This window comes from Rhodococcus shunpengi (genome assembly GCF_048381395.1).
In the GTDB taxonomy this organism is placed as follows: domain Bacteria; phylum Actinomycetota; class Actinomycetes; order Mycobacteriales; family Mycobacteriaceae; genus Rhodococcus.
The window spans coordinates 115,343-197,346 of record NZ_JBLWIU010000015.1 but is presented as its reverse complement, the minus strand read 5'-3'; the positions used below and the strand labels follow the sequence as shown (position 1 = coordinate 197,346).

At 63.7% G+C, this 82,004-nt stretch carries 66 protein-coding genes, 1 pseudogene and 1 riboswitch; of the genes and pseudogenes, 27 read left to right on the top strand and 40 right to left on the bottom strand.

Annotated elements, in window-relative coordinates; all coding sequences use genetic code 11:
• Window positions 1-19: 19 nt before the first annotated feature.
• From ACNJ7K_RS11390 to ACNJ7K_RS11345, 10 genes are all read right to left on the bottom strand, one after another.
• Entirely contained in the window at window positions 20-1,732 is a 1,713-nt protein-coding gene (locus ACNJ7K_RS11390) for a sigma-54-dependent Fis family transcriptional regulator (protein WP_268656013.1), read from the bottom strand.
• Between the two features lie 1,367 nt (window positions 1,733-3,099).
• Window positions 3,100-4,206, bottom strand: coding sequence for a glycoside hydrolase 5 family protein (locus ACNJ7K_RS11385; protein WP_268656014.1), 1,107 nt, complete (start codon window positions 4,204-4,206; stop codon window positions 3,100-3,102).
• Between the two features lie 271 nt (window positions 4,207-4,477).
• Window positions 4,478-4,813: an STAS domain-containing protein gene (locus ACNJ7K_RS11380; protein ID WP_088899665.1), complete on the bottom strand. Its 336-nt coding sequence runs from the start codon at window positions 4,811-4,813 to the stop codon at window positions 4,478-4,480.
• A gap of 190 nt (window positions 4,814-5,003) precedes the next feature.
• Window positions 5,004-6,551 (bottom strand): amidase, encoded by a 1,548-nt coding sequence (locus tag ACNJ7K_RS11375; RefSeq protein WP_159419446.1) that lies wholly within the window; start codon window positions 6,549-6,551, stop codon window positions 5,004-5,006.
• 126 nt (window positions 6,552-6,677) lie between these two features.
• On the bottom strand, window positions 6,678-7,670 hold the full coding sequence (locus tag ACNJ7K_RS11370; protein WP_264721937.1) for a HoxN/HupN/NixA family nickel/cobalt transporter: 993 nt from the start codon (window positions 7,668-7,670) through the stop codon (window positions 6,678-6,680).
• Between the two features lie 344 nt (window positions 7,671-8,014).
• On the bottom strand, window positions 8,015-8,461 hold the full coding sequence (locus ACNJ7K_RS11365; RefSeq protein ID WP_088899667.1) for a nitrile hydratase accessory protein: 447 nt from the start codon (window positions 8,459-8,461) through the stop codon (window positions 8,015-8,017).
• Window position 8,462: 1 nt separating this feature from the next.
• Window positions 8,463-9,086, bottom strand: a complete 624-nt coding sequence (gene nthA / locus ACNJ7K_RS11360; protein ID WP_088899668.1) for a nitrile hydratase subunit alpha — start codon at window positions 9,084-9,086, stop codon at window positions 8,463-8,465.
• A 63-nt stretch (window positions 9,087-9,149) separates the two neighbouring features.
• Entirely contained in the window at window positions 9,150-9,830 is a 681-nt protein-coding gene (gene nthB, locus ACNJ7K_RS11355) for a nitrile hydratase subunit beta (RefSeq protein ID WP_487041703.1), read from the bottom strand.
• 884 nt (window positions 9,831-10,714) lie between these two features.
• The gene (locus ACNJ7K_RS11350) at window positions 10,715-12,130 is read right to left on the bottom strand and encodes a substrate-binding protein (protein ID WP_088899670.1); all 1,416 of its coding nucleotides are present in this window, start codon (window positions 12,128-12,130) and stop codon (window positions 10,715-10,717) included.
• A gap of 15 nt (window positions 12,131-12,145) precedes the next feature.
• The gene (locus ACNJ7K_RS11345) at window positions 12,146-12,484 is read right to left on the bottom strand and encodes an ArsR/SmtB family transcription factor (protein ID WP_120284965.1); all 339 of its coding nucleotides are present in this window, start codon (window positions 12,482-12,484) and stop codon (window positions 12,146-12,148) included.
• A 142-nt stretch (window positions 12,485-12,626) separates the two neighbouring features.
• Window positions 12,627-12,736, top strand: a riboswitch (TPP riboswitch).
• Between ACNJ7K_RS11345 and thiC the strand changes: the two genes are divergently transcribed.
• On the top strand, window positions 12,735-14,492 hold the full coding sequence (gene thiC, locus ACNJ7K_RS11340; RefSeq protein ID WP_088899676.1) for a phosphomethylpyrimidine synthase ThiC: 1,758 nt from the start codon (window positions 12,735-12,737) through the stop codon (window positions 14,490-14,492). Its footprint overlaps the riboswitch before it by 2 nt.
• Window positions 14,493-15,194: 702 nt before the next feature.
• Here the strand turns inward: thiC and ACNJ7K_RS11335 are convergent.
• The 10 genes from ACNJ7K_RS11335 to ACNJ7K_RS11290 form a co-directional block, all read right to left on the bottom strand.
• A complete protein-coding gene (locus ACNJ7K_RS11335) occupies window positions 15,195-16,076 on the bottom strand; it encodes an HpcH/HpaI aldolase/citrate lyase family protein (RefSeq protein ID WP_088899672.1) in 882 nt (293 codons plus the stop codon).
• Between the two features lie 115 nt (window positions 16,077-16,191).
• Window positions 16,192-17,649 carry an NAD-dependent succinate-semialdehyde dehydrogenase gene (locus ACNJ7K_RS11330; RefSeq protein WP_088899673.1) on the bottom strand — a complete coding sequence of 486 codons (1,458 nt, stop codon included), beginning with the start codon at window positions 17,647-17,649 and terminating at the stop codon, window positions 16,192-16,194.
• A 329-nt stretch (window positions 17,650-17,978) separates the two neighbouring features.
• On the bottom strand, window positions 17,979-18,308 hold the full coding sequence (locus tag ACNJ7K_RS11325) for an NIPSNAP family protein (RefSeq protein WP_039583675.1): 330 nt from the start codon (window positions 18,306-18,308) through the stop codon (window positions 17,979-17,981).
• Between the two features lie 14 nt (window positions 18,309-18,322).
• Window positions 18,323-18,895: a flavin reductase family protein gene (locus tag ACNJ7K_RS11320; protein ID WP_253250136.1), complete on the bottom strand. Its 573-nt coding sequence runs from the start codon at window positions 18,893-18,895 to the stop codon at window positions 18,323-18,325.
• Window positions 18,885-19,877 carry a ribose-phosphate diphosphokinase gene (locus ACNJ7K_RS11315; RefSeq protein WP_052227156.1) on the bottom strand — a complete coding sequence of 331 codons (993 nt, stop codon included), beginning with the start codon at window positions 19,875-19,877 and terminating at the stop codon, window positions 18,885-18,887. Before ACNJ7K_RS11315 ends, ACNJ7K_RS11320 begins: the two co-directional genes overlap by 11 nt.
• 181 nt (window positions 19,878-20,058) lie before the next feature.
• Entirely contained in the window at window positions 20,059-20,982 is a 924-nt protein-coding gene (locus ACNJ7K_RS11310; RefSeq protein ID WP_039583674.1) for a PfkB family carbohydrate kinase, read from the bottom strand.
• On the bottom strand, window positions 20,975-22,021 hold the full coding sequence (locus ACNJ7K_RS11305) for a LacI family DNA-binding transcriptional regulator (RefSeq protein ID WP_084222256.1): 1,047 nt from the start codon (window positions 22,019-22,021) through the stop codon (window positions 20,975-20,977). Before ACNJ7K_RS11305 ends, ACNJ7K_RS11310 begins: the two co-directional genes overlap by 8 nt.
• Before the next feature lie 20 nt (window positions 22,022-22,041).
• Window positions 22,042-22,797 carry a glutamine amidotransferase gene (locus ACNJ7K_RS11300; protein WP_039583672.1) on the bottom strand — a complete coding sequence of 252 codons (756 nt, stop codon included), beginning with the start codon at window positions 22,795-22,797 and terminating at the stop codon, window positions 22,042-22,044.
• 74 nt (window positions 22,798-22,871) lie between these two features.
• A complete protein-coding gene (locus tag ACNJ7K_RS11295; protein WP_039583670.1) occupies window positions 22,872-23,513 on the bottom strand; it encodes an HAD family hydrolase in 642 nt (213 codons plus the stop codon).
• A gap of 34 nt (window positions 23,514-23,547) precedes the next feature.
• A complete protein-coding gene (locus ACNJ7K_RS11290) occupies window positions 23,548-24,639 on the bottom strand; it encodes an LLM class flavin-dependent oxidoreductase (protein ID WP_039583668.1) in 1,092 nt (363 codons plus the stop codon).
• 690 nt (window positions 24,640-25,329) lie between these two features.
• Between ACNJ7K_RS11290 and ACNJ7K_RS11285 the strand changes: the two genes are divergently transcribed.
• From ACNJ7K_RS11285 to ACNJ7K_RS11255, 7 genes are all read left to right on the top strand, one after another.
• Entirely contained in the window at window positions 25,330-26,937 is a 1,608-nt protein-coding gene (locus tag ACNJ7K_RS11285) for a nicotinate phosphoribosyltransferase (protein ID WP_269073283.1), read from the top strand.
• 34 nt (window positions 26,938-26,971) lie between these two features.
• Window positions 26,972-28,447, top strand: coding sequence for an aldehyde dehydrogenase (locus ACNJ7K_RS11280; protein WP_487041702.1), 1,476 nt, complete (start codon window positions 26,972-26,974; stop codon window positions 28,445-28,447).
• 69 nt (window positions 28,448-28,516) lie between these two features.
• On the top strand, window positions 28,517-29,773 hold the full coding sequence (locus tag ACNJ7K_RS11275) for a metal-dependent hydrolase family protein (protein WP_039583665.1): 1,257 nt from the start codon (window positions 28,517-28,519) through the stop codon (window positions 29,771-29,773).
• A gap of 125 nt (window positions 29,774-29,898) precedes the next feature.
• Entirely contained in the window at window positions 29,899-30,096 is a 198-nt protein-coding gene (locus ACNJ7K_RS11270; RefSeq protein WP_006552221.1) for a tautomerase family protein, read from the top strand.
• A 349-nt stretch (window positions 30,097-30,445) separates the two neighbouring features.
• On the top strand, window positions 30,446-32,806 hold the full coding sequence (locus tag ACNJ7K_RS11265) for an FdhF/YdeP family oxidoreductase (protein WP_230792903.1): 2,361 nt from the start codon (window positions 30,446-30,448) through the stop codon (window positions 32,804-32,806).
• 156 nt (window positions 32,807-32,962) lie between these two features.
• Window positions 32,963-33,838: a formate dehydrogenase accessory sulfurtransferase FdhD gene (fdhD, locus tag ACNJ7K_RS11260; protein ID WP_230792902.1), complete on the top strand. Its 876-nt coding sequence runs from the start codon at window positions 32,963-32,965 to the stop codon at window positions 33,836-33,838.
• A complete protein-coding gene (locus tag ACNJ7K_RS11255) occupies window positions 33,831-34,094 on the top strand; it encodes a MoaD/ThiS family protein (protein ID WP_487041701.1) in 264 nt (87 codons plus the stop codon). Before fdhD ends, ACNJ7K_RS11255 begins: the two co-directional genes overlap by 8 nt.
• Here the strand turns inward: ACNJ7K_RS11255 and ACNJ7K_RS11250 are convergent.
• The 11 genes from ACNJ7K_RS11250 to ACNJ7K_RS11200 all read right to left on the bottom strand — a co-directional run bounded on the left by ACNJ7K_RS11250 (window position 34,065) and on the right by ACNJ7K_RS11200 (window position 45,692).
• Window positions 34,065-34,229, bottom strand: coding sequence for a hypothetical protein (locus tag ACNJ7K_RS11250; protein WP_230792367.1), 165 nt, complete (start codon window positions 34,227-34,229; stop codon window positions 34,065-34,067). The genes ACNJ7K_RS11255 and ACNJ7K_RS11250 overlap by 30 nt on opposite strands.
• Before the next feature lie 25 nt (window positions 34,230-34,254).
• Window positions 34,255-35,637, bottom strand: coding sequence for a potassium channel family protein (locus tag ACNJ7K_RS11245; protein WP_230792366.1), 1,383 nt, complete (start codon window positions 35,635-35,637; stop codon window positions 34,255-34,257).
• Between the two features lie 14 nt (window positions 35,638-35,651).
• Complete coding sequence (locus ACNJ7K_RS11240; RefSeq protein ID WP_450151158.1) at window positions 35,652-36,413, bottom strand: SDR family oxidoreductase; 762 nt, start codon at window positions 36,411-36,413, stop codon at window positions 35,652-35,654.
• A gap of 181 nt (window positions 36,414-36,594) precedes the next feature.
• Window positions 36,595-37,905 (bottom strand): MFS transporter, encoded by a 1,311-nt coding sequence (locus ACNJ7K_RS11235; RefSeq protein WP_230792364.1) that lies wholly within the window; start codon window positions 37,903-37,905, stop codon window positions 36,595-36,597.
• Window positions 37,906-38,035: 130 nt separating this feature from the next.
• On the bottom strand, window positions 38,036-38,674 hold the full coding sequence (locus ACNJ7K_RS11230; protein WP_088898949.1) for a response regulator: 639 nt from the start codon (window positions 38,672-38,674) through the stop codon (window positions 38,036-38,038).
• Window positions 38,671-39,852: a GAF domain-containing sensor histidine kinase gene (locus tag ACNJ7K_RS11225; RefSeq protein ID WP_088898948.1), complete on the bottom strand. Its 1,182-nt coding sequence runs from the start codon at window positions 39,850-39,852 to the stop codon at window positions 38,671-38,673. The genes ACNJ7K_RS11230 and ACNJ7K_RS11225 overlap by 4 nt, the downstream gene beginning before the upstream one ends.
• 55 nt (window positions 39,853-39,907) lie before the next feature.
• Window positions 39,908-41,032: a glycoside hydrolase family 88 protein gene (locus ACNJ7K_RS11220; RefSeq protein WP_088898947.1), complete on the bottom strand. Its 1,125-nt coding sequence runs from the start codon at window positions 41,030-41,032 to the stop codon at window positions 39,908-39,910.
• Window positions 41,029-42,183: a zinc-binding dehydrogenase gene (locus tag ACNJ7K_RS11215; RefSeq protein WP_088898946.1), complete on the bottom strand. Its 1,155-nt coding sequence runs from the start codon at window positions 42,181-42,183 to the stop codon at window positions 41,029-41,031. Before ACNJ7K_RS11215 ends, ACNJ7K_RS11220 begins: the two co-directional genes overlap by 4 nt.
• Window positions 42,180-43,379 (bottom strand): CaiB/BaiF CoA transferase family protein, encoded by a 1,200-nt coding sequence (locus tag ACNJ7K_RS11210; protein ID WP_230792362.1) that lies wholly within the window; start codon window positions 43,377-43,379, stop codon window positions 42,180-42,182. The genes ACNJ7K_RS11215 and ACNJ7K_RS11210 overlap by 4 nt, the downstream gene beginning before the upstream one ends.
• Before the next feature lie 7 nt (window positions 43,380-43,386).
• Window positions 43,387-44,505 (bottom strand): acyl-CoA dehydrogenase family protein, encoded by a 1,119-nt coding sequence (locus ACNJ7K_RS11205; RefSeq protein ID WP_088898945.1) that lies wholly within the window; start codon window positions 44,503-44,505, stop codon window positions 43,387-43,389.
• A 50-nt stretch (window positions 44,506-44,555) separates the two neighbouring features.
• Entirely contained in the window at window positions 44,556-45,692 is a 1,137-nt protein-coding gene (locus ACNJ7K_RS11200) for a CaiB/BaiF CoA transferase family protein (protein ID WP_487041700.1), read from the bottom strand.
• 162 nt (window positions 45,693-45,854) lie between these two features.
• Between ACNJ7K_RS11200 and ACNJ7K_RS11195 the strand changes: the two genes are divergently transcribed.
• Window positions 45,855-47,330 (top strand): aldehyde dehydrogenase (NADP(+)), encoded by a 1,476-nt coding sequence (locus tag ACNJ7K_RS11195; protein WP_487041699.1) that lies wholly within the window; start codon window positions 45,855-45,857, stop codon window positions 47,328-47,330.
• A gap of 204 nt (window positions 47,331-47,534) precedes the next feature.
• On the opposite strand, the gene ACNJ7K_RS11190 is transcribed toward ACNJ7K_RS11195, so the two are convergent.
• The 4 genes from ACNJ7K_RS11190 to ACNJ7K_RS11175 form a co-directional block, all read right to left on the bottom strand.
• A complete protein-coding gene (locus ACNJ7K_RS11190) occupies window positions 47,535-48,800 on the bottom strand; it encodes an MFS transporter (RefSeq protein ID WP_230792360.1) in 1,266 nt (421 codons plus the stop codon).
• Window positions 48,801-49,202: 402 nt separating this feature from the next.
• On the bottom strand, window positions 49,203-49,997 hold the full coding sequence (locus ACNJ7K_RS11185) for an IclR family transcriptional regulator domain-containing protein (protein ID WP_088898942.1): 795 nt from the start codon (window positions 49,995-49,997) through the stop codon (window positions 49,203-49,205).
• Window positions 49,994-51,238 (bottom strand): MFS transporter, encoded by a 1,245-nt coding sequence (locus tag ACNJ7K_RS11180; RefSeq protein WP_088898941.1) that lies wholly within the window; start codon window positions 51,236-51,238, stop codon window positions 49,994-49,996. Before ACNJ7K_RS11180 ends, ACNJ7K_RS11185 begins: the two co-directional genes overlap by 4 nt.
• A gap of 253 nt (window positions 51,239-51,491) precedes the next feature.
• Entirely contained in the window at window positions 51,492-52,322 is an 831-nt protein-coding gene (locus ACNJ7K_RS11175) for an IclR family transcriptional regulator domain-containing protein (protein ID WP_230792359.1), read from the bottom strand.
• 314 nt (window positions 52,323-52,636) lie between these two features.
• Here ACNJ7K_RS11175 and ACNJ7K_RS11170 point away from each other — a divergent pair, with 314 nt between their 5' ends.
• From ACNJ7K_RS11170 to ACNJ7K_RS11155, 4 genes are read left to right on the top strand one after another with little or no spacing between them, the layout of a single operon-like run.
• On the top strand, window positions 52,637-53,920 hold the full coding sequence (locus tag ACNJ7K_RS11170; RefSeq protein WP_006552202.1) for an aromatic ring-hydroxylating dioxygenase subunit alpha: 1,284 nt from the start codon (window positions 52,637-52,639) through the stop codon (window positions 53,918-53,920).
• A 32-nt stretch (window positions 53,921-53,952) separates the two neighbouring features.
• Window positions 53,953-55,140 carry a zinc-dependent alcohol dehydrogenase gene (locus ACNJ7K_RS11165; RefSeq protein WP_230792358.1) on the top strand — a complete coding sequence of 396 codons (1,188 nt, stop codon included), beginning with the start codon at window positions 53,953-53,955 and terminating at the stop codon, window positions 55,138-55,140.
• Window positions 55,137-55,643: a hypothetical protein gene (locus ACNJ7K_RS11160; RefSeq protein ID WP_039584288.1), complete on the top strand. Its 507-nt coding sequence runs from the start codon at window positions 55,137-55,139 to the stop codon at window positions 55,641-55,643. The genes ACNJ7K_RS11165 and ACNJ7K_RS11160 overlap by 4 nt, the downstream gene beginning before the upstream one ends.
• A 2-nt stretch (window positions 55,644-55,645) precedes the next feature.
• Window positions 55,646-56,623 carry a PDR/VanB family oxidoreductase gene (locus tag ACNJ7K_RS11155; protein ID WP_487041698.1) on the top strand — a complete coding sequence of 326 codons (978 nt, stop codon included), beginning with the start codon at window positions 55,646-55,648 and terminating at the stop codon, window positions 56,621-56,623.
• Window positions 56,624-57,463: 840 nt separating this feature from the next.
• Here the strand turns inward: ACNJ7K_RS11155 and ACNJ7K_RS11150 are convergent.
• Entirely contained in the window at window positions 57,464-58,270 is an 807-nt protein-coding gene (locus ACNJ7K_RS11150) for an IclR family transcriptional regulator domain-containing protein (protein WP_487041697.1), read from the bottom strand.
• Window positions 58,271-58,440: 170 nt separating this feature from the next.
• Between ACNJ7K_RS11150 and ACNJ7K_RS11145 the strand changes: the two genes are divergently transcribed.
• The 6 genes and pseudogenes from ACNJ7K_RS11145 to ACNJ7K_RS11120 all read left to right on the top strand — a co-directional run bounded on the left by ACNJ7K_RS11145 (window position 58,441) and on the right by ACNJ7K_RS11120 (window position 64,969).
• On the top strand, window positions 58,441-59,628 hold the full coding sequence (locus ACNJ7K_RS11145) for a Rieske 2Fe-2S domain-containing protein (RefSeq protein ID WP_487041696.1): 1,188 nt from the start codon (window positions 58,441-58,443) through the stop codon (window positions 59,626-59,628).
• Entirely contained in the window at window positions 59,625-60,095 is a 471-nt protein-coding gene (locus ACNJ7K_RS11140; RefSeq protein ID WP_120285013.1) for an aromatic-ring-hydroxylating dioxygenase subunit beta, read from the top strand. Before ACNJ7K_RS11145 ends, ACNJ7K_RS11140 begins: the two co-directional genes overlap by 4 nt.
• Window positions 60,092-61,105, top strand: a complete 1,014-nt coding sequence (locus ACNJ7K_RS11135) for a PdxA family dehydrogenase (RefSeq protein ID WP_268966046.1) — start codon at window positions 60,092-60,094, stop codon at window positions 61,103-61,105. Before ACNJ7K_RS11140 ends, ACNJ7K_RS11135 begins: the two co-directional genes overlap by 4 nt.
• Window positions 61,102-62,112 carry a 2Fe-2S iron-sulfur cluster-binding protein gene (locus ACNJ7K_RS11130; RefSeq protein ID WP_268656030.1) on the top strand — a complete coding sequence of 337 codons (1,011 nt, stop codon included), beginning with the start codon at window positions 61,102-61,104 and terminating at the stop codon, window positions 62,110-62,112. The genes ACNJ7K_RS11135 and ACNJ7K_RS11130 overlap by 4 nt, the downstream gene beginning before the upstream one ends.
• A 75-nt stretch (window positions 62,113-62,187) precedes the next feature.
• A complete protein-coding gene (locus ACNJ7K_RS11125; RefSeq protein WP_428839086.1) occupies window positions 62,188-63,546 on the top strand; it encodes an MFS transporter in 1,359 nt (452 codons plus the stop codon).
• A gap of 329 nt (window positions 63,547-63,875) precedes the next feature.
• Window positions 63,876-64,969 (top strand): annotated as a pseudogene (locus tag ACNJ7K_RS11120) (hypothetical protein).
• Between the two features lie 262 nt (window positions 64,970-65,231).
• Here ACNJ7K_RS11120 and ACNJ7K_RS11115 read toward each other — a convergent pair.
• Window positions 65,232-66,251: a nucleoside hydrolase gene (locus ACNJ7K_RS11115; protein WP_487041695.1), complete on the bottom strand. Its 1,020-nt coding sequence runs from the start codon at window positions 66,249-66,251 to the stop codon at window positions 65,232-65,234.
• Between the two features lie 301 nt (window positions 66,252-66,552).
• Window positions 66,553-67,740, bottom strand: a complete 1,188-nt coding sequence (locus ACNJ7K_RS11110; protein WP_301179096.1) for a LysR family transcriptional regulator — start codon at window positions 67,738-67,740, stop codon at window positions 66,553-66,555.
• On the opposite strand from ACNJ7K_RS11110, the gene ACNJ7K_RS11105 reads away from it, so the two are divergent.
• From ACNJ7K_RS11105 to ACNJ7K_RS11095, 3 genes are all read left to right on the top strand, one after another.
• Window positions 67,739-68,146 (top strand): hypothetical protein, encoded by a 408-nt coding sequence (locus ACNJ7K_RS11105; RefSeq protein ID WP_088898932.1) that lies wholly within the window; start codon window positions 67,739-67,741, stop codon window positions 68,144-68,146. The genes ACNJ7K_RS11110 and ACNJ7K_RS11105 overlap by 2 nt on opposite strands.
• Before the next feature lie 34 nt (window positions 68,147-68,180).
• Window positions 68,181-69,050 carry an alpha/beta fold hydrolase gene (locus tag ACNJ7K_RS11100; protein ID WP_088898931.1) on the top strand — a complete coding sequence of 290 codons (870 nt, stop codon included), beginning with the start codon at window positions 68,181-68,183 and terminating at the stop codon, window positions 69,048-69,050.
• Between the two features lie 135 nt (window positions 69,051-69,185).
• Window positions 69,186-70,631, top strand: a complete 1,446-nt coding sequence (locus tag ACNJ7K_RS11095; RefSeq protein WP_487041694.1) for an NAD-dependent succinate-semialdehyde dehydrogenase — start codon at window positions 69,186-69,188, stop codon at window positions 70,629-70,631.
• Between the two features lie 111 nt (window positions 70,632-70,742).
• On the opposite strand, the gene ACNJ7K_RS11090 is transcribed toward ACNJ7K_RS11095, so the two are convergent.
• Window positions 70,743-71,675, bottom strand: coding sequence for an MHYT domain-containing protein (locus ACNJ7K_RS11090; RefSeq protein WP_225623859.1), 933 nt, complete (start codon window positions 71,673-71,675; stop codon window positions 70,743-70,745).
• Window positions 71,676-72,901: 1,226 nt separating this feature from the next.
• On the opposite strand from ACNJ7K_RS11090, the gene ACNJ7K_RS11085 reads away from it, so the two are divergent.
• The 3 genes from ACNJ7K_RS11085 to ACNJ7K_RS11075 all read left to right on the top strand — a co-directional run bounded on the left by ACNJ7K_RS11085 (window position 72,902) and on the right by ACNJ7K_RS11075 (window position 77,874).
• Window positions 72,902-74,500, top strand: a complete 1,599-nt coding sequence (locus tag ACNJ7K_RS11085; RefSeq protein ID WP_487041693.1) for a flavin-containing monooxygenase — start codon at window positions 72,902-72,904, stop codon at window positions 74,498-74,500.
• 120 nt (window positions 74,501-74,620) lie between these two features.
• The gene (locus ACNJ7K_RS11080; RefSeq protein WP_088898927.1) at window positions 74,621-75,682 is read left to right on the top strand and encodes an alpha/beta fold hydrolase; all 1,062 of its coding nucleotides are present in this window, start codon (window positions 74,621-74,623) and stop codon (window positions 75,680-75,682) included.
• A gap of 464 nt (window positions 75,683-76,146) precedes the next feature.
• Window positions 76,147-77,874 carry a sigma-54-dependent Fis family transcriptional regulator gene (locus ACNJ7K_RS11075; protein WP_225623860.1) on the top strand — a complete coding sequence of 576 codons (1,728 nt, stop codon included), beginning with the start codon at window positions 76,147-76,149 and terminating at the stop codon, window positions 77,872-77,874.
• Between the two features lie 699 nt (window positions 77,875-78,573).
• Here the strand turns inward: ACNJ7K_RS11075 and acmB are convergent.
• On the bottom strand, window positions 78,574-79,755 hold the full coding sequence (gene acmB, locus ACNJ7K_RS11070) for a methyl acetate hydrolase AcmB (RefSeq protein WP_088898925.1): 1,182 nt from the start codon (window positions 79,753-79,755) through the stop codon (window positions 78,574-78,576).
• A 179-nt stretch (window positions 79,756-79,934) separates the two neighbouring features.
• Here acmB and ACNJ7K_RS11065 point away from each other — a divergent pair, with 179 nt between their 5' ends.
• Both ACNJ7K_RS11065 and ACNJ7K_RS11060 read left to right on the top strand, forming a co-directional pair.
• Window positions 79,935-80,900 (top strand): alpha/beta hydrolase, encoded by a 966-nt coding sequence (locus ACNJ7K_RS11065; protein WP_172415008.1) that lies wholly within the window; start codon window positions 79,935-79,937, stop codon window positions 80,898-80,900.
• Between the two features lie 14 nt (window positions 80,901-80,914).
• Window positions 80,915-82,003, top strand: a complete 1,089-nt coding sequence (locus ACNJ7K_RS11060) for a helix-turn-helix domain-containing protein (RefSeq protein WP_088898924.1) — start codon at window positions 80,915-80,917, stop codon at window positions 82,001-82,003.
• Window position 82,004: the final 1 nt, after the last annotated feature.

Genomic DNA, 82,004 nt, shown 5'->3' with positions numbered 1-82,004 from the left:
CGACAGAGTGTTTCAGGGGTCAGGAACCGAACGTTTCGTTTTCCAGGCCCAGTGCGCGGATCTTGCGGTAGAGGGTCGAGCGGGCCACACCGAGTCGGTGGGCGGCGAGGGATTTGTTGCCGTCGGACTCGTCGAGGGCGCGGACGATCGCTTCGCGTTCGGTGCGTTCGAGCGAGGTCAACCGGCGGCCGGCACCGAGGGTGCGGTAGTCGGCGGGCAGATGTTCGAGTTTGATGTCGAATCCCATCGACCGTGCCGCCGCGGTACTGAGCACCGAGGCGAGTTCGCGCAGGTTGCCGGGCCAGTGATGGTCGATCAACGCCCGATGCGCGGCCGGTTGCAGTTGCGGGGTCGGACGGTCGGGGAATTCGGCGGCGAGCAACTCCCGCGCGAGATCGGTGAGATCTTCGATGCGCTGGCGCAGCGGTGGGATGCACACACTGCGCCGCACATGGGTCTGCACCTGATGGCGCAGATCGTCGGGGGTGCTCGAGGTGGCGGTGGCGATCACCGGTGCACCGAGCTCGACGGCGGCGTCGAGCAACCGCCGGGTAGGAGCGACAGCGTCGTCGGGGACCTCGTCGAGGTGCTCGAGGATGCACGCGAAACTGCCGGACAGACGCGCCCGCAACTCGGCCACCGCCGAGGGGGTCAACGTCGACGCGTCGACGCTCGGGACCGGGGCGTTCGGTCCCCAGCGGTGCTGGATCTGCCGGGCCAGATGGGTTTTGCCGACACCGGACTCGCCGATGATCAGCACCGGCGCGACGGTCGCGGCGATCTCGTCGACCCGGTCCTGGAGTCGGTGCGCGGCCAGGCTGCGGCCGGCGATACGCGTCGCCGGCGCCGCACCGGCGGGCGCGGCGGGGGCCAGGCGGGCGCGCGGACGCGGCGGAGCCGGGGAGGCCAGCGGGCGCAGTTCGATGATCGCGCTGAGCGGATCGGTGGACTCACCGACCCGGCGGGCATGGACCCGCACGTCGATCCCCTCGGCGAAACGCAGCGGTCCTTCCCATTCGTCCTTGGCGGCCAGATGGGTGCTGATCCAGTCCCAGATCATCATCTGATCGGTCGAGTCCATCAACCGTGACACCGTCGGGGTCGCGATCACCGTGTCCCGGCTCATCGCCACCACCGCGGCGTGGCCGCGGCGTTTGCTGCGCATGTATTCGCGCAGCAGGTTCTGCTCGCTGCGGGCGGACAGGGCGAACAGTCGTTCTTCGATGTCGCGTACCGCCGAGAGCACCAGCGGTGCCATCAGCTCGTTGACATCGTCGACCTGGCAGGTGATGTCGACGATGCCGGTCACCGCGCGTGAGACCTGGTCGACGATCGGGGAGCCGACACAGGCCAGCGGGTGCAGCGACTCGAGCAGGTGCTCTTCCCCGCGGACCCGGAACGCTTTGCGTTCTTCGAGGGCGGTGCCGATCCCGTTGGTTCCGGCGCATTCCTCGGCGAAGATGAACCCCGGGGCGACCTGGGCCCGGTCGAGACGACCGAGCAGCGACCGCTGCCCGGCCCGCCGGTCGACGATGGTCGCATCCTGCGAGGCGAGCAGGATCGTCACCGGTGCATCGGCGAGTTGATCGGCCAACCGATCCAGGACCGGCCGCGCCGCACGCACAAGCTTCGGATCGGTGGGTGCGTCGTCGATATAGCGCAGTGGAGAACTGTCGGGTGTCACTCCCATTGCGAGGCAGCGGCGCCAGGACTGTTCGATCTCCGGCCGCATTTTCGGTATGAGATTCTCACAGCTATCGGAACCGTGTTCTTCTGCTTGCTCACGGAACCGGTCGGTTACCACACATCCACCTCCGAAGACCTCACGGCGAGAACGGACTCTATGCAAACGAGGTGACACCGGTTCGGAGTGTCCCAGAACGCTACACCGGGAACTTCTGGACATGTCTTCGGTGCGTGCGAACCTTGTCCAGTGTGTTCACCGGCGTCTTGAGGGCCTGTCGATCCGCACGGTGGCGGAACACGATGCTATTCATCGTGCAGCGTTCCATCTCCTCTGCAGGACCAGGGCCGTTTCGGCCGATGCCATTCCAGTCGATCGGTCCGGCGGAGTCGGCGGAAGTGAACAGTGGGGAGGTGTGCGTTGGCATTGTCGGCGAGGCCGTGCGTCTGCGCGCGTCCGTTCGCGCCGTGTTCCCCTGGAACGACGCTGGTGCGTCACGAAAGCTGTTGGTTGGCAGTGTGACCCCTACTGTCGACCATCAATGCTCCGTGAACTGTATGTGTATATCACAGGGTTCCTGCGCGTGACCACGAGTTGCGTAGCTACCAGTGGGTTTCGTGGCCGGGCAGGGTTCGGGGACAGTGGGGTCGGCTGTGTGGCATTGATCCGGGCGTTCGGAACTCGTCCGTATCTGTCCGACCGGAACCCACGGTTGTGGGAGTGTGCTCGGCGCCGGACTCAGGGGGGGGTGGAGTCGTTCGTCGGCGGTGTTGGCAAGAAGATCCGGTCTGTCGGGAGATGGGAAGGGGACAGGATGTCACCGGTGCTCGTGGGCGGGTGCTCCGGTGTTGCGGTATCGGAACGGATGAAAAGCCATGTAATTTGCTGTTACGGCGAGTTTTTCGCTAGTCTTTTGGTGTTGGAGCGAGTCGCCCTATCGGGGAGGACGGGGCCTTGTTTCAACATTCTGTTCTCCGTGCTTGGAACCTCGCCCCTGCTGTTCCGAGTTGCTACGCGACTATGTCCGAGTCGCTGCGCAGTACCGAGAACGAGAACCCCGTTTCGTCGCTCTGCGACGAACCGTCGCCGCCCCCTGACGGCGACAGGTACGGGAGCCGTCGGTGTCCGCCTCGACAATCTAAGCGGGCACCGACGGTGCCTCCCGATACGACCTAATCGACTTCAATCAGAAGTACTAGTGCACAAACAATTTCGGAATCGCGTTCGATTCGTGCAATGAGGGAAGACAACGTCACGCGGTGGGCGCCGAGCCCGGACACAGAATACCGGCATCCGCGGACGACAGGTACTCATCACCTTCACCATGGGTGAAGGTGGCGGAAGCCGGCCCGAGCAATCGGTTCCGTGGCCTCCGAGACGACTGTCACCCCGACGCGCCGGCCCAGGGCGCGTCCCTATCTCATCTGGGGCAAGCCGTGAATGGGGTCGAAGGGGCCGATGTCGTACGTGCATTCCTGTGGTCGAGGATCCGGTACGAAGGCCCACAACAGCGCCCCGGCAGTGCCCATCGTGTGATACCGGTCGATCTGGGCACCGACGCGGGTGGCGCGTTCGGTCAGGGGTAGGCAGCTTCCAGCGCGGATCCCGAACTCGGCAACGAGCACAGGTTTCTCGGTTTGCTCGAGTCGCAGTGGGAGGAATGCCGCATCGTCGTAGTCGTGGTACTGAACCACGTCCAGATAGGGCGAGGCAGCGACCAGGGCATAACCACCGTCGGCGAGACCGCACTGCTCGCCCCCGAGTAGACCGAGCGTGAGCAGGTGTCGCTGATCGTGCGCACGAGCCACCGCCCCGGCCGCATCGACCCAGTCGCGCAGCACCTGCGACGAGTCTTCCGGGCACCGACGTTGGTGCAGGTCGCAGTCGGGGGTGGTGCAGACGCCGACCTCGGGTTCACCGAGTAGTTCCCATGCAGCGATCGAAGGTGATCCGGCCCAGCGATCGACGGCGGCAGCAACCCACTCGCTGTAGCTCAGCGGCATGTCGGTGGGTTCTTTCCATCCGCCGAGATACCACTCGCGCGTTTTGTATTGCTCGTCCTCACAGGCGCCGTCCTGGGCGGCGAGCACCGGGATGAGTAACTGTCGGTGCCGTTTGGCGGCCGCGAACACCGCATCGATCGGTTCGAAGTTCAGCTTGCCGTTGCGCTTGTCCACGGCCAGATTCTGAAAGGCGTTGAATCGGGTCACTGTCCCCGGTTGGCGAGACGAGAAGTAGGAGTCCAGATCCACCATCGCTCCGCACCCGGCGTTGACCGTCCAATCCGTAGCCAGTTGATAGGCATTGAAGCCGGTGGGCCACCAGGGTTGACCGTCGAGGTGCAAAATACCGCCGGTGGTGGTCACCCGCAGCGGATGAGCATACGAGACCCACGGGGTGGAGGTCGGCGCACCTGTGTCCTCACCTGGCGATGCTGCACCGGGTCCGGGGATGGTGCACGCGCTCGCAAGGGCGACGACCAGGAGTATCGCCGACATGCAGACGAGTCGCATCCAGGTCATATCGGTGCCTCTCCCAGGTTTCCAGCCTTCCCGACTCGACGGGTGAGCGTGGGGGTAGCGACCGCTGCGTCGGCCGAACGCGCGCGATCGGCAAGCTGCGTCGGCGCGGGTGCACCGGTGACAGTTGTCGACGTGAACTGCCCAGAGGCGTCTTTCGAGAACATGGGTTTCGCTCAAGGTTCCATGATTTGGATGGAGTGCAGAGGTGGCCGTGGTCCGGCGGATCTGCAGCGGTGTGTGTCTGTGTCTGTGTCTGCTCGAGCGTGGCGGATCATCGGATGCGTTCCATAGCAGCCTCGACCGACGACGACAGTGTGATTACCGACTGTAAGCGGGTCCGTTCGATCATCGCCTTCACCCGGGCGCTGGGCGCGGCGAATGTCAGGGAACGACAGTGCGTCCGGGCCGTCTTGGTGGCATGGATCATCACACCGAGACCGGTGGAATCTACACTGGGCACGCTCCCGAGATCGACGACGACATCGGTATTGTCAGCCAGGGCTCGGTCCAGGCGCTGCCGCAGCCGAGCGGACGAGGCGCCGCGCAGCACGCCGATCGGGCGCAGCATCAGGATGCTGTTCTCTACGCGTTCTTCGCAAGATTGCATGCGGAGTCCTTCGTTCGGCAATGGCGCCCTTTCTCGGGAAAGTCCGTCCAGAGCAAGGGCGTACGGTGACCTGGGTGTCCTCACTCCCCGAATGCGCGTCCGGGTCGAGGAGGGAGGTGTCCGACAGTCACCGGTTCCGCCCGACCGTACGAGTTCGCAGCGTGTGGTCTCGTACGGTCGGGCGAATGGGTTATGTCAGGGTGCCGGCTGCAGCCGGCGGGACAGGATAGTTGCCCACTGCATGTTCGTAGAGCTGGGCGACGCGCAGCACTGTCGCGTCGTCGAAATGCTTGCCGATGATCATCATTCCGGTGGGAAGCCCGTGGACCAGGTCAGCGGGGACACTGCAGGCGGGGTGACCGGTGACGTCGAATGGTGCGGTGTTGATGATCATCGACAGTGCGGTGTCCAGATAGTCGGCCAACGGAATGTCCGTGGTCGGGATCTTGGTGGCGGTGTAGGGGAGGGTGGGCATTACCAGCACGTCGTACCGAGCCAAGGCGGCGTCGTAGGCGGCGCGGACTTCGGGGACGAGTTGGCGGGCCATGGCGTAGTACTTGCCGCCGCCTACCTCCAATGTGTAGCGCCCGGACATCCCGACGAGTTTGACTGTCTTCGACAGTTGGTGACCGTGCTCGAGTCGTTGACGGGAGAAGTGGGCGATGAGTTCGGGATCGTAGAAGCCATCAGTGTTCATGCCGTAGGCATTGCCGTCGAGCATCTGGTAGGCCGCTCCCTCGGTGGCGATCACGTTCCAGACGGCCATTGCATCGAGGTGCCAGGGGATCGAGACTTCTTCGACGGTAAGTCCGGCCGAGCGCAGTACGTCGATGGCGGTGCGGACGGCATTGTCGACGGCAGCGTCGGAGACAGGGGTGTCGAAGCCTTCGGTGACCACACCCACGCGCAGACCCGATGCGGGTTCGGCCAGCGCCGCGAGGTAGTCCACCGGTTCGATCCGGTGGGTCTGTCGGGGATCGAGGCCGTCGGTGCCGGCGAGGACGGTGAGCATTGCGGCGGCGTCGCTGACCGTGCGCGTCATCGGACCGAGGTGGTCGATGGTTCGTTCGATGGGAAATGCTCCCGTATAGGGGACCAGTCCGTGGGTGGGTTTGTGTCCGACGATGCCGCAGAACGCGGCGGGGATGCGGATCGAACCGCCCTGGTCGCCGCCGACTGCCATATCCACCTGGCCGCTGGCGACCAGGGCGCCGCTGCCGCTGGACGAGCCGCCGGTGATGCGGCTTTCGTCCCAGGGGTTGCGGACCGGCTGGGGGTGGGAAGTGAAGCTGGCGCCGGAGAAGCAGAGATCTTCGCACACCGCTTTGCCGGTGATGGTTGCGCCGGCGTCGAGCAGTCGGCGTACGACGGTGGCGTCGTAGCGGGGGGTGAAGCCCTCGACGGTTCGGGAGCCGTTCATCATCGGCACGCCGGCGACTGCGACGTTGTCTTTCACGGCGACCGTTCGCCCGGCGAGGGGGCCTTCGTCGGTTTCGCTGATCGAGGTGGTGACGTACCAGGCGCTCAGCGGGTTCTCGTCCGCCGTGGGTGAGGTCCATGACCGCTGAGGCGGCTCGGGCGCGGTGCGCTCGTAGAGGCGTTCGACGGTTTCGGAGGACGCGAGCGTCGCTTCGAGGGCCGGTGCGAACTCTTCGAGTTCCGGCGTCGTCAGTCCGAATCGGAAGTGGTTGTTCAGGGCCGACATTTGGTTGGAATTGGGGGGAGTCAACGAAGACATGAGGTTCCCTTCGAATATGTGAACAGCATCATCGAGTGGGGGAGGGAGGGATCGCTCGGTGCGCTGTGTCGTAAGTGTCCGTCAGCGTTATGGGTATCTCGGTGGCTGATGTGATCGTGGGCGCCTTCAGTTCCGTTGAGGTTTCAGGTGATTGAACAGCAACGCGCCTGTCCAGGTGAGGATGAAGGCGGCTGCGACGGCGTAGCCGAGGAATTCGAAGTTTTCGGAGATGTCACCGATCGGGGACAGCGCAGCGAACATGGGCAGGTGTGCCAGTAGTGCACATACGTAGATGCCGGCTACGAAGAGGCCGATGACCACGGTGGCGCCGGTCGTCGCAATGTTGAAGTTCAGTCGACGCTGGGGGTCCTGGTACGACCACGAGTATGCGCGGGTCATGAACAAGGAGTCCGCTGTGTCGAACGTGCTCATCCCCGCGGCGAAGAGCAACGGGAGGCTGAGCACAGCGGCTATCGACAACGTGCCCCCGGTGGCTGCCGAGGCGGTGAGGGTGAGCAAGGTGACCTCGGAGGCGGTCTCGAGCCCCAGTCCCATCAACAGGCCGACGGGGTACATGTGCCAGGACGATCGAACCAGTCCGCGCCAGCGGTTGCCCAGTAGGCGGGTGAACAGCCCGCGCTCACTGAGTCTGCTCTCGAGGTCGCCGGTGATGTCCGATCCGGCGCGTACCTGTCGGGACAGGCAAAGCAGATTGCGCAGGACCACACTGTTGAGTCCTGCAACGATCAACAGGAAGGTGACGGCGACGACGGTGGCGACCAACCCGCCGATTTCCTGTACTCCTTCGAGTTCGGTCGTGGTTAGGGCGCTCGCGCCCAGTGCCACGACGAGGGCAAGGACAACGACGACGGTCGAGTGTCCCATCGCGAAGAAGAATCCGACTCCGACGGGACGGCGTCCCCGTAGCAGCATCAGGCGTGTCGTGTCGTCGATTGCCGCGATGTGGTCGGCGTCGAATGCGTGACGAACGCCGAGCACGTAGGCGAGCACACCGGATCCGGCGAGGCCCCCGGCCGCTGCCGGGTTGCCCGAGTATCCCAAGTACAGCGCCACGCCCAAGACGTGCAGGATCACGATGGCACCGACAACGGACGCCAACCGTCGACGCTCGGTTCGAGTCCAGGCACCACCTATGTGGTGCGGTGTAATGGTGGTGCTGGTCAAACGCTTGTCCTTCAGATGATTCGCAGCGTTTTTCGGATACGCCTGAGACTGAAATGTTCGGGGTGCCGCGGGTGCGGTGCGGGGATGATCCGGCCCGATTCGAGCCGCGGTACCGGTGACGCTCCGTAGGTCCGCGGTGGAGCCGGGTCTGAAGACCGGGAAGATACTGATGTCGCGGCGTTCGGGGTTCGCACCAACAGTCGTCGTTACACGGGGCGCGCTTCCGGGAGCGACTCGACGTTGGTGAACCCGCTGGGTTCGCGGCGACGAGGTTCCGGCTACCCGTCGGAGTCAGTGGTGGGTGTGCCGATGGCGTGCACGGCGATGGGATCACGCACGGCGTGCTGGTGATGGGCGCCGGCGGGCGTTGCCAGCACCTGCTCGGTACGGTGCGCGAGTTCCTCGCCTGCGACAAATCCCTTGTCGTGCAGCAGCTCTTCGAGTGCGAGCATCCAACGCTCGTAGTAACTCCACTGCTCGGTGGTGGCGTGTTCGGCTTCCCACTGTTTGATCGACTCGATCAGGCGGGACTGGAATTCGTCCCATTCGAATCGGCCCTGGCCATGCAATGCGGTGGCAATGCTGAAGGCGCGGATCTCCCAGGCCTGATCGAAGGCGACCTCGCCGGAGCGGCGGGGGATTCGTTCGTTGAACGGCAGATTCTGTACCAGGTCGCCGAGGTTGGCTTCGAGACCCGGGTGGGGTTGTTCGTTGAGTCGGGGCATGTCAGGCCTTGCTGGGTGTGGTGGGGACGGATACGCCGATGAGCGAGTCGCGGGTGACGAGGTCGGCGAGTTGTTCTTCGGTGAAGTTCTCGGTGCCGGCTGGGCGTTGCGGCAGGACCCAGTAGCGAAGTTCGGCACTCGAGTCCCATATCCGGATCTCGACGTCAGGGTCGGGGGTATATCCGAATTCGGCCAGCACACCTCGGGGGTCGCGGACAGCGCGGGCGCGGTAGGCGGGGTACTTGTACCAGTTGGGTGGCAGGCCGAGAACCGGCCACGGATAGCACGAGCACAAGGTACATACGACCATGTTGTGGACCGTGCCGGTGTTTTCCAGCACGACCATTTCTTCGCCCTGCATGCCGCCGACGCCCATTTCACGGCAGGCGCTGGTGGCGTCGGTGAGCAGGCGCTGCTTGAACTCGGGATCGACCCAGGCGCGGGCGACGATCTTGGCGCCGAGTTGAGGACCGACCTCGTTCTCGTAGACCGAGGACATGTGGTCGATGGCGTCGGTGGAGATCAGGCCCTTGTCGACGAGGATGGCCTCCATGGCCTTCACGCGTGCGGCGATCTCCTCGTTCGATCGTGGCAACGTGCCCTGGACGGGATTGTGGGCGGTCATCGGGGTGGGCTCGTTTCTGTCTGTGGTGAAGGGACGTCTCGCTGGGTGGACCGGATGACCTGGTCAGGCCGGTAGCAGATACGGTTCGAACACGTCGATGTGATTGACGACGTTCGGGGCGGCAGGTTCACCCCACAACTCGGTCGCCGAGAACCGCACGGTGTACAGGTGTTCGGGGTTTTCGCCGGCGCCGAGTGCGTTGGTGTCCGGAAAGACATACGCGCCGTGGGTCGCCACGACTTCGCCGACACGACCGCGGACGTATCCGGCGCGGCGGGTGTGGGTGTTCGGTGAGGCGTCCGACCGCACGATGACTTTGTCGCCTACGGCGAATGCGGCCTCGGTGTCGGTCGGGCGTCGGTAATCGGCTCCGTGGGTGATCAGTTGCGAGATCGTCTCCACCAGTTGCGGATCCTGCCGCGTGGGGGTCGTGTCGTCCGGATGGTCCATGTAGTACTGGGTGCGGCGGTCGAGTTCGTCGGAATCGAAGATGCCCGCCTCGATGCCGTGGTGGATCATCGCGTGCATCCAGTGCTCGTAGTATTGCGAGGTCAGGTAGTCGTGCGGGGGGATCTGCTCCATCGCGCCCCGGAACTGGTCGAGATTGAACGCGCCGGCCAGCGCCATCGCCGGGAACATCGTCAAAACCGACCGCTCCCAATCGGAATGGAAAACAGGTTCATCGGATTCGGGCTTGATCGGACCCAGGCCGGCGCGGCCACCGAGGTCGTGGATTCCATCCATGAAATGCTCTCCTTGTGCCGTGAGTCACCAACCCTATGTGCCCTCGTCTAATGCGTCAACACGTCATGACCTGATGACATGTTACTGTTCTGTTACCGACGAACAGGGGTGATCCGCACCGTGGGCTGTCCGAGCGTGGATGCGTCGGCGCGAGTGGCTCCAGGGAGCTCCAGAGAGAAAGTGAACATCCCCACCATCCGTCTGGAGGTACGATCGTGGAGACCTATCCGGTGTGTGGGTTGCCTGCAATAGAGCGCCGCACTCGCCTGTGTCGGCACGAGCGTACTGGTAGTCATTCTTTATTGCCACGTGTATCGCGCTCACGCGCTGTGGACAGTGGGGCAATGGCCCGATAATCTGAGTTCGATTGCCGCGCATTCACTCTGTGGCTCAACCGCGCTGACGGCCACAAATTCGACCACACTGCTGTTTGTTTCGGAGACTGGAAGACGTTCGTCGAGCCCCCGGAACGAATCGTGAACCGTCTGCATTCGGAGCTATCTCAAAAGATGCTGACTGTGGCCGGAAGTGTCGCAGAGAGACGTTCACAAAGGAAGGCGAAGAATGAAGTCAGAACGACCCCCGAGAGGGAAGCAGATCTCGCAGAAAGCCTCGACCTCCGCGACCGGTCCCGATCCCACAGAGGAGGATCTGGCAGCTGTCATTGTCGCCTTGACCGGGATCGACATCGCGTCGAATGGCGGTAACGCGGGACCCGAGCGTAGCCGGAAGCAATCCTGGCGACGCTGATGCACAGACGACCCCGAGTTGCGCTCGGTGGTTGCGCATCCGTCCGGCCGGGAACGAAACTGCAGACGGAGCGAGCACGCCGATATGACCAGGCATATGCCCTGGTCTTCGGTATCAGCAAGCGAGGTCTCAACTCATCCGAGGGCAGGATACAGTTCTGTGCCGGTCGCTTTCGTCAAATGGAGCTGCTGCCTGAGTCGGTCCTCGCTCAAGGTGACGGTGCCCCGCGGTAGCTGAAACTCGCCGTGACGCATTGCCGCGGCGATCCGCTCGCTATCCTCGGCTTTCCGGGCCGCTTGCCACCATATGTGAACTGCCTCGAACACAGACTCGCTCAACGTCGACAGCGGCGGTGCCCAAGGACCGAATTGCGCCCGGTACCTCTTCAGAAGCGAGGCGTTACCTTCCGTTTGTAATCCTTGGAAGTACCCCGAGACGGAGTAGAGGCCACGGGCCGCTTCGTCGCCGATGTACGTCAGCGTGGACTCCTCCAAGGCGGGCGCCAGAGTGATGCACTGATCCCGCAATCCCATTGCATAGCATTGCCGCTCGAACGCAACAGCATCAGCTCCGACGAAGGTCGACAGTACGATGTCGGCACCCGATTTCTGGATCGATTCGATGATCGGGGCGAAGTCACGAGTTCCCAGAGACGCGAACTTTTCCCCGACGACTCCGGCGCCGTACCGAGGCAACAGTTGGCGTGCCAGGCCGTGTGTCGTACGGGGCCAACAATAATCGTCGCCGGCCAGAAACCATCGTCGCACCCCCTCCATCCGCATGAGTGGTTTCACGGCTGCTGCCAACTGGTCGTCCGGCCGCTCACCGAGCTGGAGGCGGAGACGATCGCCGCGCCCTCCTTCGTTCATGACCGGCTGTACCAGCAGCACGGGTGCATCACTGAGCGCCTCGGCAACGGCGGTGTAGGTAGCCGATGTGGCGGCGACCAGAATGGTCCGGCAGCCTGCCTGGACGAGTCGTCGCGCTTCCATGACGCCGGTCTGCGGGTCTGTGGCGTCATCACCCACGATCAACTCGACTGGACTGCCGTGGATACCGCCCTCGGCATTGATTTCCTCCAGTGCCAGCATGGCGGCGTTGTCAATCGAGGTGGCGAAGAGGCTGCCGGGTCCGGATTTCGACGTCAACAATCCCAGACGGGGATGGGAAGAGGCGTTTCGAGAGGTAGGGAACCCTCGACGCCGCATCAACCATTCCAATCCGGGCTGGTCGAGTTCGGCGATGAGCCGAACCCTCGTACCACCGTTTGCGGCTTCGAAACGGAGTTTGATACGCCCTCGCCAGGGCTGGTCGTGCACGATATCGAGGTACGCATGCGGACGTGCGGCAGCAATACGGCCGAGGATTTCGACCGGTTCTGCGCCGGAACCGCTGAGGTGGACCGCCATACGCACGGCAGCGCCGGGTTCGACCCGATCGCATACCGCGCCGAAGAGCCATCCCGCCTCGTCGCCTGCTCCGAAAAGGCTGTAGGCCACCGAGGGTGGGGATGCGGTCCACTCTTCGGCGTGCAGTACGAGCTGGGTCACCGTGTTTCCTGGAAGCTATGCACGTCGCAAGGTTGTGTCGGTGGCAGCGGTGCGGTCTGCGGCCTCGACGGCATCTGACAGGGCTCCTCGGAACAATTCCTGCAACATTGCAATGACATCGCGTGCAGGACCGGCCGGGTCGATCGAGTAGAAACGGAAGCGTCCGGCCTTACGTTCGGTGACCAGGCCCGCGTGCCGCAGGATCCGGAGGTGGTTCGAGACGCCGGTGCGTCCCACGCTGTCGATCTGGTCGACCAGTTCGTTGACGCTGCACTCGTCACGCTCTGCCAGCACAGTGAGAATGGCTCGCCGTACAGGGTCGGCGAGGGCATCGAAGGCCAGCTGTGCGGACAAGATCCCGATCTCCTCGAGTCAACAGTCAATGACATATAGAAGAGTACCTCCTCGTAGCTCGTACAGGACGGGCCGACTTCGCACCGCTCCGACGACCGGACCAGCTACATCTGCAGCGGGAGAAGCCGGGTGTTAGGGTCTGTGCCGTCCCCACGGGAGCCCTATTGCAGGGGCTGAGATCGGGCTGAGGCAGCCTGCGACCGTCGAACCTGCCCGGGTAATGCCGGCGAAGGAAGTAGGAACGATTCCGATGAGTGCACCCAATTCGCATGCCCTGAGCTATGTCCACGACGAGGAACACGACCTGCGTGTACCTGTCACAGAGATCCGCTTGAACGACTCTCCCGGCGGGGTGCCGAACCCGCCGCTGCAGGTCTACCGCACTGCAGGTCCCGATAGCGATCCGCTGGTCGGGCTCCCGCCGACGCGCGCCGACTGGATCGCTGCTCGCGGCGACGTCGAGCACTACCCGGGGCGAGAACGGGATCTGCTCGACGATGGCCGCTCGGCGGTGCGGCGTGGAGAGGCGTCCCGGGAGTGGAAGGGGCCCCGACCTGTCCCGGTGCGAGCGAAGACAGGCCGGACGGTCACGCAGATGCACTATGCCCGGGCGGGGATCATCACCCAGGAAATGCGGTTCGTGGCGCTGCGGGAGAACTGCGACGTGGAACTGGTGCGCTCGGAGGTGGCGGCGGGTCGGGCGATCATCCCCGCCAACGTCAACCACCCCGAGTCCGAGCCGATGATCATCGGCAAGTCCTTCCTGGTGAAGATCAATGCCAACATCGGCAACTCAGCGGTGACCAGCTCCATCGTCGACGAAGTCGACAAGATGCGCTGGGCCACCCGTTGGGGCGCGGACACTGTGATGGACCTGTCCACCGGCGAAGATATCCACACCACCCGAGAGTGGATCATTCGCAACTCCCCGGTGCCGATCGGCACGGTGCCGATCTACCAGGCTCTGGAGAAGGTCGCCGGCCAGGCCGATGCGCTGACGTGGGAGATCTTCCGCGACACCGTGATCGAGCAGTGTGAGCAGGGTGTGGACTACATGACCATCCACGCCGGAGTGCTGCTGCGCTACGTACCGCTCACGGCCGAGCGGCTCACCGGCATCGTCTCCCGAGGTGGGTCCATCATGGCCGGTTGGTGCCTCGCCCATCACGAGGAAAATTTTCTCTACACCCACTTCGACGAACTGTGTGAGATCTTCGCCCGCTACGACGTGGCATTTTCCCTCGGGGACGGGCTGCGACCGGGGTCGATCGCCGACGCCAACGACGCCGCGCAGTACGCTGAACTGGACACCCTTGCCGAACTGACCACCCGTGCCTGGGCTCACGACGTTCAGGTGATGGTCGAAGGCCCTGGCCACATCCCGATCCATCGGGTACGGGAAAATGTGGAGCGTCAGCAGAAGTTATGTCATGGAGCGCCTTTCTACACCCTGGGGCCGCTGGTGACCGACATTACTCCGGGCTACGACCACATCACCTCCGCGATCGGGGCCACCGAGATCGCCCGCCATGGCACCGCGATGCTGTGTTACGTCACCCCGAAGGAGCATCTGGGACTGCCGAATCGGGACGACGTGAAGACCGGGGTCATCACGTACAAGATCGCCGCTCATGCTGCCGACATCGCCAAGGGCCATCCCGGTGCCGTCGAGCGTGACGACGCGTTGTCGAAGGCGCGTTTCGAGTTTCGGTGGCGGGATCAGTTCGCTCTGTCGCTGGATCCGGATACGGCCGAGCAGTTCCATGACGAGACGCTTCCGGCTGAACCGGCCAAGACGGCGCACTTCTGCTCGATGTGTGGGCCGAAGTTCTGCTCGATGCGTATCTCCCAAGACATCCGGACCAGGTTCGGTGACGCCGCCGACCAGGCCGCCGTCGCCGGGATGCAACATATGTCCGACCAGTTCAGGGCCGCCGGCAGCACGGTGTATTTGGATGCCCCTACTGTCCTGTCCTCCGAAAGTAAGCGTGTGACACAGGACAACTGAGGTCGCAGGGGCGTTGAGTCCAGGTGACGGGAGGACACGGACGCAACGCCCTCAGCGGCGTGACGCACGCCCGCACTTGCTCTGCCGGGTGGCGTTGTGTCGCGATGACGAAGGTGGTCGAGGACGGAGTCGGCATCGATGTGCGGTTTCGCGGTGCCGGCGACCGTCCGGGTTCGAGCACGAGGGGAATGAGATTCAGCGGCGGTATCCACTCGTGCTCAACGAAAGTGCCCATGTGTGAGCGGGGTTCGCTGTAGCAGTGATCGGGTGCCGGCGGGCGAGGCGGTGACGACATCGCCCACCTCGCTGCCGAATCGGGGGTGACCTGCACTTGTGACTCGCTCAGCTTCGAGGCACCGAGGAGTAGTTGCCCGGGTGGTCTCGACGCCGGCCGTGACACGGTGCGGGTTGCCGTTCCCCTCACCGTGTCACGGCAGGCGGCCGTCTCGGGGGAGCGGTCGTGATCGTCGGCCCGGTCGATTCTGCTTCCGGGATCGGCGGTCGCTGCACACGTGCTGGAACGCGTCCGGACCATCCCGCATTCGCTCGGCGTCGACCTCGCGCGGCGGCGTTGTCCACCATCTCCGCGCGGTAATCAGTCTTCTCGATGATGCCTTGCGGGTTCTTGACCCGGGCAGGTACACCGCACCCGAGACCCTTGCAGCGTTGGCGGTGCCGATCAGAGCAGCGTGAACGCGCCGACTACTGGGCAAGAGAGGCGGATTTGGTCGCCTCCAAGCGGCCGAAGTACCGAGATCTGGAGAGCACGGCAGTGGCTGAGATGAAGCGCGGCCGATCGGCTCCCGTCTCGATGTTCTCCCCGCAGGGGCCGAGTTCGGCGATAGTGGCATGCGCTTGTGAGACTGAATGGGCCGACGGGGAGAATTTCTCGTTGATCGTGTCGACGTGACGCGCCCGAACCGACAATTTTCCGGTCATGCCGAACTTTTTGGCTGTGTCGATGTCGGCTGCGACGGTATCCCGATCATCCGCAGCGGTCGGGCCGTCGATAGGCGCTGCGATTTCCGCCGTCTTGCTGGCGATGACGAGGGTCGAGCGGGCATACGCCAGGCCTTCTGGTGTCCCATCGATGTCGAGGTCGCTGCAGAAGTCTCTGATGCCGAAGGCCAAGCGCACGACCGGTGAGCATTCAGCGATACGGTCGGCCTGACGAAGCGAGGAAGCAGTTTCGACCATAGCGACGATCGGGACATGGGGGAGTGCGGCAGACACGATGTCGATGTCTTGCGGACTCTCGGTTTTCGCAAGAACAATTCCGGTAAGGCCCGGGGAATCGCGGAGTATTTCCAGGTCGAGTGCAAGTTCACGGGTCGAAGCGTCGTTGACTCGGACCCAACCGACTCTGTCGCGAAGCCACTGCGCCGCAACTGTCCGTGCAGATGTTTTCTCCCTGTAGGGCACTCCATCCTCGAGATCGAGGACAAGGCAGTCCGGACTGGTAGCGACCGCGGTATGCAACCGAGCGAGATCGGTAGGGGGGACGAGTAGCCATGATCGGGCAAGGCGTGCCAGCTCGGTTCGCGCTTCCCGGGCTGCATCGGGTTCCTCGAAGTCGAATGACATCGTTGTTGTCGATCTCCAGTATTTATTCGAATCAGTGGATGTTGTGGATTATCGATGCTGTGCGGACGAGTCCTGGAATCTCCGATTTCTGCAGGACAGTTGCCATGAACAACTGTCAGGGGGTCAGAGCGATGTACTTGGTGTTGAGGTACTCTTCGATTCCTTCGCTGCCGCCCTCGCTGCCCAACCCGGACTGCTTGATGCCGCCGAAGGGAGCCGCTGGATCGGAAATAATGCCCCGGTTCACGCCGACCATCCCGAATTCGAGGGCGCGAGCGACTCGGGACGCTCGATCGAGGTTCTGCGTGTAGAAGTAGGCAGCCAATCCGTAGTCGGTGTCGTTTGCGCTCGCGACTACTTCGGCCTCGGTGTCGAAGCCTGTGATGACCGCAACCGGACCGAAGATCTCTTCACTGAGGATGCGTGCACCGGCAGGTACATTGTCGATGACGGTCGGTTGGTAGAAGTAGCCGGGACCGTCGATGGGTGTCCCGCCCGTGCGCACGCGTGCTCCGGCAGCAACGGCTTCATCGACCAGTGCTGCAACCGCGTTGCGTTGCTTGGCATTGATCAACGGACCAAGCGTGACGTCGTCTTCGTAACCGGGACCCACTGTTGTCGCGGCGATCCGATCGCACAGAGCACGAGTGAACTCTTCCCGGATCGAATTGTGTACGAGCAGTCGATTGGCGGCAGTACAGGCTTCACCACCGTTACGCATCTTGGCGGCCATCGCACCGTCGACTGCGGCGTCGATGTCGGCGTCATCGAAGACGATGAACGGGGCATTGCCGCCAAGTTCCATGGAGCTCTTCAGTATCTGATCTGCGGATTGTTCGATGATCTTCTTCCCGACGGCGGTGGATCCGGTGAAGGAGACCTTTCGCAGTCGACGGTCCTTCATCAGAGTGCCGACGACGTCTGGGGCATCGAGAGTCGGTAGTACAGACAGAACACCACGAGGAAGACCGGCTTCAGCAAAGACGTGTGCGAGCAGCAACATGGTGAGGGGAGTGTCCTCGGCCGGTTTGACGATGATGGTGCATCCAGCCGCGAGCGCCGGGCCGATCTTGCGTGTCCCCATCGCGAGCGGAAAGTTCCAGGGCGTGATGGCCAGGGCTGGACCCGCAGGTTCCTTGATCACCGCGATGTGGCCGTTTCCAGACGGTGCGGTCGCGGTACGACCGCCGATTCGAACAGCTTCCTCTGCGAACCACCGGAGGAACTCTGCTCCGTACACCACCTCGCCGCGACTCTCCGCCAACGGTTTGCCCATTTCGAGTGTGATCAGCCGGGCGAACTCTTCGGACCGCTCCATGACGAGTTCCCAGGCTCTGCGAAGGATCTCCGACCGTTCGCGAGGGGCGGTCGCAGCCCATGCCGGCTGAACCTCGGCAGCCGATGCGAGCGCGTGTCTTGCGTCGGCGACGCTGCCGTTGGCTACGGTCGTCAAGACGGTGCCCGTCGCAGGATTCACAATGTCGAAACATCTACCGGAACAGGACTCGCGAGTAGTGCCGTCGATCCAGAGGCCGGTCGGGACGGCAGCCAGTAGGGAGCTGAAGCCGGTCATCGAGGTTCCTTTCGGATGGTGCCAACCGTGGCAATAGCGGGTGCGAGCCTGACTCGTGAAAAGTGAAGCTCTGCGAAGAGCCGGATCATCGACTTCCGCTCAGAGGGAACGAGTGACGATGGTCGCGGTTTTGGGCAAGGAACAGCAATGAGAAGGCCATCCGGACCAGTTCTCGTCGAGCTCCACGGAGCGGCCGTTGACGCGTCCCAATCCGGTCAGTTTCACGATGCCCGGTAGATAGGGGAGCAAGATCTCGTGTGTTACTACCCGGACGTCATCGTCCTCGGTAGGGATGAGTTGAATGTCGTGACACCCATTGATCTGGACTATCATGGCGCTTCTTCGATCGATGATCCGTCGATGACCCGACGGCGCATTGTCCGAATCAGTGGTCCGTCTGATTCGGCAGCAGCGAACGCTTGCTGCCATTCAGGATCCGCGAGCATCTGGGACCACTTGTTTTCGAGCTCGGCCAGGTTTGCGAATCGAACGGTGTACACCAATTCGCCGAAGGAGTGTTCTCCGATCAGTGTGTGGCCGGCGCTGATCAGCTCCATGTCGTATCGCTTGAACATGCGGGCCGTGTGGTTGGTGAAGAGGTCGATTATCGCCGACAGTTTGCCCGGTACCGCGACGTACTCCCTGATCTCGTAGATCACAGCTGTCCTTTCTGTCAGTTATCCGGAATGCCGTTGGGCAATTCGTGAAACTTGCTGGCGTAAAATACGAGTGGGTCCTGCTCGGCTTCGAAGTCGTGTCCGATGATGCGGAGAAGCACGAATCGATGATCGCCCGTCGTGGTTTCCGATTCGATTTCGCAGTCGAACCAGGCTGCTGCACCGTGCAGGAAGACTGATCCGTCGGGCCCGCTCTCCCAGCTCACGTTGGCGAACCGGTCGACCTGGCGGGCGGCGAGTTGCCGGCACGGTGTCTGCTGTCCTGCTCCCAGGACCGACAGTCCGATCCGTGGTCGTTCTCGTAGCTTGGGCCAGGTGGTCGAGGACGTCTGAACGAACACGCCCACCAACGGAGGCTCCAATGACACGTTGACGAACGCACTGACGGCCATACCGATCGGCTCACCGGTCACGTCGGTCGCGCACAGCGCGGTGACCCCGCTCGGGAAGCGGCCGAACGTTGCGCGCAACGCCGCTGTGTCGACCGTACCGATGTCGTCGTGGACACCTCTGAGGTTTATGGCCGTCATGATCTGGCCTTCGGCGTGTAGGGCTTTGTCAGAACACATGGTTCTTCCCCCCGAATACCTCGCTGACGGAGTCGTCGGTGAAGATGCACCGGATCGAGTCGGCGAGCATCGGTGCGCACGATACGACGTCGACGGTCGACGGGGCTCCGGGCCCGAGGGGGATGGTGTCTGTCACGACGATGCGCTCGAACGGAGAGTTGGCGAGGTTCTCGTGCGCAGAGCCGCTGAACACTGCGTGGGTAGCGGCGGCGAAGACTCGCGAGCATCCGGCGCGGACGACCGCCTCGCCTGCTGCGCGTAGGGTTCCCGCGGTGTCGATCATGTCGTCGACGATGATCGCGGTTTTACCTCGTACATCTCCAATGACGGTGGTGATCTCCGCGACCTGCTGCTGAGGACGTTCCTTGTCCAGGATGGCCAGGCCGGCACCGATGCGAGTGGCGAATTGCTTATTGAGCTTTACGCGACCGGCGTCCGGCGCGACGACCACCAGGTCGTCGTCCAGCGCGGCGAAGTGGTCCGCGAGTGCCATCAGCGCGGTCATGTGGTCGACCGGAACGCTGAAGAAGCCCTGAAGCTGTCCCGCGTGTAGGTCCATCGTGAGTACCCGGTCGACACCGGCTGCCTCGAGGATTCGTGCCACCATACGAGCCGAGATGGGTTCGCGGGGTGAGGATTTCTTGTCCTGACGGGAGTAGCCGAACCAGGGGGTGACCGCGACTACTCGGCGTGCACTGGCGCCGATGGCTGCATCGATCATCACGAGCAGTTCGACCAGTGCGTCGTTGGCGCTGAGGCCTTCGATGGGGTTTGCGCACATCGGTTGGATCAGGAAGACGTCTGCGCCTCGAATGGATTCGTCGAATCTGCAGTACACCTCTCCGTTGGAGAATGTCTTCAGAGCGACCCGACCCAGATCGACCTGCAGGTTGGAGGCGATCGACGAGGCGAGCGCCGGATTGGCGCGGCCCGAGAACAACATCAATTGTTTCTGGGATCCGAACGGAATGGAGGTCGTCATTGGTGGCCTTCCAGGTAGATGCCGGGGAATCGGGCATGTGCGGGGAGTGTGGCGCGAAAGGACGAGAGCATCGTGGGGATGTAGCGGTGGGTTCGAAGGTGGAGATTCCCGTATCGGCGATAGAAACGTTTCTATGGAGGGTGGGCGGATACGGCGCCCAGCATGATCACACGGTGATCGGTTATACGTGTGCGGCGTTGACCTCGTCGGCGATCGGCATCCCTGTGCGGGCACCGACATGTCTGACCGACAGTGACGCTGCCGTTACTGCAAGCGCACTTGCGGCTCCGAGCGGCATCCCGGAGGAAAGCGACGCTGCGAGCACACCGTTGAACGTGTCGCCCGCACCGGTTGTGTCACGCACGTCCGATACCTGCAGGGCCGGGACGGGTTCGATGGTTCCGTCGGGATAGGCCACGATCGCCCCCTTGTCCCCTCTGGTCACGACGAGGCACGCTCCCGTGGCCCGAGCGACGTTCGCCGAGGCGTCACCGACGTCGGTGAACGGGATGGACAGTGCAGCGCACAGGTCACGAAGCTCTGAACTATTGGGTGTCAGAACCGACGCTGCGTGGGCGCTGGCGATGAACTCGTTGCGCACAGGGGCCGGATTCAGCACACAGCGCAGTCCCATGTCGGAGGCTGTCGACACGGCAGCTTCGACCGCTGCCGGGAGGATTTCGGTGCTGACGAGTACACATCCGGCCCACCCCGATGCACGCTCGACGGCCCGGCGAACGAGTGCCGGCGTAAGGGCAGCGTTGGCCCCGGCGGCAACGGCGATCTGGTTTTCCCCCACCGCGTCGACCACGATCAGGGCAGTGCCGGTGGCGGTGTCGTCGAGGACGGCGACGTCGGTGACGTCGACACCGGAGGCGCGGAGCTCGACCAATGCCTCGCGTCCGAGTTCATCATCGCCGATCGCTCCGCAATAGCGCACCGGCACGTTCATGCGGGCGGCTGCGATAGCCGCGTTCGCGCCCTTGCCGCCGCCGAACTTGTCCAGGTGTGGACCGACGACGGTCTCACCCGGACCGGGTAACCGATCGACGGCCACGACCAGATCGACGTTGAGGGCGCCGACCACTAGAACCCCGTTACTCATTGACGCTCCCGCTGATAGTGCACACCGATGACCGATCCTGGAGTGTCGTCGGTAACGGATCCATGGGTTCCGGTGTGCGGTTCTCAATCAAATCGAAAAGGACTGTCGCTGCGCGGTAGCCCATGTCTCGCGCCGGCTGGCGCACGGTGGTGAGCCGCGGCGTGAGAAGCGACGACAGAGGAAGGTCGTCGAAGCCCACGATGCTGACGTCCTCGGGCATACGGAGCCCTTGTGCGCGGCAATACTCCATCGCGCCCACAGCCATGAGGTCGTTGGCGCAGATCAGGGCAGTGGGCCGAGTCTGCGCCGCCAACGCGCGTTGGGCCAGGTCCCGGCCGGACGATTGCTGGTAGTCGCCGTAGTACACCGGGACCGTGTCCGGGTCGATGCCTGCCCCGGCAAGTGCCTCGCGGTAGCCGGCCAGTCGTTGTTGAGCCGTCCACAGACCCTCCGGACCGCCGATGACCGCAACGTCCCGGTGGCCCTTGTCGAGGACGTGTTGCGCGACCTGGCGAGCTCCCCTGCGGGAGTCGCAGACCACGGCGGGCAGGTCGATGCCCGGGATCTGCTCGTCGACGAGCACCACCGGACCAGAGCGAGCCAGTTCGTAGCAAGCTTCGGGCATGGACCCGGTGCTGGTCAGGTAGATGACTCCGTCCACGCGTTGGCTGCGCAGCAATCTGGTCTGGGCTTCCTCGGATTGTTCCGAGCTGCCCGGGACCACCAGGACCACCAGGACATCACGTGCCGATGCGGCTTGATGGACCCCTTCGGTGATCATGGCGAAGAACTGATTGGTCAGGTCGGGTACGACCATGCCAATACGGGAAGCGCTGCGGCGTTTGAGATTACGCGCAGACTCGTTCGGCGAGTATTCCAGAACTCGCACGGCGTCGAGCACACGGGTACGGCGGTCGGGCGCAACCGGGCCGGAGTCGTTGAGTACGTAGCTCACCGTGCTCATGGAGACTCCAGCGTGTTCCGCGACGTCCTTGATGGTCGTGCGCTTGCGCGTGCGTCTGTGCTCAGATGACGCCACAGCAATCCCTCTCTGCGGAATTAGGATCGTCCACTAGCCCACGACAGTATCGAAGACCACAGCAGCGCGTAGTTCGACCACTCGACGAACTCCGGCGGGGCCCAGTGGGGAGCGAGATCCGAGGTGAACGCGACCACTCGGCCGTCGCCATGATGTCCTGTGACCAGGATGGGGTCGTCTCCGGTGCGGGCGACGACCTCGGCGTCGTCGCGGGCCACCACTCGGTTGTAGCCGAGCAGGGGAGGCCAGTCGCTGGAGGTGTCACCCAGGACGGGATGTTCCGGTCGGCATACCTCGACCTTGCAGCCCTCCGGGACCTCGATGCGGTCATCGTAGGGGAGCATGGTCACAGGCAACACGTCGGCGAGGGGGGTCATGCCGAAGCGGGCCTTGCCGTCGATTCCGGTGAACGACATATAGCCACCGACCTTGACCAATCCGCCGCCCCGGCGGACGTATTCAGCGACTACTCCCAGACGGTTGGGCGATGCTTCCGAACGTAGGAACGTCTCGTCGGGGAGCTGGAAGGAATTCGATCCGATATCGGAGATGACAACTACGTCGTACTCGTCGATTTCCTGTGCCGTCTTGGGGAAACGTGAAGAAATCTCGTGGCCGCGCACGTAGTTGACGTCGTGCCCTTCGCGGGTGAGATTTTCGAGGAATACGCTTGCGCCTTCCTCGTACTCAGTGGTGTGGAACTGATCGAAGCCTTTCATGTGAATAACGTGCTTGATCCAGGATTCGCCGGTGAAGAGGATCTTGAGCGGTTCCATAAGGTCTCCTGTGGTGCCTGGGAATGGGAGGTGGGTGTCGGTAGCGAAGTGTTCGTCGGTGGCCCGGCGCGTGTTCAGGACGGGGTGCTCGCGCTGAGTAACTTCCGTCCCAATGCGTACGCCTGGCGAAGGTCGTTACCTTGGTACTGGACTGCGGCAAGCTCGGACACCAACGGGCTGGCGTTGACAGCGACGGTGTTCGGTAGCCATCCGAACAGATCCACATCGGAGGACGAGTCACCGTAGGCGACGCAGTCGGCTGGTTCGATGTGGTAGCGCTCCAGTGCATCTCGCGTGATGTGGACCTTGGCTTGCGGTGACAGTGTTGCCTCTTCGGAGAGCGTCTGTCCGATCACCACATCGGATCCGTAGGCCTCGTGAGCGCCCCAGTTTCTAAGTCTCTGAACGAAGAACGCCGGCGATTGCGAGATCACGATGGCAATCTCACCGCGCCTGCGGATATCGTCGAAGGTATCGGTGATGCCATCGAGCCAGGCCGCTTGTTCGAACGCGGCGTCGAGGTCGTCCTCCGTCGCGTGCGCACAGACCTCGAGCAGGGTTGACCAGAAGTCGAAGTCGGTGATTTGTCCAGCGTGCCAGAGCTGTTCGATTTCGAGTCCAACGTCGCGGCGGCCGAAGAATGTCGACAGTTCCAGGGCGGCTGCTCCGTTGAGCAGCGTGCCGTCCATATCGAATACGTGCAGTCGGGTGGGCATGTGTTGCTTTCTGTGGAAGTCGTCGGGCCGGGTCTCAGGAGAACTCCGGGAGCACTTCCTTGGCCATGAACTGCATGTTCTTGATGATCGCCTCGATCGGCTGTCCCACGGCGATCAGGCACGCCATGTGATCGACGCCCAATGCCTCGTAGGACTTGAATCGTTCGATCATCTTGTCGGGGGTGGTGAGGATGGGATCGGCGTACTTTTCGAGGAGCCCTTCCTTGGAGAACGACTCCTGGGCGGGCCTCATCGCTCCGCCCTGGACCACCGAGTCGTCCTTCTTTCCCTCGGCGCGTGCTGCCAGACGCTCCTCTTGGGACTGTTGGCCGGAGCTGGAGGCATGCACCAGGGTGAGATAGTAGTTGTACTCACTGAGCACGTCGTCGAAGTACTCGGTCGCCTCTTCTTCGGTGTTGCCGAGCCAGGTGTGGCGAAGGGCCATCACCTGCTTTCGAGGCATCCCGCTCGTCTCGATCTCGTCGTTGTACGCGGCGAGCAACGCTTCGAGATCGCCGTAGGGCTCGAAGTTGCCGTAGTTCGGAGCAGTGATCAGGTTGTTTCCCTGTCGTGCCACGCGGCGTACGCCGTCGATGCTCTGCGAGGCCGCCCATACCTCCGGGTGCGGCTTGGATGCCGGCTTGGGCACAAGAGTCGTCGGCGGGAACGAAAAGTACTTGCCGTCGAACGACACATCGTCCTCGACCCACACCCGCTTGATGATCTCGAGGGATTCTTCGTAGATGTCGCGTGCTTCTTTGGGGTTGATGCCGAGTCGGTCGAGCGGGTAGCGACTGCCACCCCGCGCCACGCCGATGCCGATGCGCCCCGGTGCCATCTGGTCGAGGAAACTCATCTCCGACGCGATGAGCAACGGGTTGTAGTACGGAAGGACCACGATGCCGGGCATGATTCGCAAGCGCTCGGTGCGCGCTGCGGCCAAAGCGCTGAACATCAGCGATGAAGGATTGCTGACGTAGTTCTGAAAGTGATTTTCGTTGACTGTGACGCCCTCGAAGCCGAGGTCCTCTGCGGCATCGACGATGCTGAGCATGTCGTTGAGGAGTTCGGACCACGGACGGCTCATGTCGCGGTAGAAGAATGGAGTGGTGACCCAGATCTTCATGGAAGCTGTCTTTCTACGAGGTTGGGCAGTTCCTGTATTGCTGGAGGCGTGCCGAGTTCCGGCTGCAGAGCGGACGCTGCTCGTGCAGTTCCGGGCCAGACCCGGTGCGTGGGTCCCTGCCGAACTCGGACTGTGGGGCGATGTAGAAACGGTTCTATCGCGTACATCCGGAGCATACAACGGTCCGGCGCCCTGTGCATAGTGCCGAACTCGTTTTCTTTCGAGAAACTCGATAAACGTTGTTCACGCTGGTGAGAGACGTAAGGCCGGGTGTTCCGGTGTTTGGATCAACCTCCAAGATCCGCGAATCACGAAGGCAATGAGCGACGCAGATGTAGAAGCGATTCAACCCGGGTGCTCGGCAGGATTCGTCCGGCAGTCGGTAGAGGCGTGGTCGGCCGCGGTCGGGTGGTGGTGCACAGGGGAGACGTGCCGGCGGGTGTCGGTTGCTGCGTGATTGTGCAGACGGTTCTGTCATCCCTGCTCCGGGAAGTGTTCCTACAACACACTTTCTGTTCGCAACACAGCTCCGAGGGCGCAGAGCACTATCGATCGTTCGGTGACGGGCTGCATCCCGGTTGTGGCGGTCTGTAGACAGACCTGGGTGCTGCCGGAGGTATCGACTGTGTTGCGCGAATATTGCCGGAAGATTTTACGCGTCAACGCTTGACCTGAGGTGTGGGCTCGACCATGATCTCTAGCAACCGCCGACACGGCCGCACGAATTCAAATGCTGCGACTCGCGGTATGTCCCCAGGCTTTCTGGCCCAGTTTTCGTGCAGCAGTAGAAACGTTTCAACAACTGTCTTCGCATCACACGAACGAAGGGAAACGTCCATGCCCACTATCTCGGGATTCGACAATCTGATCCTCAACACCGATACCTACAAGCATTGCCACCACACTCTCTATCCTCAGGGAACCGAGTACGTCTCCAGCTACGTCGAATCGCGTGGTGGCATCTTCCCGGCGACGATGTTCGTCGGACTGCAGGCCTACATCCAGGAGCGCTTGCTCCGGCCGATCACCCTCGCCGACATCGATGAGGCCGAAGCGGTGACCAGGGCGCAGGGGATGCCCTTCTGCAGGGAGAACTGGATGGGCATCCTCAACGACCACGGCGGATTCCTTCCTGTAGAGATCGAGGCAGTCCCCGAGGGGACTGTGCTGCCCACCCGCAATGTCCTTGTGCAGGTTATCAACACCGATCCGAAGTACCACTGGGTGACCAGCTTCTTCGAGACCGCGTTGCTGCGAGCGGTGTGGTACCCGACCACGATCGGAACGGTCAGTTGGATGTGCAAGCAGATCATCAAGGAAGCGTTCGCTCGCACCTCGGACAATCCGGATCTGCTGCGCTTCCAGCTGCACGATTACGGCGCTCGCGGCGTGAGCTCCCAGGAATCTGCTGCATTGGGTGGTCTGGCACACCTGGTCAACTTCAACCAGAGTGACACGGTGCCGGGCATCCTGGCTGCGATGAAATACTACAACGCGGTGTGTCCGGCGAACTCGGGCCCGAACAGCGAGCATGCAGGTTTCACGGCATGGGGTCGGGATCAGGAAGTCGACGCTCTTCGCAACATGATGAACACCTACCGCGATGCCGGTGTGGTGCTGTTGCTGACCGACTCGTACGACCATGAGAACGCTGTGAAGAACATCCTCGGCAAAGAACTGAAGGCCGAGATCGAGAACTTCCCGGGCGTGGTCTGTGCTCGTCCGGACTCGGGCGACCCTGTGCAGGTGACCGCGGATACCGCTGAGTGGCTCATGGATGCCTTCGGCTATGAGGTCAACTCCAAGGGATTCAAGGTTCTGCCCCGGTATCTGCGGGTCGTCCAGGGCGACGGCATCACGCTCGATACCCTGTCGGAGATCTACATGGAACTCGAACGCCGGGGCATGGCGGCAGAGAACGCGATTTTCGGTATGGGCGGCGGTCTGCTCCAGCACTTCAACCGAGACACGTTGAACTTCGGGCAGAAGTGCAACGCTGTGCGAGTAAACGGTGAATGGCGCGATGTGGCCAAGCAGCCGACCGGGGCGAGCTTCAAGGTGTCCAAGGCCGGCCGTCTCGCCCTCGTCAAGCGGGATGGTGAGTACCGCACGGTGCGACGCGACTCGGTTTCTCCCGAGGAGAACCTCCTTCAGCCGGTGTACCGCAACGGCAAGCTCCTGAAGAAGTGGGATTTCTCCGAGCTGATCGAGCGGAGCGAGGCGGAGGTCCCCGAGGAGTACTACTACCCCGTCATCGAACAGATGCGTGCGCAGGACAGCGCCGCGGTGCCTGCCTGACCACAACAACTGTTGAACAGATAACTAGGGATCCATGATGACAAAGTTGCCGAGTGTGCCACTTGCCAATACAGATTGCTTGTACATCGACGGGAAGTGGGTTCCCCCGCACTCGTCTGCTCTGATCGATGTAGTCGACTCGACAAGCGAATTGGTCTACTACTCGGTGCCGGACGCCGATGTCGACGATATCGATCGCGCGATTACAGCGGCCCGGCAGGCATTCGACGAGGGACCCTGGCCGCGGTTGTCGCACGCCGAGCGGGCTCAGGTGCTGCTCGATATCGCTGATGCCGTCGAAGCGCGGATCGATGACATCGTGGAGATCTGGCCGCGAGAGACCGGGATTCTGGCATCGTCGGTCCCCGGTGTCATGCGCGAGGTAATCGACGCGTACCGGTACTACGCAGGTCTGGCGAAGAGCTTCCCGTTCCAGGAAGAAGTCACACCCACCAACGGCGCACGCTTCGGCATGATCGTGAAAGAGCCTGTAGGCGTCGTGGGAGCGATCATTCCATGGAACGCGCCGATGGGACTGATCGCGTTCAAGGTGGCGCCGGCACTGCTGGCGGGATGCACCGTCGTCATCAAGTCGTCCCCGGAAGCTCCGGGGGCTGGATACATCATGGCGGAAATTGCTGATCAGCTCGGCATTCCGGCGGGTGTCCTGAACGTGGTGACCGCTGATCGTGTTGCCTCCGAGCGGTTGGTCTCCGACCCTCGGGTCGACAAGATCTCGTTCACCGGATCAACGGAAGTCGGCAAACGAATCGGGAGCATCCTCGGTGGTCGAATTGCACGGTCTTCGCTGGAGCTCGGCGGCAAGTCTCCTGCCATTGTCCTGGACGACTTCGACATTGCCGAGGCGGCACACACCATCGCTTCTGCGGAGTGCTTCCTCTCGGGTCAGATCTGCGCATCGCTCACCAGGATCATCGTTTCGGAGGAACGTCACGATGAGATGGTCAAGGCGTTGGCAGACGAATTCGACCGGGTGGTAATCGGCGACCCGTACGATCCTCAGGTCACGCTGGGACCTTTGGCCAGCGATCGGCAGCGGGACCGTGTCGAGAACTATATCCAGATCGGGATCAGGGAAGGGGCGACACTGGCTTACGGCGGCGGACGCCCGTCCCACCTCGATCGCGGCTGGTTCGTCGAGCCCACCGTCTTCGGAAATGTGTCGGAGACGTCGCGGATCGCTCAGGAAGAGATATTCGGTCCGGTGCTGGCCGTGACCCCGGCCCGGGATCTCACGGACGCCGTTCGGATTGCGAACGCAACGGAGTTCGGTCTGAATGCTGCAGTGTTCACCCATGACTCGAAGAAGGTTTTCGACATTGCCCGTAGGCTTCACTCCGGCACCGTGGGGCAGAACGGCAATCGTGTGGACTTCGGTATCGGGTTCGGAGGATTCAAGAGATCCGGTATCGGACGCGAAGGCGGGGTAGCAGGACTGCAGGCGTACCTGGAGAACAAGACTGTTGTCCTGGACGCACCTCCCGAGTAGACCCGTGCCCGGAGCGGTGCAGAGACCACGGCCGGGTCAGACGACCGAAGCCGACCGTAAGAGGATCATGTGACTGAGATTGCCATAGAACACGGCTTGGTGTGGGTAGGCCCGGACGAATCCTATTCGGAGGGACTGCTCTACATCGAAGACGGCAGGGTCAGCTATGCGGGCGAATACAAGGCAGAGGTGGTCCGGCCCGGCGTCGCGCGGCTCGATGCATCGGGATGTGTCGTTCTGCCGGGTCTGGTGGATTGTCATGTGCACCTGACAACGAACTCGGATCACGAGCGGATCCTTCCCAGCGATGTGTTCCGGGGTCAAAAAAGCGGTCCGGAAAAGCTGCTTCATGGCTATCGCAACTCGCTCCGTGCCCTACGATCAGGGTTCACCACGCTCCGATGCATGGGGCATCGGGGAGTGGGCGAAGTCGAACTGCGTGACATGGTCGCCGACGACCTGATCGTCGCTCCGAACCTTCTGGTCGCGCCGTGGTGGATAACCATGACGAACGGCCACGGTGACCTGTTCTACCCTCCTTACACGCCACGCCGCGAATGGGATACCGCAGACGGTGTCGATGCCTGCCGGCAAATGGTCCGGTTGCAGGCCCGAAGCGGTGCGGACTTCATCAAGGTCATGGCCAGCGGTGGTATGTCGAAAGGAGAGAAACCGCACTGGCCCAATTACAGTGTCGAGGAACTCACGGCGATCGTCGAAGAGGCGCACGACATGGATCTGCGCGTCGCCGCGCATGCCCTGTCGTTGGAAGGGATTCGACGCAGTATCGAAGCCGGCGTGGACAGCATCGAGCACGGCTCGTTCCTCGACGAAGAATGCGCTTCGGAAATGGCGCAAAAGGGAATATTCTTGGTCCCGACCCTCGCGTTCAACGACTGGTGCCAACGCGAAGGGACGGCCCGAGGCCTGACCGAAGCCGGAGTCGAAAGCCTGCGCGAGGCGCACGATCGGGCTCTGGAATCGTTCGATATCGCCCGTTCGGCTGGAGTCAAGATCGCGATGGGAACGGACTCATCCGGGTCCCTGTGCCCGTTCGGTGCCCATTACCGAGAACTCGAACTGTATGTCGAACACGGGATGTCGGTGAATGAAGCGTTGGCGTCAGCCACCGTCGTGGCTTCGGAACTTCTCGACCGCCCGGACATCGGCTCGCTGCGACCCGGCTCGATCGGAGATGCGCTGGTGGTCGATGGGACCATCCTTTCGGACATAACTCGCCTGCGACAGGGAATCAAAGCGGTCGTCCGATCGGGCCGTGACGTCACCAGCTATCTGGAGGAATCGGCCGCGTTGCTCTCGCTCTGAGAGTCGTCTCCGTCGGGAAGCAGATATCGGTACCGGAAATCTGAAAACCGGGGCCGAACATCAACGACTCCGGCCTCGGCCGATAGTAGTTGCACGAATTGAATTGACGAGAAAGCGAGAAGGAAATGCCGTACATCGAAGCAAGCTTCTTCGAAGAAAGGTTCTCCGAGACGAAGTTCTCCGGCGAGATGGTGGCAGCGCTGACCGAAGCGGTGTCCTCGATCCTGGGAGAAGAGATCGGATCGGAAACAACGGTCGTGCTGCATGGTGTACCGCGTGAGCGGTGGGGACATGGAGGCCGGACCATGGAAAAGAGCAGCTGAGCAGACCTCGCCGGCAAAGGTGCGCATTCGGCAACTCATCGGTACCACCGTGGTTCGGCGAACCACCTCTGCCGCTCCGATACATGCTGGCGGCGCGCAGCTTTCGGCTACGCGCCGCCAGCATGTGTCACTGGATGATCAGTAATCCGGATTCTGTACATTACCTCCGAATCGTGGAGACGCCGCCACGCTCGATAGGTTCGGATGCAGTCAGGAAACAACCAACGGAGCCTCCGAGAGGGCACGGTTATCAGCTGCCGCGACAGGGGGTCTCGTCTTCTCGGCGTCGAAACCGACTTTCTCTCGGTGGGGTGTGCTCGCCGACCGATCGATGGGTACGACACAGCGTATGACCGATATCAGCGATCCGCTCGTTTACGACGAGAACGACATCGAAGTCAGCGAGCGCAAATCCTATGCCGCCGGGGTACCGGCGGTGTTGGTCTCGCTGCGGCACGGATTCGAGCAGATGGGTCCGGTGCGCACCGCCCGCACCTTGACGAAGCTGAACCAACAGCATGGCTTCGATTGCCCGGGCTGCGCGTGGCCGGAAACACCAGGTCGCCGGAAACGTGCCGAATTCTGCGAGAACGGCGCCAAGGCTGTCGCCGAGGAAGCCACCACTCGCACCGTCGACCCCGGTTTCTTCGCCCGCCATTCTGTACCGGAACTGCTCGCACGCACCGACTACTGGCTCGGTCGCCAGGGCCGGCTGACGCACCCGATGATCATCCGGCCTGGCAGCCTCCACTACGAGCCGATCGACTGGGACGATGCCTACGCGGTGATCGCCGAGCATCTGCGGGCGCTGCCGGACCCGAATGAGGCGATCTTCTACACCTCGGGGCGGACCTCCAACGAGGCCGCGTTCTTGTACCAGTTGATGATTCGGGCGTTCGGCACCAACAACATGCCGGACTGCTCGAACATGTGCCACGAGTCTTCCGGTACGGCCTTGTCGGAGACCATCGGCATCGGCAAGGGTTCGGTGTCGGTGACCGACCTCGAACACGCCGACCTGATCCTCATCGCCGGCCAGAACCCCGGGACCAACCATCCCCGCATGCTGTCGGTACTCGAGAAAGCCAAGGCCCGCGGCGCGAAAGTCATCGCGATCAACCCGTTGCCCGAAGCCGGGTTGTTGCGTTTCAAAGATCCTCAGAAGGCGCGTGGCGTGCTCGGCGAGGGAGTGGCGATCGCCGACGAGTTCTTGCAGATCCGCCTCGGTGGTGACCAGGCTCTGTTTCAGGGTCTGGCGAAACTGCTGCTCGCCGCCGAGGACCGTGCTCCCGGCACGGTCCTCGACCGCGACTTCCTCGACCGGCATTGTGCCGGTTTCGAGCAGTGGGCCACCCATATCCGCGCCGTGGATCTGGACACCGTGTCGACTGCGACGGGTCTGAGCCGATCTCAGCTCGAGGACACTGCAGCAGCGTTGGTCGCCTCGAGAGCGACGATCATCTGCTGGGCGATGGGTTTGACCCAGCATCCCCACGCCGTGGCCACCATCGAAGACGCGGTAGCGCTGCTGCTGATGCGCGGGATGATCGGCACGCGTGGGGCGGGGGTGTGCCCGGTGCGGGGACACTCCAACGTTCAAGGTGATCGCACCATGGGCATATGGGAGAAAGCCCCCGAGTCGTTCCTGCAGGCCCTCGATACCGAGTTCGGTATTCGCTGTCCCCGCCAGCACGGTTACGACGCGGTCGACGCGATCCGCGCCATGCGCGACGGCAGGGCGTCGGTGTTCATGGCCATGGGCGGTAACTTTCTGTCTGCCACCCCCGACACCGAGGTGACCGCCGCCGCGCTGCGCAGTTGCGCGCTGACGGTGCAGGTCTCCACCAAACTCAATCGCAGTCATCTCGCGCACGGAGCGACCGGGATCATCCTGCCCACCCTGGGGCGGACCGACAAGGACATCCGCGGCGGACGCAAACAGTTGGTGTCGGTGGAGGATTCGATGTCGGTGGTGCACCTGTCGCGTGGAGGGCTCACGCCCGCCAGTTCGCATCTGCGTAGTGAGGTCGCCATCGTGTGCGAGCTCGCCCAGCGCCTGTTCGGTTCCGGCCATCGGGTGCCGTGGGCGCGGTTCGCCGACGACTACGACTGCATTCGCGATGCGATTTCGCGGGTGATCCCCGGATTCGAGGACTTCAACACCCGGGTACGGCGGCCGGACGGGTTCGTCCTGCCCCACCCGCCGCGGGACGAACGCCGCTTCACCACCGACACCGGCAAGGCGACCTTCTTCGTCAACGACCTGCACTGGCTTCCTGTCCCCGAGGGTCGGCTGATCCTGCAGACGTTGCGCAGCCACGATCAGTACAACACCACCGTCTACGGCCTCGACGACCGTTATCGCGGCATCAGGGCGGGCCGGCGGGTCCTGTTCATCCATCCCGACGACATCGAAGCGTCCGGATACGCTCCCGGCGACCGGGTGGATCTGGTGTCGGAGTGGACCCGTCCCGACGGCACCGTCGAGGAGCGCCGGGCCGAGGACTTCAGGCTCGTGCCCTATTCGACCCCGATGGGCAATGTTGCGGCCTACTATCCCGAAACGAACCCGCTCGTGCCTCTCGACCATGTGGCACTCAAGTCCAACACTCCTGCTTCGAAGGCGGTCACCGTCCGCCTTGTGCCTCGTCGGGCGCCCGGGAAGCGGCCGGACGGGCCGGGTATCGAGCTCGATCCGAAGTCTGCGTAGGAGAATCTCGATGCCTGTTCTATTCGCTCATGTGTTCATTGCTGTCGTCCAGCTGCTGCTGCGTTGTGTGGGCATGTCCTCGGCGTTATCTGCACCCCGGTCGGAACAGCGTGTGCTCGCCGGCCGGTGCGACAGTTTCGACGATGGGTGCGAATCATGGGGCGAGTGACCACCCGTGCCCACATCACCCGACTGCAGGGAACGCAGCGGGTGGTGCGTCCGGACACGGTCGTTGTCGAAGAACCCCTCGAACTGCGCGTCGATGGCACTGCGCTGGCGGTGACGATGCGCACTCCCGGTTCCGACATCGAACTTGCCCAGGGGTTCTTGCTCACTGAAGGGATCGTCACCGGCCGCGACGATATTGCTGCAATCCGTTACTGCAACAGCACGGGCGACGACGGGCGCAACACCTACAACGTCCTCGATATCGATCTCGCACCCGGAGTGGCTCTGCCCGAGACCGGCATCGAACGCAACTTCTACACCACCTCCTCATGCGGGGTGTGCGGCAAGGCCTCCCTCGATGCGATCCGCCAACGCTCCCGCCACTCACCGGCTCACGACCCGGTCGTGGTCGATCCGGAAGTGCTGTCGGTGATGCCCTCCGCGCTGCGGCAGGCGCAGGAGACCTTCGACCGCACCGGCGGATTGCATGCTGCCGGATTGTTCACCGCTGCAGGGGAACTCCTCGCACTGCGCGAGGATGTCGGACGCCACAATGCCGTCGACAAAATCATCGGCTGGGCGGTCGAGCACCGACGATTACCGCTGCGCCATACCGTGCTGCTGGTGAGCGGACGTGCCTCCTTCGAGCTGACCCAGAAAGCGGTCATGGCCGGCATTCCTATTCTGGCGGCCGTTTCCGCGCCGTCGTCGCTGGCCATCGACCTTGCTCATGACGCCGGTTTGACTCTTGTCGGGTTCCTGCGCGGGGACACCATGAACGTCTATACCCGCGCCGAACGGGTTGGTACGGGGAACGCAGGTCTCGACTCTGTGAGCACTTCCACCGGAGCTTCTAATGGATAGGACAGTGGGTATCGAGGTGCGCTACTTCGCTGCAGCGGCAGAGACCGCAGGGACGGAAAAGGAAACGGTGGCATTGCCGCCTACCACCGACCTCGGGACGTTGAAGACGGTGCTGATCGACCGACACGGCCCCGATATGGCTCGTGTGCTGTCGGTGGCGATGTTCTTGGTCGGGGATGAGCTCACCCGTGACCCCGCCCGTGCCGCGAGTCCTGTAGTCGACGTGCTACCACCGTTCGCCGGGCGGCTGAAGTGAGACCTCGATGTCGATACGTGTGATTGCTACAACGACGACGGACGAGCAGTCCGACACGTAGGTGAGCACATCGAACTCGTCGAGTTCGGCGAAGGCTGATAGGGCAGTGCCCGCGCCGGCCTGCAGCGTCGCCATCGGAGAGGACTCCTCGGATGAATATTCATCGCTTCGATGGGGTCTTTTCCGGATACACGCGGTGAGCGAGAGGTGGGCATGTTTGTGTGGTCAGGTGCGGGCAATGGTGCGGTGCGGTGAGGGTGAACCGCTCGAAGGCGCCATCGAGTTCGAGGTGGATTGCGTTGTCCGCGATCACGACACGGTGGGCGTCGAGACCGAGCAGTCGGGCGACGACGAAGGTTGCGCTCAAGGTTGCGACGTTTCTGGTGATCCCGAGTGGGAGGAGGGATCCGGTGTCGGTGAGGGCTTCGTGTTCGCCGGCTCTGAGGACGAGTCTGGCGTCGGGGTGCACTCCGTGGGCTGCCACGGACACGGCGATGTTGTCACGGTCGTCGGAGCCCACGGCGGCAAGGCATCGGGCCCGGTCGAGGCGGGCGCGTTCGAGGAGGGTTCTGTCGGTACCGTGCCCGACGATGGTGGGAATGTTCAGCGCTCGGGCCAGGCGCAGATTGCGGGCTCGATCGTCGCGTTCGATGGCGACGACGGGGATGCCGAGTTTGCGGAGTTCGAGGCACAACCGGAGACCGACCTGTCCCAATCCGACGACGATGACGTGGTTGCGGCGGGGGAGAACCCGTTGACCGATCAAGCTGATCAGGCTGGTTCCGAGCAGACGTTCGATTATCCCGGCGGTGAACATGGCGGTGAACACGATCGCCGCCAACATCGCCAGAGCCGCGAACACGTCATAGGTGTGGTCGCCGTGTGAGGCCGGTGCGGGACCGACGGTGGCGACGACCTGGACTGCTTCTTTGAGGGACTCGACCCAGTGGTGGCCTTTGCCGACAGTGAGCCATATCCAATCGATCAGGAGGATGGCGAGCAGTCCGATAAGGCCGGTGAGCAGCATGCGGGTGCCGGCGTCGTGGGATCGCAGTGTGCCTACGGAGTGGACGAATCGGCGGCGAATTCTGCTGGTGCGGCTGTGGGGTAGCGCCTGCCAGGTCGGTTGGTCACCGTGGGCCGATTGCCGGAGGACGCGTGTGGTGCCATCGGGCGCGGTGTGCGCGGCGTCGATCGTGGCAGCGATGCACGGGCCGGCCAGGGACGGTGTCGCGAGGTCTGCGGGGGAGGTGACCTGACAGTGGGGAATCAATCGGGTGAGTTGGTTGGCGATGGTGCGATCGAAGACGGTCACGACCATCGGTGTGTGGGGACTGATGTGGGCGATGGCGAGGGCATAACGGACGGCGACCGCGTCGTCGTGGGTGACGACGGCGACCCCGGCCGGGTCGTGCTGGGTGATCTGCAGAAGTTCCGGGTCGTCGGGTGCATCGAGGTGGAGAACATCGAAGTGGCGTTGGGTGAGCGACGCGCACACGAGCCGGGCAACATTCGACGCGCCGATGACAACGAAGGGGGACATCGGGCCGACGCCGGTCACCGCACCGGTGCAGGGAACGAGGTGTAGGCAGTGAAGATGCCGCCGGAGCCGATATCGGATGTTGGGTCGATCAGCTCCGGCAGCACCGCTTCGAGGCGTATCGGGGCAGCAGCGGTGACACTTGTCTCCGGAGTCGGGGTGGGTACCAGACGAATATTGTTGATCCGCAAGAGGTTACTGCCGAGTTCACGTCCGGCGGCGAGAGCGAAGGATTCGATTGCGCCGTCCATGGAGTCTCGCGCCGGTCCTCGATCGGTGTCGGTGATTCTGCGGAGCGTGTCCAGGCCGGTGACGGTGACGATCGATCCGATGCCGCCGGTGCGGTGGAGGGATACTGCAGCACGTCTGGTCGTGTGGAACAACAACGCCATGTGGTCGTAGGTGAACCGGCCCCAGTCGGCGGGGCGGATCTTGCTCAGCGAGTGGCATGCGGTTTCCGGGCCGGGTAGCCATGCGGTGTGCACGAGCGCGTCGATGCCGCCATGTCGTCGCTCGAGGTGGGTGAACATGTTGTCGACGTCGGATTCGAGGGTCAGATCGGCCGCGACCGGATGAGCGATCCCGTCGTCATCGGCGACTCGGCCGGCGAGGTGCTCGGCAGCATCGAGGGTGAAGCTGTGCGTGAACACGTGGTGTCCGGCTGCTGCCAACGTTCGGGCCACGTGGGCACCTTCGTTCTGTTCGACGCCGGTGACCAGGACACGCAGTGAGGTGGTGGGTAGAGCCAACGGGTGCAGCGACGGTTCGGCGATGCTCATCTGGACTCGTTTCGAGGGTGCCGGGGGCGCGGGGGGAGGAGTTCCGCGCCCCCGGGAATCGGGGTGGGATGGATGTCTGTCGAGGTCCACGGCCGTGGGATCCTGCGCGGACGAATCGGCGGCTTGCCGAAGGGGGCGGGGCGTCGGCGACCGGGGACCGGGGACCGGTGCGTGAGCGTGCTCAGTGAGAGGTCGGTGACAGCTGTTCCTGTCCGGAGGTTTCGTCGTTGTCGGACAGGTCCTGCCGGTAGGTCTCGCGCATGGCGATCACGCAGACGACGGAGACGGCGCACATTGCGACCATGAACAGCGCCACGGCGACGTACGAGCCGGTGCGATCGAGCAGGTAGGTGGCGACGATCGGTGCGGGAGCGCTCGAGGCGAGGGTACCGATCGTGTAGCCGAAGGAGATTCCGGTGTAGCGGATGCGGGTGTCGAAGGCTTCGGCGAAGAAGGCTGCGAGGGGACCGTAGGAGGTGGCGAAGGCGAGGCAGAACACCACGAACCCGATCATCGCCAGCACGAAGGATCCGGAGTTGACCAGCCAGAACCAGGGGAAGGTGAACAGCAGCATGGCGAGAACCCCGGCGAGGAAGACCGGCTTTCGACCGTAGGCGTCCGACAGCTTGCCGAACAACGGTAGTGCGACGAACGTGACCGCCATGGCGACGAGGACGAGTGTCAGCATCTGGTTTCGGGTGTAGCCGACCTGCGTGACGCCGTAGCTGAGGCCGAATACCGTAGTGCCGTAGAAGGTGACGCCGATGGCGAAGTAGGCGCCGCAGGTCAGGAGGACCTGCTTGGGGTAGTGGCGAAGGACCACCCCGATGGGCAGCTTCTCCAGCTGTGCGTTCTTCTTGACGCGGTCGAAGTTCGGGCTTTCGCCGACATGCAGTCGGACGAACAGGCCGATCGCGACGAATGCGCCGCCGATCAGGAAGGGAATGCGCCATCCCCAGGATTCGAACGCTTCGGGCGACAGTCCGGCCATCAACAGGAAGACCGTGTTACCGAGCATCAATCCTGCCGGCACGCCCATCTGCACCCAGCTGCCGTAGTAGCCGCGTTTGTCGGCGGGAGCGTGTTCGACGGCCATGAGGATCGCCCCGCCGATCTCACCACCGAGTGCGAGACCCTGCACGAAACGCAAGGTGACGAGGATGATCGGTGCGGCGACGCCGATGGTCTCGTAGCTCGGGAGTAGCCCGACTCCGAGAGTGGTCAAGCCCATGATGGTCAAGGTGATCACGAGCATGGACTTGCGTCCGATCCGGTCACCGAAGTGACCGAACACCACTCCGCCGAGCGGGCGCGCCACGAAGGCGGCGGAGAACGTGGCGAAGGCGAGCAGAGTGCCGATCAGAGAGTCGAACTCGGGGAAGAAGATCTTGTTGAAGACGAGTCCGGCTGCGGTGCCGTAGATGAAGAAGTCGTACCATTCGACCGTTGTGCCGACACCGCTGGCAAATCCTACTTTCGATGTTTGGGACATTTTTGGCATGTGGGGCCTCCGTTGCCGCGAGCGCGAGATAATTTCTGCGGCTCGAATATATGGGTGACCCAGAACACACAACATCTCCATGTGGAGAGGTGGAGTGCGCTCCGGAGAAAGCGAATTCGATTCAGAGCAAGCGAAGTTCATGCGCGCGTGCAATGGCTTCGACACGATTGCGCGCGTTCAGTTTCTGCATGGCACTCTGCAGATAGGTCTTCACGGTGTTGCGGGTGAGAGACAGTTCCTGAGCGATTTCGGGATTGCTGTGACCCATGGCCGCAAAACGCAGCACTTCGTACTCGCGCCGAGTCAGGCCGGCCCGGTACAGCGCCTCGGAGGTCACGACTTTTCGTGGCCCCGTCAACCTCGGGTCGACCACCCGAATTCCGCTGGACACGCGATGAATGGCCGTGGCGAAGTCCTGTCCGCTGATGTCCTTGACGAGGCAGCCGTCGGCGCCTGCTTCCATCAGCAGATCGATGGCACCGTGATCGGCGAACGCGGTGAACAGCAGTATCCGCGCGTGCGGCGCGGCTCGCCGAAGACGCGGAATGAGCTCCGGTGCAGGGATATCGGGGAGCCGAAGATCGAGAAGGATGACGTCGACGGGCAGGGTGCGGGCCAATTCGACCGCGGCCGCGCCGGTCAGTGCCCCTCCCACGACTTCGAGGTCGGTGTCCTCACGGGCGAGCAGTTCCACGCCGCCACGCACGATCGGATGATCGTCGACGACGAGGATGCGGATGGTCTTCGGTGGCGCGGTCATGTGCTCGATCCCTCCAGAGCGTCTACCCAGCCGCGAACGGTGGTGCCACTTTCGTCGTCACTGACGACCGACATGCCACCCCCGAGCCGCTCGAGGCGCCCTGCAGCCAATCCGAGCCCCAGCTGGCTTCCTCGCATCGGATCGTCGGTGCCGTCGACGCCCCGGCCGTCGTCGCTGATGACGACCGTCACCCTGCCCGACCGCACCGACAAGCTGACCACCACGGTGGACGCATCGGCGTGCTTTTCCACGTTGACCAGCGCCTCGCGAACAAGGCGTTGGAGGGCCTCGACGCGGCTGGCATCGAGGTCGGGAGATTCGGTCAGGGGCACGAAACGAGCCGGGATACCGGTCCGGAGCGTGAATGCCTGGCAGTCCTCCTCGATGCCGACCGGAAGATTTCGTTCGGGAGGCCGCGCGGTGAGGTCGGTCAGCGATCGGCGGATGGAAGCATTGACGGCGTGTACCTGTTCGGTGATCTCCTGCAGGCGATCGTGGATCGCCTGCGCGTCAGCGAGGGCGCGCAGGCTCTGCAGTTCGGCGCCGATCCGGAAAAGGACCGGGCTCACGGAATCGTGTAGGGATTCGGCGAGCCGTTTCCGTTCGGCCTCGAGGGCGAGTTCTGTCTGGGTGGCGGCCCTTTGGGCGCTGAGGAGAGTGACGGCGGCCGTTTCGGCGATCGATTGGATCTCTGCGATGACTCGATCACCGAAGGACGAATATTCGCGGGTGCCGACGTACATGGCGCCGAGAACATGACCTTCATAGGCCATGGGCACGGCGAGCATTCCTCGCAGTGACTCCTGTTCGACGAGCGCGTCGAAGTCGTGGGTGATTCCGGGGTCGGACAGATAGTCCCGTACCCAGACGGGTTGTTGGAGCATGATGCTCTTGCCGCCGAGCCCGATCCCTTCCGGCACCACCAGTCGGTGCAGAGCGTTGCTCTTCGTGCCCTGCCAACTGCGGTGAACCATCACCCCATCGACCTCGACGCGCCCGATGAGCGACATGTCGAAGTCGCCGATCTCCCGGATCCGCTGGCCGGCCGTGGTCATCGCCGACGCTTCGTCGGTCAGAACCAGCAGCTCGGCGCGCGAAAGTGCGAGATTGTCGAGGATCGACGGTTTGAGGTCCGAGTGGGTGAACTCGTGAGCTGCAGTAGGTGTATTTTCCGACACCGGCTTTCCTCGATCTTCTTTCCGGGGTCTCGGGTGACCTGTCATGGTGGCTCGGTCACAACTTCAGCGTATCGGACCGGTTGTTCAGGTTGATCAGGCACTCGAGCAGGAAGTAGTCGCCCCAGATCAGTTCGTTTCGGGTCGCGAAGTCGCGGCGCTTGTCGAAGCAACCGTCCATCAGGATCCCTGCCGGTCTGCTGTCGTGCGGTCCGGTGGGGGTGAGGTGATCGAGGAGTGCCTCGACGTGGGCGACGGCCCGGTCCCGGAAGTCGGTCCGCTCAGGGACGAGCCGGTCGAGCTTGAGCAGCGCGGCAGCGGCGATGGCCGTGGCGGAGGTGTCGATCGGAACGTCCGGACCGGTGCCGGCGTCGAAGTCCCAGGACACGACGGCGCCAGTCGGTGTGCGGTCGAGCCACCACTCGGCCAGGCGCACGGCGGTCGGCAGGAAGGACGGCGATGACCACTGTGCGGCCTGGGCGTATGCCACCATCGCCCACGCCTGTGCCCGGCCCCAGGTGCTGTCGGCGTTCATGCCCTTGTGGGTGTAGCGGTCCAGCAGTGCACCATTGGCTGTGTCGAATCGTGCCGACTGACAGACCGAGCCATCGGTGCGGATGCACAGTTCGATGTGCCGCTGCGCGTGGCGGATCGCGGCGTCGTGGAAGCGTGGGTCGCCGGTATGTGCCGAGGCCCACGAGAGCAGCGCGACGGTGCCCGGGACGGCGTCGATGTTCGCGGCGCCTTCTCCGACCGCTTCTGCTTCTTCTGCTTCTGCTCCGAGTGGGATGATGCCGGCGCGATCGTTGAAGCTGGTGAGCAGTCCGTGGGCACCTGCCAGAGCGGTCTGCGCCGCGTCGTCGCTTCCGGTGACGAGGTGGTTGACTGCCGCCCCGTACCAGAAGAGGAAGCCGCGGAAGGCGGTGTCGGAATTCTGCCGGGGCAGGATCTGCGCGGTGATGTCGTCGGCGAGGTGTGCCAGGCGCTTGTCACCCGAGGCGGCGAAGCCGAGTGCGGCCAGGCCACCCCAGAATCCTCCGGTCCAGTTTCCGTCGGCGGTGGTGGTCCATTCGCCGGATTCGATGTCGCCGTAGTGCGGGAAGGTGCCGTCGGTCTGCTTGGCGGTCGAGTCGATCCGCTCGAGCATCGCCTCGATCGCCGCGGTGTACCGGGAGTTGGTCACGACCGGCCTCCGGTGGTGAGGACCGACTTGAGCGTGCGCCCGTCCCGCATATCGGCCATGGCGTCGTCCGCCTCGGTGAGCGGGTATTCGGTGACCATCGACGCGAGATCGAAGTGGGCGGTCAGCCGGGGGAGGGATTCGACGTATTCGAGGTGGTTCTGCGGCGAGAACGCCCAGCTTCCCAGCACCTGCAACTGCTTCTTGGTGATGTAGTGGGGGTTGATCGGGGTGGTGCCGTGGTCGGTGTACTGCCCGACGACGAGGTACTTGCCGCCGCGGCGGGTGAGGTCGATGCCTTCGGCCACGGCGGTCGGGACTCCGGTGGCCTCGATGACGACGTCGGCGCCGCGCCCGTCCGGTGTGTGCGCGAGGATCCGTTCCAGGCGGGCCTCTTGATCGGTCTCGGTGAAGATGTCGATGTGGATGTCGCCGATGCCGGCGGCCTGCGCGACCTCGAGACGGTTGGCCGGCCCGCCGACGATGATCACTTTCGCCGCGCCGGCGAGTGTGGCGTACATGGCGCAGGCCAGACCGACCGGTCCGCTGCCCTGGACCACGACGACATCACCTGTCTGCGGCTTGGCGATATCGTTCACGGCGTGCACGGCCGTCGGGCCGGCGCAGCCGAGTGCGATTACCTGCTGCGGGGTCACCGAGGACGGGATGCGGATGATCGTCGAGCCGGGCTGGAGGTAGATCTGTTCGGACCACCCACCCGACAGATGGGGCCAGTCGGCCGATGACTGGTTGATGCCGTACACCTTGCGGGTCTCGCACAGCGACGGTTCGTGCTGGTCCTGGCAGTAGTAGCAGTGCCCGCACGGGATGTTGGACGCCCATGAGATCGCGTCCCCGACGTGCAGTTGCTCGCCCCGGGCATCGGTGGTGACTCCCTCCCCGAGGGCGTGTACGCGACCGACCGCCTCGTGTCCGAGGATGAGCGGTACCGGAATGGGCAGGCGACCTTGCTGCAGGTGGATGTCGGTTCCACAGATTCCCGCGTGCGTGACGTCGACGACGACCGCGCCGGCGTCGGGGGTCACGCGCGGAAACGTCGTCGCGGTCATGGTCTGTCCGAAGCCTTCGAGCACCATCGCCGTGGCGGTGCCGGTGGTCGGGCTCGTCGGGTCCGTCTGCATCGTATTACTCATCGGATCACTCCCTTACTGCGCAAGGTCTGGACATCGGACTCGGAGATACCGAGCTCATGGAGGATTTCGTCGGCATGTTCACTGACCGCCGGCACCCCACGGCGCACCTGGGCGGGGGTGCGGGACAACGTGACAGGGTTGCCCATCAACCGGGTGGTGCGCACACCCTCGATCTCGACGTCGACGAGCGTGCCGTTGTGCCGCGTCTGGGGATGATCGAGCGCTTCTTGCAGGGTGAGCAGCGGTGCGCACAGCAGATCGACCCCGTCGAACAACTCTGCCGCCTCGGCGGTGCTCAACTGTGCGACCAGCGGACGCAGAACCGCGTTGGCGGCCTCTTTGTTCTCTGCCTGGAGCTGTGGTGTGGCGAACGTCGGCTGGACGGACAGATCGTCGATGCCGAGAGCTTTGCATGCCAGACCCAGAGCGTTCTCGCGGAACAGGCCGAGTACCAAGAGCAGACCGTCGGTCGTTTCGAAGATGCCGCTGTACCAGTCGCTGACCCAGTTGGTCTCACGCTGGTACGCCAGCAGTGTGGAGCTTTCGAGAGTCTGCAGGGCCAGTGCTGTATCGAAGAGGTTGACGCTGACCTTCTGGCCGCGGCCGGAGCGCTCGCGTTCGAACAGTGCTGCCAAGATTCCCTGGGCGAGGGCCATACCCGAGGCGTAGTCCACGGTCGGTACCGGATGTACGTATGCCGAGATCGACGGGTCGCCGCACGCGCGTGCCATTCCGCTCAGTGCCTGCGCGAGCATGTCCTGGCCTGCTTTGTGGGCGTACGGTCCGGTCTCGCCGAATCCGGTCGCAGTGCCGTAGACGAGCCGAGGATAGCGCTCGTGCAGATCGTCGTAGGTCAAGCCCAGTCGTTCGACTGCCGCGGTCCGGTAGCTGTGGATGAGAACATCCGCCTCCGCGAGGAGCTGATGGAGAATGTCCTGCCCCTCAGGGGTTTTCAGGTTCAGTGCGATGCTGCGCTTGTTGCGGTTGACCGCGGCGAAGTAGGCACTGGGGCGACCTTCGTCGAGTGACTCGCGATCGAGGCCTCGCAGCATGTCTCCGTTGACACCGCGCTCGACCTTGATCACTTCGGCGCCGAGGTCGCCGAGAACCTGCGCGGCCACGGGCGCCTGCATGATCTCGCCGAGGTCGAGGACCCGGATGCCGCTCAGCGCTTGTTGTTGCTGGGGGTGGTGCACGGTGCGCCTACTTTCCGTATACCGACTTGGCGATGATGAGTCGCTGGATCTGGTTGGTGCCCTCGTAGATCTGGGTGATCTTGGCGTCGCGCATCATCCGCTCGACCGGATAGTCACGGACATAGCCGTATCCGCCGTGCAGTTGGAGCGCATCGGTGGTCACCGACATGGCGGTGTCGCTGCACAGCAGCTTCGCCATGGCCGCCTTCGTCCGTCCCGCCGGTTCCCCGTCGTCGATGAGACGGGCTGCGTCGTACAGCAGCGTGCGGGCCGACTCGATCTTGACGGCCATATCGGCGACCATGCCGCGCAGAAGCTGGAAGCGGGAGATGGACTGGCCGAACTGCTCGCGGTCGGTCGTGTACGACACGGCGGCATCGAATGCGCCCTGTGCGATGCCGAGGGCCTGCGCGGCGATGAGTGCCCGGCTGACGTTCAGTTCCTCGGAGATGTACGCGAACCCCTGGTAGGGGTCGTTGACGACCCGGACGGCGGGCAGTCGGCACTCGTCGAAGTTCACGTCGGTCGTGGGGCTGCCGCGCATACCCATCTTCTTTTCGGGAGCGCCGAAACTGACGCCGGCGTCGTCCTTGTGCACCATGAAGATGCCGAGTGACTTCTCGCCGGTCTTCGCCAGCACGGCGTACCAGTCGGCCCACGGCGCATTGCTGATGAACCGCTTCTGACCGTTGAGGATCCAGTCGGACCCATCCTGGGTTGCGGTCGTTGCGATCGCCGACAGGTCCGAGCCCACGCGCGGCTCGGTCATGCACCATGCGGCGCCGGCGGCGCCCGATGCGACGTTCGGTACCACCAGTTGCTTGAGTTCGTCGGAGCCTTGGCGGAGCACGGTGGAGGTGCCGGCCCAGTTGACCAGCATGACCAGTGCCGTGCTTGCACAGGACGCTGCGACTTCTTCTACAGCGATGACCTGGGCGAGCAGGTCGGCTCCACTGCCGCCGAGGCTCTCGGGGTAGGCGAGTCCGGGCAGGTCGTTGCTGCGCAGGGCTGCCCAGGATTCCGCGGGGAATCGTTCCTTGTCGTCCACATCGGCGGCGTGCGGTGCGATCTTGGTCTGCGCGAGTTTGCGGACGCTCTCGCGGAATTCGCGATATTCGATACTCATGAATTACTCCTGGTCTGTGTGGGGAAGGTGATGATTCGGAAGTTCGACGGTCACAGTGGGGGCCAGCTCAGACCCGTCACGGACGAGGGGATACCGGCTGCGGCCGCCCGGTGGGCGAGGTCTTCGGCGACACCGGCACGGCGCAGCACGTCCTCGGTCTTGACGTGGGTGTCGGTGGCGCGCCGTGTCGGGCCGTCGGAGAACACCGGGACCACGGGGACCGAATGAAGTGTGAAGTCCGGGTCCCGGGCCACGATCTGATCGAAGGTGGCCAGTTCGTGCGGTTCGAGTACCGGTGTCACGCAGGCATCGACATCGGCGAACACTGTGGTCCACTCCGCCATCGTCTTCGTCTCGAATGCTGTGGTCAGTGACTTTTCGATGTGGTCCCAGGTGGACTCGTCGAAATGGTTCGGAACGGAACCGAGGTCGAGGGTGGTCCACAACCGTTCGAAGAAGGCGGTCTCGAGGGCCCCGACTGCGACGTAGCGATCGTCGGAGCAGCGGTAGCACCGATAGAACGGCATCGATCCGGTCAGTACGCCGTGTCCACGTCCGGGCAGCGTCGGCGTCTGCCAATCGACGAAGTTCATTCCCATCATCGACAGCACGCCGTCGACCATGGCGGCATCGATGTACCGGCCTTTGCCTGTACGCGTGCGGTCGTAGAGGGCGGACATGATGCCGAATGCCGACAGCAATCCGCCGCCTGCGAAGTCGGCGACCAGGTTCAGCGGCAGTGTCGGCGGGTGATCCGAGGGGCCGAAGGTCCCGAGGGCACCGGCGATGGCCAGGTAGTTGATGTCGTGCCCGGCGCGCTGCGCCATGGGCCCGTTCTGGCCGTAGCCCGTCACGCTGCAGTAGACGAGTCCGGGATTGAGGGCCGACAGTTCCGCGTAGCCGGCGCCCAGCTTGTCTGCCACCCCGGGGCGGAATCCTTCCATGAAGACGTCGGCTTCCGAAACGAGGGTGTGCAGGGCGTCGAGGCCGTCGGCGGTCTTGAGATCGAGCGAGATGAATTCCTTGCCTCGCGACAGCGCGGGCACAGGGAGCCCGGAACGACCACCACCGATTGCGATCACTTCTGCGCCGAGGTCCGCGAGCAGCATGCTCGCGTACGGTCCGGGCGCCAGACGTGTCATATCCAGTACCCGAACCCCCGCGAGTGGTCCTGTCGTTGCGGTCATCGTCGTCCTCCAAAGTCATGCGGTATCTCGTGTGATGCCCATCCTGGAGGCGGTGACTGCACTCACACCATCTCCATGTGGAGATGTCGCATCACATCGGTTCTCCCGCACACTGAGATCCACACACTCAGCACGGGACGCTCCGAATTCGACAGGACAGCAATGGAAACCACTGCGACAGACACTCTCCTCGACACCACCGCGCAGGATTACGAGGGGATTCTCGACGCCGCCGAGGCCGCCGCGGCGCCTCTTGCTCGTACGGATCTGCACGAGCGAGCGCACCTTCTGCGGTCGGTGGCCGATGCGCTCGACGCCACAGCGTCGGAACTGGTGCCGCTGGCGGCCGCCGACAGTTCACTGCCCGAGCCGCGCCTGCGCGGCGAAGTCACGCGGACGACGACGCAGCTGCGGATGTTCGCCGAGGTCGTCGAGGAGGGCTCCTGGCTGGAAGCGATCATCGACACGGCCGATCCGGATGCGCACCCTGCTCCGCGTCCCGATCTGCGTCGGATGCTCGTGCCCACCGGACCTGTCGCAGTGTTCGGTGCGAGCAACTTTCCGTTCGCATTCGGACTCGGCGGCGGAGACACCGCGTCGGCATTGGCTGCCGGCTGCCCCGTCGTGGCCAAAGCCCACCCCGCTCAGCCGCGATTGACCGCCGCTTATGCGCGGGCGATCTCCGAGGGACTGCGGGCGGGCGGCGCCCCGGACGGCACCTTCGGGGTTGTGCAGGGCGCCGAGATCGGACGTCAGCTCGTCCAGGATCGGCGTATCACCGCCGTCGGGTTCACCGGCTCGACATCGGGTGGCCGTGCGCTGGCCGATCTGGCAGCCGGCAGACCGGATCCCATCCCGTTCTACGGTGAGCTCGGCAGCACCAATCCGGTGTTCGTGACACCTGCGGCCGCCGAGGACCGGTCGGGCAAGATCGCCGGCGAGTTCCTCGAATCGTTGCTGCTCGGCGCGGGTCAGTTCTGCACCAAGCCGGGGCTGCTGTTCGTTCCCGAGCAGAGTTCGATCGAGTGGCTCGTTCGAACCGCGGTCGCCGAGGATTCGTTCCGTCTGCTGCACGCAGGGATCCGGCAGTCGTTTCTCGAGGTGTCCCAGCAGATCCTCGACCATCCCGAGGTCCGGCCGGTGGCAGTGCCCGAGCAAAGTGGTCTGGACGATCTGTCGGTGCGCCCGGTCATCGGCGTGACCGACGCTCGGGCACTGTGTCGAAACCCTCAGGACCTGCTCGAAGAATGCTTCGGTCCGTTCGGGCTGATCGTGACCTACACATCGATCGAGGAGTTGTACGCGGCGATGGCTGTCCTGCCGGGCACGTTGACAGCGACCGTCCACGGAACCGAGGACGATCCCGATGCTGCGGGACTGCTCGGTGCGCTTGCGCGCCGTGCGGGGCGCGTCATCTGGAATGGATGGCCCACCGGTGTGGCCGTGGGTTGGGCTCAGCACCACGGTGGTCCCTACCCGGCCACCAACTCGGTACACACCTCCGTCGGAGCGACCGCGATTCGGCGGTTCCTGCGTCCGGTCGCCTACCAGTCGGTGCCCGAAGCGAACCTGCCGTCCGCTCTCGTCGATGCGAACCCGTGGGGTATCCCCCGCCGGGTGAACGGCCGGCTGTCGTAGGGCCACCGGTGCTCGCGATGTCGCCTCGGTTCGGACTGGGTGCGCAGAGGACTACGTCTGTTGCGTGGCTCCGGACCGGGTTTGTATGTGGCGTTGTGTCACAAGACCTTCCGGACCGGCGCGGGTAGTTGCGCCCAGGTGTGCTGCACAACCAACGACACGGCGGTCTCCGGAGGGAGGCCGCCGTGTCGTTGGTTGTGGGTCTCAGGAGGTGATGGTGTCGGGAGTGACCGGTTCTGTGTCGGCGACGGTGGTCTTTCCGCCGTTCTCGTCGACGAAGTACAGGATCACTGCGCCGATCATCGGTCCGACGGCGAGGGCTGCGAACGCTGCCAGGAACGAGCCGGTGGCGGAGAAGACCGCGCCGATGGCGAGGGGGACGAGGGTGCTGGCGATCTGCCAGAAGGCGTTGGATGCGCCGGCGGCTGTGCCGGTGACCTCGCTCGAGACCAGGCGGGGGATCATTGCGACGATCAGGGGCAGGTATCCGTAACCGACCAGACCGAGGATGGGTGCTGCGATGAGGAGCGCAGGGACGTTGTCCAGCGTTCCGAAGAAGATCAGGATGACGGAGAACAGCGCGAGAATGACGATCGCGGGCTTTCGGGCGCTGCCTATCCGGTCGCCGAGTATTCCGGTGAGGGGTTTACTGACGACCGCCACGCCCGCGAAGATCGCCACGATGAACCCGGCGGTGGTGCCGGAAACGCCGTGTCCCTTGATGAGCAGGGCGTTGGACCAGGTGACGAATCCGTATGTGCCCCAGAACCCGCCGAATCCGGCGAGGGAGAGCAGCATGAGATCGCGGTTGGTGGTCAGGGTCTTCCAGGCGGAGGGGCGCTTGCCGTCGCCTGCGGTAGCGATCGTGTTGGTGACCGGTCCCGGCCGGATGATCACGTAACAGATGACCGCCGTGACGATCGAGATGGCACCGAAAAGGTGGTAGGAGGCGTGCCAGCTGTAGTGGTTGATCATCCACGGGACGGCGGTGTTGGCGATGACGGTGCCGAGCGAGGTCGCGGAGGTGAACAGTCCCATGACCTTGCCGAGTTCCTTGGGCTGGAACCAGCTTGCCAGGAGCTTGACGCCTGCGGCGTAATCCGCGCCGGCGAAGAAGCCGACGACTGCTTGCACGCCGATGCCGATGACCGCGGAGGTGGTCGATCCGAAGATCATCATGAACACGCCTGCGCCGGCGAGTGAGACGGTGACCACCTCGCGGCCACCGAACCGGTCGGAGAGCACCCCGGTGAGGGCGTTGGAGCAGACGTAGCCGATGTAGTACGCGGTGGCGAACACGCCGAGGCTGGCCAGTGGTACGCCGAGGTCCTCGCCGACGAACACCGATGCCGGGCCCCAGGTGGAGCGATCGACGGAGGTCATGGTGAAGGCGAGCCAGCAGAGCACGAGCACGACCCACCGATATCGGTTGCGTGCCTGTTGATCAGGTGATGTGGAAATCGTCTGCACGAGGGGTTTCCTGTCTGGTCTCGGCGCGATAAGGGGGTCTCGGGTTGGGTTGCTGCTACCCGGGTTCTCGGGGGAGAGGATCGCTGCCGTCGGTCGAATAGCGTTGGTGCAGTCGAGGTGTGGAAGGGACTGTGAACGTCACGAGGGGGTATGTCGCGGAAAGTTCAGGGTGGGTCACCTTCGACCGGTCGAGCGCTGCACCTGTTTTATCAAGGTGATCGCGTTCACACAATGTTTGCGTCCGTTTGTGGAGCAATTGCGCGCTATTCGGACGCATTTAGCTCGCTGGCCCGGTCTGCAGAGGCTCCCACCGGCCGGATCGTGTGATCGCCGCTCGATCCGTCGATCACGCGGCGCGCAGGGCGCTGTCCCGATGACGACCGCGATCACCGGACGGGGCCCTCACACGGCTGCGAGCTCCTCGCGGATCTGCTCGGCCGCAGTGCGCAGAGCGGTGAGGATCGATCCCCGCATGTGATCGAGTGATACCCGCGAGGACTGGGCGGAGACGTTGAGAGCAGCGACTGCGTAGCCTTCGGCGTCGCGAACGGGCACGGCGATCGACCGCACTCCCTCGGTGAGTTCCTCATCCGCCAGCGACCATCCCTCGTTGCGTGCGGCGAGAATCTTCTCGCGTAGTTCGTCGGTGTCGATCGTGGTGGCCGCGGTGTAACTGTGGGTGTCCACGCTAGCCAGATAGGCGTCGAGTTCGGCATCGGTGCGGTCGGCCAGGAGTACACGACCGGTGGCGACGGCGTAGGCCGGCAGACTCGTCCCGACCACGATTTCGACCGTGAGGACCCGGTCGGCCTGGACCCGGTCGACATAGAAGATCCTGTCGTGATGCAGCACGGTGAGCGAGGCCGTCTCCTGCGTCTGCTCGGCCAGGCGTTCGAGGTGGGGCCGGACGATCTCGGGAAGTCCGCTGCTCAGGACGTAGGCGTCGCCGATCTCGAGTATCGCGGGGCGGGCGGTGTAGGCGGTGCCGTCGTAGGACAGATAGCCCATGTACTCGAGTGTCAGCACGAAGCGCCGGGCCGCGGTGCGGGTGATACCGGCGAGGGTCGCGACTTCGGTGACCGACAGGGGGCGACGTTCTCGCCCGAACAGTTTGAGTACCTCGAGCCCCCGGCCGAGAGCTTGAACGTGATCGCGGTTCTGCTCCGGGGTCGTCGTGGTTGCTTCGTTCTCGCTCACAGGCTCAACCTATCTACTTCGTGTGATGCTGCCGATCGAGTGGGGGCGTGAGAAGTGCGGATCCCCCAGAGGCCGAGCGCGACGCATACTGCGTACAGCGCTGCCGCCGCAGACCAGCCGGTCGCGAATCCGCCGGTGTGATCGGTCAGCAGGCCCATCAGAGCGGGCCCGCCGGCGAATCCGAGATACATCCCGACTGCGATGGCGCTCGAGGCGCGGCCTACGGTGCTGGTCCGAACCACGCGGAGCGCACCGGCCATCAACACCACATTGGCTGCGAGGGCGGTCGCACCGTGCACGCCGACGCCGATCCACAGGAGGGCAAGCCATCCCCAGAGTTCGGCACCGAGCAGGGCGAGTGCGCCGAGCAGGGAGCCCGATGCGAGGACCAGTAGCAGGGTGAAGGGGCCGGTTCTTCCGGAAAGCGCGCGGCCCCAGCCGATTCGCGCGGTGACACCGATCAGGCCGGCGATCGCGGCGGTCAGCCCGGCCACGGTCAGGTTCAATCCCATTTCGTCGTGCGCGAACAACGGAAGATAGACGTTGGTGGCCTGAAGGGCGGCGCCGGAGAACAAGGCGTAGGCGGCGAACAGCCAGACGGCCGGAGGCAGGGTGCGGCGCTCGGTGCGGTCGGAGGAGGGTGCGGCACGCTCGGGGGCGCTCGCCGGCCGTTGGGAACGGTTCCGGGACGGTGCGCAACGCCAGGCCCAGAGGGCCGAGATGCCCGCGATGGCCGCGCCGACCCATAGTGGGCCTCGCCATCCCCAGGCAAGTGCCAGGGTGGGGCATCCGACTCCGGCGGCGAGTTGGCTGACCTGCACCCCGGACTGCTTCACTCCGATCCAGGGAGAGCGTTTGGCCGGTGGGGCATTATCGCTGATCACGCGGTTGGTGACGGGATTCGACAGGGCCTGTGCAGCCCCGGACAAGGCCATGGCTGCGAGTAGCCACAGGTAGTTCGTCGACAGCGCCGCGATGACGAACGAGAGTGCGGCGCCCGCGAAGATCGTGACGAGCAGTGCGCGAGCGGGGAAGCGGTCGCTGAATCGCCCGAAGGTCAGGGACAGGGCAGCCGCCGCCAGGAAGCTGAGCGTGGCGAGCATTCCGAACTGCGCCGCGGTGATGCCGAGCGAGTCGATGACCAGCGCGCTCGTCGCGCTCAGGCCGTAGGTCAGCAGTGGGCCGATCGCCATGGCTGCCGTCAGCAACGGCAGTAGTGCTCGGGAATTGCGGTTGTTCACTACAGGCACTCCATCGACAGTCCTATCGCTGCGCGACGGTGCGCACGATCTCAGCGCAAAGCGTCCGCATAGCGTTCAAGAAACCTATCTTCGGACGCAAGTGTCGCACGTCCTAGGGTGTGGCACCTACCTCGCCGCGTCCCCGACTCTCGTGGGCCATCGAAGCGTGGCGACATGTGACGGGAGGCCGCGGAGCACGCCGTGGGTGTTCGGCGACGGGTGGACGTGCGCGTCCTCGCGGCATGGGATGCGCTCAGACGTCGATTCCGGCGCGCAGTTCCAGGGAGATTCGACCGGCGGTTTCGAGGAGTGGGGGAAGGTACCGCGGAACCAGGGTGCGCGCGGATTCGTGCGTTTGGTACATCGACACGGTGAGTGCGCCGACGACGCGGCCGGTTCGGGAGCGCAGCGGCACGGCCAACGCTTGCACTCCGACATCGAGAACCTGGTCGGCGAAGGCCCAGCCCTGGCGGCGGATGATGTCCAATTCGCGCTCGAGTCGACTGCGCTCGTCGTGGGCGGGCGCCGGGTGCGGGTCCTGGGGAGCCGAGAAGTCGAGATGTCGGTTCAGTTCGGCTTCGGGAAGTGCGGCCAGCAGCACCCGTCCGGTCGCTGTCCGATGGGCGGGCAATCGGCTGCCCGCCTTCAAGGACACCGACATGCCGGACGCAACCTCCACTCTGCTGACGTACCGGATGTCCGGACCGTCGAGCACTGTGACGGACGCGGAGAGACCCAGGTTTCGCGCAAGTGCCTCGAGGTGTGGCTGGCACACGTCGGCGAGGGTGAACCTCGACAGGTTGGCATAGCCCAGCTCGAGTACCTGCGGTGTCAGGGTGAACTTGCGGCCGGAGACCTCGACGAATCCGAGTTCGACGAGGGTGTGCAGGAATCGGCGCGCCGCCGAGCGGGGGAGTCGGCACCGCTCTGCCACCTCGGTCAGTGTGAGGTGGCGATGCTCGCGGTCGAAGGCGGTCAGCACTGCGATGGCGCGTTCGAGTGATTGGACCGCGTCCTTCGGGCGGGCCGGCCGCACGGGGGTCGACGTCGGCATGGCGTCCACCGCGCTATTGGCTCGCGTCATCTGTTCCCTCTCCGGTGCCCTCACTGAGTGGGCTTCTTCGATCCCACGACCGCGAGTGTAGTGGAGTCCGATGTGCGCGCATATGCGCGTTCTTTTCGGACCTTCCACGGCGGCGTGCGCACCTTCGCCGGTGGTGATCCATCGCGTGTCCCGGCGACAGAAACAGCGAGTACCAGGGGTCTTAGGGCGAAAAGTAAGGCCGCCCATGGTTGACGGTGCGAAGCGACGTGTGCCACAGTGCTCCCACCGATCAATTTCCGCGCACGTGCGCGCTATTCGGACGCAATCAGTCGTTGAAGGTCGAAAGGACTGCCATGCTGACGCAAGACCAGAACACTCTGCTGGTTCAGACGGGCCCCGATACGCCCATGGGCCGGCTTTTCCGCCGGTACTGGATCCCGGCGTTGCTGGCGGAGGAGTTGCCGGAGCCGGACTGCGCCCCGGTCCGGGTCAAGCTGCTCGGCGAGCAACTGATCGCATTCCGCGACACCCAGGGCAGGCTCGGACTGCTCGACGAGTTCTGCAGTCACCGCACCGCCTCGCTGTACTTCGGCCGCAACGAGGACTGCGGCCTGCGCTGCGCATACCACGGCTGGAAGTACGACGTCGAGGGCAACTGCGTCGACATGCCGTCCGAACCGGAGGACTCGAAGTTCAAGTCCCGGATCAAGCAGAAGGCATACCCGTGTGTCGAGCGCGGCGGCGTGATCTGGACGTACATGGGTCCGCCCGAGCTCAAGCCCGAACTCCCCGAACTCGAATGGGCCATGCTCGGCGACGGCCACCGATTCGTCTCGAAGCGACTGCAGGAGACGAACTACCTGCAGGCAATGGAGGGCGGCATCGACTCGAGCCACGTCTCGTTCGCCCACCGATTCAACCTCGACGACGACCCGATGCACTCGGGGACCGAGGGCAACAAGTACCTCAAGGCCGACACCCGCCCCAAGTTCGAGGTCGCCGAGAGCGACGGCGGTCTGGTCATCGGTGCTCGCCGCAACGCCAACGACGACGAGTACTACTGGCGGATCACCCAGTGGATCATGCCCTGGTACACCATCATTCCCCCGTTCGGCACCCACAATCCGCTCGGCGGGCACGCCTGGGTGCCCATCGACGACGAGACGTGCTGGGCGTGGAGCATCAACTACCACCCCACCCGGGAGCTGCGCGAGGACGAACTCGCGTCGATGCGCAACGGAGACGGAATCCACGCCAAGTACATCCCCGGGACCTACCGGACGCTGGCGAACAAGGACAACGACTATCTGATGGACCGCGAGGCCCAGAAGCAGAAGAAGACGTTCTCCGGCATCGAGGGCATCGCCGCCCAGGACTTCTCCCTGCAGGAATCGATGGGAGCAATCTGCGATCGCACCAAGGAACGCCTCGGAACCTCCGACGCCGGCATCATCTTGGCCCGCCGCCGACTGCTCGCCGCCCTCGAGGAACTCGAAGCGGAAACCCTGCCCGGCCTGCAGCCCGAACACCAGCGTGTGCGGTCGACCTCGGTCCTGCTGCCGAAGGCAACGCCCTTCCAGGAAGGTGCAGAGGACGCACTCCGCATGGTCGAAGGCGAAGACTTCGTCTCCATCTGACCACTCCGGCAACAAGAAACAAGGAATCCGTCGTGACCAATAGAGCCGACATCGACACCGCATCGACACCCTCGTTAGCCGGCCCGCCGACGATGGTCCGCGCCGCGGTATCGATGCCCGACACAACAACGACCATCCGCCACCTCGACACCAGCGCAGCCGTCGGTGCCGTGGGCTGGCTCGAAGTCGAATCCTCCGCGGTGTGCGGAACCGATGTCGGTCTCTATCGGGCCGGACTGGACTCGCCCACAGTGCTCGGCCATCACGTCGTCGGGACCGTCGTCTCGGTGGATCGGACCCAGTCCGCCGCATGGGACGTGCGGCCCGGCGACAGGGTCGCGCTGGAGGAGTACCTGCCGTGTATGCAGCAGGACTGCCCGGCGTGCCGCATCGGTGATCACCGCATGTGCCCCCAGACGGATCTGTTCGTAGGAAAGCGGCGAGTAGGTCTGGTCCCGGCGAACGACGGGTCCGGTCTGCACGGCGGCAACGCCGAATACATGCAGCTCAGCGCAAACAGCCTCGTGTACCGCCTACCGGCGGATCTCGATGCGGACCTCGCGGCGTGGACACAGCCCTTCGCCAACGCGCTGGATTGGACGGTCGATGCCGGCGGCGCCGAGGAGGGGTCGACGGTCGTGATCATCGGCCCCGGTTACCACGGTATCTCCGCAGTAGCCGCAGCCCGGGCTGTCGGTGCCGCCCGCATCGTCGTGATCGGGGTACCGGAGTCGGCCGGGCGCCTCGAGATCGCCGAATCTCTCGGTGCGGTGCCGGTGATCAACGACAACGACGACCTTGCCGAACTGATCCTGCGAGCCACCGGCGGTGAGGGAGCCGATGTACTCCTCGACACCGTCGGACTCGGGGGACAGGCCGTGGCCGCCGCCGCCCGTGTGCTGCGCAAGCGGGGCCGGCTGGTCATCGGCGGATTGGGGTCGACCCCGGTCTGCGAACTCGATCTCAAATCTCTGGTGCGCGGCGCCAACACCATCGTCGGTGTCCGAGGCCGCTCTCCTGATGCAGTCACACGCAGCATCGAACTTCTCGCCGGCGGCCGATCCGGATTGGAGATCGTGCCCTCCGTCGACGTCGGCCTCGACGAGGTCGACGACATGTTGGGGCGGATGGCCACCGGACAGGGGTCGGTGAGCCCCCACGTCGTGATCCGTCCACAGTTGCGCCGCCCGAACACTCAGAAACGAGGAACGCTGTCATGAGCGAGACGACACCCCGCCGGCTGTCCTACGTAGCTCGAATACTGCTGGTGCCCCTGGGGAAGTCCGGTGACGACCTGGTCGAGCAGATGGCTCGGGCGGGGTTGACCGATGTCGACGTCGTCACCGCGCACTCGCCCGCCGAGGCGGCCGTACGCGACATCAACGCCGAGGCCACGGTGGTGCGTCGTATCGACGAATTGGTCACCGAATCGGACATGGTCATTCTCATCGGTTCGGTACTGCCCCAGGTCCCCATCGGCTTCGCCACCGCCATGGCCGAAGCAGCCCGCGAATCGGGCAACCTGCTCGCCGGTGTCCTGATCGACCAACAGGACTGGGACAGCCCACAAGGGGCCGAAGCGATGGCAGTACTGCGGATGGAACTCGACATGCTGGTGTCCCTCACCCAGGTCTCTCTCGCCACCGCCTTCGTCGACGTTCTCAAAGGGGGATACCGCACCCCGGGTGCTTACGCGCCAGTTCTCTCGACCTCAAGGATCTGACAATGACACAAGAGACCAGCCGCCTCGTGGTCCGGCAACAACGACTCGAATCCGACGGCGTGTTGTCGCTGACCCTCGAGCACCCGGAGGGGGCCGCCTTCGACGAATGGGAGCCCGGAGCACATATCGACCTCGTGCTGCCCTCCGGGACCGTTCGGCAGTACAGCCTGTGTGGTGACCCCGAGGACAAGACTGCCTACCGGATCGCCGTTCTCAAAGAAGAGCAAGGACGCGGTGGGTCGAAGGAAATCCACGACAGTGTCCGGGTGGGGGACCTCCTCGCGGTGCGGGGACCCCGCAACCACTTCGCCCTCGAGCCTGCACCCCACTACCTCCTGATCGCCGGAGGAATCGGAATCACTCCCATTCTTTCGATGGCACGGAAACTGTCACGGGAGAACGCCAGCTGGTCCGCACTCTACGGCGGCCGCAGCCGCGCCACGATGGCATTCGTGGAAGAGATTTGCGGACTCGGCGAAGTAGACGTCTGTCCTGCAGACGAATTCGGAAACCTCGACCTGGCAGCCGCCGTGGCCGACGTTCCGGCCGGCACCGCCGTGTACTGCTGTGGCCCCGAAGGTCTACTGCAGGCGGTCAAATCGGTGTGTGGTCCGGCGCTCGGTGACGAAGCAATTCATTTCGAGCGGTTCGGTGCCCCTGTCGTGGAGGTCGATTCTTCCGAGGCTGCCGACGCATCGGACGGGCAGTCGCCCACCGAATTCGAGGTCGAACTGCGCCGGACCGGGTGCACGTTGAAGGTGCCTGCAGACCGCACCCTGCTCGAAGTCGTTCTCGAAGCGAACCCGAACATCCTGTACTCCTGCGAGGACGGATTCTGCGGGTCCTGCGAAACCCGCGTGCTCGACGGAGTTCCCGAACATCACGATTCGATCCTCTCTCAGGCAGACCGAGACAAGGGCCAGACGATGATGATCTGTGTCGGACGTTCTCGCACACCCACGCTGGTCCTCGACGCTTGACGTAGCGGGATGCTGCGAGGAGTCGGGTGTCCGCCTTCCCACGTTTTCAGATCACGGGACGGACCACCCGCACTCGCACTATCCATTGCAGGGCCTGCGGTTGCTGCAACCGGGCATGCTCGTTGCCGAAGAACTTCTCGAACCATGCGTCGACGGTGCCGCATCGGCAGGGGCTATCGCGTCCCTCGATTCCGGTATCGGATCTAACTTCCTGGACGACGCGATCGGTGAGACTTCCAGCGCCTTTCTTCCGGCCGCGAACACACCTCGGCGGCCCTGACGAGCGCTCGTCCATTCTTCGGGCGGGGTGGAAGCTGCGGCGACCGGATGGTCGCTGCAGCGATGATCGATCGAATCGTTCCACCAGCCGATGTGCTGACCCCGCGGGCGCCGACTACCGCGTGCGGAGCGGAATCGTCGACCGTGCACTCGGATTCCGTACCAATCACCGCGGCGAGATCGGCTATCCCCGCGAGTGCCTCGTTGCCCTCGCAGGACTGTCAGGCCGGACGTCGATGACGTCCGGCCTGCCGGTCCTGGAGACCTGTCGCCAGCGCCGAAGCGCCGATAGTGCGACCAGCTGTCCGTGCACGTGGGCACTGTTGTTCGCGGGTAGAAGTTCTCATACTTGTCGACCTCGCACCCTTTGAGGGCCCTGCGAACCGCCCTCGCGCATGTCTTCTTGAGGTGTTCAGGACCGCATCAAGACCTGATTCCATGGATCGGTCGTCGCATCCTTGATGTCGGTGTTCTTCCGGAGGCACGCCTGCAGGGTGCAGTGATCGTTTCGCGCTCGGTTCGCGCACGGATGTCGCGCCCGGGTGCACCCTTCGAGGGATCTCACAGAAGCCGGCCGAGCCTTCCGGCGTACTCGTTCAGTACGGGCACGGCCGCTTTCTGGAGGTCGTGGAGGGTGGTTCTGGCAGTGGATGCACTGACACTCATGGCCGCCACGGTTTCACCGCGGGCGGTTCGGACCGGTACGGCTATCGACAGCATGCCGCGTTCGATTTCTTCGTCGGTGTAGGCCACGCCGCTCTCCCTCGCCGCCAGAATCCGGTCTCTGACGGCATCGATATCGGTCAGCGTCTGGGGTGTGCGTGTCTGGAGGTTGCACTGTCGGAGATAGTCGTCCAGTTGCGTATCGGTCAGTCCTGCCAGCAGTACTCGACCGGTTGCCGAGTTGTGGGCGGGCAGTTTGGCGCCGACCCGGACTCCGGTCGACACGATCCGGGTGGCCTCGGCGCGGGCGACGAACAGGGCCCACCCGTCTTCGAGAACAGCGAGCGATACCGATTCGTCCAACGCATCGCGAGCCTCGGTCAATTGCGGCTGGGCGAGTTGCGGGAGCGGCGCGGTGTCCAGATAGGCGCCGCTGAGACGGAGCATTCTCGGTGTCGGGCGGAAGTTTCCGTTGTCGTGGGTCAGGTAGCCGAGCTCGACGAGGGTGAGCAGGCAGCGCCGTGCCGCGGCGCGAGAGGTGTTGGTCCGCTGTGCGGCATCGGTGACGGTCAGTTGTGGGTGGCGGATGTCGAAGGCTTCGATGACCGCCAGACCCTTCGCCAATCCGGCCATTCCTTCGGGGGCGCGGGAAGAACTCTTGACACTTTCTTGGGCGTCCTGCTTAATTGTTCGAGAATTGCTCATCTGTTCGTTATACGAACAAGCGCGGGGTGTGTCAAGCCCAAGCGAGCGAGTTCTCTGATGTCCCGACTGGTTGTCCAGACTGAGGAGAAATAATGGAAAGCAGCGTTGTCGACACAGGCCGCGATACCCCGGTGGAGTGGACCGACGACCTCACCCGAGTGCCGTATCGGGTGTTCCAGGACCAGGATGTCTACGCCGCCGAGCAGACCAAGCTGTTCCAGGGGCCGTATTGGAGCTACCTGTGCCTCGAGGCAGAGGTAGCCGGCCCGGGAGACTACTGCTCGACCTTCGTCGGCGAGACGCCGGTGATCGTGGCACGCGATCGCGACGGGGAGCTCTACGGATTCGAGAACCGCTGTGCCCACCGAGGTGCCCTACTGGCACTGGACGACCGCGGGAACACGAAGGACTTCACCTGCGTCTACCACGCCTGGAGCTACAACCTGCAGGGCGATCTGACCGGCGTCGCCTTCAAAGACGGAATCAAAGGCAAAGGGGGAATGCCTGATTCGTTCTGCATGGAGGATCACGGCCCGCGCAAGATGCGCATCGCCGTCCTCCACGGCCTGGTCTTCGGAAGCTTTTCCGATGACGTGCCGGACATCGAAGAGTATCTCGGTGAAGAGATCACGAGCCGGATCGCCCGGGTCCTCAGTGGCCGTACGCCCGAGATCATCGGACGCTTCACGCAGGTGCTTCCCAACAACTGGAAGCTGTACGTAGAGAACGTCAAGGACTCCTACCACGCCAGCATCCTGCACCTGTTCTTCACCACCTTCGAACTCAACCGCCTGTCGCAGCGCGGCGGGATCATCGTCGACGAGAGCGGCGGCCACCACGTCAGTTACTCGGCGATCGACCGAGACGCCGAGAAGGACGTCGCCTACGCCGACCAGAACATCCGATCCGAAAGCGCCTACAAACTGGCCGATCCGTCGCTGCTCGAGGGGTTCAGCGAGGTCGGCGACGATACGACGCTGCAGATCCTCTCCGTCTTCCCGGGTTTCGTGCTGCAACAGATCCAGAACTCCGTGGCCGTGCGCCAGATCCTGCCGACCGGAGTCGAGCAAACCCGCTTGAACTGGACATATCTCGGGTTCGAAGAAGACACGCCCGAGCAGCGGGAGATCCGTCTCAAGCAGTCCAACCTGGTGGGCCCCGCAGGTTACATCTCGATGGAGGACGGCTGCGTCGGAGGTTTCGTGCAACGCGGAATCGCAGGTGCAGCAAGCGAGTCTGCAGTGCTCGAAATGGGAGGAAGTCTGGCCGAATCCAGCGAGAGCCGTGTCACCGAAGCATCGGTACGCGGCTTCTGGAAGGCATACCGGACCGCAATGAACCGACAGGAAGAGGCATGAGCATGAACGACTTCCAGCGAATCGGCCGTGTGCAGGCCGACTACTCCCGTTGCATCGACGAGGGTCCGCTCGAGCGTTGGCCGGACTTTTTCGTCGAGGACTGCATGTACCGGATCACCACCGCGCAGAACTACAGCGAGGGCCTGCCCGCAGGATTGGTATGGGCCAACACTCGCCGCATGCTCGTCGACCGCGTATCGGCACTGCGCGAAGCCAACATCTACGAGCGACACACCTACCGTCATATCCTGGGCCAGCCCCTGGTGCTGGAGGAGAACGGCGACGGTATCCATGCCGAAACCAGCTTCCTGGTGGTGCGGGTGATGCGTGACGGCCAATCCGACATCTTCACCAGCGGGCGATATGTCGACCGGTACGTGGAGGTCGACGGTCAGTTGAAGATTGCCGAACGGGTCGTGGTGTGCGACAGCACCAACATCGATACCTTGCTGGCGCTCCCACTATGAGTGGGTCCCCGCCGCGGGTCCTGCTCACGATCGGCGACCCGAACGGAATCGGCCCCGAAATCGCGGTGAAAGCCGTCGTGGCAGCACAGGAACATCCCGCATTCAATCCGGTCCTGGTGGGCGATCGGCATGTCATCGAATCGCTCGCCCACCAGGCCGGCATGACGGTCCGCGAGACGGTCGACGGCCACCGCGCACCCCTCGCCGGTGTGGTCGACATGCTCCCCGTCGACTCGTTGCCCCCCGGAGCGTTCGCCCCGGGCCGGGTGAGCGCAGAAGCCGGGACGGCGACCGTGGCGTACCTCGAACGCGCGGTGCGCTGCCTGCAGGGCGGTGGAGCCCGCGGCATCGTCGCGTGCCCGCACTCGGAAACCGCGATCAACGCCGCCGGTATCTCTTTCAACGGATATCCAGGCCTGCTGGCCGAACTCGTCGGCGCGCGACGGGACGAGGTTTTCCTGATGCTCGTCGGTGCCGGCCTGCGCATCGTGCACACCACCTTGCACGAATCATTGAAAGATGCGCTCGGGCGCCTCACACCGGAGCTGGTGTACAGGGCAGCGCACGCTGTGGTGCAGACTCTTCAGGACCAGGGCATCGCGTCCCCGCGTATCGGCGTGTTCGGTATCAATCCGCATGCCGGAGAAGGCGGCCTGTTCGGCGACGACGATCTGCGGGTGACAGCGCCTGCGGTCGAGCGGCTGCGCGCCGCAGGGATCGACGCCTGCGGACCGGTCGGAGCCGACCTCATGCTCGGCGATACCAGCTTCGACGCGTTCGTCGCCATGTACCACGACCAGGGCCATATTCCCGTCAAACTCCTCGCCGGACGCACCGCAGCCGCGATGACGATCGGCGCCGGCGTGCGGTTCTCCAGTGTCGGGCACGGCGCCGGGTTCGACATCGCCGGCAAGGGAACAGCCGATGCGGACGCCGTTGTCGCGGCGGTGCGGCTGGTCGGCGCCACCGCCGGCGCCTCATCACACGTAACCGCAGGAGTCACGTCATGACCTACCAGGTAACCGTCACGGGATCGGACATCAATTTTCCGTGCGAGCCCGACGAGAGTGTGCTCGACGCGGCGGAACGCGCGGGATACGCGATCCCGTACTCGTGCCGCAAAGGCGTGTGTTCGAGTTGTGAAGGTGCGCTCGATGCCGGCAGCCTCGCGGTGCGCGGCCGGGGAACGGCGCAAGGCCCCGAAAACGGAGTGCTGTTCTGTCAGGCGCAGCCCACCACGGACGTCGACATCACACCGAAGCGGATCACCGAACGAGACAAGGTGGTACGTAAGCAACTCACTGCGAAGGTCCACCGAATCACTCGCCCGACACCCGATGTCGCGGTCGTGCAGCTGCGTCTGCCCACCGGAGTGCGTGCGAAGTTCGCCGCGGGTCAGTACCTCAAGGTTTTTCTCGACGACGGGGACAGCCGGAACTATTCGATGGCGAATCCGCCGCACGAGAACGACGGAGTGCAACTGCACATTCGTCACGTGCAGGGTGGACGATTCTCCGAGGAGGTGCTTCGCACGCTCGAGAAGGGAAGCAAACTGAGAATCGAGCTGCCCTACGGCGAGTTCTCGTTGAACCCCGACTCGGACAGGCCCGTCATCTTCGTCGCCAGCGGCACCGGCTTCGCCCCGGTGAAGTCGATCGTCGAGGACCACCTCAAACGCGGGGGAGAGCGGTCGTTGCATCTCTACTGGGGTGCACGACGGCAAGAGGACATCTACCTGCCCGAGTTGCCCGAGAAGTGGGCCTCGGTTTCGGATCGGGTTTGCTTCACTCCGGTCCTGTCGCATCCCGCCGAGGACTGGACCGGTCGCACCGGTCTCGTTCATCGAGCCGTGCTCGAGGATTATGCAGACCTCAGCGGCCACGAGGTCTATGCATGCGGAAGTCCCGCAATGACCTCGGCGGCACGCGAGGATTTCGTCCACGAAGCCGGTTTGGCACCGGACAACTTCTACTGCGACGCCTTCGTACCGTCGGGCGATCTTGTTGTCACCGCGTGATCCGCTACCACCACCACATCCGGGAATCCCGGTACCAGACACTGTGAGGCACTCATGTCCATCGCACTATCGCGCGTGACACTGCCGGATTTCATCGATTCGCGGCCGGTGAGTCGATACCAGTACATCGTGATCGGCCTGTGTGGGTTGGTCATGTTCATCGACGGCTTCGACACCCAGAGCATCAGCTACATGGCGCCCCACATTGCCGAGGAGTGGGGTCTGTCGAAACAAGTGCTCGGGCCCATCTTCTCTGCCGCTCTCGCCGGTCTGATGGTCGGCTATCTGGCGCTCTCGCCGCTGTCCGAGCGGTTCGGTCACCGCCGGATGATTATCGCGAGCACAGTCCTCTTCGCGCTCGGCACGTTGGCCGCGGCCTGGTCGCAGAACGTCACCGAGCTGATGGCGTTGCGTTTCATCACCGGAATGGGACTCGGTGCTGCTGCGCCCAGTGCCATCGCGCTGACGGGCGAATACAGCCCCAAGCGTCTTCGAGCGACCTTCGTCCTGGCGATCTACTGCGGTTTCTCCCTCGGTTTCGTCGCGGCAGGGTTGGTCTCCGGTTGGCTGATCCCGATCTTCGGCTGGCGGTCGGTGCTGGTCGTCGGCGCAGTAGCACCGCTTTTGCTGCTCCCGGCATTGCTGCGCTTTCTGCCGGACTCGCTCACCTTGATGATCAACAAAGGTGCCGAACCCAAGCGGGTCAGGTCGATCCTGCGCAGGATCGATCCCGGTCTCGCCGCCGGCTCCGACTTCACCTACGAGGCAGAGAAGCAGCCTGACGAACAGCGCACTGCACTGAGGAACCTGTTCACCCGTGACCGGGTGTTGGGCACGCTGCTGCTGTGGTTGGTCTTCGTCATCAATCTCGGTGAGTTCTACGCACTGCAGAGCTGGCTACCGTCGATCATGACGAGCCTGGACTACGACATGGGTACGGTGGTCACCGCTACGACCCTGACGACTGTCGGCGGCATCGCTGCGGCGTTTGTCACCGGGCCGTGTATGGACCGACTCGGTGCGTATCTCACCCTCGGAACGGTGTACATCGTCGGATTCGCGTTCGTCGCATTGACCGGTCTTGCTTTGAGTGCGCCGTTGTGGGTCCTGCTGACTGCCAACTTCTTTGCGGGTGTGTGTATCAGCGGCGGACAGAAGAGCTTGATCGCCTTGTCTGCAGTGTTCTATCCGACATCGATGCGTTCGACCGGTGTCGGATGGGCATTGGGTGTGGGCCGCATCGGTGGAATCGTCGGGCCGATCGTGGTCGGAGCGGCTCTCGGGATGGGGTGGTCCGCCAGTGCAGTGTTCTATGCGATGTCGATTCCCATGCTCGTGGCCGGCGTGGCGGTACTGCTCCTGGGTCGATGGGTCCGGAGCGACAAACACCCCGACCGTGCGGTGGCGGAAAGTCAGTCACTGGCGCACAAGTAGTACGAGTCGGCGACATGCCGAGGAGTCGGAGCCGGGGCTGCTCCGCGAACGGATGTCCGCGTACCCGCTTGCGGGTCGGTCCGGGTAGCCGTCTCTGTCGGTGTTCGGTGAGCGCTGCCGTAATGCGTCTCCACGGCATGGGCCGTCCTTCGGTTCGCTTTTCGTCAGGTCGACGAACCGAAGGGCGGCCCGTGCCCAGGGTTGTTGATGGAGATCGCGAATCGCGGAAGCTCGCGAGTTCGTCGGGTGACAGCCGACGTCGCGCTGCACGGCAATGTGTGTGCGACTGCATGGAGTTTGCAGGGGTACCGAGCGGGTACGCGAAGACGGTGTCGGCGAACGAGCATCTGCAAGGATCGCGTTCCGGTGCCGGCGGTGAGCAGGTCTCGGTGTTGTTGATCGCCGATCCGGGCGAGCCGGCGGCACTGGCCGAACGCATTGCGGAGTACCTGCCGGAACGCCTGCGCAGCTCTGCTCGGGTCGAGCGCCGGTGGACGATGTGTGTGCGCAACGAACCGTATCTTCCCGACGAGCAAGCGGAGTTCGCGGAGGTCATCGACACGGTCGATCCGTCTTCCGAACACGAAGACATCGTCGTCTACCTCACCGATCTGCCGTGCCGCGATGACACCCTGCCTGTGGTGGCCGACGTCAGCGCCGACCACAAATTCGCGCTCGTCTCGGTCGCGGGAGTGGGTGGTTTCGACATCGAGCGTCGCGTTCGCACGGTCACCGAACTTGCGATCACCCACATACTCGGTGAGCCGGAACTCACGCCCGGGGCCGCGCGGCAGTTTCCGTCTACGCAGATCGAGGACGGCATCCGGTATTTTGCGCCTTCGGGACTGCGGCGACTGCGGTTGTTGTCGGGGATGGTGCGTGCCAACCGGCCGTGGCGGCTGGTGACCGGACTGTCGAAGGTTCTCGTGGGCGCGTTCGCCACGGGGGCGATCGCCTTGGCCACCAATACGATCTGGTTGTTCGCCGACACGATGGGACCGTGGCGTATGAGTGCGGTGACGGTCCTGTCGATCGTGGCGATGATTCTCTGGCTGATCCTCGACCATGAACTGTGGGAGCGTCCGAAATCGCCGGAGGAGCGTGACCGTTCGGTGCTGTACAACACCGCGACCGTGGTGACCTTGACCGTCGGTGTCGTCGTGCTGCACGTGGCTCTGTTTTGTCTGCTGTTGGCTACTGCGAGTTTGACTCTTCCCCGGAACTGTTGTCCCGTGTTCTCGGGCACGGGGTGAGCTTCTCCGACTATCTGACGCTCACCTGGTTGCTGACGTCCATTGCGACCATCGGTGGGGCGCTCGGGTCGGGGCTCGAGGACGACGCCGCCGTCCGAGAGGCGGCATACGGGGTCCGGCAACGGCAACGCATGGAGAAGATGAGCGAGGCGTCGAACGAGACGGGGTAGGTGTCCTCGGGGCATCCGGTGGCGGGAACATCAAAGACGGATCAATCGAGATGGTTGTGGTCAGGTTTCGCACCTTGACCGGGGTTCGGTGAGACGGGGCCGTCGTGACAAGAACGCAGTCTCGACGTCGTAGGTGAGAGCCGGCCTGTGGTGGGGTGATCGGTGACCGAGTTGTCGTGATTCGTCTGAACCAGCCAATGCTTTCGTCGGTTTTCGGGTGGTGTCCGTGCAATGGGGGCCTTGTCGGTGACCTGGTCGGCGCTCATTGTGGGCAACTGGGCAAAGAGATGATCTGTGCGTCAGGCTCCCGAAGTGTCTGGGCATTCGGGAGCAGGGCGCTCATGAGAAGGGGGCCGAAATCGGCAGTCGCGGACAAGGCGATGCGGTGCCGCGATGCCGACGTGTCCGGTGAGGCGTCCTCGTCGAAGGTCACGAGCGTGCGGCCACGATGCTCTCCGTCGGTTTCTACCGAAATCGTGCACGAGGGGGACTCGTTCAAGCTGACCGAACCGAGGGCAATCGCTGCGGCAAGGGGGTCGTGCAACAGGCATTTGGAGTGGTCGAACTCCGGGTGTCGGTCGAGATAGTAGGCGAGCATCGTTGCAGCGAGTTGGACTGCCGGATCGGTGGATGCGGTCTGCAGCAGGTCCACGTCGGCTCGGGAAAGACTGTGATTGTTCGTGATGTCGAGCGGTACCAGCGTGAGATTCCGCCAGGGGGCAGAGAACACTTGCGATGCGGCCACGGGGTCGGCGAAGATGTTGGCCTCGGCGTGGGGGGAGACATTGCCGGGAACGAGGTGAGCGCCGCCCATGATGGTGATGGCACCGGCAGTTTCTGGGAGGGTTTCGTCGATCGCCAGTGCGACCGCGATGTTCGTCAGTGGGCCGAGAGCGATGATGTGAAGGCGGGACCCGATCTCGTGAGCCGTTGCGACCAGCCGTTCTGCGGCGGCCATATGGTCCGTGGGCGTTTGGGACGGAGGTAAGTCCAGGCCGGCGAACCCGTTGGGTCCGTGGATCCATTGAGCACCTCCCCAAAATTCCCCGGTCATCGGTTCCTGTCTTCCTACTGCGACCGGGATATCGGGGCGGCCGGTCAGCGCGAGCCAGCGACGCGCGTTCTCTGCGGCCTGGTCCACAGCGACATTGCCGGCAACTGCTCCGATGCCACGCAGATCGGCGTGGCATTTGATGAGGTATATCAACGCCAGCGCATCATCGATTCCCGGATCACAATCGACGTAGAAGACGGGGTCCCCACTGATTGAATTCTCTCCCATAGAAACGATTCTATCTTGAAAGCTGTTGTCGTTCTCTGTGACACGGTGACCCTCGGTCCGGATCATCGAGGATGATGCCCTCCCAGAAGCGGTGTACGGGGTCCCGCGGCGGCAACGCATGGAAGAACAAGACGAGCCAGGTGTCGAAGGACGCGGGCTCGTTGCTCTCGGCGTATCCGGCGGCAGGAGCATCGAAAGGGAAGACCGGTGAGATAGCGGGGGTCAGGTCTCGCACGCTGAGCAATGAGTTCGGTAAGAAGGCACCAGTGATCAGAATGCTGATTCGAGGGGCCAGGAGAAGTCAGCCTGTCGTGCGGTGGGCACCTTCGGTGATGGAGTTGTGAGGCCGGGTGGACCATGCTCCGGGCACGGTGTGGAGCGAGGCCACAGCACGGGCTGTGTCGATGAAATCCTGCACGGGCTTGGACGCGACATCCGTGCGCCAGGCGATGGACAGCGCCGTGGGCGGGATATCGGTCACCGGCACGAAGGCCAGGCTCGGTCTGCTGTAGAAGCGTTGCGTCGAGGCTTGTGAGAATGCCACGCCGCGCTCGGCGAGGATCGCTTCGAAGCATTCGTCGACGGTGGCGACGTCTGCGCCGACCCGCACCGGTTCGCCTTGGCGCGATTCTGTGGCCAGCCAGTAGTTTCGCCAGTTCTCGGGGGCTTTGCGTGCGACGAAGAACTCGTTGGTGACCTGTTGGACGCTCACCTCGGGCAACTGGGCGAGCGGATGGTTCGCGGACACGACCATCACGCGGGGTTCGACGAACAGGGTTTCCATGCCCAGCCAGTCCTGCATCAACAGTGGGGGCCGGACGAAGGCGACATCGGAGGATCCGTCGGCCAACCCGACATACGGGTCGGAGAAGTCGTAGGAGTGCATCTGGACCTGGATGCCCGGATGCAGCGACTGGAACGTGCTGAGAATGTGCGGTGTGAGCTCTGCAGCTGCGTTGCCTTGGAAGCCGATGACCAACTTGCGGGTACTGACGCCGTGGGCGGCTTCGCGGGTGAGGTTGACTGCTCGTTCGGCGTTCGCCAGCAACCGGCGGCTTTCGTCGAGCAGGATCTGGCCGGCAGGGGTCAGTTCGACATGCCTGCTGCTGCGCAGCAGCAGCACTGCGCCGAGGTTCTGCTCGAGTTTGCGGATCTGCACGCTCAGTGAGGGCTGAGCGATGTGCAGACGGGCGGCTGCGCGCCCGAAGTGCAGCTCTTCGGCAACTGCCACGAAATAGGACAGAAGTCGCAGGTCGAGCTGGGGTTGCATGTTTCCGAAGATAGACAACACCACCCCGAGAGACCAGTAGTCATTGCCTATCGATCCGGGCCGGATAGGTATTGGACGCACCCGGCGGACACGAGGTGTGATGGCTGTCATGGCCGGCACGGCATCCGGGAGGCCAGCACTTTCCGGATTCGGGTCGGCATACCGGAGCGAGTGCTCGCACTCGGCCTCGCTGTCTCCCTCATCGAAGGAATCCCACATGACCGTCACTACGCGTGCCCTCGACACGGCCGACTGGGCTGCCTCGTTCACCGAGGCGAACAACACCGACCCCGAGATCCAGGCACACGGCAAGTACTTCACCTGCTCGTACCTGCTCGACATGACCGACCACACGTTCGTCATCCAGATGAGCCGCGGCAACGTGGTGGACATCGCGATCGACCCCGGTCCGCTGGATGTGCCGTACCAGTTCGCGCTGCGTGCCAGCGCGGACACCTGGCGTAACTTCGGCGTCCCGGTGCCCGCCCCGATGTACCACGGCATCTGGGCCGCGAGCTTCCAGCGCGACATGAAGCTCGAAGGCGACATCCTGGTGCTGATGCAGAACCTGCGGTGCATCACCCGCCAGATCGAACTCCTGCGCACCGTCGGCGTCCCGGTCTGATCCTCCCACCCCCTTTGAGCCGTAAGGAACACTGATGAGCAAGATTTCCCCGGTCACCGGCCACTACGTCGACGTCGACGTCGACGGACTGCTGTACAAGGTCTTCTACCTCGAGAACGGCACCGGCCAGCCGCTGGTGTGCCAGCACACCGCCGGCTGCCACAACCACCAGTGGCGCGGTCTGCTCGAAGACGAGGAGATCACCGCCAACTACCGTGTCATCGCCTACGACCTGCCGCGGCACGGCAAGTCGGATCCGCCGGAGAACACCGAATGGTGGACCGAGGAATACCAGCTTTCCGCGGACCACTTCGCCAATTTCATCGTGGCGCTGTGCGACGCGCTCGAACTCGAGAACCCGATCTTCATGGGCTCCTCGTTCGGCGGGAACATCGCCCTGCAGCTTGCGCTTCGGCACCCTGACCGCTTCGCCGGCGTCATCCCTGTCGAGGGTGCGGACTACTCGCCCGGCTTCTACCTCGACTGGTGGCAGCACCCCCACGCCAACGCGGCACAGGTCTGCGCGAGCGGCGTGTGGGACCTCATGGCCCCGCAGTCGCCCGAGGCGGACCGCTGGAAGACCTGGTTCTACTACAGCCAGGGTTCCGAGTCCTTCCGCGGTGACCTGCACTTCTACTCGGTCGATCACGACCTGCGCGGAAAGCTCGCGGACATCGACGGTGACCGGTGCCCGGTTGTGATGCTGACCGGTGACTACGACTACCTCACCACCCCCGAGGACAGCGCCCGCACTGCGGGGCAGATCCCGAACGCCGAGTTCATCGAAATGAAGGAGATCGGCCACTTCCCGATGAGCGAAAACCACACGGTCTTCCGTGGATACCTCATCCGGGCACTCGAAATCCTCCAGGACAAGGCACGCAAGTCCGTCACCACCAGCTAGTACCCACTCGCCCGCTCGGGTGTGGCCACCGAACGCGGGTGGCCACACCCGAGCGACCTGCATCGGCCTCGGCACCCCCTTCGGATGCCGACTGGCCGGGCGTGGCGATGAACCTTCACACACTCGGCAGGAGCTATGACCCACACTCTCCCCGCGGGCGTCCCCACCCAACTCTGGATCGGTGGAAAACTCGTCGATTCGTCTACCGGCACCACTTTCCCCGTAGAGGACCCCGCGACCGGTGCCGTGATTGCGCATGTTGCCGACGCCGCGCCCGAGGACGGACGCCGAGCTCTCGAACACGCCACTACCGTGCAAGGGGACTGGGCGCGGACCCCCTCGCGTCGACGTGGCGAAATACTGCGCACCGCATTCGAACTCATCCATCAACGGGCAGACGACCTCGCGCGCACCATCACTCTCGAGATGGGTAAACCGCTCCACGAGGCGTATGCGGAGATCGAATACGGCGCATCATTCCTGCACTGGTTTGCCGAGGAAGCGAACCGAATCAGCGGGCGAATCTCGCCGTCCCCGTCGGGAACCGGCACCATCGTCGTCACCAGAGAACCGGTCGGGCCGGTACTGGCCATCACCCCCTGGAACTTTCCGCTGGCCATGGCCACGCGCAAGATCGGTCCAGCACTGGCGGCCGGATGTTCGATCATCGTCAAACCAGCGGCCGAAACGCCTTTGACGATGCTGCTGGTCGGTCAGATTTTCGCCGATGCGGGTCTGCCCGAGGGTGTGCTGTCGATTCTGCCGACCTCCGATGCTGCAGCGCTGACCGCACCACTGATCGACAGTGCTGATCTGCGTAAGATCACGTTTACCGGATCCACCGGTGTCGGCAAGCTGCTGGTTCGTCAATCAGCGGATCGGCTCCTGCGGATGTCGATGGAACTCGGAGGCAATGCCCCCTTCCTCGTGTTCGATGACGCTGATGTCGATGCAGCGGTCGACGGCGCGATGGCTGCAAAATTCCGCAACGGCGGCCAAGCATGTACAGCAGCCAACCGATTCCACGTCGCATGTAGCGTCGCAGAAGAGTTCAGCGAGAAGTTCACCGCACGCATCGGTGCCTTGCGCACCGGACACGGTCTCGAAGCAGGAACCGATATCGGACCGCTGATCACCGCGAAGCAGTGCGCCACCGTCGATGCTCTGGTCGAAGACGCCGTCGCGAAGGGTGCACGTATCCGCATCGGCGGTGGCCGTCCTGACGGGCCGGGAACGTTCTATTCCCCGACCGTTCTCGACGGTGTGAGTCCCGACGCGCGTCTGCTGCGTGAGGAGATTTTCGGCCCGGTAGCCGCGATCACCACCTTCGATACGGAGGACGAAGCGATCGCGGCGGCGAACAACACCGAATACGGCCTCGCTGCGTACTTCTACACCCAGAATCTCGACCGAGCGTCCCGAGTCGCCAACGCACTCGAGACCGGCATGGTCGGAATCAACCGAGGCATCATCGCCGACGCGGCCGCACCCTTCGGAGGGGTGAAGGAGTCCGGCTTCGGCCGCGAAGGATCGGTCGAAGGTATCGACGAGTATCTCGCCACCAAGTACATCGCACACTGATCACCAGTGGCAGCATCCAGACCGGCGAATGCCCCTGCCCTCAACAAACACTCGTGCGCCGGGGGCTGGTGAAGGACCCGCCGAACGGTGGGTCCTTCACCAGAGAGGTGGTTACCGCACTCGTTTGTGTGGCACTACCTGCACATCACCCTTGCGAAGGGGATCGGCAGGTCGACGCGGAACGTCCCGACGAGTGTCGAGTTCAGCTGTGGCCTCCTGCCCCCGGTCACCGGGGTAGGGGACAGCATCATTGATCTCCGCGCTCCACGTGGCGATCGCTTCGTCGACCTCGGTGTCGGCACTCTGGCGAGCGAGCACCAATGCGACGAGCGGCGTGGCCAGTATGATCGTGCCGAAAATGTATGCCGGAAGCATCAAATCGAGGAGCGTCGCGCCCTCCGGCATGGTGGCCGTCGGGTCCAAGGACGCGTGAACTCCAGCCATGCCGGTGTAGTGCAATGCCGCCACTGCACAACCCATCACCAGCGCGCCGAGCAGACGGGTGGCTCGGATGAATGCCGTTCGTACCAACCACAACGCGGCGATGGATGCCCCGATCCCGATAGCCACCGAGGCGGCGACGAGTACCGGGTCGTGGGACAGTTCGCCGCGAATGCGGATAGCGGCCATGCCGCAGTAGTGCATCAGGCTCACCGCGACGCCCATCACGGCGCCGCCGATCAGTAACGCCGACCTGTCCAGGATCGGACGCCCGGCCAAGGCCCGTAGATCGACCAGCCACAGCCCGAACAGGGTCGCGCTGATAGCGATGACCGCCGAGAGGATCGTCAGCATCGGGTCGTAGCGGATGATGGTGCCGGGCACCGCGAAGCCCATCATGGCGATGAAGTGGGTCATCCAGATCCCGACACCGCCGATGGACAGGGCTGCCATCACCAACCAGCGCCAGCGCGTCGGACCGAGTGGGGTGGTAGCGGCTCGGCGAGCGCAGGACAGGCCGACGAAGGACCCGGCGATCGAGGTGCCGTAGGCGAGAAAGAGCACCCACAGTCCCAGATCGAAATGGTGCATTTCGTGTGACATCAGTGTTCCTTACCAAGGCACGCTCAAGCACCTGCGCCGGCGGTCGCGTGCCGAACCGTCCGGGCAGGACTGCGATCTCGGCCCCCCGAGCAGCGACAGCAGCGTACCTAACGCGACTTATGTTTCAAACCAGACCAACGCAACGGGGCGACCCGGACAGCCTCGCCTCCTCGGTCGCGGCGGTTCCTTCGCTGAATGGTTGCCGACTCGACGTGGTGCACCGTGAAGGGCTGTATGCCCGATCTCCCTCAGGCAGTCAAAGGTCGAGTTCGTCGGCTGCACGATGTATGGACGAGTCTGCGTCCATGTACGGATTAAGGCTGAGGCCGTAGCAAAAACGATTGGCCTCTCCTTCGGCGGACGCCGGCCGTGGCGGTGGCGGACGCCACGCTGTCCGTCGGTGTCGGATTCCCGCTCGTTTCCTTCCGTCATCGCGTTGAGTTCGATCGCGACCGGTGGCGCGGCCGGTCGCCTGACCGCCGACGGGGCAGTCGACGACTCCGGCCCCCTGCGCCGGAAGTGTCGTGCCCCGTCGGCTCTCCTCGTCAGCAGAAGATCGCCGGCGAGAAGATCAGGCGGTGCTCGTGCAGATTATTCGTTTTCTGCAAGATCATGCGTATTTTGAACAGGCCCGGTCGGTCTGGTGTCCATGTTTCGTCGAATGTCCCCTTCGTTCGGGTCGTCGGGAGGCTGTGATTCGTCCCGTCTTCGTGGCGGATCCCGGCCGCAAGGGATCAGTCGATGTCAATTCGAATTGCAGCTACCGGAACACGGTTCGGATTCTGTGGCATCCAACGGTCGCGGTTGGAAGGCCGGAATGTGTCGGATCGCCGACTGTGTGCTCATATCGGTGCGGCAGCGACCCGAATCGAGATCGCGATCGCGGCGGTGTCGAGCATGTGGCAAGATGGGCCCGGAACTGGACTGGTCGTAGGAATCATTGCACGACAGCATATTTCGTATGTACTACAGGACTCTGTGCCGAAGGTTGTCCACCGCGTCGTCGAAAACATCCCCGAGTCGTAGATCGGTTCTGCTGGGGTGCTGGCGATGCGAGAGGCGCCGGACTCGGTGATATCCATGCCAGCGAAGCCGGGAAGTGTCCGAAGATGGGACAGCCATGTGAGGCGCACATCATGATGATGGCTTTCACGTGACCTGCACTACAGAAAGGCTAGGACATGTCGCCTCACTCTTCCTCTGCGGTCGGACTTGCTGATACCGAGGTGTCACTCGAGTTGGATGCGTTGATCATCGGTGCGGGAGTCGCCGGTTTGTATCAGCTGCATCAGCTTCGCGAGCTGGGGTTGCGGGTGCGCGCCTTCGATACCGCCTCCGACGTCGGCGGCACCTGGTACTGGAATCGTTATCCGGGTGCTCGATTCGATTCGGAGGCCTACATCTACCAGTACCTGTTTTCCGATGAGCTGTACAAGAACTGGAGCTGGAGTCAGCGTTTCCCCGGCCAACCCGAAATCGAGCAGTGGTTGCATTATGTGACCGACAGTCTCGATCTGCGTCGCGACATCCAATTCTCGACGACGATCACCAGCGCGCATTACGTCGAGGAGTCGAAGCGATGGATCGTACGCACCGATCGCGGGGACACGATTGCCACCCAGTTCCTGATCACCTGCGCCGGCATGCTGTCGGCACCGATGTCGTCGGTGTTCGAGGGCCAGGAAAGCTTCGCCGGCCCGATCTTCCACACCTCTCGATGGCCGAAGGAAGGCGCCGATGTCGCGGGCAAGAGGGTCGCAGTGATCGGTGTCGGCGCCACCGGGATTCAGGTCATCCAGACCATCGCCGAGAAGGTCGAACATCTGAAGGTGTTCATCCGTACACCGCAGTACGCCCTGCCGATGAAGAATCCGTCCTACGACGACCGGGATGTTGCCGCGTACAAGGAGCGCTTCGAGGAACTTCGCGCGACGTTGCCGCATACGTTCAGTGGCTTCGAGTACGACTTCGAGCATGCATGGGTCGACCTGACTCCCGAGCAACGGCGGGAAAGGCTCGAAGAGATCTATGACAACGGTTCACTCAAGCTCTGGCTCGCTTCTTTCGCGGAGGTGTTCTCCGATGACGAGGTCAGTGAGCAGGTGTCCGAGTTCGTGCGAGAGAAGATGCGTGCGCGACTGAAGGATCCGAAGCTGTGTGAACTGTTGATTCCGACCGACTACGGCTTCGGTACACACCGGGTACCGCTGGAAACCAACTATCTCGAGGTCTACCACCGTCCGAATGTCGAAGCAGTGGGGGTGCGCAGCAATCCGATCAGCCGCATCGTCCCGGAAGGGATCCTGTTGGAGGACGGCACGCTGCACGAAGTCGACGTCATCATCCTGGCCACGGGATTCGATGCGGGATCCGGCGCGCTGACACGAATCGATATCCGTGGACGTGAGGATCGATCGCTCGCGAGCGACTGGGCGCGTGACATCCGCACGACGATGGGCCTGATGGTGCACGGCTATCCCAACATGCTGACCACCGGCGCCCCGCTCGCCCCCTCTGCAGCACTGTGCAACATGACCACCTGTCTGCAGCAACAGACGGAATGGATCACCGAGTGCATCCGGCACATGCGTGAGCACGGGTACACCGTCATCGAACCGACCGTCGAGGGTGAGGATGAATGGGTCGCCCACCACGACGAAACCGCGAATGCCACGCTGATCTCGAAGACCAATTCCTGGTACAACGGCGCGAACGTTCCCGGAAAACCTCGCCGCGTGCTGTCCTACACCGGTGGGGTCGGCACCTACCGAGAACTCACTCTTGCGGCCGCCGCGTCCGGCTACAAGGGATTCCAGCTGAGCTGACCTTCTCGGATATCCGACCCCTGCGGTCGACCACTGCTCGTCTCACGGCGGCGTAGGTGCATGTCCATTGGGTGAGCACGCGCTGCTACCGCTTTCTCATAGCTCAGGAGGACGATCTCGATGATCGACAACCCGTACTACACGCACGACTTCCACGGTGATTACGACCTGATCGGCATCGGAGCCCTCGACCTCGAGGAGGGTGGCTCGATCCCGGACTGCCGGCTCGCGGTGGCAACGTTCGGAACGCTGAACGAAGCCAAGGACAACGCAATCCTCATCCCCACCTGGTACTCGGGGACCCATCAGATCTGGCGTGACGCATACATCGGTCCTGACCATGCTCTCGACCCGAACAAGTATTTCATCGTCTGCGTGGATCAGATCGGCAACGGTCTGTCGACGTCTCCGCACAACGCCACCGGCGTCAACGCAGAGATCGCCATGTCGAAGTTCCCTCGTGTTCGGATCGGGGACAATGTCGTGGCCCAGGAGCGGCTGCTCCGGGAGCATTTCGGTATCGAACGCCTCGCGTTGGTGACGGGAGGCTCCATGGGAGCTCAGCAGACCTACGAATGGGCGGTGAGGTTCCCCGACAAGGTTCTGCGCGCCGCACCGATTGCCGGTACGGCACGCAACACTCCCGGTGATTTCCTGATCGCGGAGATCATGCGCGAAGCGATCCTGTCGGATCCGGGCTGGAACGGCGGCGAATACACCTCGCATACGCAGGTCGTCGACGGCCTCACCAGGCAGGCTCACATCTGGGGAGTGCTCGGATTCTCGACCGAGTTCTGGAAGCAAGAAGTATGGCGAGCAATGGAGTTCGATTCCCTGGACGCGTTCCTGACCGGATTCCTCGAGCCCTACTTCACGGCGATGGATCCCAACGCACTCCTCACTCAATCCTGGGCCTGGCAACGTGGTGACGTCTCCCGGCATACCGGGGGAGACCTGGCCGCTGCACTCGGACGGATCACCGCCAAGACCTTCGTGATTCCCATCGACGAAGACCAGTTGTTCCCGGTTCGCGACTGTGCTGCCGAGCAGGAACTGATCAAGGGCAGTGAACTGCGCGTGGTCGAAGATGTGCTCGGGCATCTGGGTCTGTTCGCTGTCGCTCCGACCTACATGCCGCAGATCGACCGCCACCTTGCGGATCTTCTCGCGATCGAGGTCTGAAGCGGTGCCGCCACGACAACGGTCCACGTGGGCGGGACGGTAGTGAGTGTGCCCGCCGGCGGTCGTGGCGGCAGAGAACACCGAGATTTTCGCGCGGTTGCCGGCGATGTCGACCTCTATGCGTAGGGCGGGGCAGGTGATGGAACGGGCTCGGCTTCCCCTGGGGGTGAAGCCGAGCCCGGTGATCCGGTCGCCGTCGACGACCTGACGTCAGTCTCCTGATGGTGGTGTGCACCCCGGATCCCGGCAGTCGGTGGTCCGGGGAGTAGGCGCGGTGCGGACCGCGAGTGCCGACCTCCGGCCGGCGGGGTGGTCGTACCCGCCCCCGTTACTGCCGTTGGAGACGGCAGGTTGATGTCCTATTCTGGGACATCCATCGAATGTGATGTGCGGCACATTGAGGGGGATGACAGTACTGCGACCTGCAAGGAAATGTGATGGACAGTGACAACCGCCGACGCCGTGTGACCACCACCCGGCACCTCCATGACCTCGCCGGTTCCCCCTCCGAGGACGTCTCGCCCCTCATCGCACAGTCATGGCGACGCTCACGTCAGGCGGGTGTCATCCCGGACGGCTCGCACCTTCCACAGCTGCAGTACGTCGAAGACCTCGACCTTCGCCGACGACTGGTGCAATGCGCCCTGCCGATCCTCGATCGGCTCCATGACGACCTGTCCGACATGTCCCTCAGTGTCGCGTTGAGTGACGAGCATGCGCGTGTGCTGGTCCGGCGGGACAATGATCCCGTCCTCGCCGCGAAGCTGGACAAGGTGTACTTCGCTCCCGGGTTCACCTACGCCGAAGAGCTCGTCGGTACCAATGGAGTGGGCACAGCCCTCGAGACCGGGATGGCCGTCTACGTCGACGGCGCTCAGCACTATCACGAATCGATCCAGTACTTCACCTGTGCCGGCGCGCCCATTCACAACCCCACCACCGGTCGTGTCGAAGGACTGATCGACATCACAGGCTTGACCCACACATCGAACCCGTTGATGCGCCAGCTCGCCCTTGGAGCGGCTCGTGATATCGAGTCGGCTCTTCGCGCCACGGGATCGATCAAGCAACAGCTCGTGCTCGGCGAGTTCCTCGTAGCCTGTCGGCGCCGGCAGACGGCGGTGTACTCACTCAGTTGCGGTGTTTTCATGTCGAACGAGATCGGCTCGCGCCTTCTCGACCCGATCGACGAGGCTTTTCTCCGCGAGGAAGCACAGTCGATGCTCGATCCGTCACGAGTTGCCCAGTTCGACCTGCGCCTTCCGTCCGGAGGTAGCATCACCGTCAAGCGCACCCTCGTCGAACATGGCGGCGACATCGCCGGCATCGTCCTCGAAGTCGAGGCGACATCGTGTCCCACGAAGACCGTGCAACCCCGGCGCACGGTTCCCGTGTTTCCGGGGGTGGCGGGGTCTTCGCTCCAATGGAACCGGTGTCGAGGGGAGTTGACGTCCCTCGCCGCGACAGATGCCAACGTGATCCTCAAAGGTGAACCCGGAAGCGGCAAACTCACTCTCGTTCGGGGCATGCACCTGTACAAGAATCCGCAGGCCCCGATTGTCGTCGTGGATTGCTCTGCTGGAAAGTCCGCTCACGAGGAATTGCGCACTGCGCTCGACTCCGCAGCGACCACGATCGTCCTTCGTCGCATCGACCGACTCGACGCGAGCACCGATGAGCTCTTTGCCGACCTCATATCCGCCGACCAGCACCGATACCCCGCTCGGTGGATCGTCGCGACCACATCCACTGATGGGGACGCACTTCAGAATTCTGCTCTCGCCGAGCATTTCATCGCCACCGTCGAGGTCCCCGCATTGCGTCATCACCCCGATGACATCCCGGACATCATCCGAATGCACCTTGCACCTCACCGCGAAACCGCTTTCAGCGACGACACGATGCGAACCCTGAAGAAGTACCATTGGCCCGGCAACGTCCGTGAACTGGTCGACACTCTCAATCACGTACTTCGCGCCAAGCCCGCGGGAACGATCGCAGTAGCTGATCTGCCTTCAGCGCTCAGCTCCGCGCCTCGCCGGACGATGACGGCAATGGAAAGAGTCGAGCGCGATGCCATAGTGGCTGCGTTACGGGACAGCGGTGGCAATCGCGTCGCCGCCGCGAAGTTACTGGGGATCGCGAGGTCGTCTCTCTACCGCAAGATCGACACGTTCGGCATCCACGTGTGATCGCGCAGAATGCGGTGATCCGAGAGTCGTCCTATGGCCTTGCGTCCGGTAGCGGTGACTGTCGGAAGGTGCAGTTGATTTCATGCCGGAGAGCAGGTTTCCGGCGCACCAGGTCTGATCGCAGGTGCTCGGGTAGTTCAGTCTGCCCGGGGAGGTGTGACTGAATGTGTAGTCCTGACCATTGAATTCACGCACGATCGCGTGGTGGTCGATCATGCCGGAGGCCGACCGCGGTGCCGGGGCACAGTTGAACACACACGATGTCGTTGTTGTATCTGTTTGTGGTGTCGAGCTGCCTACGCCCTGGGCAAGCGTGGCGGTGGCGCGCGCTTCCAGGGCAGGTGGGCTGCTCTCTCGCGATCGGTATGCAGCACAGCCCGACCGGACTCATGGCCGAGTATCAGGGTGCAGGATGGTTCGTCTCCGGGCGACCTCGGGAAACCGATCGCCCTCGCGGCAAGCCCGTGGGAGATGGTGTTCGCGCTCGACCTGTTGCACCCAGACCTCGAACGGCGTGGCAACACCACACCGCTGCGGGTGTTTCGACACCCGCAGCGGTGTGGTTTCCGTGCGTCGGGTGGGGGATTTCACCCGATCTCGTTGATGTCGTCGTGTGGCTGTTCGGCGAGCGCGCCGGTTACGCGAGCGGTCAACGGATCGAGGTCGATGTCCGGTGCCGCGGCTTGGGATGGAACCGGGTCAGGAAAGGGCTCGATAGACGGCGGTCTCCATGTCGAGGTAACCACCGAGTGAGCCGGGGTCGGCGAACGGGAAGATCTGCGTCGCCCAGTAGCCTCCGATCTTGTTGTGCCGGTCGATCCAGTAGTAGAGGTTGGCCAGGCCTGCCCAGGCGAGAGAGCCTGCGGGACGGCCCGTGGGTGCTTCGGTTTCGTTGGTCATGAACGTGTAGCACCAGCCCTTGCGCTGGCCAGGGAAGAACTCGGCGTCGTTCGACAGCGACCCGATGACACCCGGAAGCATCTTCACGGTCAGGTCGCCGAGGTCGTTCCTGGTCGCCCACTCGACGGTGTCGGGGCGGAGGATGACGGTGCCGTCGTCTGCCTTGCCGTCGTTGAGCCACATCCGGATGAAGGCGAGATAGTCACCGACGGTGGAGAACAGTCCGTGCCCACCCATGTCGACCTCGGGCGGGGTGGGGATGACGAAATCGGTGGCCTGGAGCCCGTCGTCGGTGCGCTGGTGCATGGTCGCCAGACGCGCACGCATGTCGTCGGACGGAGTGAAGGACGTCGATGTCATGCCGAGTGGGTCGAGGACTCGTGTCTTCAGCGCCTCGCCGAGGCGGGTGCCGACGATGCCTTCGATCACCTGGCCTGCCCAGTCGATATTCGAGCCGTACTCCCACTGGGTGCCGGGATCGAACAGCAGCGGTGTCTTGAGCGCGTCCTTGGTGGCGGTGACGATGCTGGGCTGACCGTGGTTCTCGGCGAGGCGGTTGTACGTCTCGTTGAAGAAGTCGTATCCGAAGCCGGCGGTGTGCAGCAGTAGTTGGCGGGTCGTGATGTCGGTCTTCGGTGCTCGCAGCAGCGGCTCACCGTTCGAGTCGAAGCCCTCGATGACCTGGAGTTCGCCGATCGCGGGCGCGTACTCCTCGGCCGGGGAATCCAGGTCGAGATCACCGGATTCCACGAGTTGCAGCGCCACGGTGCCGGTGAGGGCTTTGGTGGTCGAGAAGATGCTGAAGACGGTGTCATCGGTCATCGGTTGATCGTTGTCGACAGACCGCACCCCGGCGGACTCGATGAACAGGGTTTCCTGGTCGTTCGTCATGCCCGCTACTACTCCGGGCACGGCACCGCTGTTCACCGTGGTGTGGATGACTTCGCGGGCTGAGTCGACGACGCGCTGGGTATCGGACATGGGAGGTTGTTCCTCTCGTTCGGTCGACAGTGACGCTGCTCCAAGTTTCATGAACGTGTGATGGGTGTCTCAACCGACGCGGCGGCGCAGTTTCGCTCTGTTTCCCCGCCGAATGGCGGGTCCCTCGGTCGAGCGGTCGCCGTATTCTCGATCCGAGTCTTCGAGGAGGTGACGTGACGATGGCCCGAGCCGTGCCCCATCCACCATTCGATGCCGAACTCAAGGCGGGATTGGCTGTGGTAGGCGGTATGTTCCCTCCGACCATCACTGCGGACCTGATCGAGTTCATGCGTACGTCCTATGCGTCCCCTCCGATGGACGAGGAATTCGACCGCCGGCGGATCGCGGTGAACGACGTGACCTTCCCCGGGGGTGATGGCGCTGCCGTCAACGCTGCGGTGCTTCGTTCCCGGGACTTCAGCGGGCCCCGTCCTGCGGTGCTGTACGCGCACTCCGGAGGATTGATGTTCGGAGACATGTTCAGCGGCCTGGACCTGGTGCTGGACTGGGTGACCGAACTGGGGGCGGTTCTTGTCACGGTCGATTATCGTTTGGCCCCTGAGTATCCCGACCCCTACCCGCGTGAGGACATGTATGCCGCCCTGGAGTGGTTGGCTGCGCATGTCACCGATCTGGACGTGCGGGCGGACCGGATCCTGGTCGCCGGTGCCAGCTCCGGTGGCGGACTGGCAGCCGGTCTCGCGCTGGCTGCGCGGGACCGCGGTGGTCCCCGGTTGTGTGGGCAGGTGCTCGACTATCCGATGCTCGACGACCGGTGCATGACCGCTTCGATCGAGCAGTTCGACGGTATCGGTGTGTGGGACCGGATCAGCAACGAAACCGGCTGGACCGCCCTGCTGGGTGAGCAGCGGGGCACCGACCTTGTCTCGCCGTATGCAGCCCCGGCCCGCGCGCAGAATCTGCGCGGATTGCCGCCGGCCTTCATCGACGTCGGTGCGGCCGAGATCTTCCGGGACGAGGCGATCGACTATGCCAACAGGATCTGGCAAGCCGGTGGCGATGCCGAGTTGCACGTATGGTCCGGCGCCTTTCACGCGTGCGACATTTTCGCCCCGCACACCAGCGTGGGCCGGTCCATGATCCGGACCCGCAACACCTGGGTCGAGAAAATCCTTGCGGACTGAGGGCAGGAACGAACATGCAAGAGCTACTCGGACGGATCGCCCGCCTCGATCCCAGCGCCAGTTTGGGTCTGCGTGTCATCGCGTGCTTCGACGAGTTGATCGTCGGCAACGTCAACACCCGTGCCCTGCTGGCAACCGCTGCCGCGCTGGCCGGTTGTACTGCAGGGTTCCGGCAGAGCGTCCCGCCGCGGACTCTACGAGTCACTCCGAAAGGAGAAGCAGTGCAGGGCGAATCGCCGACAGATCCTTCGAATCTGCACGTGGCGTCGGAGGACGGCATCGACGTCTGGCTCGAACGCGACGGTGCTGCTGGGCCGAACGACGCACTCATCCTCGAGCGCTTGGCACTGGCCGTGCGGATCCGGAACGGGCGTGGAGCCCGGGAGATCGACAATCGCCGCCACCTCGGCATACTCACCGGTCGCGAGAGCACTCCCGACGAGCGGTTGACCGCGGCGAGCGCGCTCGGCTTGTCGGCAACGGGCATGTATCGCCTCGTGGTGGCCCCGCTGTTCGCGGTGTGGCGCAATCATCCCGCCGGTCCGGAGGACGTGATTGCCACCCCGTTCGGTCCGGTCCACGCCATCGTTGTGCCGGAGCGGTACCCGCCGTTCGGCGCTTCGCCGTGCGGTATCGGAACAGCCACGCCGCCGGACTCGTTGGATCGGTCGTTCCGGACCGCGATGGTCGCTCTGCGCCTGTGCCGAGCCCCGAAGGAACCCCAGGTTGTTGCCGACTCCTACGGGGGTCTGATCGAACTGCTTGCCGACGCCGATGAGCACGCTCCGCACAGCGACGCCGACCGTGTCGAGGCCATCGCACACTACGCCTGGGGGATGGAGACGATCGATGCCGTCGTCGCTGCGCAGTCCGTTCGGGAAGCGGCGCGACTGCTCAACATCCACCACAGCACGCTTCAGAGCAGGATCGATACCATCACTGCGACACTCGGTTTCAACCCGTTCGAGGGATTCGGGCGCAGCCGGCTCGGGGCAGCGTTCCTGCTGCATCGCTTGCGTACGTCGACGGTCCTCGACCTGCCGGCGGCTGCGGCACCCGGCAATGTCGCCGTGCTCGGTCCTGCTCGTCACGCGACGGTATGAG

Coding starts and splice junctions, on each gene's coding strand:
- ACNJ7K_RS11390 (WP_268656013.1), bottom strand. CDS start 1,732: ATGCGGCCGGAGATCGAACAGTCCTGGCGCCGCTGCCTCGCAATGGGA.
- ACNJ7K_RS11385 (WP_268656014.1), bottom strand. CDS start 4,206: ATGACCTGGATGCGACTCGTCTGCATGTCGGCGATACTCCTGGTCGTC.
- ACNJ7K_RS11380 (WP_088899665.1), bottom strand. CDS start 4,813: ATGCAATCTTGCGAAGAACGCGTAGAGAACAGCATCCTGATGCTGCGC.
- ACNJ7K_RS11375 (WP_159419446.1), bottom strand. CDS start 6,551: ATGTCTTCGTTGACTCCCCCCAATTCCAACCAAATGTCGGCCCTGAAC.
- ACNJ7K_RS11365 (WP_088899667.1), bottom strand. CDS start 8,461: ATGCCCCGACTCAACGAACAACCCCACCCGGGTCTCGAAGCCAACCTC.
- nthA (WP_088899668.1), bottom strand. CDS start 9,086: ATGACCGCCCACAATCCCGTCCAGGGCACGTTGCCACGATCGAACGAG.
- nthB (WP_487041703.1), bottom strand. CDS start 9,830: ATGGATGGAATCCACGACCTCGGTGGCCGCGCCGGCCTGGGTCCGATC.
- thiC (WP_088899676.1), top strand. CDS start 12,735: ATGAGTGCACCCAATTCGCATGCCCTGAGCTATGTCCACGACGAGGAA.
- ACNJ7K_RS11335 (WP_088899672.1), bottom strand. CDS start 16,076: ATGTCATTCGACTTCGAGGAACCCGATGCAGCCCGGGAAGCGCGAACC.
- ACNJ7K_RS11330 (WP_088899673.1), bottom strand. CDS start 17,649: ATGACCGGCTTCAGCTCCCTACTGGCTGCCGTCCCGACCGGCCTCTGG.
- ACNJ7K_RS11320 (WP_253250136.1), bottom strand. CDS start 18,895: ATGTGTTCTGACAAAGCCCTACACGCCGAAGGCCAGATCATGACGGCC.
- ACNJ7K_RS11315 (WP_052227156.1), bottom strand. CDS start 19,877: ATGACGACCTCCATTCCGTTCGGATCCCAGAAACAATTGATGTTGTTC.
- ACNJ7K_RS11310 (WP_039583674.1), bottom strand. CDS start 20,982: ATGAGTAACGGGGTTCTAGTGGTCGGCGCCCTCAACGTCGATCTGGTC.
- ACNJ7K_RS11300 (WP_039583672.1), bottom strand. CDS start 22,797: ATGGAACCGCTCAAGATCCTCTTCACCGGCGAATCCTGGATCAAGCAC.
- ACNJ7K_RS11295 (WP_039583670.1), bottom strand. CDS start 23,513: ATGCCCACCCGACTGCACGTATTCGATATGGACGGCACGCTGCTCAAC.
- ACNJ7K_RS11290 (WP_039583668.1), bottom strand. CDS start 24,639: ATGAAGATCTGGGTCACCACTCCATTCTTCTACCGCGACATGAGCCGT.
- ACNJ7K_RS11285 (WP_269073283.1), top strand. CDS start 25,330: ATGATCTCTAGCAACCGCCGACACGGCCGCACGAATTCAAATGCTGCG.
- ACNJ7K_RS11280 (WP_487041702.1), top strand. CDS start 26,972: ATGATGACAAAGTTGCCGAGTGTGCCACTTGCCAATACAGATTGCTTG.
- ACNJ7K_RS11270 (WP_006552221.1), top strand. CDS start 29,899: ATGCCGTACATCGAAGCAAGCTTCTTCGAAGAAAGGTTCTCCGAGACG.
- ACNJ7K_RS11265 (WP_230792903.1), top strand. CDS start 30,446: ATGACCGATATCAGCGATCCGCTCGTTTACGACGAGAACGACATCGAA.
- fdhD (WP_230792902.1), top strand. CDS start 32,963: ATGGGGCGAGTGACCACCCGTGCCCACATCACCCGACTGCAGGGAACG.
- ACNJ7K_RS11255 (WP_487041701.1), top strand. CDS start 33,831: ATGGATAGGACAGTGGGTATCGAGGTGCGCTACTTCGCTGCAGCGGCA.
- ACNJ7K_RS11250 (WP_230792367.1), bottom strand. CDS start 34,229: ATGGCGACGCTGCAGGCCGGCGCGGGCACTGCCCTATCAGCCTTCGCC.
- ACNJ7K_RS11245 (WP_230792366.1), bottom strand. CDS start 35,637: ATGTCCCCCTTCGTTGTCATCGGCGCGTCGAATGTTGCCCGGCTCGTG.
- ACNJ7K_RS11240 (WP_450151158.1), bottom strand. CDS start 36,413: ATGAGCATCGCCGAACCGTCGCTGCACCCGTTGGCTCTACCCACCACC.
- ACNJ7K_RS11235 (WP_230792364.1), bottom strand. CDS start 37,905: ATGTCCCAAACATCGAAAGTAGGATTTGCCAGCGGTGTCGGCACAACG.
- ACNJ7K_RS11230 (WP_088898949.1), bottom strand. CDS start 38,674: ATGACCGCGCCACCGAAGACCATCCGCATCCTCGTCGTCGACGATCAT.
- ACNJ7K_RS11215 (WP_088898946.1), bottom strand. CDS start 42,183: ATGAGTAATACGATGCAGACGGACCCGACGAGCCCGACCACCGGCACC.
- ACNJ7K_RS11205 (WP_088898945.1), bottom strand. CDS start 44,505: ATGAGTATCGAATATCGCGAATTCCGCGAGAGCGTCCGCAAACTCGCG.
- ACNJ7K_RS11200 (WP_487041700.1), bottom strand. CDS start 45,692: ATGACCGCAACGACAGGACCACTCGCGGGGGTTCGGGTACTGGATATG.
- ACNJ7K_RS11195 (WP_487041699.1), top strand. CDS start 45,855: ATGGAAACCACTGCGACAGACACTCTCCTCGACACCACCGCGCAGGAT.
- ACNJ7K_RS11175 (WP_230792359.1), bottom strand. CDS start 52,322: ATGACGCGAGCCAATAGCGCGGTGGACGCCATGCCGACGTCGACCCCC.
- ACNJ7K_RS11170 (WP_006552202.1), top strand. CDS start 52,637: ATGCTGACGCAAGACCAGAACACTCTGCTGGTTCAGACGGGCCCCGAT.
- ACNJ7K_RS11160 (WP_039584288.1), top strand. CDS start 55,137: ATGAGCGAGACGACACCCCGCCGGCTGTCCTACGTAGCTCGAATACTG.
- ACNJ7K_RS11155 (WP_487041698.1), top strand. CDS start 55,646: ATGACACAAGAGACCAGCCGCCTCGTGGTCCGGCAACAACGACTCGAA.
- ACNJ7K_RS11150 (WP_487041697.1), bottom strand. CDS start 58,270: ATGAGCAATTCTCGAACAATTAAGCAGGACGCCCAAGAAAGTGTCAAG.
- ACNJ7K_RS11140 (WP_120285013.1), top strand. CDS start 59,625: ATGAGCATGAACGACTTCCAGCGAATCGGCCGTGTGCAGGCCGACTAC.
- ACNJ7K_RS11135 (WP_268966046.1), top strand. CDS start 60,092: ATGAGTGGGTCCCCGCCGCGGGTCCTGCTCACGATCGGCGACCCGAAC.
- ACNJ7K_RS11130 (WP_268656030.1), top strand. CDS start 61,102: ATGACCTACCAGGTAACCGTCACGGGATCGGACATCAATTTTCCGTGC.
- ACNJ7K_RS11115 (WP_487041695.1), bottom strand. CDS start 66,251: ATGGGAGAGAATTCAATCAGTGGGGACCCCGTCTTCTACGTCGATTGT.
- ACNJ7K_RS11105 (WP_088898932.1), top strand. CDS start 67,739: ATGACCGTCACTACGCGTGCCCTCGACACGGCCGACTGGGCTGCCTCG.
- ACNJ7K_RS11110 (WP_301179096.1), bottom strand. CDS start 67,740: ATGTGGGATTCCTTCGATGAGGGAGACAGCGAGGCCGAGTGCGAGCAC.
- ACNJ7K_RS11100 (WP_088898931.1), top strand. CDS start 68,181: ATGAGCAAGATTTCCCCGGTCACCGGCCACTACGTCGACGTCGACGTC.
- ACNJ7K_RS11095 (WP_487041694.1), top strand. CDS start 69,186: ATGACCCACACTCTCCCCGCGGGCGTCCCCACCCAACTCTGGATCGGT.
- ACNJ7K_RS11090 (WP_225623859.1), bottom strand. CDS start 71,675: ATGTCACACGAAATGCACCATTTCGATCTGGGACTGTGGGTGCTCTTT.
- ACNJ7K_RS11080 (WP_088898927.1), top strand. CDS start 74,621: ATGATCGACAACCCGTACTACACGCACGACTTCCACGGTGATTACGAC.
- acmB (WP_088898925.1), bottom strand. CDS start 79,755: ATGTCCGATACCCAGCGCGTCGTCGACTCAGCCCGCGAAGTCATCCAC.
- ACNJ7K_RS11065 (WP_172415008.1), top strand. CDS start 79,935: ATGGCCCGAGCCGTGCCCCATCCACCATTCGATGCCGAACTCAAGGCG.
- ACNJ7K_RS11060 (WP_088898924.1), top strand. CDS start 80,915: ATGCAAGAGCTACTCGGACGGATCGCCCGCCTCGATCCCAGCGCCAGT.